This is a genomic window from Sphaerisporangium album, assembly GCF_003323745.1.
Lineage (GTDB): Bacteria > Actinomycetota > Actinomycetes > Streptosporangiales > Streptosporangiaceae > Sphaerisporangium > Sphaerisporangium album.
The window spans coordinates 499,797-601,558 of sequence record NZ_QOIL01000002.1; the positions used below are offsets into that span (position 1 = coordinate 499,797).

At 70.6% G+C, this 101,762-nt stretch carries 84 protein-coding genes and 1 tRNA gene (1 of these 85 only partly in view); 52 read left to right on the plus strand and 33 right to left on the minus strand.

What is annotated here, in order from left to right; translation table 11 throughout:
• The 5 genes from DQ384_RS04625 to DQ384_RS04645 form a co-directional block, all read left to right on the plus strand.
• A protein-coding gene (locus DQ384_RS04625; protein ID WP_114027397.1) for an ABC transporter substrate-binding protein crosses the window boundary here: on the plus strand, positions 1-690 show its 3' portion. 426 nt of this gene lie to the left of the window's left edge; the window shows 690 of its 1,116 coding nt (coding positions 427-1,116); its start codon lies beyond the left edge, outside the window; the stop codon is at positions 688-690.
• Entirely contained in the window at positions 690-1,748 is a 1,059-nt protein-coding gene (locus tag DQ384_RS04630) for an LLM class flavin-dependent oxidoreductase (RefSeq protein WP_114027398.1), read from the plus strand. Before DQ384_RS04625 ends, DQ384_RS04630 begins: the two co-directional genes overlap by 1 nt.
• On the plus strand, positions 1,738-2,913 hold the full coding sequence (locus tag DQ384_RS04635) for an LLM class flavin-dependent oxidoreductase (RefSeq protein ID WP_114027399.1): 1,176 nt from the start codon (positions 1,738-1,740) through the stop codon (positions 2,911-2,913). Before DQ384_RS04630 ends, DQ384_RS04635 begins: the two co-directional genes overlap by 11 nt.
• A gap of 24 nt (positions 2,914-2,937) precedes the next feature.
• The gene (locus tag DQ384_RS04640; RefSeq protein WP_114027400.1) at positions 2,938-3,855 is read left to right on the plus strand and encodes an ABC transporter substrate-binding protein; all 918 of its coding nucleotides are present in this window, start codon (positions 2,938-2,940) and stop codon (positions 3,853-3,855) included.
• Between the two features lie 239 nt (positions 3,856-4,094).
• Positions 4,095-4,958 (plus strand): PHP domain-containing protein, encoded by an 864-nt coding sequence (locus DQ384_RS04645; RefSeq protein WP_114027401.1) that lies wholly within the window; start codon positions 4,095-4,097, stop codon positions 4,956-4,958.
• Between the two features lie 49 nt (positions 4,959-5,007).
• Here DQ384_RS04645 and DQ384_RS04650 read toward each other — a convergent pair whose 3' ends face one another.
• Together DQ384_RS04650 and DQ384_RS04655 are read right to left on the minus strand one after the other, a co-directional pair.
• The gene (locus DQ384_RS04650) at positions 5,008-5,790 is read right to left on the minus strand and encodes an aminotransferase class IV family protein (RefSeq protein WP_114027518.1); all 783 of its coding nucleotides are present in this window, start codon (positions 5,788-5,790) and stop codon (positions 5,008-5,010) included.
• Positions 5,791-5,889: 99 nt separating this feature from the next.
• A complete protein-coding gene (locus DQ384_RS04655; RefSeq protein ID WP_114027402.1) occupies positions 5,890-6,249 on the minus strand; it encodes a nuclear transport factor 2 family protein in 360 nt (119 codons plus the stop codon).
• A gap of 418 nt (positions 6,250-6,667) precedes the next feature.
• Here DQ384_RS04655 and DQ384_RS04660 point away from each other — a divergent pair, with 418 nt between their 5' ends.
• Complete coding sequence (locus DQ384_RS04660) at positions 6,668-6,997, plus strand: winged helix-turn-helix transcriptional regulator (protein WP_114027403.1); 330 nt, start codon at positions 6,668-6,670, stop codon at positions 6,995-6,997.
• A complete protein-coding gene (locus DQ384_RS04665) occupies positions 6,994-7,824 on the plus strand; it encodes a MerR family transcriptional regulator (RefSeq protein WP_114027404.1) in 831 nt (276 codons plus the stop codon). Before DQ384_RS04660 ends, DQ384_RS04665 begins: the two co-directional genes overlap by 4 nt.
• A gap of 78 nt (positions 7,825-7,902) precedes the next feature.
• Here the strand turns inward: DQ384_RS04665 and DQ384_RS04670 are convergent, their stop codons facing one another.
• Positions 7,903-8,373: a hypothetical protein gene (locus DQ384_RS04670; RefSeq protein ID WP_114027405.1), complete on the minus strand. Its 471-nt coding sequence runs from the start codon at positions 8,371-8,373 to the stop codon at positions 7,903-7,905.
• A gap of 97 nt (positions 8,374-8,470) precedes the next feature.
• Here DQ384_RS04670 and DQ384_RS04675 point away from each other — a divergent pair, with 97 nt between their 5' ends.
• The 4 genes from DQ384_RS04675 (at position 8,471) to DQ384_RS04690 (ending at position 11,667) form a co-directional block, all read left to right on the plus strand.
• The gene (locus tag DQ384_RS04675) at positions 8,471-9,034 is read left to right on the plus strand and encodes a TetR/AcrR family transcriptional regulator (RefSeq protein WP_114027406.1); all 564 of its coding nucleotides are present in this window, start codon (positions 8,471-8,473) and stop codon (positions 9,032-9,034) included.
• Between the two features lie 477 nt (positions 9,035-9,511).
• Positions 9,512-10,336, plus strand: a complete 825-nt coding sequence (locus DQ384_RS04680) for an oxidoreductase (RefSeq protein WP_114027407.1) — start codon at positions 9,512-9,514, stop codon at positions 10,334-10,336.
• Entirely contained in the window at positions 10,320-11,102 is a 783-nt protein-coding gene (locus DQ384_RS04685; protein ID WP_245966247.1) for an SDR family NAD(P)-dependent oxidoreductase, read from the plus strand. Before DQ384_RS04680 ends, DQ384_RS04685 begins: the two co-directional genes overlap by 17 nt.
• Positions 11,103-11,196: 94 nt before the next feature.
• The gene (locus DQ384_RS04690) at positions 11,197-11,667 is read left to right on the plus strand and encodes a MarR family winged helix-turn-helix transcriptional regulator (protein ID WP_220182770.1); all 471 of its coding nucleotides are present in this window, start codon (positions 11,197-11,199) and stop codon (positions 11,665-11,667) included.
• 197 nt (positions 11,668-11,864) lie between these two features.
• Here DQ384_RS04690 and DQ384_RS04695 read toward each other — a convergent pair whose 3' ends face one another.
• Positions 11,865-12,818, minus strand: a complete 954-nt coding sequence (locus DQ384_RS04695; RefSeq protein WP_147268640.1) for a D-isomer specific 2-hydroxyacid dehydrogenase family protein — start codon at positions 12,816-12,818, stop codon at positions 11,865-11,867.
• 456 nt (positions 12,819-13,274) lie between these two features.
• On the opposite strand from DQ384_RS04695, the gene ppdK reads away from it, so the two are divergent.
• Together ppdK and DQ384_RS04705 are read left to right on the plus strand one after the other, a co-directional pair.
• Positions 13,275-15,953 (plus strand): pyruvate, phosphate dikinase, encoded by a 2,679-nt coding sequence (gene ppdK, locus DQ384_RS04700; protein ID WP_114027409.1) that lies wholly within the window; start codon positions 13,275-13,277, stop codon positions 15,951-15,953.
• A gap of 176 nt (positions 15,954-16,129) precedes the next feature.
• Positions 16,130-17,368 (plus strand): deoxyguanosinetriphosphate triphosphohydrolase, encoded by a 1,239-nt coding sequence (locus DQ384_RS04705; RefSeq protein WP_114027410.1) that lies wholly within the window; start codon positions 16,130-16,132, stop codon positions 17,366-17,368.
• Between the two features lie 116 nt (positions 17,369-17,484).
• On the opposite strand, the gene DQ384_RS04710 is transcribed toward DQ384_RS04705, so the two are convergent.
• Positions 17,485-18,378 carry a M23 family metallopeptidase gene (locus tag DQ384_RS04710; protein WP_114027521.1) on the minus strand — a complete coding sequence of 298 codons (894 nt, stop codon included), beginning with the start codon at positions 18,376-18,378 and terminating at the stop codon, positions 17,485-17,487.
• Between the two features lie 142 nt (positions 18,379-18,520).
• Between DQ384_RS04710 and dnaG the strand changes: the two genes are divergently transcribed.
• The 4 genes from dnaG to DQ384_RS04730 all read left to right on the plus strand — a co-directional run bounded on the left by dnaG (position 18,521) and on the right by DQ384_RS04730 (position 23,889).
• On the plus strand, positions 18,521-20,395 hold the full coding sequence (gene dnaG, locus DQ384_RS04715; RefSeq protein ID WP_114027411.1) for a DNA primase: 1,875 nt from the start codon (positions 18,521-18,523) through the stop codon (positions 20,393-20,395).
• Positions 20,396-20,572: 177 nt separating this feature from the next.
• Positions 20,573-21,676, plus strand: coding sequence for an RNA polymerase sigma factor RpoD (gene rpoD, locus DQ384_RS04720; protein ID WP_245966248.1), 1,104 nt, complete (start codon positions 20,573-20,575; stop codon positions 21,674-21,676).
• A gap of 486 nt (positions 21,677-22,162) precedes the next feature.
• Complete coding sequence (locus DQ384_RS04725) at positions 22,163-23,239, plus strand: RNA-guided endonuclease InsQ/TnpB family protein (RefSeq protein ID WP_114027413.1); 1,077 nt, start codon at positions 22,163-22,165, stop codon at positions 23,237-23,239.
• Between the two features lie 170 nt (positions 23,240-23,409).
• Positions 23,410-23,889 (plus strand): hypothetical protein, encoded by a 480-nt coding sequence (locus tag DQ384_RS04730; RefSeq protein ID WP_114027414.1) that lies wholly within the window; start codon positions 23,410-23,412, stop codon positions 23,887-23,889.
• A 204-nt stretch (positions 23,890-24,093) separates the two neighbouring features.
• Here DQ384_RS04730 and DQ384_RS04735 read toward each other — a convergent pair whose 3' ends face one another.
• Positions 24,094-24,393: a YtxH domain-containing protein gene (locus DQ384_RS04735; RefSeq protein WP_114027415.1), complete on the minus strand. Its 300-nt coding sequence runs from the start codon at positions 24,391-24,393 to the stop codon at positions 24,094-24,096.
• A gap of 215 nt (positions 24,394-24,608) precedes the next feature.
• Between DQ384_RS04735 and DQ384_RS04740 the strand changes: the two genes are divergently transcribed.
• The 6 genes from DQ384_RS04740 to DQ384_RS40965 all read left to right on the plus strand — a co-directional run bounded on the left by DQ384_RS04740 (position 24,609) and on the right by DQ384_RS40965 (position 29,781).
• Positions 24,609-24,684: transfer RNA gene (locus DQ384_RS04740), tRNA-Asn, on the plus strand.
• 417 nt (positions 24,685-25,101) lie between these two features.
• Complete coding sequence (locus DQ384_RS04745) at positions 25,102-26,256, plus strand: nitric oxide synthase oxygenase (protein ID WP_220182771.1); 1,155 nt, start codon at positions 25,102-25,104, stop codon at positions 26,254-26,256.
• Between the two features lie 86 nt (positions 26,257-26,342).
• On the plus strand, positions 26,343-27,125 hold the full coding sequence (locus DQ384_RS04750) for an enoyl-CoA hydratase-related protein (protein WP_114027417.1): 783 nt from the start codon (positions 26,343-26,345) through the stop codon (positions 27,123-27,125).
• A gap of 267 nt (positions 27,126-27,392) precedes the next feature.
• Positions 27,393-27,596, plus strand: coding sequence for a cold-shock protein (locus DQ384_RS04755; RefSeq protein WP_114027418.1), 204 nt, complete (start codon positions 27,393-27,395; stop codon positions 27,594-27,596).
• Between the two features lie 159 nt (positions 27,597-27,755).
• Positions 27,756-28,127, plus strand: coding sequence for an STAS domain-containing protein (locus tag DQ384_RS04760; protein ID WP_114027419.1), 372 nt, complete (start codon positions 27,756-27,758; stop codon positions 28,125-28,127).
• 127 nt (positions 28,128-28,254) lie between these two features.
• Positions 28,255-29,781 (plus strand): Rossmann-fold NAD(P)-binding domain-containing protein, encoded by a 1,527-nt coding sequence (locus DQ384_RS40965; protein ID WP_181871025.1) that lies wholly within the window; start codon positions 28,255-28,257, stop codon positions 29,779-29,781.
• A 50-nt stretch (positions 29,782-29,831) separates the two neighbouring features.
• Here DQ384_RS40965 and galK read toward each other — a convergent pair whose 3' ends face one another.
• Entirely contained in the window at positions 29,832-30,962 is a 1,131-nt protein-coding gene (gene galK / locus DQ384_RS04770) for a galactokinase (RefSeq protein WP_114027420.1), read from the minus strand.
• Between the two features lie 89 nt (positions 30,963-31,051).
• Here galK and DQ384_RS04775 point away from each other — a divergent pair, with 89 nt between their 5' ends.
• The 5 genes from DQ384_RS04775 (at position 31,052) to DQ384_RS04795 (ending at position 35,267) form a co-directional block, all read left to right on the plus strand.
• On the plus strand, positions 31,052-32,023 hold the full coding sequence (locus DQ384_RS04775) for a 1-aminocyclopropane-1-carboxylate deaminase/D-cysteine desulfhydrase (protein WP_114027421.1): 972 nt from the start codon (positions 31,052-31,054) through the stop codon (positions 32,021-32,023).
• A 91-nt stretch (positions 32,024-32,114) separates the two neighbouring features.
• Entirely contained in the window at positions 32,115-33,173 is a 1,059-nt protein-coding gene (locus tag DQ384_RS04780; RefSeq protein ID WP_114027422.1) for a LacI family DNA-binding transcriptional regulator, read from the plus strand.
• Between the two features lie 83 nt (positions 33,174-33,256).
• Entirely contained in the window at positions 33,257-34,108 is an 852-nt protein-coding gene (gene mshB, locus DQ384_RS04785) for an N-acetyl-1-D-myo-inositol-2-amino-2-deoxy-alpha-D-glucopyranoside deacetylase (protein WP_114027423.1), read from the plus strand.
• A gap of 123 nt (positions 34,109-34,231) precedes the next feature.
• A complete protein-coding gene (locus tag DQ384_RS04790; protein WP_114027424.1) occupies positions 34,232-34,837 on the plus strand; it encodes a hypothetical protein in 606 nt (201 codons plus the stop codon).
• On the plus strand, positions 34,827-35,267 hold the full coding sequence (locus DQ384_RS04795) for a hypothetical protein (RefSeq protein WP_114027425.1): 441 nt from the start codon (positions 34,827-34,829) through the stop codon (positions 35,265-35,267). The genes DQ384_RS04790 and DQ384_RS04795 overlap by 11 nt, the downstream gene beginning before the upstream one ends.
• 132 nt (positions 35,268-35,399) lie before the next feature.
• Here the strand turns inward: DQ384_RS04795 and DQ384_RS04800 are convergent, their stop codons facing one another.
• The 6 genes from DQ384_RS04800 to DQ384_RS04825 form a co-directional block, all read right to left on the minus strand.
• Positions 35,400-37,448, minus strand: coding sequence for a glycosyl hydrolase family 28-related protein (locus tag DQ384_RS04800; RefSeq protein ID WP_114027426.1), 2,049 nt, complete (start codon positions 37,446-37,448; stop codon positions 35,400-35,402).
• A 205-nt stretch (positions 37,449-37,653) separates the two neighbouring features.
• Positions 37,654-39,207, minus strand: coding sequence for a glycoside hydrolase family 13 protein (locus DQ384_RS04805; RefSeq protein ID WP_114027427.1), 1,554 nt, complete (start codon positions 39,205-39,207; stop codon positions 37,654-37,656).
• Positions 39,208-39,312: 105 nt separating this feature from the next.
• On the minus strand, positions 39,313-40,314 hold the full coding sequence (locus DQ384_RS04810; RefSeq protein WP_114027428.1) for a carbohydrate ABC transporter permease: 1,002 nt from the start codon (positions 40,312-40,314) through the stop codon (positions 39,313-39,315).
• A 15-nt stretch (positions 40,315-40,329) separates the two neighbouring features.
• Positions 40,330-41,247 (minus strand): carbohydrate ABC transporter permease, encoded by a 918-nt coding sequence (locus DQ384_RS04815; protein WP_114027429.1) that lies wholly within the window; start codon positions 41,245-41,247, stop codon positions 40,330-40,332.
• Positions 41,248-41,316: 69 nt separating this feature from the next.
• Positions 41,317-42,699, minus strand: a complete 1,383-nt coding sequence (locus DQ384_RS04820) for an ABC transporter substrate-binding protein (RefSeq protein WP_114027430.1) — start codon at positions 42,697-42,699, stop codon at positions 41,317-41,319.
• Between the two features lie 170 nt (positions 42,700-42,869).
• Complete coding sequence (locus tag DQ384_RS04825; RefSeq protein WP_245966249.1) at positions 42,870-43,931, minus strand: LacI family DNA-binding transcriptional regulator; 1,062 nt, start codon at positions 43,929-43,931, stop codon at positions 42,870-42,872.
• 477 nt (positions 43,932-44,408) lie between these two features.
• Between DQ384_RS04825 and DQ384_RS04830 the strand changes: the two genes are divergently transcribed.
• The gene (locus DQ384_RS04830) at positions 44,409-44,969 is read left to right on the plus strand and encodes a GNAT family N-acetyltransferase (RefSeq protein ID WP_114027432.1); all 561 of its coding nucleotides are present in this window, start codon (positions 44,409-44,411) and stop codon (positions 44,967-44,969) included.
• Between the two features lie 39 nt (positions 44,970-45,008).
• On the opposite strand, the gene DQ384_RS04835 is transcribed toward DQ384_RS04830, so the two are convergent.
• Positions 45,009-45,293 carry a HesB/IscA family protein gene (locus tag DQ384_RS04835; protein WP_114027433.1) on the minus strand — a complete coding sequence of 95 codons (285 nt, stop codon included), beginning with the start codon at positions 45,291-45,293 and terminating at the stop codon, positions 45,009-45,011.
• Between the two features lie 363 nt (positions 45,294-45,656).
• Here DQ384_RS04835 and DQ384_RS04840 point away from each other — a divergent pair, with 363 nt between their 5' ends.
• Entirely contained in the window at positions 45,657-46,607 is a 951-nt protein-coding gene (locus DQ384_RS04840) for an endonuclease/exonuclease/phosphatase family protein (RefSeq protein WP_114027434.1), read from the plus strand.
• A gap of 60 nt (positions 46,608-46,667) precedes the next feature.
• Here DQ384_RS04840 and DQ384_RS04845 read toward each other — a convergent pair whose 3' ends face one another.
• The 3 genes from DQ384_RS04845 to DQ384_RS04855 form a co-directional block, all read right to left on the minus strand.
• Positions 46,668-48,422, minus strand: coding sequence for a carbohydrate-binding module family 20 domain-containing protein (locus DQ384_RS04845; protein WP_114027435.1), 1,755 nt, complete (start codon positions 48,420-48,422; stop codon positions 46,668-46,670).
• A 98-nt stretch (positions 48,423-48,520) separates the two neighbouring features.
• Positions 48,521-54,388 (minus strand): pullulanase-type alpha-1,6-glucosidase, encoded by a 5,868-nt coding sequence (gene pulA / locus DQ384_RS04850; RefSeq protein ID WP_245966250.1) that lies wholly within the window; start codon positions 54,386-54,388, stop codon positions 48,521-48,523.
• A gap of 639 nt (positions 54,389-55,027) precedes the next feature.
• Positions 55,028-55,702: a hypothetical protein gene (locus DQ384_RS04855; RefSeq protein WP_114027436.1), complete on the minus strand. Its 675-nt coding sequence runs from the start codon at positions 55,700-55,702 to the stop codon at positions 55,028-55,030.
• A gap of 50 nt (positions 55,703-55,752) precedes the next feature.
• On the opposite strand from DQ384_RS04855, the gene DQ384_RS40970 reads away from it, so the two are divergent.
• Positions 55,753-55,890 (plus strand): hypothetical protein, encoded by a 138-nt coding sequence (locus tag DQ384_RS40970; RefSeq protein WP_181871036.1) that lies wholly within the window; start codon positions 55,753-55,755, stop codon positions 55,888-55,890.
• Positions 55,891-56,200: 310 nt separating this feature from the next.
• On the plus strand, positions 56,201-58,258 hold the full coding sequence (locus DQ384_RS04860; protein ID WP_181871026.1) for an ATP-binding protein: 2,058 nt from the start codon (positions 56,201-56,203) through the stop codon (positions 58,256-58,258).
• Here the strand turns inward: DQ384_RS04860 and DQ384_RS40265 are convergent.
• From DQ384_RS40265 to DQ384_RS40975, 3 genes are all read right to left on the minus strand, one after another.
• On the minus strand, positions 58,176-58,604 hold the full coding sequence (locus DQ384_RS40265; protein ID WP_147268641.1) for a hypothetical protein: 429 nt from the start codon (positions 58,602-58,604) through the stop codon (positions 58,176-58,178). The two genes, DQ384_RS04860 and DQ384_RS40265, sit on opposite strands and share 83 nt — an antisense overlap.
• On the minus strand, positions 58,601-59,833 hold the full coding sequence (locus DQ384_RS04865) for a hypothetical protein (RefSeq protein ID WP_114027438.1): 1,233 nt from the start codon (positions 59,831-59,833) through the stop codon (positions 58,601-58,603). The genes DQ384_RS40265 and DQ384_RS04865 overlap by 4 nt, the downstream gene beginning before the upstream one ends.
• 153 nt (positions 59,834-59,986) lie before the next feature.
• Positions 59,987-60,157 (minus strand): hypothetical protein, encoded by a 171-nt coding sequence (locus tag DQ384_RS40975; RefSeq protein WP_181871027.1) that lies wholly within the window; start codon positions 60,155-60,157, stop codon positions 59,987-59,989.
• 441 nt (positions 60,158-60,598) lie between these two features.
• Here DQ384_RS40975 and DQ384_RS04875 point away from each other — a divergent pair, with 441 nt between their 5' ends.
• The 5 genes from DQ384_RS04875 (at position 60,599) to fabG (ending at position 69,336) form a co-directional block, all read left to right on the plus strand.
• Positions 60,599-63,712 (plus strand): AfsR/SARP family transcriptional regulator, encoded by a 3,114-nt coding sequence (locus tag DQ384_RS04875; protein WP_147268642.1) that lies wholly within the window; start codon positions 60,599-60,601, stop codon positions 63,710-63,712.
• A 643-nt stretch (positions 63,713-64,355) separates the two neighbouring features.
• Positions 64,356-66,374: an ATP-binding protein gene (locus DQ384_RS04880; protein WP_147268643.1), complete on the plus strand. Its 2,019-nt coding sequence runs from the start codon at positions 64,356-64,358 to the stop codon at positions 66,372-66,374.
• 195 nt (positions 66,375-66,569) lie between these two features.
• Positions 66,570-66,989, plus strand: coding sequence for a hypothetical protein (locus DQ384_RS04885; protein ID WP_114027442.1), 420 nt, complete (start codon positions 66,570-66,572; stop codon positions 66,987-66,989).
• 138 nt (positions 66,990-67,127) lie between these two features.
• Positions 67,128-68,501: an NADP-dependent succinic semialdehyde dehydrogenase gene (locus tag DQ384_RS04890; RefSeq protein WP_114027443.1), complete on the plus strand. Its 1,374-nt coding sequence runs from the start codon at positions 67,128-67,130 to the stop codon at positions 68,499-68,501.
• Positions 68,502-68,589: 88 nt separating this feature from the next.
• A complete protein-coding gene (gene fabG, locus DQ384_RS04895; RefSeq protein ID WP_245966251.1) occupies positions 68,590-69,336 on the plus strand; it encodes a 3-oxoacyl-ACP reductase FabG in 747 nt (248 codons plus the stop codon).
• Here the strand turns inward: fabG and DQ384_RS04900 are convergent.
• From DQ384_RS04900 to DQ384_RS04920, 5 genes are all read right to left on the minus strand, one after another.
• Positions 69,329-69,769: an STAS domain-containing protein gene (locus DQ384_RS04900; protein ID WP_114027445.1), complete on the minus strand. Its 441-nt coding sequence runs from the start codon at positions 69,767-69,769 to the stop codon at positions 69,329-69,331. The genes fabG and DQ384_RS04900 overlap by 8 nt on opposite strands.
• A gap of 136 nt (positions 69,770-69,905) precedes the next feature.
• Positions 69,906-70,781 (minus strand): carbohydrate ABC transporter permease, encoded by an 876-nt coding sequence (locus tag DQ384_RS04905; RefSeq protein WP_220182772.1) that lies wholly within the window; start codon positions 70,779-70,781, stop codon positions 69,906-69,908.
• On the minus strand, positions 70,778-71,803 hold the full coding sequence (locus DQ384_RS04910; RefSeq protein ID WP_114027446.1) for a carbohydrate ABC transporter permease: 1,026 nt from the start codon (positions 71,801-71,803) through the stop codon (positions 70,778-70,780). Before DQ384_RS04910 ends, DQ384_RS04905 begins: the two co-directional genes overlap by 4 nt.
• Before the next feature lie 3 nt (positions 71,804-71,806).
• The gene (locus tag DQ384_RS04915; RefSeq protein WP_181871028.1) at positions 71,807-73,162 is read right to left on the minus strand and encodes an ABC transporter substrate-binding protein; all 1,356 of its coding nucleotides are present in this window, start codon (positions 73,160-73,162) and stop codon (positions 71,807-71,809) included.
• Positions 73,163-73,441: 279 nt separating this feature from the next.
• Positions 73,442-74,452: a LacI family DNA-binding transcriptional regulator gene (locus tag DQ384_RS04920; RefSeq protein WP_114027448.1), complete on the minus strand. Its 1,011-nt coding sequence runs from the start codon at positions 74,450-74,452 to the stop codon at positions 73,442-73,444.
• Between the two features lie 291 nt (positions 74,453-74,743).
• Between DQ384_RS04920 and DQ384_RS04925 the strand changes: the two genes are divergently transcribed.
• From DQ384_RS04925 to DQ384_RS04955, 7 genes are all read left to right on the plus strand, one after another.
• Positions 74,744-75,307, plus strand: a complete 564-nt coding sequence (locus tag DQ384_RS04925; RefSeq protein WP_114027524.1) for a DUF2243 domain-containing protein — start codon at positions 74,744-74,746, stop codon at positions 75,305-75,307.
• 4 nt (positions 75,308-75,311) lie between these two features.
• Positions 75,312-76,124 carry a cytochrome c oxidase assembly protein gene (locus DQ384_RS04930; RefSeq protein WP_245966252.1) on the plus strand — a complete coding sequence of 271 codons (813 nt, stop codon included), beginning with the start codon at positions 75,312-75,314 and terminating at the stop codon, positions 76,122-76,124.
• Positions 76,125-76,164: 40 nt separating this feature from the next.
• Entirely contained in the window at positions 76,165-76,707 is a 543-nt protein-coding gene (locus DQ384_RS04935) for a cysteine hydrolase family protein (protein WP_114027449.1), read from the plus strand.
• 117 nt (positions 76,708-76,824) lie between these two features.
• On the plus strand, positions 76,825-78,477 hold the full coding sequence (locus DQ384_RS04940) for a catalase (protein WP_114027450.1): 1,653 nt from the start codon (positions 76,825-76,827) through the stop codon (positions 78,475-78,477).
• Positions 78,478-78,695: 218 nt separating this feature from the next.
• Positions 78,696-79,721, plus strand: a complete 1,026-nt coding sequence (locus DQ384_RS04945; protein WP_245966254.1) for a YihY/virulence factor BrkB family protein — start codon at positions 78,696-78,698, stop codon at positions 79,719-79,721.
• 10 nt (positions 79,722-79,731) lie between these two features.
• Positions 79,732-80,154 carry a PH domain-containing protein gene (locus DQ384_RS04950; protein WP_114027452.1) on the plus strand — a complete coding sequence of 141 codons (423 nt, stop codon included), beginning with the start codon at positions 79,732-79,734 and terminating at the stop codon, positions 80,152-80,154.
• 212 nt (positions 80,155-80,366) lie between these two features.
• Positions 80,367-81,845, plus strand: coding sequence for a glycoside hydrolase family 64 protein (locus DQ384_RS04955; protein ID WP_147268644.1), 1,479 nt, complete (start codon positions 80,367-80,369; stop codon positions 81,843-81,845).
• Between the two features lie 68 nt (positions 81,846-81,913).
• Here the strand turns inward: DQ384_RS04955 and DQ384_RS04960 are convergent, their stop codons facing one another.
• The 3 genes from DQ384_RS04960 to DQ384_RS04965 all read right to left on the minus strand — a co-directional run bounded on the left by DQ384_RS04960 (position 81,914) and on the right by DQ384_RS04965 (position 82,850).
• Positions 81,914-82,360, minus strand: coding sequence for an ATP-binding protein (locus DQ384_RS04960; protein WP_114027454.1), 447 nt, complete (start codon positions 82,358-82,360; stop codon positions 81,914-81,916).
• 173 nt (positions 82,361-82,533) lie between these two features.
• Positions 82,534-82,671 (minus strand): hypothetical protein, encoded by a 138-nt coding sequence (locus DQ384_RS40980; protein ID WP_181871029.1) that lies wholly within the window; start codon positions 82,669-82,671, stop codon positions 82,534-82,536.
• Positions 82,668-82,850, minus strand: a complete 183-nt coding sequence (locus DQ384_RS04965; protein ID WP_114027455.1) for a hypothetical protein — start codon at positions 82,848-82,850, stop codon at positions 82,668-82,670. Before DQ384_RS04965 ends, DQ384_RS40980 begins: the two co-directional genes overlap by 4 nt.
• A gap of 478 nt (positions 82,851-83,328) precedes the next feature.
• Here DQ384_RS04965 and DQ384_RS04970 point away from each other — a divergent pair, with 478 nt between their 5' ends.
• On the plus strand, positions 83,329-84,570 hold the full coding sequence (locus DQ384_RS04970) for an NsdA family TPR-like regulatory protein (RefSeq protein WP_114027526.1): 1,242 nt from the start codon (positions 83,329-83,331) through the stop codon (positions 84,568-84,570).
• A 254-nt stretch (positions 84,571-84,824) separates the two neighbouring features.
• On the opposite strand, the gene DQ384_RS04975 is transcribed toward DQ384_RS04970, so the two are convergent.
• On the minus strand, positions 84,825-85,310 hold the full coding sequence (locus tag DQ384_RS04975) for a hypothetical protein (protein ID WP_114027456.1): 486 nt from the start codon (positions 85,308-85,310) through the stop codon (positions 84,825-84,827).
• Between the two features lie 216 nt (positions 85,311-85,526).
• On the opposite strand from DQ384_RS04975, the gene DQ384_RS04980 reads away from it, so the two are divergent.
• Entirely contained in the window at positions 85,527-85,712 is a 186-nt protein-coding gene (locus DQ384_RS04980; RefSeq protein WP_114027457.1) for a hypothetical protein, read from the plus strand.
• A gap of 217 nt (positions 85,713-85,929) precedes the next feature.
• On the opposite strand, the gene DQ384_RS04985 is transcribed toward DQ384_RS04980, so the two are convergent.
• Positions 85,930-86,238 carry a phosphopantetheine-binding protein gene (locus DQ384_RS04985; protein ID WP_220182773.1) on the minus strand — a complete coding sequence of 103 codons (309 nt, stop codon included), beginning with the start codon at positions 86,236-86,238 and terminating at the stop codon, positions 85,930-85,932.
• A gap of 107 nt (positions 86,239-86,345) precedes the next feature.
• Entirely contained in the window at positions 86,346-87,080 is a 735-nt protein-coding gene (locus DQ384_RS04990) for a GntR family transcriptional regulator (protein ID WP_245966256.1), read from the minus strand.
• Between the two features lie 147 nt (positions 87,081-87,227).
• On the opposite strand from DQ384_RS04990, the gene DQ384_RS04995 reads away from it, so the two are divergent.
• From DQ384_RS04995 to DQ384_RS05015, 5 genes are all read left to right on the plus strand, one after another.
• Positions 87,228-88,523, plus strand: a complete 1,296-nt coding sequence (locus tag DQ384_RS04995) for an extracellular solute-binding protein (RefSeq protein ID WP_220182774.1) — start codon at positions 87,228-87,230, stop codon at positions 88,521-88,523.
• 171 nt (positions 88,524-88,694) lie between these two features.
• A complete protein-coding gene (locus DQ384_RS05000) occupies positions 88,695-89,630 on the plus strand; it encodes a carbohydrate ABC transporter permease (protein ID WP_114027461.1) in 936 nt (311 codons plus the stop codon).
• The gene (locus DQ384_RS05005; protein ID WP_114027462.1) at positions 89,627-90,559 is read left to right on the plus strand and encodes a carbohydrate ABC transporter permease; all 933 of its coding nucleotides are present in this window, start codon (positions 89,627-89,629) and stop codon (positions 90,557-90,559) included. Before DQ384_RS05000 ends, DQ384_RS05005 begins: the two co-directional genes overlap by 4 nt.
• Positions 90,560-90,691: 132 nt before the next feature.
• Entirely contained in the window at positions 90,692-91,978 is a 1,287-nt protein-coding gene (locus DQ384_RS05010) for a beta-N-acetylhexosaminidase (RefSeq protein ID WP_114027463.1), read from the plus strand.
• A 74-nt stretch (positions 91,979-92,052) separates the two neighbouring features.
• Positions 92,053-93,477: a cellulose binding domain-containing protein gene (locus tag DQ384_RS05015; RefSeq protein WP_245966257.1), complete on the plus strand. Its 1,425-nt coding sequence runs from the start codon at positions 92,053-92,055 to the stop codon at positions 93,475-93,477.
• 178 nt (positions 93,478-93,655) lie between these two features.
• Here DQ384_RS05015 and DQ384_RS05020 read toward each other — a convergent pair whose 3' ends face one another.
• Positions 93,656-95,797: an alpha-L-fucosidase gene (locus DQ384_RS05020; RefSeq protein ID WP_114027465.1), complete on the minus strand. Its 2,142-nt coding sequence runs from the start codon at positions 95,795-95,797 to the stop codon at positions 93,656-93,658.
• A gap of 439 nt (positions 95,798-96,236) precedes the next feature.
• Between DQ384_RS05020 and DQ384_RS05025 the strand changes: the two genes are divergently transcribed.
• A complete protein-coding gene (locus tag DQ384_RS05025; RefSeq protein WP_114027527.1) occupies positions 96,237-98,993 on the plus strand; it encodes a glycoside hydrolase family 3 protein in 2,757 nt (918 codons plus the stop codon).
• A 120-nt stretch (positions 98,994-99,113) separates the two neighbouring features.
• Here DQ384_RS05025 and DQ384_RS05030 read toward each other — a convergent pair.
• Positions 99,114-101,762 (minus strand): CARDB domain-containing protein (locus DQ384_RS05030; protein ID WP_114027466.1); only part of this gene is annotated, 2,649 nt, incomplete at its 5' end.

Sequence of the window (101,762 nt, forward strand, 5' to 3'; positions counted from 1 at the left end):
CTCACGCTGGACGACGTCACCTTCGCCGAGGTCGCCGCCCAGACCAGGCCGTCGGTGGGCCGGGACGCGGACGCCCGCGCGTTCTCCTGGCCCGGCATCGCCGAGCTCGCCCGGGGCGAGGTGGACGCGGTGTACGCCAAGGGGGCGCGGGCGGCCGAGCAGGCCGCCGAGATCGGCGCGGTCGTCGCCGTCGACCTGGACGCCCACCCCGACCCCCGTACGCGCGTCAACAACGGCACCCCGAGGCCGATCACCGTGCACGCGCGGCTCCTGGAGGAGCGGCCGGAGCTGGTCACCGGGTTCCTGGTACAGACGCTGCGTGCCGCCGACTGGGCCCGGGGCGACCTCGGCAGGGTGCGCGACATCCTGTCCGCCGAGACCCGCTCGGGCGCGGACGCCGTGGCCACCGCCTACCGGGGCGACTTCCACCACTTCCTGCACCCCGACCTGTCCGACGAGCGCGTGGACCTGCTGCGCGTCCAGAAGAACTTCCTGCTCGTGCACGGCTTCCTGGACGCCGACTTCGACCTGGACGCGTGGGTGGCGCCCGAGCCGCTCGCGGCGGCCAGGGAACGGCTGGAGGAGCTGGGCGCCCTCGCGGGCGACGCCGCCTCCGTGCCCGGGGCCGTCTCGGAAGCCGTGTCCGGGTCTGCCGGGCTTCGCGGCGAGATCGCCGGGGCGGTGGCGTGATGGCCGCGAGCCCCGAATTCCTCGTCACCGTCCCCACGCGGGGCGACGGGCGCGAGCCGGGCCGGCAGGACCGGGGCGACTGGCGGCCGGACGCGCGCCGCCCGCTCCCGTCCTTCGTCACCGACCCCCGCGCCGGCGCGTCCCGCCCCTCCGACCACCTCGCCCAGGTGGGCAGGGCCGCCGAGATCGCCACCGTCGGCGGCGCGCTGGTGCCGTTCGACCCCGAGGGCGAGGAGGCGCTGGTCGTGGCCGCGGGGCTGCTGCGGCAGAGCCGTCACCTGCGCGTCGTCGCCGGATTCCACCCCGGCGTGGCGACGCCCGTGTACGCGGCCAAGTTCTCCGCGTCTCTCCAGCGCTTCGCCGAGGGAAGGCTGGGCTGGCAGCTCGACGTGGATCTCGACCCCGCCGTCGCCCGCTCCCAGGGGGACTTCCTGACGGGCGCGGACCGGTACGCGCGGGCGGAGGAGTTCCTGACCGTCGCCAAGGGCGTCTGGCACGAGGAGGGCTACACCCACGAAGGCCGCTTCTACCAGGTGCTCGCGGGTGGCTTCCAGTCGCCGAACTCCGGTCTGCCGTTCCCGCGCGTCCACCTCGGCGGCACCGCCCCCGAGGCGCTCGCCCTGTCCGCCCGCCACGCCGACGTGCACCTCTTCACCGCGGGCGAGGACGTCGCGGCCGGCGTCGCCGCGTTGTCGGAGCGCGCGGCGGCCGAGGGACGCGAGGTCGCGTACGGCCTGCGGGTGCCCGTCCTGGCCCGCGAGGACGAGGACGAGGCGTGGGCCGGCGTCCGCGGGCTGTGGGCCCTCGCCGGCGCCCCCGGCGACCCGCCCGGCCCCGACCCCCGGACCGGGCTGTGGCCGGGCTTCGCCACGATCGGCGGGTCCACCCCACTGGGCCTCGTCGGGTCGTACGAGACCGTCGCCGCCGGGATCCGCGGCTACCTGGACCAGGGGGTCACGACGTTCGTGCTGGAGGCGCGGCCCGCCGTCGAGGAGACCTACCGGCTGGGCGAGCGGCTGCTGCCGTTGTTCGCGAAGGAGATCGAGCGTGTCCATTGACATCTACTGGCGGATCGGCACCCACGGCGACCAGCCGTCCCTGCGCCGCCGGGTGACCAGCAGGGGAGAGTGGGCGCCGGTCGTGCCGGGCAGCCTGGCCCCCGGGGTGCGGGACGGCCGCCGCGACGGGTACTCCTACGTCGAGCACATGGCCGACGTCGCCCGTGCCTCGGAGAGCTCCGGCTTCGTCGGCGGCCTGCTGCCGTCGTTCCCGTTCACCGACGACCCGTGGGCCACGGCCGCCGCCCTCGCCCGCGAGACCACGACCTACCGGTTCATGATCGCCTACCAGCCGGGCTTCCTGCACCCGGTGCAGGCGGCGCGGATGTCGGCGACGCTCCAGCGGGCCACCGGCGGGCGGGTCGTCTACAACATCATCTCCGGCGGCGGCGGCCCCGCCCAGCTCTGGTGGGGCGACCGTGTGGACCACGACGACCGGTACGCCCGCACCTCCGAGTTCCTGGACGTGCTCAAGGGCGTCTGGGGCGGCGGCCCGTTCGACTACGAGGGCCGGTTCTACCGCGTCGAGGGCGCCGGACTGCCCGAGCCGCTCGCCCGGCAGCCGTTCCCGGAGATCTACTTCTCCGGGTCGTCCAAGGCCGCGATCGAGGCGGCCGGGCGCCACGCCGACTACTACCTGTCGTGGCTGGAGCCGTTCCCCGACCTGGCCGCCAAGTTCGACCAGGTACGCGCGCACAGCACCGCCATCGGACGCGCTCCCAGGTTCGCGGTGCGCATCGACGTGCTCGCCCGCGACACCGAGGAGGCCGCCTGGGACGAGGTCCGGCGCGGCTGGGAGCACGTCGACCCGTCCGCGCTGACCGGCCCGGACGGCGACTCGGTCGGATGGCTGCGCAGCCAGTCGTTCGTCTCCTGGCCGGTGCGCCACCACCGCGAGCTGGAGGTCTCGCCCAACGTCTGGGGCGGCTTCCACCTGCTGCGCGGCGGGCCGGCGTTCGGGCTCGTCGGCAGCTACCAGCAGGTCGCCGAACGGCTCGACGAGCTGATCGGCATCGGTGTGGACGCCTTCATCCTCGCGGGCGTGCCGCACCTGGAGGAGGCGTACCGCGTCGGCGAAGAGGTGCTGCCGCTCCTCAAGGGTCGTGCCCATGGCCGCGCCTCCGGCACGGCTGGTCCGGGGCGCGAATCATCTGTCTCCATGTAGATCCGTAGAGAAAGGGACCATCTGATGAGCGTCCGTGTCGGCTACTTTCCCAACAACAACTCGCTGTGGGTCCTGCGCGCCCGTGGCATCCTCGAACGGTCCCTGCCCGGCGTCGAGTGGGTCGACCTGCGCGACCTGCCCGCCGGCGAGCGTCCCGACCCCAGGAAGGCGCTGCCCTCGCTGCACGGCGACCACCTGTTCGACGGGGGGTACGACTTCATCGGCACCGGCTCCACGCCGCCCGTCACCGCCCAGGGCAAGGGGCACGACATCGTGTACGTCGCGATCTCCGGGTCCCGGCACGAGAACGGGCGGCTCGTCGTCCACGAGGACTCGCCGATCCACTCCCTGGAGGACCTCGCGGGCAGGCGCGTCGCGCTCGGGCACGGCTCGTGGCAGACCACGCTGCTGCTGTTCGCGCTCGACCGCGCCGGGCTCACCTGGAAGGACATCGAGCCGGTGGACGTCCACGGCGACGCCGCGCAGGTCTTCCTGGATCGCGAGGTGGACGCCTGGGTCGGCTCCTACCCCTCGCTGACCCGGGTCGAGCGGGAGACGCGCGTCCGGGAGCTCGTGGCGACGGACGGGCTGTTCAGCCACCGTTCGCTGTGGTTCACCCGGCGTGACTTCGCCGAGCGGCACCCCGAGGAGCTGGCCGCCATCGTCGCCGCCCTGCAGGAGTCCGACGCGTGGATCAAGGAGAACCCGCGGGCCGCGGCCGAGCTCTTCGCCGCCGACGACGGGGGAGACCTCGACGCCTGGGAGCACGCGCTGCGCCACCGCCCGTTCGGCCTGAACCCGGTCACCGAGGACTTCGTCGCCGAGCAGCAGCGCGCGGCCGACCTCTTCCACGCGAGCGGCCTGATCGACCGCAAGATCAGCGTCTCCGAGGCCGTCCTGCCCGAACTCAACCGCCTGGTGGAGTCCACCCGCCCCCACTGACGGCGACCTCCGACCCCGGGGCGGGGCCCGAGACCTCGCCCCGGCGGAACAGGCGCGGGCCGGGCCGATTCGAAGCCCCGGCCCGCGCCTCCCGAAGGGCCGGACGTCCTGCGAGCCGGATCTCCCGCCTCCCGGCTTCCCCGCGAACGAGGCCTGGCCCGGGGTGGGCCGTGCGCGTCCGGCTCCCTCCTCACCAGGCCGATTCACCATCCGAGGCTGATTGCTGACAGGCTCGGAGCATGCGGATCGATCTGCACACGCACTCCACCGCGAGCGACGGCACCGACGCCCCGGAGCTCCTCATGCGGGAGGCGGCCGAGGCGGGGCTGGACGTGATCGCGCTCACCGACCACGACACCACCGCCGGGTGGAACCGGGCGGCGCCGGCGGTGCCGCCCGGGCTGACGCTGGTGTTCGGCGCCGAGCTGTCGGGCCGCTGGTACCGCAGCGAGCCGTCCATCGGCCTGCACCTGCTCGCCTACCTGTTCGACCCCGGTCACCAGGAGCTGACCGCCGAACTCGCCCGCGTACGCCGCTCCCGCGACCTGCGCGCCGAGGCGATCGTCGAGCTGCTGAACGCCGACGGCGTCGACCTCACCATGGACGAGGTGCGCGGGCTGGTGGCCGGAGGGACGGTCGGCCGCCCGCACATCGCCCGCGCGCTGGTCGCGCGCGGCCTCGTCGGCTCGGTGGACGAGGCGTTCGGCCCCGAATGGCTGGGAGGGCGTTACCGGCTGCCCAAGACCGACATCGACGTGCTGACCGCGATCCGGCTGATCGGCGAGGCGGGCGGCGTGTCCGTGCTGGCCCATCCGATGGCGGGCAGCCGTGGTCACGTCCTGCCGGACGCGCTGATCGTGGGCCTCGCGGGCGCGGGCCTGTGGGGCATCGAGGCCGGCCACCCGGACCACTCGCCCGAGGACGCCGCGCACGTGCGCGTGCTGGCCCGCGACCTGGGCCTGCGCGTCACCGGCTCCAGCGACTACCACGGCGACAACAAGACCGTCCGCCTCGGCGCCTACACCACCGCCCCCGACGTCTACGAGGACCTGATCGCCACCGCCACCGGCACACCCCCCGCCTACGGCCCCCCGAAGCCGTGATCCCACGGCGGACGGGACGGCGGCCCGTGGCGGAGGGTCCGGCGTCGGGCTATATCGGCTCGCCCGGGAGGGCGGCGTACTCGCGGCGCAGGGTGGTCACGATCGGCTCGTCCGGCCGAAGCTCGGCCCCGTCGATCGAGCGCACGGGACGCGCACCGATCGCCGAGCTGGTGACGAACGCCGCCGTCATGCCGGGCAGGTCGTCGAGGTCGACGGCGGCCGTGACGGACGGGATGCCCACGCGCTCCGCGACCCGCTGGAGCAGCCGCATGGTCACGCCCGGGAGGCGGTCGTCCTCCGGCCACAGCAGGCGGCCTTCGCGGACGAAGCCGATGTTCCAGGTCGGCCCCTCGGTCACCCGTCCCCGAGCGTCCGTGAACAGCGCGTCGTCGTACCCGCCGGCCAGGGCGAACCGCCGGTGGAGGACCGGCCCGAACAGCCCGGAGTGCTTGACCTCCGGAAGATCGCGCTGGTACTCGGCCGTCCCGAGGGCGAGCGGGGGCAGGTCGCCGGGGACCGGCCGGGTGCTGACCAGGATCTCCGGATGGGCTTTGACGGCCGGACGCGCGACGTCCAACTCGGGATCGAAGACGGTGACACGCACGATCACCGGCGTGCCGGGCGCCGTCACGCGCCGGACCAGATGGCGGACGCGGTCGAGGTCGAGCTCGGCGCCGTGCAGGACGCGGCAGTCACCGAGCAGCCGCTCCAGATGGAGCGACAGCCCCCGGACGCGCCCGTCCTCCACCCGCATGGTGGTGAAGTGCCCGTAGTTGTACAGCGCCAGCGCCCCAAGCTCCTCGACGCCGACGGGCCGTCCGTTCAACTCCATCATCGGCCCATCCTGACACCTCCCCGGGCACCCCTCACCCCGTGATTCCCGATGTTCGCCGAAGGCGTGCGCGTGAGCCGGCTACATGCAGCGGCCTCGTCACGGCTCGATGACGAGCTCCTTGACCCTGTCGCCTTCGAGCTGGAACTGGAACCGGAGGTCGGCCTCGCCTCCCGGGAAGTCGCCCTCCAGGTGGGCCTTCACGGTCCATCCGTTGGGAGAGTGCTCGGTCTGCTGCGTGTAGTCGGTCGTGTAGGTGTACTCGCTCGCCGCTTTCGCGAGCCAGTTGCGGATCGCGTCGATCCCCGCGTACTCGATGTTCTCGTCGGTGACCTTCGCGTCCGGCGTGAAGACGGTTGTGAGGGATTCGCGGTCGCCGTCCCGGTGGGTCTCGAGGTAGTGGCGGACGACGGCCGGCAGCTTCTCGGGCGCGTAGGGGACATAGGGGGTCTCGCTCATGATGGCTCTCCTTTCAGTGGGTGGTGGGTGCTAGGTCGTTCTCAGGGTTCCGCCGTCGATCACGATCTCGGTTCCGAGGATGGACGCGGCGGGGCGCATGCCTCAAAGGTCGGCCTTCCCCCAAGGGGAAGGTCAAGTCGTGGCCGCGCAGAGAGCCGAGGGGTGGCGGCCGGCGCCTCTATGTCGCCGGCCGCCGCGGCGGCACCGTAGCGCTGGATCACATCGCGGTCATCGCGTTCTCCTGTCTTCGTAGACTTGTGGGAGTTCTCATGGTTCCCGGCGGGTGCCGGTTGCTTGAACGTGACCACCGGAGGTCAGGGTGTCCCAGCCAGACGTATCCCAGGTCGAGTGGACGGTGTTCTCCGCGAAGTGCCCCTCTCGGGAGTCGCCGGCGCGCATCGCGAACAAGTGAACGGCGATGATCGTGATCCTGCTGGATCGCAGTCCACGGCGGTTCGGCGATCTCCACCGGGAGATCGGGGGCATCTCGAAGAAGGTGCTGATCGACACCCTGCGTGCGCTCGAGAGGGACGGGATGATCGCGCGGCCCGACCCGGATGACGCGTCCGCGGTGTACCGGCTCACTCCGCTCGGCCGCACGCTCCGCGAGCCGCTGATCGCGCTGCGGCAGTGGGCCGAATCCCATGTCGACGAAGTGATCAGAGCCCAGCAGGCGTATGACGAGCGCCACGATGGAGACCTCGTGGCGGATGGCGACGGCGGCGGCCCGCAGGTTCCCGGATCGTGATCAGCTCGGATCGGTCGCTGATGACGATCGGTGACTTCTCGCGGGCGACTCGCCTGAGCGCCAAGGCGCTGCGCCACTACCACCGTGAGGGGCTGCTCGCCCCGGCCTCGGTGGATCCGGTCAACGGCTACCGCCTCTACACGGTCGACCAGCTGATCGATGCGCAGGTGATCCGAACCCTCCGGGAGCTGGACGTCCCGGTGGACGAGATCCGCGAGATCGTCTCCACTTCGGATGTGGCGTCCAGGGCGGCCCGGATCGAAGGGCACGCGGCGCGCCTGGAGGCGCGGCTGCGGAAGACCTCGGATGCCCTGTCGTCGCTGAGGCGCATCCTCGACGACGCCTCGCCGCGGATCCCGATCGCCCACCGGACGGTTCCTCCGACCGATGCCCTGGTCGTCCAGGAGGTCATCGATCTGCCGGAGTTGAGCCCGTGGTTCGATTCCGCGATGCGTGAGCTCGCGCGGGTCGTCGAGGCGGAGCGGGTTCCCGTGGCGGGCGCCTTCGGAGGCCTGTGGTCGACGGAGCTGTTCCTCGACGGCAGGGGGATGGCCGCGCTCTATGCGCCGGTCGACAGCGGAAGCGAGCTCGAGACCATGGGACGCGTGCGAGCGGTCACGCTGCCGGCCGTGGAACTCGCCGTGGCGACGAGCCACGGGCCGGACGAGAGCGTCAGGGCGGTCTACGCCGCGCTGGGCGAGCACGTCGCCCGCCACGAGCTGAGCATCGACGCACCCATCCGCGAGACGTATCTGAAGGGCCTGCCCGGCCCGGACGCGGACGCGATCGTCGAGATCGGATGGCCCGTGTTCCGCGTCACCCGGTAGAAGCGGACGCTGGGCGCGCGGCAGGCGCCCAGCGTCCGGGGTGTGATCACGCCGAGGGCGGTCGCACCGTCCTGCTGGTCAGCGACGGGTGCCGGGGGCTCCGGTAGAGCTCTTGGTCCGGGTCGGCACGACCTCCTTGGGAACGAACGTGAGCGCCGCGACCGCGTCGACCGGCTCCGGGGTGACATCGCCGCCGCGCCCCTCGAACGTCGCGTCGAGAAGCTCCTTCAGAGAGCGGTTGGTCTCAATGGGGAGGAAGGAGATCATGCAGACCTCCTCCAGCGATGCCGACTCGGCGACGTCGATGAGCTCCGCCTTCAGGTCCTCACGCGTGTAGGTGATGATGTAGTTGTAGTCCTGCTCGAGCGTGAACAGCTTGTGCTCGCGCATCTCCGCAGGAACGTCGCTCTCCTTGAAGTTCCACAGGAACCTGGCCGGGCCGCCCACGACGGGTCCGCCGAGCACGAGCTGCTTCGCCATCAGCGCATCGAGGATGCGATGGGCCTGCGCGGTCTGCTCCGCGCTGATGAACACCTGGTAGTACTGCATCTTTTTCCTTCTTCGGTTGAGATCGCCCGGGTTGCTCCTGAGCGATCGGCTCAATGTAGCGCTGCTACACACCATATAGCACCGCTATACTAGGGGTATGACGAAGGAGCTTTCGACTCGGGACAGGCTGCTGCTCGTCGGCGCGGAGCTCCTGGAGCACGCCGAGGGGGGCGCGGTCTCCACGCGCGCGATAACCGAGAAGGCGGGGGTTCAGGCGCCGACGCTGTATCACCACTTCGGCAGCAAGCAGGCTCTCCTCGACGAGGTGGTCAGCCACGGGTTCCGGCGCTTTCTCCAGGACAACCCCGCCCCCGCCGACGAGGCCGGCCGGATCTCGGCGATCGCGCGCGCGTGGGACACGCACGTCCGGTTCGGTGTGGAGCACCCCGCGTTCTACGCGCACATCTACGCCCGGGTCGAGCCGGGCTATCGATGCGGCGTCGTCAGCGTCGTGGAGCAGATGCTCCTGGAGGCACTCGAGCGGGCGCGGTCGGTCCTGGCGGTGGATCCCGCGCAGGCGGCGAGGATGATCCTGGCGGCGAGCACGGGTGTGATTTTGACGTTGATCTCCGAGCTGGACGGCGACCCGCACTGGGAGCTCTCGGAGCGCGTGCGGGACGCGATCCTCGACTCGCTCGTCATTTCGGGCGGGGCGAGATGAGCCCTCGATGCATCGTCGCGGAGGCAAGAGGTCATGCCGTTCGCTGATGACATGATCGGCGACGACGTCGCCCGTCGGCCGCGGAGATCGTCGATGCGGTCGCGGCAAGGCGGGGTGCCTCGGTGACGCGCTGCTGGAGTCGTCGGGGCGAACCGCCGGTGAGCTCGCCTACCTCAATCGAGAGGTGCGCAGCCTCCGCGACCGGATCTACCAGGACCTCGGCGGCTGGGAGACGCCGATCTGAGTGCCAATGGCGCACAGCAAACTGTGCGTACAGCTGCGCTGCCTCGGGGTGGCGTCGGCGTGAGGCAGGGGTGGCGCCATAGCGCACGGTCGCCGTCGGCGAAGTTGACGCATCACTGTATCTGCTGCCACATCGTTCTGCCCTACCCAGGAGAAATCCACTTGCGCTCCCCATATGGGTGATGCATCATCCTTCGTATAGGGTGACGTATCACCCATGAAGGAGATCTTCTCGTGGAAAAGATTTGGATCGTGACCGGGGCTGCGTCGGGCCTCGGTCGAGAGGTCGCGCGCGCCGCACTGGAAGAAGGGGACGTCGTCGTCGCCACCGATCGCGACACGGCGGGCGCCGCGGTGCTGGCCGACGCCCACGGCGATGCAGTCGATACCGTGCAGCTCGACGTGACCGACCTCGGCCGCGTCGACGAGGTCGTGGCCGACGTGGTCCGGCGGCACGGCCGCATCGACGTACTCGTCAACGCGGCCGGTCGTGGCCATATCGGCGCGGTCGAGGAGACGTCCGATACCGAGCTGCGTCGTCTGATGGAGCTGCACTTCTTCGGCCCGGCCGCGCTCACGCGCGCGGTCCTGCCGCATATGCGCGCGCAGCGGAGTGGTGCGATCGTGCAGATCAGCAGCCTGGCCGGCCAGCTCTCGGTCCCGGGGATGTCGGCGTACTCGGCCGGGAAGTTCGCGCTGGAGGGATTCTCGGTCGCGCTGGCACAGGAGGTCGCGCCCCTGGGGATCAAGGTGCTCATCGGTCAGCCCGGTGCGATGCGGACGAACTTCGCCGGCCCGGCGATCAGCGAGTCCGAGCGCATCGCAGACTACGAGGCAACCGTCGGGGGGCTCCGTAAGCACGTGGCGGAGGTCACCGGACAGCAGCCGGGTGACCCGGAGAGGGTCGCGGCGGCGCTGCTAACGGCACTGGCGGCCGAGGACACGCCCGTCCGCCTGCCGCTCGGCAATGACGCATTCGATCGGCTGACCGCGGACGCGGACAGGACGCAGCAGGACCGGGTGGCATGGGAGGAGGTGTCCCGTGGCACCGACTTCTGAGACGACCGCCGGCCGTGTCGGCCGTGTCGCGGGCAGGACTGCGCTGGTGACCGGCGGCGCGAAGGGCATGGGCGCGGCAACCGTGCGGCTGCTCGCCGAGGAGGGCGCCCGTGTGGCCGCCGTCGACGTCGACCTCGAGGGGGCGCGCAGGCTGGCGGACGAGCTCGGTCCCGATGTCATCGCCCTGCCCATGGACGTGCGATCCGCAGACGAGTGGGCCGCGGCGGTCCAGGAGGTCGAGGAGCGCTTCGGCGCCGTCGACATCCTCGTCAACAACGCCGGCATCGCCGACCCGGGGCTGATCGGGCAGTGGGCGCTCGATCGCCTCCAGCGCACGATCGACGTCAACCTGGTCGGGGTCTTCAACGGCATCCAGGCCGTGCTCCCCGCGATGAAGCGTGCCGGTGGCGGCTCGATCGTCAACATCAGCTCGGTCGGATCATTCCAAGGTGTGCCAAGGATGTCGCCGTATGTGGCCACCAAGTGGGGCGTGCGCGGTCTGACCAAGTCGGCGGCGCTGGAGCTGGGCGTGCACGGAATCCGTGTGAACGCGGTGCACCCCGGCCAGACCAGGACACCGATGACGGAGGGAGTCGTCTTCGACACCAGCGCGATCGCGCTCGGGCGGGTCGGGGAACCCGAGGACATCGCGCGAGCGGTGCTGTTCCTCGCGTCGGACGAGTCCAGCTTCATCACCGGGAGCGACCTCGTCGTCGACGGTGGTCAGATCGCCGGACAGGCGGACTACAGCGGCCTCCCGCTGTAGTCACCCGGGGTGCGGCCTCGGCCCTCGTCTCGGCCGCACCCCGCTGGCGACCATCAGACGGATGACTTGTCACCCTGAGTGCTAGCATGGCGCGGTGAATGAGGCGGAGCAGTTGTCAGATCGCGAACGTCGCGCGTGGTACGGCTTCCTCACGATGCAGGAAGACCTCCGTCGCCACCTCAATCGCGAGCTGACCAACGACTCCGGCATCTCACTGTCGGACTTCGCCGTCCTGAGCACGCTGCAGCAGTCCGAGATCGGCGCCCTCCGGATGTTCGAACTGCGAGCGGCACTGCGCTGGGAGAAAACCCGGCTGACGCATCAGGTGACGAGGATGATGAAGCGGGACCTCGTCGCTCGCGTCCACTGCGAAGAGGACGCCCGTGGCATGCGCATCCATCTGACCGAGACCGGCCGCAACACGATCGAAGCGGCCATCCCGGGCTATCTCGACCACGTTCGCAGAGTGCTGTTCGACGTGGTCACCCCGCGGCAGCTCGACGCCCTGGCAGACGTCTCCGAGCAGGTGCTCGAGGCCCTGGCGGCCGAGCCGATCGACGACTAGGGCGGGTCGCGCGCGCTCGCCAGCATCACGACGGGCCGGCTCCCGGAGAGGTGAACGCCATTCATCTCAGCGCACCGATGTGTCCGATCCCGAGTCCGTGGCCGCCATGGTCGCCCGCGCGGTCGCCGAGTTCGGCCGCCTGGACCTCGCCGCCAACGTCGCCGGGGTCGGGGAAGTCGTCGGTGCGAAGCGTGGCGTCAGTAGCCGGCGGTGGGGTCGATCACGCCTTCCAGCGGGTGGGCGTCGCGGAGGTGGCGGACGTTGCGTTCGACGCGTTCGCACAGCATGCGCGTGACGTACTCCGGGGAGTCGGCACAGTGTGAGGTGATCAGCACCCTGGGGTCGTCCCACAGAGGGTGGCCGCCGGGGAGCGGCTCGGGGTCGGTCACGTCCAGGCCGGCGGCGGCGAGGCGGTCCTCCCGCAGCGCTTCCACCAGGGCATCGGTGTCGATGTGGGCGCCGCGGGCGACGTTGACGATCACGGCGTGCGGGGGGAGCAGCTCCAGCTCCGGGCGGCCGATGACGTGCCTCGTACCAGGGGTGAGGGCGAGCGCCAGCACCAGCACGTCCGTGCCGGGAAGCGTCGCGTGCAGGGCCGAGGGCGGCAGCGTATCGTCGGCGCCGTCCAGCTTGTCCGGACGGCGGCGGATGACCGTGATGTGGCATCCGAACGGCTGGAGCAGCCGGACGAGCTTCCCGGCGATGCCTCCGCCGCCCAGGATCGTCACCGTCCGGCCGCTCAGCGAAGTGGGGGGCATGGGCAGCCACCTCGGCGTCCGCGCCTGGCGGGCGATGTTGCGCAGGGACGCCAGCGTCAGAAGGAGCGCGTGCTCGCTCACCTGCCCGGCGTAGGCCCCCTTGGCGCAGGTGAAGGTCACCTCGTCGCGGAACGCCCCGGCCTCCGCGTACTTCTCGACCCCTGCCCATGGGAACTGCACCCACCGGATGCCCGGATGGGCGTCCAGGGTCTCGCCGAGCAGCTCGGGCCGCGCGGGGACGAGCCAGACGAGCCCGTTCGCCGCGCCGGGCGGGACCACGGCGCCGCCGCCGCGGGCCACGGCCTCCGCGAGGGCGGCGCGCACCCGCTCGGCCTCGGGATCGGCGGCCGCTTCCGGGCCGTCGGGGACGACTATCGCGATTCTGGCTTCCACGACGCACATTCTGTCGCGGATCGCTCCAGGCGACGCCGCGCTCGTGGCCCTGCCGGCCGTGGCCGCGCTCGGCCTGACGACCGCGGTGATCGGCGTGGTGAACAATTATCGGTTCCGGGGTCCTCGGCGGTCTGCTGTAGCCCTTCCCTCCAGAGGCGGTAACGCGGCGGGCGTTGGAAATGGTCTACACCAGTCATGGTCTACACCAATGGGCGCCGTTGAATGGGCGGTGAATCTACCTGACCGCTTCCTGGAATTGGTATATACCATGCTCGGCCCCGCCCGGGTTTTCCTCCCCGCGGCCTTATCCGAGGCAATGGATTAGACCGCTATATTGGGTTCTAGCAGGGAAGACGCCCTCCCGAGACGAGGGTGACGTTTCCCTCAAGGAACCATAGGTAGAGTCCCCCGCAACGAGGCGGAAGCATACGCCGTGAAGTCGTTGAAGGAGCTCGAGTGCCCAAATACGTGTACGACTTCACCGAGGGCAACAAAGATCTCAAGGATCTCCTCGGTGGTAAGGGTGCCAATCTCGCGGAGATGACTAACCTGGGTCTTCCCGTGCCTCCGGGATTCACGATCACCTCCGAGGCGTGCCGCGGTTACCTCCGCGAGGGCGGTCTCCCCGACGGGCTCGCCGAGGAGGTCGAGACCCACCTGGAGGCGCTGGAGAAGGGGATGGGCAAGCGCCTCGGCGCCGCGGAGGACCCGCTGCTCGTCAGCGTGCGTTCCGGGGCGAAGTACTCCATGCCCGGCATGATGGAGACCGTCCTCAACATCGGCCTCAACGACGAGTCCGTCCAGGGCCTGGCCGCCCAGGCGGGCGACGAGCGGTTCGCGTGGGACTCCTACCGCCGCCTGATCCAGATGTTCGGCAAGACCGTCCTCGGCCTGGAGGGCGAGCTGTTCGAGGCCGCGATCGACGACGTCAAGCGGCGCAAGGGCGTGGTCAGCGACCTCGACCTCGACGCGGCGGACTTCCGCGGCCTCGTGGACACCTACAAGGGCATCGTGCGCGAGCAGACCGGCGGCGACTTCCCGTCCGACCCCCGCGAGCAGATGCGCCAGGCCGTCCAGGCCGTGTTCGACTCCTGGAACGCCCCCCGCGCGATCATCTACCGCCGCCAGGAGCGCATCCCCGACGACCTGGGCACGGCGGTCAACATCGTGGCGATGGTCTTCGGCAACCTCGGCATGGAGTCGGGCACGGGCGTGGCCTTCACCCGCGACCCGGGCTCGGGGCAGCAGGGCGTGTACGGCGACTACCTGCAGAACGCCCAGGGCGAGGACGTCGTCGCGGGCATCCGCAACACGGTCCCGCTCCAGCGGCTGGGGGAGATCGACCCGGAGTCCTACCGGCGGCTCCTGGAGATCATGAAGACGCTGGAGGACCACTACCGCGACCTGTGCGACATCGAGTTCACCATCGAGCGCGGCAAGCTGTGGATGCTCCAGACCCGCGTCGGCAAGCGCACGGCGGCGGCGGCGTTCCGCATCGCCACCCAGCTCGTCGACCAGGGCCTCATCGACCTGGACGAGGCCGTCGGCCGGGTCTCCGGCGACCAGCTCGCCCAGCTCATGTTCCCCCGGTTCGACGCGGGCGCCGGCCGTCCGCTGATCGCCAAGGGCATGAACGCCTCGCCCGGCGCGGCGGTCGGCAGGGCGGTGTTCTCCACCGAGCGCGCCAAGGAGCTGGCCGCCGAGGGCGAGGACGTGATCCTGGTCCGCCGCGAGACCACTCCGGACGACCTGGCGGGCATGATCGCCGCCAGGGGCGTGCTGACCAGCAGGGGCGGCAAGACCTCGCACGCCGCCGTGGTCGCCCGCGGCATGGGCAAGACCTGCGTGTGCGGCGCCGAGGAACTGGAGGTCGACGCCAAGGGACGGCGGTTCACCGCGCCCGGCGGCGTGACGGTCGAAGAGGGCGACGTCATCTCGATCGACGGCGCCACCGGCGAGGTGTTCCTCGGCGAGGTCCCGGTCGTGGCGTCCCCGGTCGTGGAGTACTTCGAGGGCACACGCACAGGGAAGGGCACGGACAGGGAGCGTGACGAGCTCGTCCAGGCCGTCGACCGCCTCATGCGCCACGCCGACGAGCGCCGCCGCATGGCCGTACGGGCCAACGCCGACACCCCCGAGGACGCCGCCCGCGCCCGCAGGTTCGGCGCGCAGGGCATCGGCCTGTGCCGCACCGAGCACATGTTCCTCGGCGACCGGCGCAAGCTCGTGGAGGACCTGATCCTGGCGGAGTCGCCGGAGGAGCGGCGCGCGGCGCTCGACGCGCTGGAGCCGCTGCAGAAGTCCGACTTCGTGGGCATCTTCGAGGCGATGGACGGGCTGCCGGTGACGATCCGGCTGATCGACCCGCCGCTGCACGAGTTCCTGCCCGACCTCACGGCCCTGTCGGTGAAGCTCGCCCTCGCCGGGGACGACGCCACGCCGCGCGACCGGCGCCTCCTGGGGGCCGTCAAGCGCCTGCACGAGCAGAACCCCATGCTGGGCCTGCGGGGCGTGCGTCTCGGCCTGGTGATCCCCGGCCTGTTCACGATGCAGGTGCGGGCCATCGCCGAGGCCGTGGCCGAGCGGCGCGCGGCCGGGGGAGATCCCCGCGCCGAGATCATGATCCCGCTGGTGAGCGCCGTCCAGGAGCTGGAGGGCGTGCGGGACGACGCCGAGAAGATCCTGGCGGAGACCGGCGTCGAGGCGCTGATCGGCACGATGATCGAGGTGCCGCGCGCGGCCCTGACGGCCGGGCAGATCGCCGAGGCGGCGCGTTTCTTCTCCTTCGGCACCAACGACCTGACCCAGATGACCTGGGGGTTCTCGCGGGACGACGTCGAGGCCGCGTTCTTCTCGCGCTATCTGGACCTCGGCATCTTCGGGGTGTCCCCGTTCGAGACGATCGACAGGAGCGGTGTCGGCCGGTTGATGCGTCTCGCCGTCGAGGAGGGCCGCGCGAGCCGTCCGGACATCAAGCTGGGCATCTGCGGCGAGCACGGCGGCGACCCGGAGTCGGTGCACTTCTGCCACGAGATCGGCCTGGACTACGTGTCCTGCTCGCCGTTCCGGGTGCCGGTGGCCCGCCTTGAGGCGGGGCGTGCCGCGCTGGCGGGCGGCGAGTCCGAGACCCGGTGAGACCGGCCCGGTCCGGGCGGCCGCCGAGGCGGCCCGGACCGGGGTGTGGCGTTCTGCCGGCAGGGGGGGTCGTACGGGCGTTTTGATCTGCGCATATATCGGATATGCCAGGGTTGCCGTGAGTTTCCCGCATGTTAGTGATGGCGGGCCCGTCCCGGGGTAGCATCCCGCTACCGATGAGAGGCTATGACCAGTTCGATCAGGCCAGATGGGTGCCGGAACCCGCCGGCAACCCCGAGCGCAGCGCGTTCGAACGCGACCGGGCGCGGGTGCTGCACAGCGCGGCGCTGCGGCGGCTGGCCGCGAAGACGCAGGTCGTCGGGCCGGGGGAGTTCCCCGACCACGGCCGCCACATCCCGCGCACCCGCCTGACCCACTCGCTCGAATGCGCCCAGATCGGCCGTGAGATGGGCAAGGCGCTCGGCTGTGACCCCGACCTGGTGGAGACGGCCTGCCTGGCCCACGACCTCGGCCACCCGCCGTTCGGGCACAACGGCGAGGCCGCGCTCAACGAGCTGGCCGCCCGGTGCGGCGGGTTCGAGGGCAACGCCCAGAGCCTGCGCCTGCTCGTCCGGCTGGAGGCCAAGGTGCTGACCGCCGACGGGCGCAGCGCCGGGCTCAACCTCACCCGCGCCACGCTCGACTCCGCGCTCAAGTACCCGTGGACCTCCGCCCACGGCGCCAAGTACGGCGTCTACGCCGACGACCTCGCGGTCTTCGACTGGGTCCGCCAGGGCTCGCCGGCCGGGAGCGTCAGCTTCGAGGCGCAGGTCATGGACTGGTCGGACGACGTCGCCTACTCCGTGCACGACCTGGAGGACGCCCTGCACTCCGGCCACGTCCTGCCCGCGCAGCTCGGCGACGCCGAGGAGCGGCGGGAGGTGTGCGAACGCACGCTCAAGTGGTACGCGGGCGACAGCAGCCTCACCGAGCTGGAGGAGACCTTCGCCCGGCTGATCGGGGAGCCGCTGTGGCCGTGGCGCTTCGAGGGCAGCATGGGCGATCTGGTGGCGCTGAAGTCGTTCACCAGCGGGCTGATCGGGCGCTTCTGCCTGTCCGCGCAGGCCGCCACCCGCGAGGCGTACGGACGGGAGGTGCTCACCCGGCACGGGGCCGAGCTGGTCGTGCCGAGGACGACCCGCCTGGAGTGCGCGCTGCTCAAGGGGCTGACGGCGCACTACGTGATGGCCAGGGACGACCACAACGCCAACCAGGCCCGCCAGCGCGAGCTGATCGCCGAGCTGGCCTCGATGATCATGCTGGGCGCGCCGGGGACGCTGGAGCCGGCGCTGCGTCCCGCCTTCGCCGAGGCGGCCGACGACGCCGCCCGCCTGCGCGTGGTCGTCGACCAGATCGCCTCCCTCACCGACGTCTCGGCGGTGAGCCTGCACCGCGGTCTCGGCGCGCGCCTGTAGGGGCTCGCGCCGTTCGCGGTGGACGAGGACCGTGGCGAGCGGGAAGGGCGGGCCCGTGGCCGGCTTCGGCGACATCGAAGCCTGCCGCCACACGGCGGTCGTGGGCGGGCGCCGCCCTAGCCGCGGCGCACGTCCGACGGGTCGCCGGTCTGGGTCGGGACGGGGCGGCGGGTGGGCTTCTTCTGGGGCTTGGACGCGCAGAGGGTGCGGCAGGGAGGCGTCGCGCCGACGGCGGCGCGCACGGCCGACACGCGCGCGGCGGGGGACAGCGTCGGGTTGCCGCTCAGCCAGGCGTCCAGGTACGTCCAGGGGTCGACCATGCCCCGGCGCACCCACCAGTACTTGGAGGACGTCGACCACGACAGCGCGAAGTACAGGTTGGTCCCCTGGCCCTTGGCGTTGCCCGAGTCGCCGACCTGGCCGAGCACCTGGCCCGCGCTCACCCGGACCCCGGGGCGGATGCCCTGCGCCACCGCGTCGAGGTGCCCGCCGAGGTAGCGCACGCCGTCGTCCCCGATGATCGACACGAACCGGCCCTCGCGGTCCGCGCCGTGGTCGGTGGAGGCCGTCCAGCGGTTGCTGGCGTTGACCTCGTGCACCACGCCGCCGACGGGCGCGACGAACGCGCAGCCCTTCCCCGCCCAGATCGTGCTCTTGGGCAGGACGAGCTGCTGGCGGGCGTAGCTGACCCGGCAGCCCTTCACCGGGAAGGCGTAGGTGAAGCGCGACACCTTGGGCGGGGGCACCCGGACCGGCTCGTCGCCCTCGGGAGGGGTGACCTTCGGACGCGGGCTCGCGGCGCCGGAGGGCTCCCCGGACGGCTTCAGCGTGGCCGCGTCGATCTCGCCCCGGTCCGCGCTCGGGGACGGGCTCGGCTCGCCCGTGTCGCTCGGGAGCGCCCGCGGGGAGGTGGTGGGAAGCGTGCTGATGCCGGCCACCCCGGACGGGGCGGCGCAGGCCGCGGTGACGAGCACCGTCGCGGCAATGGCGGCGAGTCGCCCCGGTCGCATGATCTCCACCCGTTTGACGTTACCGAAATCGAGCGTTTCCTTTCTAACCGACCTCCATGCTCGCCATGACCCATTCACGGAAAATCACCCATCACGGGCAGCTCGCGCCCAGGTTGTCGGCGGTGAGTCGTAGACTCGCGGCGTGGCAGGGCGGATCAGTGACGAGGACATCGCGCTCGTGCGTGAGCGCTCATCGATCGCCGACGTCGTGGGGGAGCACATCCAGCTCCGCAACGCGGGCGGCGGCAACCTCAAAGGGTTGTGCCCCTTCCACGAAGAGAAGTCCCCCTCCTTCAACGTGACGCCCTCGCGGGGCTACTGGTACTGCTTCGGCTGCGCCGAAGGCGGGGATGTCATCACGTTCGTCCGCAAGCTGGAGCATCTGTCCTTCGCCGAGGCGATCGAGCGGCTGGCCCAGCGCGCCGGCATCCAGCTGCGGTACGAGCAGGGCGGATACGTCCCGGGGCGCGAGCACGGCGAGCGCAGCCGCCTGATCGAGGCCCACCGGGTCGCCGCCGAGTTCTACGTCTCGCTGCTGTCGGAGGCCGAGGCCGCCCCCGGACGCCGGTTCCTCTCCGAGCGGGGGTTCGAGCGGGTCGACGCCGAGCTCTTCGGGGTCGGGTACGCCCCCGCCGAGTGGGACCGCCTGGCCCGCCACCTGCTGGCCCGGGGCTTCACCGCGGCCGAGCTCGTCAAGGGCGGCCTGGCCCGTGAGGGCCGCCGCGGCCCGGTCGACCGCTTCCGCGGCCGGCTCGTCTGGCCGATCCGCGACATCACCGGCGAGACGATCGGCTTCGGGGCGCGCAGGCTGCTCGAAAGCGACGACGGGCCCAAGTACCTCAACACCCCCGAAAGCCCCATCTACAAGAAGAGCACGGTCCTCTACGGCATCGACCTGGCCAAGCGCGAGATCTCCAAGCGCTCGCAGGCCGTCGTCGTCGAGGGGTACACCGACGTGATGGCCTGCCACCTGGCCGGCGTCCCGACGGCGGTCGCCACGTGCGGCACCTCTTTCGGCGAGGAGCACATCAAGGTCCTGCGGCGGCTCCTGCTCGACCAGGCCGAGTTCCGCGGCGAGGTCGTGTTCACCTTCGACGGCGACTCGGCGGGGCAGAAGGCCGCCCTGCGCGCCTTCGCCGACGAGCAGAAGTTCGTCACCCAGACTTTCGTGGCCGTCCAGCCCGACGGCCTCGACCCGTGCGACCTGCGCGTCAAGCACGGGGACGGCGCGGTGCGCGAGCTGATCGCCGGGCGCGAGCCGCTGTTCGCGTTCGCCATCCGCAGCGTGATCTCCCGCTACGAGCTGGACACCAACGAGGGCCGCCTGGCCGCGCTGGACGCCGCCGCGCCGCTGGTGGCCGGCATCAAGGACTCCGCCCTGCGCGGGCGGTACGCCGTCGACCTCGACCGCTGGCTCGGGTTCATGGACGAGCGCATGGTGCTGCGGCGCATCCAGGAGGTCGGCGGGCGGCAGGCCGGCGGGCGCCCGGCCGCCCCCGAGCGCGGCGGCAGGCGGCCCGCCGCGCCGCGTCCGCCCGACCCCGCCGACCCCGCGGTCCGCCTGGAGTCCGAGGCGCTGAAGCTCGCCGTCCAGCGGCCCGCCCTCATGGGGCCGGAGTTCGACGCGCTCGGCGCGGGGGCGTTCACCGTCCCCGGGCACGTCGCGCTGTACGAGCTGATCATGGAGGCGGGGGGCACGGTGACCGGCGGCCCGGGCGGGCGCGACTGGGTCGACATCCTGCTCGGCGCCACGAACGACGACGGGCTGCGCGGGCTGGTGACGCGGTTCGCCGTCGAGCCGCTGCGGGCGGACCTGGAGGGCGAGGAGCGCTACGGCGCGGCCGTCCTGGCGCGGCTGTCGGAGGTCGCGGTGACGCGCGCGCTCGTTCAGGTCAAGGCGAAGATGGAACGGCTCAACCCGGTCGAGCAGCAGCAGGAGTACAACCGTCTCTTCGGGGAACTGGTGGCGCTCGAACAACAACGGCGCGTGTTAAGAGAACGGGCCGTCGGCGCATAAGAATCTTTACTTTCCGCTCGTCGGCTTGGCCAAACATTTGTTTGATATCGATTCGGTAATGAATTCGGCTTACCGTCGGTGACAAAAATAGGGCCTGCCGTTTTACGGTGCCTATACAGCAGACTATGTCCCGTGGGTACATCGGTGCTGCCAAGTGGACCGCCATCGGTAGACCAGGTGGCGGATCTAGTCGCCAGAGGAAGAGAGCGCGGGAGCGTCACCGTAGACGACGTCGCCGCCGCGCTCGACCGCTCCGAGTTGCCACCCGACGCGCTGGAGCGCGTCGTGCGGATGCTCGCCGAAAAGGGTGTGGAGGTGCTCGAGCCCCAGGGCGACGACGACACCGTCCGCCCCGACGAGGAGGACGTCGGCAAGCGCGCGCCGACCAGCGACCTCGTCCGGATCTACCTCCGCGAGATCGGCAGGGTGCCTCTGCTGACCGCCGAGGAGGAGGTCGAGCTCGCCAAGGCCATCGAGGCCGGGCTGTTCGCCGAGGACAAGCTCTGCGAGGTCGGGTGCAGGCTCGCCACCCCCGAGTTCGAGGAGCTGGTCTGGGAGGGCGTCCGGGCCAAGCAGCGGCTCATCGAGGCCAACCTGCGTCTGGTGGTGTCGATCGCCAAGCGTTACGTCGGGCGCGGCATGCTGTTCCTGGACCTCATCCAGGAGGGCAACCTGGGCCTGATCCGCGCGGTCGAGAAGTTCGACTACACCAAGGGCTACAAGTTCTCGACCTACGCCACCTGGTGGATCCGCCAGGCGATCACCCGCGCCATCGCCGACCAGGCGCGGACGATCCGCATCCCGGTCCACATGGTCGAGACCATCAACAAGCTCGTCCGGGTGCAGCGTCAGCTCCACCAGGATCTCGGCCGGGAGCCGGCTCCCGAGGAGATCGCGCTGGAGATGGACCTGCCCGTGGACCGGGTGGTCGAGATCCAGCGCATCGCCCAGGAGCCGGTGTCCCTGCAGTCGCCGATCGGCGAGGAGGACTCCGACCTCGGTGACTTCATCGAGGACGCTGACGCCGTCGTGCCCATCGAGGCCGCCGCGTTCATCATGCTGCAGGACCAGCTCGACGACATCCTCGCCACCCTCTCCGACCGCGAGCAGCGGATCATCCAGCTCCGCTTCGGCCTGGCCGACGGGCATCCGAGGACGCTGGAGGAGGTCGGGCGGGAGTTCGGCGTGACGCGGGAGCGCATCCGGCAGATCGAGTCCAAGACGCTCGCCAAACTGCGCCACCCGACCCGCGCGCAAATGCTGCGCGACTATCTCGACTGAGGCGCGAGTGGCCGGCGCCGGCGACCGGGAGACGATCGCGGTCGCCGGCCCTGTCGCGCGTCCGTCCGGTTTGACAGAATTCCGCGCGGAGATTTTCAGGGTAATTTCGTATATGATTCCGGCGTATATCCTGCGATCATTCAAGGGTGTGAAAAGAGCCGTCGATTCCGCGGCGGCCGGCCGAATAATCATGCCGCCCTCGAATGACGGGCTTCACATTCGGCGGCGGCGGGGGATGATGGTCCCATGAGGCCGGTCTGCCGCCCGGGTCCTGCGCCCGTTTCCGGCGTCGGGCGGCTCCACCGCCGAGGCCCGCCCTCGCCGGCCTGATCACCCCAGGGCGGCCACCTGGACGCGGCCCGCGTCCGGTCCAGGGCTTCACCTGACACCTACAGCGCGGAAGCCCGGTCCTTCAGGGCCGGGAGGAAGCGCGGAACCGTCCCGCACGATTTGATCACTCCCGCATTGACGGATAAATTCAATGGCGTGTTGGTGACGGAGATGCTGAAGCTCGCCCCGAGCGCTGAACAGGGCGAAGCCCTGCTGGCGACGATGCGTGCCTGCAACGCCGCCGGCAACCGGGTGGCCGAGGTGGCGTTCGCCCACCGGACCGCGAACAAGATGGCCTTGCAGAAGCTCGTGTACGCCGAACTGCGGGCCGAGTTCGCCCTGTCGGCGCAGATGGCCATCCGGTCCATCGCCAAGGCGTGCGAGGCGTACAAGCGGGACAAGACGATCAAGCCGGTGTTCCGTGACCTGGGTGCGGTCGCGTTCGATCAGCGGATCCTGTCGTGGAAGGGCCGCGACCGGGTCAGCATGCTCACCCTCAGCGGGCGGATCGTCGTCCCGGTGGTCTACCAGGGACGTTGGCTGTCCACCACCGGGGCGACCATGCGCGGGCAAGCCGACCTGGTCTACCGGGACGGCATGTTCTTCCTCGCCGTGGTGATCGACGTGCCCGAGCCGCCGCAGGGCGACGAGCCCGACACGTGGCTGGGCGTGGATCTCGGCATCGCCAACCTGGCCACCGACTCCACCGGGCAGGAACACACCGGCAAGGCAGTGCGGGCGGTCCGGTATAGCAACCGCTTGCTCCGTGCTCGCCTCCAGGCCAAGGGCACCAAATCCGCCAAGCGGCTCCTCAAGGCTCGCCGCCGCAGGGAATCCCGGTTCACCCGGGACGTCAACCATGTCATCTCCAAGCATCTGGTCGGCAAGGCCGAAGACACCAGGTCCGGGATCGCCCTGGAAGACCTCGAAGGCATCCGGGACCGGGTAACGGTTCGCAAGGCGCAGCGTGCCGACCTGCACTCGTGGAGCTTCCACCAGCTCCGCACGTTCGTGACCTACAAGGCCGCCATCGCCGGGATTCCCGTGCGTCTGGTGGACCCGCGTAACACGTCGCGAACCTGCCCCGAGTGCGGCCACATCGACAAGCGGAACCGTCCCACCCGGGACGACTTCCGCTGCACCTCCTGCGGGTTCGCTGGTCCCGCAGACCACATCGCGGCGATCAACATCGGTCGCCGGGCAGTGAGTCACGCTGCCGACGACGCGGCCTGAACCGTCGAACCCATCGACGGCGAGGAGCTGCAAGCTCGGCCCTTCAGGACCGAGAAGCTGACAGGCCATAGGTCGGCCGCGCCCGAGGCGGCGGGGGACCGGGAATCCGATCGCGACGAGGCAGGCGGGCGGCACACCACCTCGGCCTGCTGGACCGATAGCTTTCACGCATGAGAATTCCCTGGGGCTCCCGCGCCCTTCCTCCGGAGGCCGGCGTCACGCTGGAGCCGGGGGAGCGGGCGCTGGTCCACGCCCGGACGCCGGAGGGCGGCTACGTCGTGGCCACCGACCGCGCCCTGCGCCTGCCGGGCGAGAGCCCGCTGCCCTGGTACCGGATCGACCGCGCCCAGTGGGACGAGGAGGGCCTGCACGTCGTGGCGACCGACGGCGGCGAGTGGCGGGTGTCCCTGCCCGAGCCCGGCCGCCTTCCCGAGGCGGTGCGCGAGCGGGTCACCTCCTCCATCCTCGTCAACCGGCACGTGCGGCTCGTAGAGCGGGGGGGAGTGCGGCTGGTCGCGCGGCGGGTGCCTGGACGGGAGGACGCGCTGTGGGAGCTGGTGTTCGACCCCGGGCTCGACGCGTCGGACCCGGGCCTGCGCGCCGCCGCCGAGCAGGTGCTGGAGGATCTGCGGCGCAACCTCGGCATCTGAGCGGGCCGCGCGGGGGTACGAGCACGGCCCGGCGCGGGAGGCTCAGTCGGGGGATGCGGGCAGGGACGGCCTGGAACGACCGAGACCCGCGTCGCGTACCGGCGGTGGCCGTCCGCGCGAGGCCCGGAACGAACGAAACCCGCGTCGCGCGGGCCTCGTTCGCACCGTACCGGTCACCACCGGTCGCATCCGGTCGGCCGCCGGTCAGGTGACGCGTTCCACCTCGCTGTCCGGCCAGCCGGTCCCGGTGTCGTCCTTGACGGCCCAGCCGTTCTTGTGCAGGAACGGCACCCTGTCGCCGAGGACGTCGCCGAGCTTGTGCTTGGTGACCTCGGCCGCCTTGGACGCCTGCGCGCCCGCCAGGCCTGCGGCCTGCTGGACGGCAGGGCTGTCGGCGACCCGCTGCGCCACTCGCTTGATCTGCTCGTAGCGCTCGCGGCCCGCCCGGCTGCCGAGGACGTACCCGACGGCCAGGCCCACGGTGAACGTCAATCGATATCGCATCTACTTACACCTCCGGTGCGGCTGGCATCTCCGCTTGCCGGTCCCCTACCCCAGCCGCGTGCGGTTATGGTCGGAACTCGGCCCGCGTTCGGGCGAGGAGTGCCCGGCCGCCCCATGAGGGGGGTGATCGAGTGCGACACGCACCCCCCGGAATGCGCTAATCTAGTTCCGCGCCGCAAGGAAGGGCCTCGAAATCCTCCGTGCGACGCGCGCGATCCCGTGTAGCTCAATCGGCAGAGCAGCCGGCTGTTAACCGGCAGGTTATAGGTTCGAGTCCTATCGCGGGAGCCACGCTCCAGCAGCCCCAGAGACACCTGTCCTGGGGCTGTCGCCGTTTCCGGCCCCTCCGTCCGCCGCCGGGGCGTTCCGTCCTCCCGCCGGGAATCTCCGGAACCCCGGACAAATCACCGGTGATGGCGGAAGATGTGGGTCTGCCGTGCTTCGTGGCGCAACGCGCACGGCCCGCCGCACGCCGTGACCGTGTGCGCCCCGGGCCCCCGTGCGTGCGGCCATGGTCGTACGGCGGCCGCGGATCATGCCCAGGGCAGCGGGGAAGGGCCGCTGCGCGCAGGACGCTCGCATCCCCCGGAAGGTGCGGCGCGCCCGTGTAAGCCCCCTGGCGGTTCTCGCATGCTCGTGTGGTGGAAATCCCGACGCCGTCCCCCGTCCCCCGTCCCCGGCGGCCCTGAGGGCGAGGTGGCGTGCGGCATGGCCCCGGACGCCGGGCCTCCGGCGCCGCCCGAATACCAGGAGGGCGCCGGCACCGGGCCGGTGGACCCGGCGCAGGCGGAGGCGTTCCTCAGGCTCTTCTACGCGGAGAACCCCTCCGCGGGGCGGCTGCGGCCGCGATTACGGGAGGTCGAGGCGCAGATCTCCCGGCACGGCACCTACATCCACACCCCGGAGGAGCTCACCTTCGGCGCGCGGGTGGCCTGGCGCAACAGCAACCGGTGCATCGGCCGCCTGTACTGGCGCTCGCTGCGGGTGCGGGACCGCCGGTCGGTCGGCACCGCCGCGGGGGTCGCGGTGGAGTGCGTCCGCCATCTGCGCGAGGCGACCGGCGGCGGGCGCGTCCGTCCCACGATCACCGTCTTCGACCAGGACCGCCCGGGACGTCCCGGGCCGAGGATCCTGAACGAGCAGCTCATCCGGTACGCCGGATATCTCGGCCCGGCCGGCGAGCTCGTGGCCGGGGACGCGCGCAACGCCGCCCTCACGGCCACAGCCCGCCGCCTCGGCTGGCCCGGCGGCCCGGGGACGGACTTCGACGTGCTCCCGCTCGTGATCGAGGCGGGGGACCGCCCGCCGCTGCTCGCGTCCATTCCGGGTGACGCGGTGCTGGAGGTCCCGCTCGAACACCCCGCCTACCCCTGGTTCGCCGACCTCGGGCTCCGCTGGCACGCCGTGCCCGCGATCTCGGACATGTGCCTGGAGATCGGCGGCGTCTGCTACCCCTGCGCGCCGTTCAACGGCTGGTACATGGGGACGGAGATCGGCGCGCGCAACCTCGCCGACGAGGACCGCTACGACCGCCTGGGCGTGGTGGCCGCGCGGCTCGGCCTGGACACCTCCAGCGACCGCACGCTGTGGAAGGACCACGCGCTGGTCGAGCTGAACGTGGCCGTGCTGCACTCGTTCACCCGGGCGGGCGTCACGATCACCGACCACCACACCGAGTCCCGCCGGTTCATGGCCCATCTGGAGCGTGAGGAACGTTCCGGGCGCGTCTGCCCCGCCGACTGGTCCTGGATCGTTCCGCCGCTGTCGGGGGCGCTCACGCCCGTCTTCCACCGGTACTACGACGACGTCCGGCTCTCCCCGGCGTTCGTCCACCACCCCCGCAAGCCCGGGGACGGAGCCTGACCCACTCCCCGAACCGCCGTGCCGGAGGCTCGGCCATAGGTGCGTGTAGAACTATATTCGGTAGCGGTTTCTCCCCAGGAGGTTTCATGTCCGATCTCGTGCTGTCTTCTCTCGACGAGGGCGTGCTGACGCTGACGTTCAACCGGCCCGACCGGCTCAACGCCTGGACCGCCGCGATGGGCCGCCGCTACTTCGACCTGCTGGAGGACGCCGAGCGCGCCCCGGACGTCCGCGTGATCGTCGTCACCGGCGCCGGGAAGGGTTTCTGCGCGGGCGCGGACTTCGAGACGCTCAGCGCCGTCCAGGACGGCTCGTACGACGAGGAGCAGGACAAGCGGCCCGGCACCTTCCCGACGACGATCCGCAAGCCGATCATCGCGGCGGTCAACGGCGCCTGCGCGGGGCTCGGCATGGTGCAGGCGCTGGTGTGCGACCTGGTGTTCACGGCGGCCGAGGCCAAGTGGGCCACCGCGTTCGCCCGGCGCGGCCTGATCGCCGAGTACGGCCTGGCCTGGATCCTCCCCAGGCTGGTAGGGCAGGCCAGGGCCATGGATCTGCTGCTCTCGGGCCGCACGTTCACCGGCGCCGAGGCGGGCGCGCTGGGCCTCGCCGGCCGCGTGGTGCCGGGGGAGCGGCTGCTGGAGGAGGCCACCGCCTACGCCCGGGAACTGGCGGTCCACAGTTCGCCGGCCTCGATGGCCATCATCAAGCGCCAGATCTGGGGCGATTGGGACAAAACGCTCGACGAGTCCGCCGCCGAGGCCGTCCGGCTCATGATGGAGTCGTTCGGGCGCCCGGATTTCGCTGAGGGCGTTGCCAGCTATCTGGAGCGCCGCGCGCCCGCCTTCCCGCCGCTGGACCGGCGGTAATGTCCTCCGGCGGCCCCGCGCGGCCCGGCCGGGGAGTACGATCATGACCGCGTCGACCCCCCTGCGTTGGCCATACGCCCGCGCCATGGTGTTGAATAGGGAGCGGTTGTAGTAGAGGTTCGTTAACGTGTAGCAGCGCCTGCGGAGTTCTTACAGCGGGCGTTCCACCGTGCGAAGCCACGTGCTTTCGAGGGGCGGTCGGTCGCTAGGCAACCCGAGGAACCACGCCGTGGTCCTCGTAGATCGTCTCATGAGGAGATTCAGTTTATGGCTCAGGGAACCGTCAAGTGGTTCAACGCCGAAAAGGGCTTCGGTTTCATCGCTCCCGATGACGGCAGTGCGGACGTCTTCGTCCACTACTCCGCCATCGACTCCAGCGGCTACCGCAGCCTCGAGGAGAACCAGCGCGTCGACTTCCAGACGACGCGTGGGCCGAAGGGCCCCCAGGCGGAGCAGGTCCGCCCGCTTTAAGAAGACCGAGCTCAACGGCTCCGTGCGCGCGGGTCGGCAGACCCGTGCGGGCTGGTCGCAAGGCTCTCGCGAGGACGGCACCGCCGTCCTCGCCCTAGGACGTCGGGGCGGTTCGCCGAACGTGAACCGCCCTCGTCGTCCATCGATTGGAGGTCCTCGATGGACCTGCACCTAACCGTCCAGGCCGATTCGACCGTCCTGCGCGTACGTGGTGACGTCGACATCTCCTGCTCACCCGAGCTGCGCGAGCGTCTGCTCGCCGCGCTCGAACCACCGCGTCCTCGCCTCGATGTCGATCTCTCCGAGGTGACCTTCATGGACGCGAGCGGGGTGGCCGCCCTGATGGCCGCCCGCCGCCGCTCACTGCGTCTCGGGGGCGGCGTGTGCCTGGTCTCCCCCTCCTCGTCCGTACGCCGGGTGCTGGAGGCGAGCGGGCTGGGCTCCCGGTTCCCCGTCCGCCTCGTCGCCGCGCCGGAGCCCGCCCCTCCGGGCGCCAAAGCGCGCCAGGCCAGCTACGGCGCCTCCGGCTGAGGCACCCCTGAACCGCATCGTCTCCCCGGCGTCCACTTCACGCGGTGGACGCCGTTCGCTTTACCATGGTCTTGACCAAGTTCCATGTATTTCCTACCTTATAAATAGGTAATAACGGGAGGCGAGCGTGACCGGATCCATCTGCGTCGTCGGCGCCGGTGAGACGGGTATCCGGCTGGTCGAGCGGATCCGCGCCAACGCCGCGAAGGCCGGTACCCGGCACCCGCTGGAGGTCCACCTCGTGGACCCCGACGCGCCTCCCCCCGGGGCGGTCGGCCCGGATCCGCAGGCCCCGGGCCTGCGCATCCACCTGCACCGGGCCGGCGCCATCGACCTCGCGGGCCGCCGCGTCCTGCTCGACGACGGCACGCGCGTCGACACCGACGCGGTCGTCCTCGCCCAGGGGTGGCCCGACGTCCTGCCCTCGGCCCGCGAGCAGGAACTGCGCCACTTCGCCCGCGAGAACGGGCTCTACTACCGGCCCGCCGGGCACGTGGCGGACCGTCCCCTGGAGCAGGTCCCCGGCGGCGAGCCTGTGCTGGCGCTCGGGCTCGGCTCGGTCCTGGCCGACGTGCTCACGCGGCTCACCGTCGCCCGGGGCGGGCGGTTCCGGCACGGGGCGGACGGCGAGCTGATCTACCAGGCGAGCGGGCGCGAGCCGCTGGTCCACGTCGGGTCGGTGCGCGGCGTGCCCCCGCACGCCCAGGTCGGATACCGGCTCACCGGCGAGCGGCCGCCGCCCCCGAGGTTCGTCACGCGCCTGGGCGAGGGGGCGCGCGGCTTCCGGGAGGAGGTGTGGCCCCTCGTGGCCAAGGACCTCGCCTCCGCCTACTACCACCACCTGCTGACCGTCCACCCCGACCGTGCCCGCGTGGGCTGGGACGCCTTCGCCGGCGCCTTCGAGGCGGAGGAATGGGACGGCAGGGCCATGCGCGCGCTGATCCGCACGGCCGTGCCCCGGTTCGAGGACCGCCTCAACTTCGCCCGCCTGGACCGCCCGCTCGCCGGCATGAGGTTCGGCGACCTGGCCGGGCTGCAGCGGTGGATGCACGGCTACCTCTCCGCCGACCTGTCCCGCCGCGCGGACCCCTCCCACAGCGCCGACCTCGCCATGATCCACGCGCTGCGCGACGTGCTCGACTTCCTCACCGGCCGAGTGCCGGAGGACGCCTGGTTCCACCGCCTCGCCCGCCACACCGCCGGGACGCTGCCCGCCGGGCGGATCGCCGAGCTGCGCGCGCTGGCCCGGGCGCGGGTGGTGACGTTCCTCGGCGCCGAGACCCGGGTCGAGCCCACGCGGGAGGGCCTGTGGCGCGCCACCTCGGCGACCGTGCCCGGCGCCGTCACCGCCCGGGCCTTCATCGAGGCCAGACGCCCCGGGCCCAGCCTGGACCGCACCCGCGACCCGCTGCTCAGGCGCCTGTACGCCCGGGGGGAGTGCGCCGAGGAGTCCGGGCGGCTGAAGGTGAGCCTCCCCGGCCACCGCATCGTCGACCAGAACGGGACGGCCCACCCGTACCGCTTCGCGCTCGGGCCCTGGACCACCGGCGGCCACCCCCTGTCCGCCGACGACCCGGCGATCCGCCACGCCGACACCCTCGCCCGCACCCTGCTCACCACGACGGCGAACCCCCGGGTGGCCCGGGTCGCCTAGGTAGCCTGTGCCGTCCCGGTCTCCGCCGCGGGGCTGGAGCCGGTGTGCCGTCAGGCGAGGCGGCGGGCGCCGGGGGCCGGGGTGGCCGGGAGGAAGCGCGGGGGAGCCCAGCCTCGCTCGGCATACGAGCGGGCGACCTCCTCGCGGACGCGGTCCAGGCGGTCGGCGGCGACCAGCGCGATCGCCGAGCCGCCGAAACCGCCACCCGTCATGCGCGCCCCGCGCGCGCCGCCCCGGACGGCGGCCTCCACCGCGACGTCGAGCTCGGCGCAGGACACCTCGTACTGGTCGCGCAGGGACAGGTGGGAGGCGTTCAGCAGCGCGCCGATCTCGGGCAGGGCCCCGGCGCGCAGCAGGCCGATCACCGCCTCGACCCGGTGGTTCTCGGTGACCACGTGCTGGGTGCGCCTGCGCTCGTCGCCCTCCAGCGCCGCCAGAGCCGCCGCGAGGTCGGTGACGTCGCGCAGCGACTCGACGCCGAGGCGCTTGGCGGCGTTCTCGCAGTCCTGGCGGCGGCGGGCGTACTGGCCGTCGGCGAGCTCGTGGTGGACGCCGGTGTCGATGATCAGCACCTGGAACCCCTCGGCGGCGAGGTCGAGGGGGACGGCGCGGGTGGCGAGGCTGCGGCAGTCCATGAACAGGGCGTGCCCCTCCTTGCCGAGCGCGGAGGCGGCCTGGTCCATGATGCCGCAGGGCATTCCGACGAAGTCGTTCTCGGCCTTCTGGGCGAGCAGGGCGAGGTCGAGCCCGCCCAGCCCCAGCTCGTAGAGATCGTTGAGCGCGAGGGCCACCGAGACCTCCAGGGCGGCGCTGGAGGACAGCCCCGCGCCGCGCGGCACGTCGCCGTCGATCACCAGGTCGGCGCCCCGGACGGGGTGCCCGGCCCGGCGCAGCGCCCAGAAGACCCCGACGACGTAGCGGGTCCAGCCTTCTGCCTGGTCGTAGGCGCTGATCCGCTCGACGTGAGCGCTCCCGTCGGCCGCCTGGAGGGACAGCAGCCGGACGGTGTCGTCGTCGCGGCGCGCGGCGGCGGCCGTCACCCCCCACGGCACGGCGAAGGGCAGCACGAAACCGCCGTTGTAGTCGGTGTGCTCGCCGATCAGGTTCACCCGCCCCGGCGCGTGCCAGAGGCCCTCGGGGTCACGGCCGAACGCCGTACGGAACGCTTCTGCACCGCGCATGACGACGCACTCCTCACTCGGGGCTCACTCGGGGTCCCCGTAAGCGTAGTCCGGTCCGGCCACCCGCTCCCGCGTGCGAGGCTGTAGCTGTGGACAAGTCCGCGTCATCCACAGCCGGAGGGCTCCCGGACCTGCGGCTGCCGAGCCCGCTGGAGGAGCTCGACGACCCACGGCTCGGCGGCGTCCGCCTGTTCCTCAAGCGGGACGACCTGATCCACCCAGACCTGCCGGGGAACAAGTGGCGCAAGCTCAAGCACAACCTGGCCGAGGCGGCGCGTCAGGGGGCGCACACCCTGCTGACCTTCGGTGGCGCCTACTCCAACCACGTCCGCGCCACGGCCGCCGCCGGCCGGCACTTCGGGTTCGCGACGGTCGGGGTGATCCGCGGCGAGGAACACCTGCCCCTCAACCCGTCCCTCGCGTACGCCGTGGGACGGGGGATGCGGCTGGCCTATCTGGACCGCACGACCTACCGCGCGAAGAACGACCCCGGCGTCATCGCCCGCCTGCGTGAGGAACACGGCGACTTCTACCTGATCCCCGAGGGCGGCAGCAACGCCTGGGCGGTACGGGGGTGCGCCGAGCTGCCCGCGGAGGTCGCCGCCCAGCTCGGCGACGACGGCTTCGACGTGATCTGCTGCGCGTGCGGCACCGGCGGCACGCTCGCGGGCATCGCCGCGGGGTTGCCTCCGGGCCGCCGCGCCCTGGGGTTCTCCGTGCTGAAGGGCGGGGAGTTCCTGGCGGCGGAGGTCGAGCGGCTGCGGCGCGAGGCGTACGGCACGTCCTCGGCGAACCACGCCCTGGAGCCCGGCTTCCATTTCGGCGGCTACGCCCGGACCACCGCCGAGCTGGACGACTTCGCCCGCGACTTCGCCGCCCGGCACGGCCACGTCCTGGAGAGGATCTACGTCGCCAAGATGCTCTACGGCGTCTTCGCCCTCGTCGCGCGCGGCGCGTTCCCGCCCGGGACGCGGATCGTCGCTGTCGTGACCGGCGGGGCGGCGCCCTGGGACGACGACGGCGGGCGAACACCCGGAATCAGGGGGAAAAGTGCGAAATAACGGAAAGCTGGGGAGTCGGAACGGCCGAAAGATGGTAACGGTCGCAAAATGATGTAAGCGGTTTGCAGCCGTTGCGACCTATGATTGCGCCGTGACTCGGCGACTTGCGGAAGTGGCGAAGAAGGTCGGCGTCAGCGAGGCGACCGTGAGCCGGGTGCTCAACGGCAAGCCGGGGGTGGCGGAGGCGACCCGCGCGGCGGTCCTGACCGCCCTGGACGTCCTCGGCTACGAGCGCCCGACGCAACTGCGCGGCGAGCGGGCCCGGCTCGTCGGCCTCGTGCTGCCCGAGCTGGGAAACCCGATCTTCCCCGCGCTCGCGGAGGTCGTCGGCGGCGCCCTGGCCCAGCAGGGCTTCACCCCCGTGCTGTGCACCCGCACCGCGGGCGGGCTGTCGGAGGCCGACTACGTCGAGATGCTCCTGGAGCAGCAGGTGTCCGGCGTCGTCTTCGCCGGCGGTCACTACGCCGAGGCCGACGCCCCCCACGAGCACTACTACCGCCTGCTGGAGCTGCGCCTGCCCGTCGTGCTGGTCAACGCCGCCACCGACAGCCTCGGCTTCCCCCAGGTCTCCACCGACGACGCCGTGGCTGTCGAGCAGGCGTTCGGCCACCTCGCCTCGCTCGGCCACGAGCGCATCGGCCTGGTGCTCGGCCCCGGCGACCACATCCCCTCGCGGCGCAAGCTGGCCGCGTTCCTGGCCTGCGCGAAGGCCACCGGCCTCGCGGCGGGCCCCGAATGCGTGGAGCACACGCTGTTCTCGCCCGAGGGCGGCCAGGCCGTCACCACCAGGCTGCTCAAGCGCGGCGTCACCGGCATCATCTGCGCCAGCGACCCCCTCGCGCTCGGGGCCGTGCGCGCGGTCCGCCGCTTCGGCATGTCGGTGCCCGAGGACGTGTCGGTGGTCGGCTTCGACGACTCGGCCTTCATGAACTGCACCAACCCGCCGCTGACCACCGTCCGCCAGCCCATCGAGGCCATGGGCAGGACCGCCGTCACCCTGCTGGTCGGCCAGATCGAGGGCGCGTCGGTCACCGCCGAGGAACTGCTGTTCGAGCCGGAGCTGGTCGTGCGCGGGTCGACCGCCCCCGCCCAGACCTCCGCCGCGCCGGTGGACCGGGACGGGGAGCACCGGGCGCGCAGCCGTACTTAGAACGTGACACAGGGCGCGTAAGGTGACTCGGCGGGCCCGACCCCGGCGGGCGTCCCTGGTCACAGAAGGAAAGGCAGGCCGTCATGTCGCCCGATCGTCGCATTCTGTTCGTCCATGCCCATCCCGACGACGAATCGATCGGCACCGGCGCCACGATGGCGAAGTACGCGGCCGAGGGCGCCCACGTCTGCCTGGTGACCTGCACGCTCGGCGAGGAGGGCGAGGTCATCCCGCCGGAACTGCGCCACCTGGCCGCCGGCCGCGAGGACCGGCTGGGGGAGTACCGCGCCGGCGAGCTGACCCGCGCGTGCGCGGCGCTGGGCGTCACCGACCACCGCTTCCTCGGCGGGGCCGGGCGCTGGCGCGACTCGGGCATGATGGGCGCGCCCACGAACGAGGACCCCGACTGCTTCTGGCAGGCCGACCTCGACCTCGCGGCGGCCGAGTTGGTCGGCGTCATCCGCGAGGTGTGCCCGCAGGTCGTCGTGACCTATGACGACAACGGCTACTACGGCCACCCCGATCACATCCAGGCACACCGCGTCGCGTGGCGGGCCTTCGAGAAGGCCGCCGACCCGGCCTTCGGCGAGGGCGAGCCGTGGGCCCCGTCCCGCTTCTACGCCACCGCCATGCCCCTGTCGGTCCTGGAGCAGGGCGTGGACGCGGGGCCGTTCGAGCGCCTGAAGTCCGTGGAGGAGTTCGGCTTCGGCGTCCCCGACGCCCAGGTGACCACCCGCGTCGACGCCGGCGACCACCTCGACGCCAAACGCGCCGCCCTCCGCGCCCACCGCACCCAGATAACCGTCAAGTCCGACTATTTCGCCCTCTCCAACAACATCGGCCAGCCCCTGTTCCCGGCCGAGTACTACACCCGCCTCGCCGGCCCCGAGGGCCCCCTGGACGAGACCGGCCATGAGACCGGCCTCTTCGCCTGACGGGGTGAACGCGGCATATGCCGACACGAGTGGCTGCGGAATTGAGGGTGCCACGACTTGACTCGTTGACTCCCTTCTTTCGCGGTATAACTAGGGAGTGGTCGGAGTGAGGAGGGGATCTCGATGACCGCCGTCAAGCTCCGGAAGTCCATGGCTCACGCGAGCAAGGAGAAGAAGACCCGGGCCGCCGCCACCGCGCATCCGCGCCATGCGACCGCCCTGGCCGCGGAGGCCTCACGCACCAAGGAAGCCGAGGAACGCGCTGCTCTGGCTCTGTTCGATCAGGCCGGCAAGCTGGACAGAGTGGCTTGCAGCACACAGGAGGCCGATACGCGCGACGCGGTCAGGGAAGTGGTCGCCGACCTACTGGCCCGCGCCCGGCCCGTACGGGTCGCGACCGCGTCGAAGATTCTCAAGTGCGACATGAAGACCGTGCGAGCTTGGGTCAGAGAGGGGGTCCTCACCTCGGTCCAGGCGAAGCCCCGGCTGATGCTCGACGCGGAGCGCTTGTACACCGTGGCGGCCCTCGTCCGCGACCTTCGGAAGGCCGGACGATCCCGGAATCTCCTCCAGGCGGTCTGGCGGCGTCTGGAGGACGACGGACTGCTGCAGAGCGACGAACTGGCCGAGGGCCTTGAGCAGATGCGCAAGGGCGCGGGCCGTCCGTGGCGCGAGATCAGGGCCGAGTGGAGCTCGAAGGAGCCTGGACTGTTCACCGATGAGGACTGAGGTCTTTCTCTCCGAGCTGGCTCAGAAGCAGGCCGGAATCTTGAGAGGGCCCGATCTGAAGGCACTGGACGCGTTCATCAGGGATCTCGAGGCGCGAGGGTGTGCGGCCCTCGGATACAGGCTCACCGGGGACGTTCCTGTGAGCCGGCTCTGCGTCAAACACCTGAGGAACGCCGGCCGCGCGGTGGTCGCGTTCGAGGAACCTGGCCGTGCCTGGGTTCTGCTGATAGGCGCGCATGACGAACGTGATCGGGCGCGTGACGTCTACGCCGCGCTCTGGAAAGTGTGCGGCCTCGAGGCTCCCCCGTCCGGCAGACGTACCAAGCCTGCCTGCTGCGACGACGACGGCGCGGATCCGCTTTCCCCGGAGGTGGACGATCTGGTGACGCGCTGCCGGGACCTGGCGAGACCGGTGCGCCGACGACGCTGAGAGATCCGCCGGGGACGCGGTACGGCCCGCGCCCTGGCGGGGAGCGCGGGCCGTACCTGGGAGGGGTGCCCGACGGCCCATGGCAGGAGGCCGCGGCGGGACCCGGGGTCGGAGGGTCAGGGAGTCAGAGGGTCACCAGGTCGAGGGGGCCGGGGGCGCCACGACCGGGGGACGGTCGTCGCAGGTGATGGTGTTCGGCAGTTCCCAGGGGGCGAGCCACGGGCCGGTGGTGCCGCCGCCGTCGTTGCCGCCGAGGTCGGTCAGCGAGAACTCCGAGCCGGTGGGCGGGAAGTTGAAGCTGCCGCAGTTGTTGACGCCGGCGGCGCCGACGTTGCGGGCGTCCACGTTCTCGAAGGAGGCCGAGCCCTTCACGCGGGCGCTGACCACCGAGGTGCCCGTGCCGTCGACCCGGACGTCCTTGAAGTGGACGTTCGTGATCGAGTATTTGTCCTTCACCGGCCAGTCGCTGACCATCATGATCGCGTTGTAGGTGTTGTCGAGGAAGTGGTCCCCCACGACCTGGATGTCGGCGTCGATGCTCTTCTCCAGCGCGAACAGCCAGATCGCGCCGAGGCCGATGTTCCAGTTCAGCTCGTAGGTGCCGGCCCGGACCGTGGTGTTGTTCGTGATCCACAGGTGCCCGGCGAACGCCTCGGCGCCGAAGCGGGACCCGGCGTGGATGCCGCTGCCCTCGCGGATCGGGTCGGCGACCAGGTTGCCCGAGACGGTGTTGTCCGTGCCGCCGTAGATCGCGATGCCGTTGGCCAGGACCGGCGTCTGCACGGTGTTGTGGTCGAAGGTGTTGCCGGCGTTGGCGGTCTTCTCCGACCACATGGCCAGGCCGTCGTCGCCGGTGTTGCGGACGAAGGTGTTCGACACCGACGAGTTGGTGACGCCGGTGTGGAAGTTGATCGCGTCGGCGATCTGGTCGACGATGATGCTGTTCCTGATCTTCAGGTTGGTCATCGGGCCGTCGAACCACATGCCGACCTTGGTGTGGCGGATGTAGAGGCCGTCGATGGTCGAGTCGCTCAGCGCGCCGCCGATGCCGTTGACCTGGTCGGTGTCGATGCGCTCGCGGACGTCGCCCTGGATCGTGAAGCCGGACAGGTGGACGTTCCTGCTGCCGCCCGCCGAGGCGTCCTTGCCGTAGAAGCCGACGCCGGTGTGCACCGAGCCGTCGGGGGCCGGCGTGGGCAGGGCGACCTCGCGGCCCTTGATGATCGTGTACCAGTTGCCGGCGCCCTCGATCGTCACGTCGTCGACGATGATGTGGCGGTTCACCTGGAAGGTGCCCGGCGGGACGTACACCTTGAGGTTGTTGCGCTTGGCGAAGGCGATCGCCTTGTCGAACGCGTCGGCGGAGTCGCGGCGGCCGAGCGGGTCGGCGCCGAACGCCAGCACGTTGGCCGCGACGACCCGGACGTGCGGCGCGCCGACCAGCTCGGAGTCGAGCAGGTCGACGACCGTCCACGCCGCGTTGCTCCCGGCGGGGACGCTGAGCCGCACCTTGTCACCGGCGCGGTAGGTCCTGCCGAGCAGCAGGCGCTGCTCGTCGTAGAAGTGGCTCGGCCGGAACGGCTTGGTGATCGTCGGCGCGGGCGTCGTGGCGCTCGGGACGCACTGGCACTCGGTGATCCACCAGTCCGGGTGCAGCAGGTCGGCGTTCGGGTCGTTGGTGAACGGATACTGGTTGTACAGCCAGGCGTACTGCGAGGTGAGCGTGAGGGCCCGCTTGGCCCCGCCGTTCACCGTCACGTCGAGCGGCGCGGTGATGCCGCCGCCGTTCGGCGCGTCGGGGATGCTGTAGCGCACCGTGATCGCGTTGGCCGCGGCCGGCAGCGTGAACTCGACGTACTGGCCCGGCGTCAGCTTGACCGCCTTACGGCCGGACGCCTCCGACGGCAGCGTGTAGGCCTTGCGGTCCGGGCCGATGACGGTGCCGTTGGTCGACGCGTTCTCCGCCTCCTGCTCGGCGAACGCGACGGAGGCTCCGCGCCCCGCGACGAGCGCGGGGTCGAGGGCGGCACGCGTCACGGCGGGGGTGGCGGCGGAGGACGTGCGCGCCGACTGGAACGAGGACTGGAACGGGGACTGCGCGTCGGCGGCCGTGGTGAGCCCCGCGAGCGCCAGCGCGGCGCAGGCCACCACGGCGGGCAGCCTGAAGACAGCTCCTTGCATGGGGGTGAACTCGCCTTCTCAGGAGTGGCGTGGGAAGAGGGCCGTCCCGGGCGGGACGGCCCATAGCGGAGGGACGGTGAAGACAGAGGGCGTCCGTGTCCCCGAGAAGACGGCCGGCCCTGCGTGGCGGACGGGTGCGGATAGTACGTCGTACGGACTCGTACGGACGTCGTACGGACGTCGTGCGGACAGGGTCGTGCGGGCTTCAGGCGGTGCGCAGCCAGACGGCGGTGTCGGTGGGGAGCAGCTCGCCGTCCAGCGGGCCGCTGGCGAGCACGACGCCCTGGTTGGCCGGCAGCGCGACCGGCCCGGCGCCGAGGTTCACCACGCAGGCCAGGCCCGACTCGCGGGCGAAGGCGAGGACGTTCTCGCCGGCGTCCAGCCAGCGCAGGGTGCCGTCGCCGAGCTCCTGGCGGCGGATGCTCAGCCCGGCGCGGTACAGGCAGAGCATGGACCCGGGGTCGGCGTCCTGCGCCTCGGCGGTCAGGTCCTTCCAGGTGGCGGGCTGCGGCAGCCACGGCGTCCCGGTGCCGTTGCCGAACGGCGCCGCCTGGCCGGACCACGGGAGCGGCACGCGGCAGCCGTCCCGGCCGGGCACGGTGTGCTTGGAGCGGGTCCAGATCGGGTCCTGGCGCAGCTCGGCGGGGATGTCGTCGACCTCCGGCAGCCCCAGCTCCTCGCCCTGGTACACGTACAGGCTGCCCGGCAGGGCCATGGCCAGCAGCGCCGCCGCGCGGGCGCGGCGCTCGCCGAGCACCAGGTCGGACGGGACGCCGTCCCGGCGGTCGGCGTGGCTGAAGGCGGTGTTCTCGCGGCCGTACTTGGTGACCGGGCGCGGGACGTCGTGGTTGGACAGCACCCAGGTCGGCGGTGCGCCGATCGGCAGGTGCGAGGCGAGCGTCATGTCGATCGACTCGCGCAGCTCGCGCGCGTCCCAGGGGCGGGACATGAAGTCGAAGTTGAACGCCGTGTGCATCTCGTCGGGGCGCAGGTAGAGCGCGAACCGCTCCTGGTCGGGCAGCCACACCTCGCCGATCAGGATGCGCTCGCCGTACTCGTCGGCGATGCGCCGCCAGCCACGGTAGATGTCGTGGACGCCGTCGTGGTCGGTGTAGGACTCCTCCTCGCTGGTGAAGTCCTTGATCAGCACGGCGGCGGAGTCGATGCGGATGCCGTCCACGCCCCGGTCGAACCAGAACCGCAGGACGTCGTGGAACTCCTCGATGACCTCGGGGTTGGTCCAGTTGAAGTCCGGCTGCTCGGGGGCGAACAGGTGGAGGTACCACTGCCCGTCGGGGACCTGCGTCCACGCGGGCCCGCCGAAGATGGACTTCCAGTCGTTGGGAGGCAGCCCCTCGCCCCGGCCCTCGGCGAACCAGAACCGCGCGCGCTCGGGCGAGCCCGGGCCGGCGGCCAGCGCCTGGACGAACCATTCCTGCTGGTCGGAGCCGTGGTTCGGGACGATGTCGATGATCGTCCTGATGCCCACCGCGTGCGCTTCCTGGATGAACTTCTCCGCCTCCGCCAGCGTGCCGAAGCTGGGCTCGATGTCGCGGTAGTCCGCCACGTCGTAGCCGCCGTCCGCCATCGGCGAGGGGTACCAGGGGTTGAGCCAGACGGCGTCGACACCGAGATCGGAGAGGTACGGAAGACGGGACCGCAGGCCGGCCAGGTCGCCGATGCCGTCGCCGTTGCCGTCGGCGAAGCTGCGCAGGTAGACCTGGTAGATCGCGGCTCCCCGCCACCACGTTTCGGACATGCTGGAATCTCTCCTTACAGATTCGGTGTACGGCTCGCGCCGCCGCGTCGGGCGGCCCAGGCCGTGTGTACGGCTGCGCGTGGGCGTTGTACGGCTAGCTCCGGGTCATCCCTTGAGGCTTCCGGCGGTCAGGCCCGCCATGATGCTGCGCTGGAAGATGAAGAAGACCACGATGGCCGGGATGCTCGCGATGACCAACGCCGCCATGAGCACGTTCTGCGGCATCTGCGCCGACAGCGAGGAGATGCCCACGCTGATCGACATCTTGTCGGTGTCGGGCAGCACGAGCAGCGGCCAGACGAAGTCCTTCCAGACGTTCACGACCGCCAGGATGGACACCACGCCGATGATCGGCCGAGATACCGGGAGCACGATCGACCACAGGATCCGCACCGGGCTGGCGCCGTCGATCTGGGCGGCCTCCAGCAGTTCCCGGGGGATCGAGTCGAAGAATCGCTTGAGCAGGAAGATGAAGAACCCGTTGGCGGCGGCGGGCAGCCAGATCGCCCAGGGGGTGTTGAGGAGGTTGAACCCGAGGATCGGGAGGTCCTTGACGGTCAGGTACGCCGGCAGCAGGATCACCATCGGCGGGATCATGAGCGTCGAGAGCATCAGGGCGAGCACGAGCTTGCCGAGCACCGGCCGCAGCTTCGACAGCGCGTACGCCGCCGTCACGTCGATGGCCAGCGTGAAGAACCAGGCGCCGGCCGCGTATATGAGGGTGTTGCGCAGGAACAGGCCGAGGTCGAGCTGGTCCCACGCCTCCTTGTACACCCCCCAGTCGATCGACTTGGGGAAGAACGTGGGCGGCATCTGGGCGAACTCGTCGGCCGACTTGAGCGCCCCGGTGATCATCCAGTACAGGGGGAACACGAAGACCGCGGTGAAGAGCGCCACGACGGTGACCAGAACGATCCAATAGATCGCCTTGCCGTGCGGGGTGCTCAGCGTCTGCGGCGACACGACGCCGCGGAACTGGCGCTGGGGCTCCCTGGCCCGCCTGCGCCGTCGTTCCGCACGGGGGCCGGGCACCTGCGGGGCCCCCGGTCGGGCGGGGCGGCTCGGGCGCACGTCACTGCCCGCCGACCGGACGGTGCTGTTCGACATCGCTGCCACTCCCTTCTAGTTCTTGTCGTCCCGCGAGACGCGCAGGTAGATGGCGGAGAACACCATCAGCACGATCATGAGCATGAGTCCCAGCGCGCCGCCGCCGCCGAAGTTCCCGAAGCTGAAGGCGTACTGGTACATCAGGTAGGCGACGGTGACCGTCGCGTTCTCCGGGCCGCCGCCGGTGAGCAGGTACGGCTCGATGAACACCTGCATGGTGGCGACGATCTGGAGGAGCAGCATCACCAGGAGGATCAGCTTGGTCTGGGGGACGGTGACGTGCCAGATCCGCTTGAACAGGCCGGCGCCGTCGAGCTCCGCGGCCTCGTACAGCTCGCTGGGGATGCTCTGCAGCGCGGCCAGGTAGATCAGCGTGCCGGTGCCGAGGTTCATCCAGGTGGAGACGATCACCAGCGAGATCAGGGCGGTGCTGGTGGAGTCCAGCCAGCTCAGCCCGGGGAGGTGCACGAAGCCCAGGATCTGGTTGAACAGGCCGGGGCCCGGGTCGTAGAACCACTTGAACAGCAGCACCGCGACCGCCGGGGGCAGCATGACCGGCAGGTAGACGACGAACCGCAGGTACGCCTTGGCGTGGCGCAGCTCGTTGAGCACGATGGCGGCGACGAACGGCACGGCGTACCCGACGATGAGCGCGAGGCCCGTGAACGCGGCCGTGTTGATCCACGCCGGGGCGAACGCCGAGTCGTCGATCACCGTGCGGAAGTTGTCCAGGCCGACCCACTCGGGCGGCCCGACGAAGTTCGTCTTCTGGAAGCTGAGGAGGAACTCCCGCACCATCGGGTACCAGGAGAAGAACGCGAAGCAGATCAGCGCCGCGCAGAGGAATCCGTACGCCGTCAGGTTGCGGCGCACACCGCGTCGCACCGCCCCCGTGGTGCGGCGCCGTGATCCCTTCACGGTCATTGTGGTCATCGGTTGAGCTCCTGATTTCGACGGTGACCGGCGGGGTGCCGGCCTGTGGGCCGGCACCCCGTGCTCAGATCAGCTTGACTTGGCCAGGATGTTGTTGACCTTCTTCTCGGCGTCGGAGAGAAGCTGGTCGATGTTGGCGTCCTGCCGGGTCAGCACCGCGGACATCGCGGTGTCGAGCACGGCGTAGATCTCCTGCGCCTTCGGCGGCTCGAGCTTGAACGGGATGTTCGCGGCCCCCTCGACGTACGGCTTGAAGTGGTCCACCGGCACCGTCGCGAACTGCGTACGCTGCTCGTTGATCTTCACGCCCTCGGGGGCGGAGCCGTAGAGGTCCGTGGTCGGCAGGCCGACCGGCAGGCCGTCGGTCTTGGACCGCTCGTAGTTGAACTGGCCCTGTCCGGGGGTCAGGAACCGGTACTCGAGCCACTTGAGGCCGGCCTTGATCTGCTCGGGCGTGGCCTTGGGGTTGAACATGTAGCCGTCGCCGCCGCTCAGGGAGGCCTTGGCCTCGGGCAGCGCGGTCACGCCGTAGTCCTCGAACTTGCCCTTGAAGTCGTTGTTGACGGCCTGGACGACGTCCGGGGCGCCGATCATCATGCCGAGCTTGCCGCTGCCCATCATGCGCATGAGGTCTTCCCAGCGCAGGAGCTGCTTGGTGCCCATGCTGTTGTCGGTCCAGCGCATCGTCTTGAGGTTCTCGAGGACGGCCTTGCCCTCGGGGCTGTTGAAGGCGGCCGTCTTGCCGTCGGGGCTGACCATCTCGCCGCCGCGGCCGTAGATCGAGACCGTGAAGTGCCATCCGCCGGTGTTGCCGGCGCTGTACTCGCCGTACCCGACGTAGCCGGGGCCGAGCGCGGCGATCTTCTTGGCCGCGGCCTGCACCTCGGTCCAGGTCTTCGGCGGGGCGTCGGGGTCGAGCCCGGCCTGGGTGAACAGCTTCCGGTTGTAGACGAGGCCGGTGCCGTAGTTGGTCCGCGGGATGCCGTAGACCTTGTCGCCGCTCTTGAAGACGCTCATGACGTCCGGGCGGATGTCCTTCAGCGTGCTCACCGTGTCCAGGTACGGCGTGATGTCGGCCGCCTGGCCAGAGGCGATGATCTTCTGGACGTCGGTGTAATAAACGTAGAAGGCGTCTTCCATCTCACCGCCGGCGAGCTTCGCCTGGAAGGTCTCGGGAACGATGCAGGGGAAGGCGTCCTTGCTGTCGATCGTGATGTTCGGGTTGAGCTTCTGGAAGGCGGCGACGTCCGCGTCCCACTGAGCCGCCTCCTTCGGGTTGCTCTTGGGCGGCTTGCAGCCGATCGAGAAGCTCACGGGAGCGTCGCCGCTCGGAGCCGCGGAGCCCTGGGACGACGTGGCCTCAGGAGTGCTGCCGGAGTCGCTGCCGCCACATCCGGCGGCGCCGAGGGCGAGTCCTGCGGCTAGCAGGATCGCAAGGTTGCGGGGTTTCATAGATGTTTCCCTCCTGGACTGCCCCCGACTACGAGGCTCAAGATCTGGTACGGGCTTCGCGAACCGGTTGGGAGCAACATATAGAGGCGGACATATGACAGCAAGAGTTCGGCGTGCATGATGCAAAAAAGTGACAGTGACCTCGTTGCCACGGGTATGTGACCTTGACGTCACACCGGTCGAATGGGCTGGTCGCGCAGCCGGGCGGGCGCCGTGGAACCGCGCACGACCAGCTCGGGCTCGAAAAGCAGCTCCTCCGCCGTGACCGAACCGCCCTCGATCTGGCTCACCAGCAGCGTCACCGCCGTCCTGCCGATGGCCTCGATCGGCTGGCGGACGGTGGTGAGCGGCGGGTTCGTGCAGTTCATGAACGACGAGTCGTCGTACCCGACCACCGAGACGTCCTCGGGCACCGAGAGGCCGAGGCGCCGCACGGCGCGCAGGACGCCGAGCGCCATCACGTCGCTGGCGCAGATGATGCCGGTGATGCCGTTCTTGATCAGCCGGGTGGCGACCGCCTGGCCGCCCTCCAGGGAGAACAGGCTGCGTTCGATCGAGTCAGGCCCCAGGTCAAGCCCCGCGCGGCGCGCCTCCGCCTCGAACGCGGCGAGCTTGCGCCGGGAGGGCACGTGGTCCTCCGGGCCGAGCACCATGCCCACGCGCGTGTGCCCGAGCGAGGTCAGGTGGCCGAACGCCTGTTCCACGGCGACGGCGTCGTCGGTCGCCAGGCAGGGGAAGCTCAGCTCGCTGATCGCCGCGTTCACGAGGACGGCCGGCAACCGCAGTTCGAGCAGCCGGAAGTAGTGTTCGTGGGGGGCGTCGGCCTCCATGTAGTGGCCGCCGGCGAACACCACGCCGGAGACGTGCTGTTCCAGCAGCATCTCGACGTAGTCCGCCTCCGACAGGCCGCCGGCGGTACGGGTGCACAGCACGGGGGTGAAGCCGCGCTGGGCCAGGGCGCCGCCGACCACCTCGGCGAGCGCCGGGAAGATCGGGTTGCCGAGTTCCGGCAGCACGAGGCCGACGAGGCGGGCGCGCTCGCCCCGCAACTGCGTCGGCCGCTCGTACCCGAGGACGTCGAGCGCGGTGAGGACGGCCGCGCGGGTTGCGTCGGAGACTCCGGGTTTGCCGTTGAGAACGCGGCTCACGGTGGCCTCGCTGACCCCGACCTTCTTCGCGACCTCGGCGAGCCGACGTGTGGTCGACCGCCCGGTCGCATTGTCGCTTGTCACGCCCGCAAATATACGGCATACCTGCGCAAACAGTTTGCGACTTGTGGTCGGATGATTCACAACGCCTCTTGACGAACCCGCCAGGCTGTGCCCTTCGTCCCCCGGTGCCGTGACGCAGTCGTTACCTTGCACGTTTCCGTCGAAACATTGCGGACACCGCGGCGTCATCCTAAGGTGTGGGCAGTTCCGCAGGACGAAACGACGCCCGCGCCGCGCCGGACCGGGCCCTCGGGGACAGGAGGACGCGCCTGTCCCCGAGACCCTTCCGCCCGGCACCGCGCCACGGCCGGGTGTCCGCAGGATGGGCTGTCTTCGCCGTGATGGCATGTTGTGCGTGAGAGCGTGCCTATGGCGTGCGAGGCGAGACGTCGGCCTGGGAAGTGGCCTTGTGCGGGGAAAAGAGTCTCGTGTCACGCTCGGGCGAGTGCCGGATCTGGCAGCCTATGGCCACGTGGTCCCCGCCATCGAGAGGCCCCCATGACGATCGAGTACGGTACGCGTCCCGCCTTTCCCTCCGAGGTCCGGCTGAGCGGGCATGGGCTGGTCCTGCGGGAGTGGACCGAGGATGACATTCCGGTGATGGCCCAGTTGTTCGACGATCCGGACGTGGCGTACTGGACGCCGCTGGCGAGCCCGTTCGATCTGGGGGCGGCGCGCCGCTATCTGGAGGCCGCCCGGCGGTCGCGGGCGGCGGGGGAGCGCCTCAACCTGGCGATCACCACTGACGGGGGCGAGGCCAAGGGCGAGATCCTGCTGAGCCGGGTGGGCTGGGGCGCGGGGACCGGCAGCATCGGCTACGCCGTCGGCGCCGCCCACCGGGGGCGGCGGCTGGCGGTGCGCGCCGTCACGATGATGGTGGAGTTCGCCCACTCCTCCGCGGGGCTCACCCACGTGTACCTGGAGATCGAGAACGAGAACGAGGCGAGCGTGCGGGTGGCCCGCGCGGCCGGGTTCGGCCTCACCGACGCCCCGCCCACGGTCCTGGAGGAGAAGGGCCGGAGGCTGAGCCTCCGGACCTGGGCCCACATCGGCACCTGACGTGCCCGTCCGGGGGGAGGGCCGGTGTGGTGGGGCGGGTCAGTGCGGCTGGTCCTCCACGTGGAACGAGATTCCGCCCTGGTCGTCGATGTTGGCGTCGAGGGCCTTGTCCTCGAGCACGGACGCCGCCACAGGGTCGAGGTAGACCTTGGCCCCTTCGCTCTCGACCACCTTGTCGGTGGTCTCGGGCCCTTCCGCGACGGAGAGCATCAGCGAGCCCGCGTCGTCGCCCTGGGACGAGATGCGGATGCCCTTGTCGGTCGACTCGGACTGGGCGTTGAGGTCCCGGATCACCTTGGCGGCGGTGTCTGTCAGCGTGAGCATTGCGTCTCCTCGCCAGGGTTGACGTGTTCCAACAGTTCGGCCTTTGCCTCCCATGAAGGCGATAAACCGTTCTGTTTGATTCTGCGGGTCGAATCTCGCTAAGGATCCGTTGACGCCTCGTTGGCCTGATCTCCGGACACCCGTCGTCCCAGGGCCAGGCGGCACTCACGAGGACGCCCGGCCCGGCGGCGGGGGGACGGTGTGATCAGGCCCGGTGGCCGCCGGGTGAACGGGAAGGGCCTCTTCGGCGACACACCCTCCGGCTACGCGGCGAAGGCATGGCGCGGCCCTGCGCGGAGGGTCATAGTGGAGCGGCGGGACGTAACCCGATCCCTGTCCCGCACCGGAGGGGCGGGAGCGGTGATGGTCGTCGTCGGCACGTGGAACCTGGAGAATCTGTACCGTCCGGGCGGTGAGTTCGGGCCGCGCGACGAGACGGCCTACAAGGCCAAGATCAAGGCCCTCGCCGCCACGATCAACGGCTTCGCCCCCGACGTGCTCGGCGTCCAGGAGGTCGGCCACCCCGAGGCGCTGGCCGACCTGACCGACGCGCTCGGCGGCGAATGGCACGTCGCGCTGTCACGCCACCCCGACGCCCGGGGCATCCGCGTCGGCGTGATCAGCCGGCTGCCGCTCACGGCGACGGCGGAGGTGAGCGCCTTCACCGCGCCGCTGGCGGCCGTGCAGCACGACGACGACGGTCCCGGCACCGACCAGACCAGCCGCGGCATGATCGCCGTCCAGGTGGACCCGGCCCCCGGCGTCACGCTGGACGTCGCCGTCTGCCACCTGAAGTCCAAGCTGCTCAGCTTCCCCGGGGGCAGGTTCGCGGCCCGCGACGAGGGGGAGCGGGCCAGGTACGGCGCGTACGCGCTGTACCGGCGGGCGGCGGAGGCGACGACGTTGCGCGGCCTCGCCGACTCGCTGGTCGCCGGGCACGGGCAGCGGCGGGCGGTCGTCGTGGTCGGCGACTTCAACGACGAGCCGCAGGCCGCCACCACGCAGATCGTGCTCGGGCCGCCCGGGTCCGAGCTGGGCACGCCGGGCGCGCTCCGCCCGGACAGGGGCGACGCCTGGCGGCTGTGGAACCTCGCCACGCTGATCATGCCCGAGAACGAGCGGTACTCGCGGATCCACAACGGCAAGGGTGAGCTGATCGACCACATCCTGGTGAGCCGGGCGCTGATCGAGAAGGTCGGCGAGATGCGGTCGGTGGTCGGCCACGGCCTGCCCTCGATCACCGAGGACCCGAACGCCCGCCGCGACGCCGCCGACTCCGACCACGCCCCGCTCTTCGCCCGCCTCGACCTCTGACGGACGCGGGCCGGCCGGAGACGCGCCCTCCCAGGCGGCCTCCGGCCGGCGCGCCCGATGTCAGCGCCAGGTGTCGTTCCTGGTCGCGGTGCCGGTCGAGGGGGTGGTGAAGGCGCGGTTCGGGTCGCTCTCCCAGGTGACCGAGCCGTCGGAGTTCTTCTTGATGTACTTGTACTGGATCGCGGTGCCGGCGGGGAGGTTCACCGTCGCGCGCCAGATCGGATAGGTCGCCGAGGACAGCGGCACGGCGCTCGCGGGTGCCCAGGACCCCAGCTCGGGGACGTTGCCGACGACGAAGACGTTCTGCCCCCAGCTGGTCGTCACGTCGGCGTTGAAGGACGTCGCGATCGACGTGGACGGGGGCGGCGTGCCGCCGACGCGGATGGCGACGGCCGCCTTGGGCGGGACGGTCACGGTCGCCGTGCCGCCGGAGTTCACGGTCACGGTGCCGCCGCCGGTCAGGTTGGCGTAGGTCCCCGCGGCCAGGCCGGTGGAGAACGCGCCGGTGTGGGAGCCGGTGCCGTTGTTGATGGCCACCCAGCCCGTGGAGCCCCGGCTGAAGGCGATCACGCTGGAGCTCGGCGCGCTCCAGTTGGCCACGGACGTGCCCCTGACCGCGTTGCGGAAGCCCACCATGCCGTTGATCGCGGAGTCGCGGTGCAGGCAGGTCCAGCCCGAGCAGTTCGCCGCGGTGACGTACCCGTTGCCGTCGGAGGGCGGGGAGGCGTCGTTGTCGGTGAAGGTGAAGCCGTCGTAGATCTGCGGCGTCCCGTGGTTCCAGGCGAGCTGGAAGATGTTGGCCAGGGTGTAGGTCGCGCCGCTCTTGTAGGTGAGGGTCGAGCCGTTGCGCTCGGTGTCGTGGTTGGTGACGAAGGTGACGGCCTTGGCGCTCGGCTGCATGCCGCCCCACGAGGCCCCGAAGGTCTGCAGCTCGGAGATGTTGCCCTCGAACTTCTGCTTCAGGTACCGCCCGTACTGGAAGTCCATCACGTCGCCGAGCCCGGTGTACTGGCTCGGCTGCACGGCCTCCCCGGCGCCGTAGATGACCTCCTGGAAGATGTACGGCGACCCGGTGACCTGGCCGTAGATCGCCGACAGGTCGGCGGGGCTCATGTGCTTGACCGCGTCCACGCGGAACCCGTCCACGCCGAGGGAGATCAGGTCGTTGAGGTAGGCGGCGATGCGGGAGCGCACGTAGCTCGCGCCCGTGTCCAGGTCGGCGAGCCCGACGAGCTCGCAGCGCTGCACGTTGTTCGCGCTGCCCGCGTAGTCGGCGTCGTGGATGGTGTTGTCGGAGTTGCCGCAGGCGGCCGGGTAGTAGTGGAAGTCGGGGGACGAGTACGTGCCGGGATAGGTGTACTTGGTGAAGCTCTTGCCGCCGTAGGACGTCGCGCCCTGGCCGGTCATGTGGTTGATGACCGCGTCGGCGTACACCTTGACCCCGGCGGCGTGGCAGGCCTGCACCATCGCCTGGAAGCGGGCCCGGTTGCCGAGGCGGCCGGCGATGTCGTAGGCGGCGGGCTGGTAGAGCTCCCACCAGGAGTGGACGCCGGACCGCTTCAGCGAGTCCTGCGGCGGCGAGACCTGCACGCCGCCGTACCCCGCCGGGCCGAGGACGTTGGTGCACTCGGCCGACACCGAGTCCCAGTTCCAGGTGAAGAGGTTGGCGATCACGTCCTTGGAGCCCGGCGGGGCGGCCTGCGCGGGCGCGGCCGTCAGGGGGACGGCGAGCAGCGCGAGCAGCAGGGTGAGGACGGCGGCGAGGGTGACGGGCCGGGCGGGTGGGGTGAGGGGAGGGGATTTGTAGGATCTCACGTGGGGCCTCCAGCTTGGATGGATGCGAACCCGTGCCGGGCCGGGTGCGGCAACACCCGGCCCGGCGGTGTGCCCCCCGGTCAGGGGGGTGGTGCGCCCTACGACCGGACGAAGACCGCCACCGTGCGGGGCGGCACGGTCAGCGTGCCGGTCGGGGAGTCGAAGGCGGACCGCTTGACGACCGGGTCACCGGAGGCGGCCTGCACGGGGTGGAGGGTCACCTGTGTCCCCTTGAGCGCGGCCACGGTCTGCGCCTGCTCCTGCGGCGTCGCGTTGAACACGACGGTGATCGACTTCCAGCGCGGGTCGACGCCGGTGGAGTCCAGGTGCATGGTGAGGACGCCGGGCGTCTCGTCCGCGCCGCTGGTGGGGAACGACAGCCGCTTCTGCACCTCGGCCAGGGAGCCGAGCGAGAAGGCGGGCGACGACGCGCGGATCTTCAGCAGTTCCCCGGCCCGGCCCCGGGCCGCGCCGATGTCCGCGCAGCCCGGCCTGAGCGCCGGGTCGGCGAGCAGCGGCTTGGCGTAAGCCCACTTGGAGCCGTTGTCGGCCGCCGGCGGGAGCCCGGCGCCGAAGCCGTTGCCCGCCGCGCAGTCCCACAGCAGCCGGTTGAACCAGTCGCCGGAGTCGTAGGAGTTGCGGTCCAGCGACTTGGACCGCAGCCGCTCGCTGCCGGCGTGCAGGAACGCGGTGCCCTGGGACAGCAGCACCGAGGCCAGCGACAGCGACTGCATGCGCACCCGGTCGGCCATCGCCGTCTCCTTCGGCAGCTTGTACGCCAGCGCGTCGAACAGCGTCTCGTTGTCGTGGGCGTCGGCGTACGTCACGGCCTCGCCGGGCGCGGCGGTGTACCCGGCCGGCGAGCCGTTGTAGTCCACCTCCGACCCCTTCACCTCCGTCCCCGAGGACGCCGTGAACCGGTAGTCGCGCAGGTTGCCCGCCAGCCCCACCTTGATCAGGTCCTGGTAGTGGAGCAGGCGGGCCCGCTGCTGCTCGGCGGTGCCGTTGGCGGGCGAGCCGTTGGGCGCGCCGGCCAGGCCAGAGCCGAAGCCCTGCACGCGCGGGTCGGCGTCGAACGGGCCGCCGCCGCGCACGGCGTCGCGCAGGCGGTCGTTGAAGGTGCCGACGCCGGTGCCCGCCATGTTGGCCTGCGTGGCCTGGACGAACCGGGCGTCGTTCGCCACCTCGCCGAAGTTCCACCCCTCGCCGTACAGGAGGATCGACCTGCCGTCCACGCCGTCGCGGGCGAGGGTCAGCCTGTCCAGCGCGGCCCGCACGGCGAGGATGTTCGCCTTCGGGTGGTGGCCCATCAGGTCGAAGCGGAACCCGTCCACCTTGTACTGCCTGGCCCACGTGACGATGGAGTCGACGACGAGCCTGCCCATCATGGCGTGCTCGGGCGCGGTGTTCGCGCAGCAGGTGGACGTCGCCACCGCGCCGTCGTCCAGCAGGCGGTGGTAGTAGCCGGGGACGATCCGGTCGAGCACCGACTTCGGGTCCTGGCCGGAGGCGAAGGTGTGGTTGTAGACGACGTCCATGACGACGCGCAGCCCGGCGCCGTTCAGCCCGGCGACCATCGACCGGAACTCCTCCACCCGCCGCGACCCGTCGGGGTCGGTCGCGTACGACCCCTCGGGGACGGTGTAGTGGACGGGGTCGTACCCCCAGTTGAAGGAGTCCTTGGCGGCGGTCTTCGCCACGCACGCCTGCTGCTCCTCGGAGTCGGCGGGCATGGCGGCGAGGTCGCACGCCGGCTCGGCGCGGTCGGCCCTGCGCTCGGGGACGCTGCCGATGTCGAACGCGGGCAGCAGGTGCACGTGCGTCAGCCCGTCCACGGCGAGGGACCGCAGCTCCCGCATGCCCGCCGACTCGCGGGTGAACGCCTTGTACGTCCCCCGCTCGGCGGCCGGGACGGTCGCGTCGGAGGCGGAGAAGTCGCGCACGTGCAACTCGTAGATCGACGCCTGCTGCGGGGGCACGGCCCGGGGCTTGCGCAGGGACGTCCACCCCGCCGGGCGCAGGTCGCGGTCCGACAGGTCCACGAGCTGGCTGCGCACGGAGTCGGCCGCGAGCGACACGCTGTAGGGGTCGGTCACCTCGTTGGTCACCATCTCACCGGCGGCCGGCGCGTACACCGTGACGAGGAAGGTGTAGTAGCGCCCCTTCCAGGCGGGCGTGCCGCGCACCGACCAGACGCCGGTCGCGTCGTCGCGCCTCATCGCGTGGACGGTCCGCGTCGTGCCGGACGGGCCGTCGTAGAGCGCCAGCTCCACCGTCCGCGCGGTCGGCGCCCAGACCGACAGCCTGGGCGAGGACGACGGCCACACGGGGCCGAGCTCGGCCGAGGCCGCCCTGGCGTACACGTCGTCGAGCACGCCGGGGATCTGCACTCCGGTCGCCGTGAGCAGCGCGCCCGCCGCGTCCCGCTCGACCGCGACCACCTGGCCGCGCAGCGCCGCCTCGACCAGGCCGGCGTCACGCGGGTCCACCGTGAGCGCCGCGTAGGACGCCAGGTGCGGCCACTTCGCCTTCTGCGCGTCGGTCAGCCCGCCGCCCGGCAGCAGCCGGATCAGGTGGACGTCCCCGGTCAGATCGCCCTTCTCGTACGCGAGGTCGCCCTTCCCGGAGAACGCGAGCGCGTAGTGCAGCGCCGCCGACGGCTCGACGTCCCAGGCCACGGTGTCGCGGTCGATCCAGTGCGCCCGCGCCTTGGACAGGTCGGCGTCCGCGCCGCGCGCCGGGGGCTGCGGCAGCAGGTACCCCTCGGTGGCGGCCAGGCGCCACGCCTCGTGGCCGGTCGTGGTCAGGTCGAGCGACTGGTCGGACGGCAGGTCCTTCTCGTCGCCCTTGTGGATGATGTAGCTCAGGCCGGTCGCCCCCTCCGCCAGCGGCACGCGGAAGTACGCGCCGAAACCGTCGGTGCCCGCCGGCCGCAGGGGCGCCGCCCACTCGGTCGGGGTCGCCGCGCCGGTCCAGACGTGCAGCCCCCAGCCCTCGTAGTTCCCGTCCGGGCGGTGGTAATGCAGGATCGCGACGTTCTCGGCGGCCGCCCGGGTCGGGAAGATCCGCGAGTCGCCGGAGTTCACGTACACGTCGGGCCGCGCCGCCGGGGTGAACGACTGGTCGGGGCCGGGGTCCTTGGTGTCGCCCTTGTGCGCGATGTAGTTCAGCGGGACGGTCGCGTCCTTGAGGGGCACCTTCCAGAACGCGCCGTAGGAGTCGGTGCCGTCCGGTGGGCGCGGGGTCGCCCAGTCGGTGCCCGCGCCGTCGGCCAGGCCGTCACCCCACAGGTGCAGCCCCCAGCCGTCGTAGTTCCCGTCCGGGCGGTGGTAGTGGACGGTCGCGTAGCCCTGGGCCGCCGCGCGCGAGGGGTGGACGTCCGGCCTGCCCTCGGCCAGCCAGATCTCGCCGGTCCGCTGGGGGTTGACCAGGCGGTCGCCGCCGTCCTTCTCGTCCCCCTTGTGGGTGATGATCCCGACGCTCGCCGCGCCGGGCTTGAGCTTGATCCAGGCGAACCGGCCGTAGGCGTCCTCGCCGGTGAGCGGCAGCGGCGAGCCCCAGTCGGTGGGCTGCTCGACGTCGCCCCACACGTGCAGGCCCCAGCCGTCGTAGTCGGCGCGCTTGTAGTGGACGACCAGCCAGTCGCGCTTGACCGCGCCCGGGTCCTCCGGCGCGGGCGGCGCCGCGACCGTGACCGTCTCGGACGCCGAGGCCAGCCGGCCCGCGGAGTCCTTCACGATCGCCTTGTAGGTGATCCTCGTGCCGGCGGCGAGGCCGGTGAGGTCGTGGAACACGCGGAACGCCCGGTTCGCGCCGGTGGGCGCGTCGTCGGTGCCCAGCACCTGCCACCCGCCGTCGCCGGCCTTGGCGGCGAACGTCACCTGGTCGAAGCCCGTGCCCGGCACCGTCGCCGTGACCGGGATCCTCGGGTCGGCGGCCGTTCCCCTGACCTCCGCGCCGGGCAGCGCGATCGAGACGGCGGGCGCGGCGGCGGGGGTCGCGAGCCTGGCGGAGGCGCGGTAGACCACGGCCGACAGCGGCGGCACGGTGACCGTCAGCGTGCGGTCGGCCGCCGAGGTCACCGCCGCGGCCGCGTCGCCGTACACCTTGGCGAAGGCCATGCCGGCGGAGTACGTCGGGACGGCGGCGGTCGCCGGGGTCTCGGCGTTGTTGACCGCGACGACGTACTCGACCCGCTCTTTCGCGCCGACGCGGCTGAACGCGTACAGGCCGTCCTTGGCCAGGCGCTCGACCTGCGCGCCGTCCGCCAGCGCCGGGTGGGCGTCGCGCAGCTTCGCCAGCGCCGCGATGCCCTGGTAGAGGGGGTGGGTGGTGGCGAAGTTGTCCTGCGCGTGGGTGGCCGTCGTCCCGATCAGGTCGTCGGTCAGGTAGCTCGGGGTCCTGGAGGCGAACATCGTCTGGCGGGCGTCCTTGTCGCCGCCCTTGCCGGTGAAGCCCTGCTCGTCGCCGTAGTAGACCACCGGCTGGCCGCGCGTGAGGTACATCAGCTCGTGGGCGAGCAGGTCGCGTCGCAGCAGCTCGGCGTCCGGCGCGCCCGGGTTGTCCTGGGAGACGAACCTGCCGATGCGGCCCATGTCGTGGTTGCCGAGAAAGGTCGGCAGCGAGTACGCGTTGTCCCGCGCGCTCGTGTGGTAGTCGTCCCCGGCGTACAGCTGGGCGAGCCTCGCCGCGCCCGCCGTGCCGCCGCCGAACGAGCGCGCCGCCTCCTGGAACGGGAAGTCCAGCGTGGCGTCCATGCCGCCGCGCGTGGAATACCGGCTGGTCAGGGACGGGTCGCCGGAGTAGACCTCGCCGAACATGAAGAACTTCTCGTTGCCGAGCCTGGCCGCGTAGCCGTGCAGCGCCGGGCTGAACCGCTGCCAGAACTCCATGTTGACGTGCTTGGCCGTGTCGATCCGGAAACCGTCGATGCCGGTCTCGCGGACCCACGTCCTGTAGATGTCGATCATCCCCTTGACGACCTCGGGACGCTCGGTCCACAGGTCGTCCAGGCCGGAGAAGTCGCCGTACTCGTCGTTCTCGCCGCCGCTGAAGCTGGAGTCGCCCCGGTTGTGGTACATCGTCGGGTCGTTCAGCCAGCCCGGCGTCTTGACGCCCTTGGCGGCCACCGGCGTGTAGGGGAACGACTCGGCGTCGACCTCGGGGAAGGCGTCCCCGCTCGCGTAGGCGCGGTCGTCGAAGGGCCTGCCGTCGACGTCGACGTACGGGTACGCGCCCTTCGACCGGTAGGAGTAGGTCTTCTCCTTGTAGTCGACCACGTCGGCGGTGTGGTTGGTGATGATGTCGAAGAAGACCTTCATCCCGCGCTTGTGCGCCTCGCGGACGAGCTGCTTCATCTGCGCGTTCGTGCCGAGGTGCGGGTCGATCGACGTGAAGTCGGTGATCCAGTAGCCGTGGTACCCGGCCGAGACGTCGGCCCCGGAGCCCTGCACCGGACGGTTCTTGAACGCGGGCGTCAGCCAGATCGCCGTGCTGCCGAGGCCCTTGATGTAGTCGAGCCTCCCGAGCAGTCCGGCGAGGTCGCCGCCCTGGTAGAAGCCCTTGTCCGCGGGGTCGAAGCCGGTGGCGAGCCGGTCGCCGGACAGGCCGCCCCTGTCGTTGCCGGGGTCGCCGTTGGCGAATCGGTCGGTCATCGCGAAGTAGAAGCGCTCGCGCGTCAGGTCGGCGCGGGCGGAGTCGCGGGCGAGGTCCTTGTCGGACGGCTCGGACGTGCGGCTGAGCGCCGAGACCAGTGGTTTCGCGTCCACCTGCGAGCCCGGGGCGGTCGCGGAGAGCGAGGCCGTCACGGAGGCCGGGGCCGTCGCGGCGGAGGCGGGGGAGAGGGGGGTCACGGCGGCGAGAGGGGGCGCGCACAGGGCCACGCCGAGGAGAATCACGGCCGCCAGGCGGCCGGTCCCGGACGTGGACGGCCTTCTCGCGTGCCGTGGGGGGAGTGGCCAGACCACCAGGGGCCTCCACGGGTTGGTGTATTTCACGGGTGTTGCCCGGAAATTACTCACAACCTCCGATCTATGCAATGCCTTACTGAAATTTCCAGCAACTATCCAATCGGCATGCTTCGAGGATCATGGTGGCCGGTGTCGCTGTCAGGCGGTTACCTCGTTCGGTGATTTACTGACCACGGATGGCGAGGGTTTCGGCCCGCCTCAAAGCGGTATCGATGCCGGGTTCTCTATGAGATGCGAACTAAAATGCTATATGTCTTCTTTGGTGGGATAAATGGTGATTTGGGGCTTTGGCGGCAGCCGCTGGTCCTCAAGGCGTGGCGTCCTCCGACCTGCCGGGGACGCTATCCCCGGCGCGCGCTGCCGGGAACGCCCGGCTCCGGCCCGTTCCGCGCCCTCCACCGCTGCCGCACCGACACCCCGCCCCGCCCGTACTGCGCCTTCCGCCGCCCCAGATGACCCCGCGGCCTGACCGACCGGAGCGAGGTCACCGGTGCCGAACCACCCGTCCCCAGGCGCGGCCACTCCGGCCACTCCTCCACCCCGTCGGCGGCTGATCTGTTCACGCCGGCCGGGGACCGGCCCATGCGCGCCGGGGGTGGGCGCATGGTTCGGCCGGTCCCCGAAGCCTTGCGGGTGTCAGTCCGTCCCGGAGGCCCTGCGGCCGGAGGGGCGGGCGTCCGGTGGGATGCGCACGGCGATCTCCCCGCCCAGGCGGGCCCCCTCCGAGAGGATGAGCTCGTCGCCGCTCCAGAACCGTCCCGGGTCGTACCAGTTGAGCTTGCGCCCGCCGGGCAGCAGCCCCATGTCCTCGTACGTCGCGGCCACGACCTCCGCGCAGTACGCCGTCTCCAGCGCGGCGCTCGCCGCGCCCCGGCGCAGCAGCGGCACCCGCCCGCGCAGCCACCGGCCGGCCAGGCCCGCGGTGGAGGGGAACGGCGTGCCGTCCAGCCGCGCGATCGTCCGCAGCAGGGCGTCCTCCATCTCGCGCGTGACCGCCGGGTCGAGCTGCCGCAGCCACGCCCGCTGACCGTACCGGGTGGCCCACACGACCACCGCGTCCCGCAGATCGTGCAGCTGCACCCCGCGCTGATGCGTGCCCGTCCACATGTCCGGCAGGGACTTGCCGAGCTCCGCGTGCCACATCAGCGGCGGCAGATCCTCGATCACCACCGACATGCCGACGTGGTTCACCGGGCTGTTGGTCGTCATCTGGATGGCGCGATCCGGAACCGTGCGCCCCCGGAACAGCCAGACGTCACCGGTACGCGTCAGTTCGATCGCCTCGTCGAGGCCGATGCTCCCGCCGGACATGCCGATCATGCCAGTAGCCTAGGCACATGCGTTGGTGGAAGGTACTCGGATTGGCCGCTTTCGCGGGGGTCGCCGCGACCGGCGTGGTGATCGCCCGCGCCGAACGCCGCCGCCGCACCTACACTCCCGACCAAATCCGCACCCGCCTCCGCGAACGCCACGCCGAGGCCGTGCGGGGCGAGCGGTAACGCGAGGGCCCGCCCCTGATGCGGGCCGCAGCCGTCCGTATTTCATCTCTGGCTTTTTCTGCCATCTGAACGTAATCACGTTCATTTCGCCACGCGTGGACGTGGCCGCTGCCCATGTATGACAATCGGGCTTGCTTTCTGCCGTAACAGAGAAGTTCTCTAGAGAACTCGACTGATGCCAGGAGTGGAGCCGGTGAGCGGAGCTGAGGGGAAAAAGGAAAATTCCAAGCTATTCGCGACACCAGCGGCAAATGAGGTCAGCGGTACCGTCTCGGGCCCCGCCGTCCAGGCCCAGTCCATCCACGGCGACGTGCGGATCAACGTCGGAGCACGTCAGGAGACTCCACCACCCGCGCAGCTCGCCCACGCGCCCGCCGTGTTCATCGGCAGGCACGCCGAACTCGCGCGGCTGGACGGATTTCTGGAAGGCCAAGAACATTCGCCCGATTCGCCGGCCCTCGTCGTCATCGCCGGCCTCGGCGGCGTAGGGAAGAGCTCGCTGGCGTTGAAGTGGCTGCACGGTATCCGGCACCACTACGGCGACGGCCAGTTGTACGCAGATCTTCGCGCTTCCGCGCCTGATTCCCCTGTTTCACCCGGTGAGGTGCTGGAACGCTTTCTCCGGGCCCTCGGAATCGCCCCGCAGTACGTTCCCGCGGTCCTCGACGAGCAGGCCACCTTGTTCCGTTCCGCGACCGCCGGGCGGCGGCTGATCATCATGCTGGACGACGCGTTCTCCGCCGCCCAGGTGCGCGCGGTCCTGCCGGCGTCCGGAGGAAGCCTCGTCGTGGTCACCACCCGCCGCAGGCTCTCCGGGCTGGTGGTGGACGGAGCCCGCGTCCTGGACCTGGATCCGCTCAGCCATGACGACGCCCTCGGCCTGCTCGGCCGCATGGTCGGGACCGAGCGCACCCACGCCGAGCCCGAGGAGGCCCGCGAACTCGTGACCCTGTGCGGGCGGCTCCCCATCGCGGTGTGCGCGTCCGCCGCCCGGCTGGCCCTGCGCCCGCGGTGGCCGATCAGGCGCCTGGTCGGCGAACTCAGCGGCGCCACCCGGCGGCTGTCGCTGATGAGCGCCGACGACGACATCTCGCCGCAGGCCGCGTTCGACGTCTCGTACGGCTCGCTCGGCGACGACGAGGCGAGGCTGTACCGGATGCTCGGCCTGCATCCGGGCGCGGACTTCGGATCCGGCGTGGCGGCCGCCGCGGGTGACATCGACCAGCCCGAGGCGTTCCGGCTCCTGGACGAGCTGGCCGGCGCGAGCCTCGTCCAGGAGGAGGGCGACGATCGCTTCCGCCTGCACGAGCTGCTCCGCCTGCACGCCCACGCGAAGGCGGAGGACATCGACACGGACGAGGAACGCCGGGCGGCCTTCACCCGGATCGCCCACTGGTACCTCCGTGCGGCCGTCGCCGCCGACCGCGTGGTGCTCCCCGGCCGCTGGCACGTGGGGCCGCTGTACGCGCAGGCCCCTCCCTCTTATGTCACCTTCGAAGAGCCCGCGCAGGCCCTGGACTGGCTGGAGTCGGAGCTGCCGAACCTGCGCGCGGTGGTGGTCGGCGCCCATGAGCGGAAATTGCACGATCTCGCCTGGTGGACGTGCGAATCGCTCTGGGCCGTCTTCCTCAACCGCAAGCATTACAGCACCTGGGTGGAGACCCACGAACTCGGCCTGGCGTCGGCACGGGAGTCCGAGGACCCGCGTGCCGTGCCCCGGATGTTGCTCGCGCTGGCCACGGCCTACCTCAACCTGCAGGAGTTCCGGCGCGCGGCCGAGATGTGCCGGCAGGCCGCGGCTCTGGCCCACGCCTCGGGCCACGACCTGGGCGAGGCGTCGGCGCTGGACAGCCTTGGAGTGGCGCACCTCGGCATGGGTGAGCCCGAGGAGGCCATGGCGCGGTTCGAGCAGGCCCTGGCCATCCACCGGCGGATCGGGCAGTCGCGGGGGGTCGCCCTGCTGACCCGCCGGATGGGCGAGGCCTCACGTGATCTCGGGCGGTACGACGAGGCGGTCCGATGGTTCCTCGACGCCTACTCCCTGTTCGGAGCCCTGTCCGAGCGCTACAACCAGACGCGCGTCCTGAGCGGCCTCGGGCGGACTCATCTGCTGGCGGGCAGGCCCGCGGACGCGGTCGAGTCGCTGACCGAAGCCCTGTCCCTGGCCGAGGCCATCGGCGCCCGCTACGAGCAGGCGGACATCGGCTCGTCGCTGGCCGAGGCGCTCGCGCGGACGGGCGACCGCGCGGGGGCGCTGGGCCGGCTCGCGCGGGCCGCCGAGATCTTCACCGAACTCGGCGCACCTCGACGAGAGGACGTCCTGCGCCGCCTGGACGAGCTCGCGGGCGGCGGTCCTCGCCGGGCGTGAGCGTCGCCGTTCCCAGCGTGTCGAGGCGGCGGCCGGCCACCGTCCAGGCATGGGCCGCGGCCGCGACCGCCCAAGGCTCCGGCGTGGCGAACACCGCGACCTGGCCGTCCCGCGTCCCGACGACGCACCGGCCGTCGGGCCGGGGCCGGACCGCCACCAGGCACCCTGGATGCCGTCTCAGCATGTCCTGCACCGTCTCCGCGCCCGGGTCGAGGCCCACGATCACGTCCGCCACCGCGAGCCGGTCGCGCTCGGCCGAGGTCACGCATACGTGCTCGTCCGCCACGACGACCCGGGCGCGGCCCTCCGGGGCCGGCTCAGTGATCAGGACGCGTACGTGCCTCACTGGACGACCGACCCGAGCGGGCGGGGCAGAGGCACGGGCCTCGTGACCGGATCGGCCTCGGGCTCGGGCAGCCGTAACAGGCGGTACATCGTCCGGCGGATCTCCCGCGCCGCGCCGCCCGGCGCGGAGGTCAGGTGCGCGCGCAACATGGCGGCGTTCGACGGCGACCACGCGCGCCGTGCGTCGTCGAGCTGGCCGGCGAGGGGCGAGCCCGGGTCCAGCACGGGGGCCACCTCCGCGAGGCGCGCGAACAGCGAGCCCGGCAGCACGTCGTCGGCGGCGAACGGCGCCAGAAGGGTCGGAACGCCCAGCGCGGCGCCATAACAGGCGACAGAGCTGTGGTCGGCGAGCATCTCGTCGGCCGCTACCAGCGCGGCCCGCCAGCCCTCCTCCGGCGGGAGCAGGGCCACGCCCGCGTTGATTGATCTTGAGAACCAGGCCGTGACCTGCCGTTTTCCGTGGGCGGCCCACACCTGGGGGTGGAGGACCAGCACCACGCGGAAGCGCTCGGAGGGCAACTCGTCCGAGAGCGCCTGGAGGAGCGACGGGTACCGCGAGATCAGCGACCCGCTCTGGTGGTGGCTCGACACCACGACCACTCTCTGCCCGGGCGAGGCTCCGAGGGCGTTCCGGTACGCCGTCCGGTACGGCAGGCTCGCCAGCATGCGGTCGAAGCAGGGGTCACCGGCCACGACGGCGGCCGGAAGGGCCTCGGGGCAGTGGGCCGCGAGCACCCGCCGATGGTCCTCGTGCGCCATCACGATGGCCGATGCGATGACCCGCCCGTACATGCTCAGCGCCTGCGCGCCGAACCCCGGGACGGCGCGCGGCGCGGGCAGTCCCGGGCCGCCGCGACGGGCCACGTACCCGTTGGGCCCTACGCCGTGGCTGAGGGTCATGATCGGCCCGGGCAGCCTTTCCAGCAGTCCGTCACCTGCCGCCACCACGAGATCCCAGCGCGTCTCGACCGCCTGGGACCAGGGCATCTCCCACGCCCCCGACGCCCGCAGGTGATCGTGCGCGCCGTTGGAGTACCGGGAGGACGGCGGAACACTGTACGCCACCTGCACCCGGCGATCCTCTTCGACCAGATGGACGACGTCCGCCAGTCGTGTGACGCCGGCCAGGTGGTGGGCCACCATCGCGACCCTGCGCTCGACCCCGTGTGTGTCGGCCATCCCCGCGCCGAAGGAGAACGGCCCGGGCAGCCGCCTCTGTTCGCATGTCATCGTGCCTCCCGCACGTCTCGCCGGCCCTCGGCCGAACCGGATGGGCAGAGCGTGCGGTGGCGAGGTTGTGGAACACCTTGCAGAGAGGTTGACGGTTCGCTGTATGCGGAGTTCGGGGTGGTCGGCATACGCCCCTCCGCCCACCCCGAAAGGTCAGGCGGTGAGGTTTCCGCTCTGTCCGAGGGGCTCGGAACAGCCGTTTCGGATCATGAAGATGTTGGTGCCCTCCGGGACGCGCCCGATCGTCCGGGTGATCACCATCCGCCCGTGGAAGCCGGTCTCGGAGAGACCGACAGGCCGCCGCTCGGCCAGAGTTTGAACCACGGAGACCTCGCACCTCGCGGGAGCGGTGATTTCCGAGGCGGGGAGCGTGAGGCTATGTGAGGCGCCGACCAGCAAGATCGTCGAGAAAAGGTCAGCCATTATTTGGAAACTTTCCTGTCTAAGGCCGAGGGTTGGAAGGAGTGCAAGATGAGTAGCCAAGTACGTCGGCCCAGCTTGCAGGCCGATGGAAGCGATCTTACCGTCACTTCGGCGTGTTTGTGAGCATATTTCGGGACAGGATGGATAGCCTGCGGTGTCCCTTTTGCGGTTTTATTGCGGATGGTGCTGTCTGGGCTGTATTGCGCGCAATTGCAGCTTGAAATACTATCGGTCAGAATGGGATGTTAAGTGATATGGTGTACTAGTGGAACGTGACATTCTCACTATGTAGCTAATTCAGGGCCGTGGGGTGGCTCGGAGGTGGCGAGGGTGTACTTCAGGATGCTCGGAATCGGAGTGGGGCTCACCCTGCGCATCCTGGGGCGTGACCACCCGCTCGGCTCTCCGAAGGCACAGCTGATCATGTCGATACTGATGCTGTCGCCCGGCAGGCCCGTCCTGATCAGCGACATCGTCGACCATGTGTGGGGCGAACGGCCGCCGCCGAAGGCCACACAGGCTCTCCAGGCGTATGTGTCCCGTCTTCGCCGACAACTGCGCCAGCTCGTGGGGGAGCGCGCCCGGATAGTGGCCCGTGGCGGCACCTACACGCTGGACGTCGATCCTGAGATGATCGACCTCCACCGCGTCCGGGCGCTGTGGCGGCAGGCGACGGCCATCGCCGGGAGCGGTGATCCCGAACTCGCGGTCCGCCTGCTCCACGAGGCCGAAGCGCTCTGGCCGGGCGACGCCATGATGGGACTCCCGGGGGAGTGGGCTCGGCGGATGAGCCGGACCCTGGCCGACGAACGGGCCGACGTTCAGAGGGATCGCATCGCCCTGGAACTACGCCTCGGCCGCCACGCGGCGGTGCTGGACGAGCTTCGCGGCCTGGTGGCGCACCGACCTGACGACGAGATGTTCGTCGGCCAGCTCATGACCGCTCTCTACCGGGCCGATCGCCAGTCCGACGCCTTGGACGTCTACCGCGGCGCCTACCGGTACCTCGTCGAACAACATGGCACGCGGCCCGGGGCGGCGCTTAGTTCCCTGCACCTGCGCATCCTGCGGGGCGATCCCGATCTGGCGGTCACTCCTGTCTACCGCAGCGAGGTCGCGTCCCAGCCGGACACGCTGCTGCCCGACACCCCCCATTTCACCGGTCGTGAGCAGGAGATCGAGGCCGTGAGCGCCGTGCGCGCGGAGGGTGATGGCACCCCGACCGTGGTCATCCAGGGGATGCCGGGGGTGGGCAAGTCGGCGCTCGCCTTGCACATCGCTCACCGGATCGCCGCGCGCTACCCGGACGCGCGCCTGTACCTCGAACTCAGGGCCCACGATCCGACCCGTCCGCCCTTGGACACCGCCACCGCGTTGTCGGCACTCCTGCGCATGCTGGGAATTCCGGCGACGCGAATCCCGTCCTCGTTCGGAGACAGGGTCGCCATGTGGCACGCCGAGCTGGCTTACAGGCGGGCCATCGTGATCCTGGACGACGTGGCGGGTGCCGAGCAGATCAGGCCGCTTCTCGGCACCTCGTCGTCGAGCCTGGTGCTGATCACCACGCGCTCCCGTCTCGACCTGCCCTCCGAAGTCGAGCGCGTCCTGCTCGGGGTCCTTCCCCGTGAGGACGCCGCCGCACTGGCATCCCGCCTCGCGGGAGCCCACGCCGATCCGTACCTGATCGGCGAGGTCGTCCGGGTGTCCGGCGGGCTGCCGCTCGCCATCACGCTGAACGCGCCGCGTGCGGGAGCGGCCGGAAACGGTGCTCGACCCTGCTCGGGGGGCACGGGCACCGCCTGGATCGCCGACGGTAGCGGTCATGACGAGATCGACGCCGCGTTCGAGATGTCGTACCGCGACCTGACGCCTGGCGAGAAATCGGCGTTCCGCCGGCTCGGCCTGTCGCCTTGCCGCGATGTCACGGTGATGGACGCCGCCGCGTTGTGCGACACCACGCAGGAAGAGGCAAGGATCATGGTGGAGACGCTGGTCCGGCACCATCTGCTCCAACCGGCGGCGCCGGGCCGCTACCGTTTCCATGACCTCGTCCGGACCTACGCACGTGAGCGTGCCGAACGCGAGGACCCTGAAGGGGGAAACCGGCGTGCTGTGAGACGCCTTCTCGACCAGTACGTCGAGACCGTCGGGACGGCCATGGCGGCGATCCATCTGGCCTGCGGAGCCACCTGCGAGCGACCCCGGGGGGAGCAGATCGGCGCCTCGGACGCACGGCGATGGCTGGGCGACGAGTGGAGTACGGTGCTGCGTTTGGCCCAGTACGCCGCCGAGCACGAGTGGAAGGCCTACACCGTTGGGCTCATGCGCATGATCGCGGACTATCTCGACATGGAGAGCCTGTGGGAGGACGCCGCGATGGGGCACGCGCTCGCGCTGCGCGCGTGCCAGGACCTCGGTGACTCACGCGGCATCGCCAGAGCCTCCCTGGACCTGGGCTTCGCCAGGTTCAGGACCGGCCGGCATGACAACGCGCTGTCGCACACCCGGAAGGCTCTGTCGTTGTACAAGTCGTTGGACGACAGGGGCGCGATCGGCAAGTGCCAGGACCAGATGGGGGTCATCCACTGGGCGTCGGCCCGGTACCGGGAGGCGCTGGCGCACTACCAGGAGGCGCAAGCGAACTTCCGATCCAGCGGGGACGTCAAGGGCGAGGCGGACGCGCTGGGGCACAGTGGAATCGCCTACTGGCATCTGGGCCGTTACCAGGACTCCCTCGACCTCCTCGGTCGTGCCTTGGAGGCATATCGCGGACTCGGTGACCGGCGGGGCGAGGCCAAGGCACTGAACAATATGGGCGACGTCCAGAAGCATCGCGGGCTTCACAGGGATGCGATCCGCCTGTACCAGGAGTCTCTGGAGATCTTCAAGCAGATCGAGGGCAAGCAGAACCACGCGATCCTGCACAGTAACCGTGGTGACATCCATCAGTACAAACATCGGTTCTCCGCCGCGTTGGCGTGCTACCGGGTGGCCATGGCCACGTTCCTGGAGATCGGGGACCGGAGGAACCAGGCCGACATCCTCAACAGCATCGGCAGTACGTACCTTCACATGGGCGGGGCCGAGGAGTCGTTGATCCACTTCGAGAAGGCCAAGGGCATCGCCGAAGAGATCGCCGACGACTACCAGATGGTGCGGGCGCTGGTGGGGATCGCGGATGTGAATCTCGCGGCGGGACGGTACGAGGCCGCGAGGGACACCTACAACTCGGCCATCAGGACGGCGCGGGCGATCGGCGATCTGTACCAGGAGTCGCGGGCGCACAGGGGGCTGGCCGATACGTGGGAGCGCCTCGACGACCTGGAGGCGACGCGGATCTCCTTGCGTCAGGCCCTCAACCTGCTGGTCCAGCTGGATCTTCCCGAGGCCGAGGAGGTCCGTATCCGCCTGGAGGGACTGGGCGCCGAGGACTCGCCTCAGGGCCGCCGATGGTGACGGGGCCGGTGAAATCGCGGCCCTGGAAAACCGGGCCGTGTACTGAACCGCTGATGGTGTTGCGGACGCCGCCGTCTTCTGTCTTCGAGGGGCTTCCGCCCGGGGCCGCGGGCGCGGTCCCGGGCGTCGCCTCGGGGGGGTCGGCGGAAGGTGCGGGGGGTTGTGGGCGGGTCGGCCGTCTCATGGCGTGCCAGGTCAGGGCCAGGGCCGCCAGGCCGCTGAGGGCGCTCAGGACGCTTGCCAGTTTGTCTGCATTATCTAGACCTATCGCGATAAAATAGATTGTCAGGCAGATCAAGGCGAACGCCGTGGAAAGCGCGGCGACGCGGGTGAGGGCCGACGCGCGGGGACGCTTCATCCGCTGATTGTGACCCGGACCTGGGGCATCCGTATAGGCCGCGGGGTTCGTGACCGTCCGTTATGCCGTACTGTGAGCCGCACGCCTATCCCTTTTGCCGATAAGCCCCATGGAATCCCAAGATCTTTGCAAATCGGCGGCATTCAATTACGATTGCGGGGCCAGCCGGAGCCGAGGCGACGTGGGGCGGCGAGTGGGGTGCCTGCTGGAACGAAGGCGGGGGACGTTCCCGCCGAGACGACGAGTCTCGTGGGGCGACGGGCCGAGGTCGCCCAGGTGGTCCGAATGCTGGGCCGGACGCGCTCGGTCACGCTGACGGGGGTCGGAGGAGTCGGCAAGACGCGGCTGGCCCTGCGCGTGGCGCGCGTTCTTCAGCCGTCCTTCCCTGACGGGGTGTGGTTCGTCGAGCTGTCGTCGCTGCGGGAGCCGGACCTGCTCGGGCACGCCGTCTGTTCCGCGCTGGACGTGGCGCAGCGGGTGGGACGGCCGCGGATCGAGGCCCTCGCCGAGTTCCTGGGGCCGCGCCGCGCGCTGCTCGTCCTGGACACCTGCGAGCACCTGGCGGACGCGTGCGTCGCACTGGTGGACACCCTGCTGGAGGCGGCCCCGGGGCTGCGGGTGGTGGCGACGAGCAGATGCGTGCTGGGTATCGAGGGCGAGTGGTGCCTCCAGGTCGAGCCCCTGCCCGTCGAGGAGCCCGCCGAGGCGGGCGGTCCTGACGCGGGCGGTGGCGCGGTCGCGTTGTTCGTGGAGCGGGCCGCCGCGCTGGTGCCCGGGTTCGTGGCCACCCCGGAGGTCGCGGTGATCTGCGGGCGGCTGGACGGCATCCCGCTGGCCGTCGAGCTGGCGGCCGTGCGGCTGCGCACGCTGTCGGTCGAGCAGATCATGCGCCGCCTCGACGACCGCTTCGGCCTGCTGCTGGACGGGGACCGCGCCGGTCAGCCCCGCCACCGGACGCTGCGCACGGCGATCGGCTGGAGCCACGAGCTGTGCGAGCCGCTGGAGCGCCTGCTGTGGGCCCGGCTCGCGGTCTTCGCCGGTGACTTCGACCTGGAGGCGGCGCGGGCCGTGTGCGCCGACCCCGGCTCGGGCGCCGGCCTCCACCGCGGCCAGGTCGAGGGCCTGCTGCACGCCCTGGTGGACAAGTCGATCGTGCGCCGCGACGACACCGGCCAGGGCGTCCGCTTCCACATGCTCGACACGCTGCGCGACTACGGCGCCGAGTGGCTGCGCGCGCTCGGCCAGGACGAGTGGACGCGGCGCCGTCACCGTGACCACTACCTGGACCTGGCCCGGCGCTTCGACGCCGAGTGGTTCGGCGCCGACCAGGTCGCCTGGTACGTCCGCATGCGGCGGGAACTGCCCAACCTGCGCGCGGCGCTGGGCTTCTGCCTCGGCGAGGCCCCCGCCGAGCACCCCGTGGGCCTGGACCTCGCCGCGCGGCTGACGTACTTCTGGATCGGCTGCGGCTTCGTCGCCGAGGGCCGCCACTACCTGCGGCGGGCGCTCGGCCTGTGCCACGCCCCGGGCGAGAGCCGGTCGCGGGCGCTGTGGGCCTGCGCCTGGCTGGCGGACTTCCAGGGCGACCTGGACGAGGCCAACGACCTGGCCACCGAGTGCATGGCCCAGGCGTTCTCCCAGGGCGACCGCGCGGCGGCCGGGTGGGGGACGATCTGCTGCGCGAACACCGGCCTGCACTGGGGGTACGTGGACGAGGTGCTGCCGATGTACGAGCGGGCACGGCGCGCGCACGAGGAGGGCGGCGACCGGGGGGTGGGCGTGGCGTACGCGCTGATCGGGGAGGCCTACGTGCTGCGCCGCCTCGGCAGGCACGAGCAGGCGCTGTCGTGCCTGCGCCGGCAGCGGCGGCTGTGCGACTCCCACGGGGACATCTGGCTGCGGTCCTCCGGCGACTGGGTGCGCACCCTGATCGAGATCGACCGGGGGGACGTCCGGACGGCGGACCGCTTCGCCCGCGCGTGCCTGCGGGCCAAGCGGGTGCTGCACGACAGCCTCGGCATGGCGGCGGCCGTCAAGAGCCTCGCCGGGACGGCGGCGGGCCTCGGTGACATGGAGCGCGCGGCCCGGCTGCTCGGCATCGGGGACATGGTCGAGCACTCCTTCGGCGTGCGCCTCGGCCTGTCCCACCCGAACGGCGTCAGCGAGCGGGCCGAGGCGCGGGCGCGAGCGGCCCTCGGGGAGCGGGCGTTCCGGGAGGCCTTCACCCGAGGGCGGGAGCTGGAGCTCGAAAGCGCGCTCGCCTACGCGCTCACGACCGGCGAGGACGCTGAGGGCGCGGCATGAACGGCTTGTTCAGCGAGGCCGCGACGGCCTCGAAGCCGTAGCGGAGCGTCGTTCCTCTCAGGGCAGCTCGCCGAGCCACCTCTGGCGACTTCGCGTGGGGCTGGACACCTGATGTTGAGCTCGACCATGACGGAACCGTATACCGGCGTGTTCCGACGGTGTTGACACAATTGCCAAAAATGACATTATTCAGCCATGCGAGAGGAAACCCAGCGGCTGCTGCTGATCCAGGATGACTTCGAGCGCTTCCGCGCCGCCACGCGCATGCTCGTGGACCTGGACGATCTGATCCTGGAGATCTCCCGCGTCAGGAACGAGAGCGCCTCGCGCATGCAGATCCGCACGATCGGCGCCGCCGCCCCCCAGCCGCCCTCCGACGAGGCGCTGCCCGAGGACGCCCGCGCCGTGCTGGAGTGCGTGCGCAGGATGGGAACCGAGCGTTTCCGCAGGCGGGACGTGTTCCGCCGCCTCGCACGCCGGTTCAAGACCGTCGCGGCGATGGTCCCCGCGCTGGACCTGCTGGAATCGGCCGGCCACATCCGCAAGGTCGGCCCGAGCGCCGAGCCCGGCCAGCCGGGGCGCCGCCGCTCACCGGAGTACGAGATCCGCCTCTAGCCTCCCCGGCCTTCCCGGGCCGTTCCGCGGGGGACGCCGGACGCCATCGCCCGCAGGGCGTCCCCTGCTCCGCGTCCGCGCAGGTCAGGGGGCGGATACTGGAACCAGGACCACTTCGCCGGGCTCCTGGGGGTACCGATGGCGATCGCGACGATCAACCCCGCGACGGGGGAGACGCTCAAGACCTTCGAGCCGATGGACGACCACGAGCTTGACGAGCGGCTCGCGCTCGCGGCGGCCGCGTTCGAGGAGTACCGCGCGACGGGGTTCGCGCGGCGCGCGGAATGGATGCTGAGCGCCGCCCGCCTGCTCGACGAGGAGAGCGAGCAACTGGCGCGCCTCATGACCACCGAGATGGGCAAACCACTGCCCCAGGCGCGGGCGGAGGCGGCCAAGTGCGTCCAGGGCATGCGCTTCTACGCCGAGCACGCCGAGGAGTTCCTGGCCACCGAGCCCGCCGACGCGGCCGCCGTGAAGGCCCGGCGCGCCGAGGTCCGGTACCAGCCGCTCGGGCCGGTGCTGGCGATCATGCCGTGGAACTTCCCGTGCTGGCAGGTGATCAGATTCGCCGCGCCCGCGCTGATGGCGGGCAACGTGGGCCTGCTGAAGCACGCCTCCAACGTGCCGCAGACCGCGCTGTACCTCGGCGAGCTGTTCGCCCGCGCGGGCTTCCCGGCCGGCTGCTTCCAGACCCTGCTCATCGAGTCCGGCCGCGTCGAGGGCGTGCTGCGGGACGGGCGGGTGGTCGCGGCCACGCTGACGGGCTCGGAGGCGGCGGGCGCCTCGGTGGCGTCCATCGCGGGCGGCGAGGTCAAGAAGACCGTACTCGAACTCGGGGGGTCCGACCCCTTTGTCGTGATGCCCTCCGCCGACGTCGCGGCGGCGGCCGAGACCGGTGTGACCGCGCGCGTCCAGAACAACGGCCAGTCCTGCATCGCCGCGAAGCGGTTCATCGTCCACGACGCGGTGTACGACGCGTTCACCGAGCGGTTCGTGGAGGGCATGCGGGCGCTGCGCCTCGGCGATCCGATGGACGAGACCACCGACGTCGGTCCCCTCGCCACCCAGCGGGGCCGCGACGACGTCGAGCGGCTCGTCGCCGACGCCGCCGGGCGGGGCGCCCATGTCCTGTGCGGGGGAGTGACGCCCTCCCGGACCGGCTGGTACTTCGAGCCGACGGTGCTCACGGGCGTCGGCCCCGGCATGCGCATGTTCGAGGAGGAGGTCTTCGGCCCGGTCGCCCAGCTCTACCGCGTGAGCGACGCCGGCGAGGCGATCGCCCTCGCCAACGCGACCGGTTTCGGCCTCGGCTCCAACGTCTGGACCACCGACCCGGACGAGCGGGAGCGTTTCATCGGCGCGCTGGAGTCCGGCCTGGTCTTCGTCAACGGCATGGTCACGTCCTACCCCGAACTCCCCTTCGGGGGCGTGAAGCGCTCCGGCTACGGCCGTGAGCTGTCCGTCCAGGGAATCCGCGAGTTCTGCAACGTCAAGACCGTCTGGGTGGGCTGAGACGCGGGACGGCCGCGTCCCCCTGAGATCGGCTTCGCCCCGGGCGGATGGTTGAATGCCCGGGAGTCGAGCGAAGGGCGGTGTCGGCGTGGACGGTCTGGTCGCGGGGCGGACGGCGTTGGTCACGGGGGCGGGACAGGGCATCGGGCTGGCCATCGCGCGCCTGCTGCGGGAGCACGGGGCGAACGTGGTGGTCACCGATGTGGACGCCGGGCTCGCGGAGGCCGCCGCCGGTGACCTGGGCGGCGAGGAGGGCCGGGTGTCCTCCATCGGGTGCGACGTCACCGACGAGGACTCCGTGGAGGCGGCCGTGGCCCACGCGGTCGAGCGGTTCGGCGCGCTGGACGTCATGGTGAACAACGCGGGGATCACCCGGGACTCCACCCTCGGCAAGATGAGCCTCGGCGACTTCGAGGCGGTGGTCGACGTCCACCTGAAGGGGACGTGGCTGGGGGTGCGGGCGGCGGCGAGGGTGATGCGGGAGGCGCGGTCGGGGTCGATCATCAACATCTCCTCCCTATCCGGCAAGTCAGGAAATTTCGGGCAGACCAACTACAGCGCCGCCAAGGCGGGCATCGTCGGGCTCACGAAGGCGGCCGCCAAGGAGCTCGGCCCGCGCGGCGTCCGGGTCAACGCCGTGCAGCCCGGGTTGATCCGTACCGCCATGACCGCCGCCATGCCCTCCGACGTCTTCGCCGCCCGGGAGGCCGACATCCCGATGCGCCGGGCGGGCGAGCCGCGCGAGGTGGCGGGCGCGGTGCTGTTCCTGGCCTCCGACCTGGCGAGCTACATGACGGGCGCCGTGCTGGAAGTGGGCGGCGGGCGCCTCATGTAGCGGCGGGTTCCCCGCCGGGCGGGACGATCTCGGAGGAGAGGACGATCTCCGGAAGCGGCGGGGCGGCGGGGGCGTCCCGGACGGCGTCCTCGGCGGTCGGGTGGATGTCGAAGACGTTCCGCAGCCCCGTGATGGTCAGCACGCGCAGGACCCCGCCGTGGACGCCGCTGAGAGAGAACGGGCGGCCGGCGCTCTGGGCGGTGCGCAGCGTCGCGATGAGCTCGCTCAGCCCCACCGAGTCGCAGAAGGACACCTCATCGAGATCCAGGACGAACGCGACGCCGGGTGGGGACGCCCAGACGGGGTCGAGGCCGGATCTCAGGACCGGCGCCGTGGTGTAGTCCAGCTCGCCGTGCGCGCGGACCACGAGCACGCCGTCCTGTGTGTCGCACGAGATCGTGAGGCCCGGTCGCGGGTCTGCCTCGAACTGCATGTCAGCTCCTTCGGCCTGCGGGGTTCAGGGCAGGCGTGACTCCCTTCCTACCAGTTATCCCGCACGCCTAACGCCGCCGCGTACCCCCGCGGCCGTGGGAGCGTTTACAGGAACCCGCATTACGTCAGGAGCCGGGTCACTCCTTGACCGCGCCGGTGAGGCCGGTGACGAAGTAGCGCTGGAGGGCGGCGAACAGGAGGATCACCGGCACGACGATGATCAGCGAGCCCGCCATGATCTCGTTGTAGTGCGTCACGGTGCCGTTGGCGAGGGACTCCAGGGCCAGGGGCAGCGTGTAGCGGGACTCCTCGTTGAGCGAGACCCGCGTCAGCACGTACTCGTTCCACGTCGGGACGGCGGTGAGCACCCCCACGGTGATCAGCGTCGGCCTGGCCAGCGGCAGGTACACGCGCCAGAAGATGCGCGGCTCGCCGGCGCCGTCGACGCGGGCGGCGTCGCGCATCTCCTTGGGCACCGTCCGGAAGGCGTTGGTCAGCAGCAGGACGGCGAGCGGCGCGGTCCCGTTGACGAAGGGCAGCACCAGGCCGACGTGCGTGCCGAGCAGGCCTAGCTTGTCCTCCAGGATGACCACCGGCAGCAGGACGGTGATGCCCGGGACGAAGAGCAGGGCGACGAAGAACCACAGCAGCAGGCGGCGGCCGGGGAAGTCCAGCACGGCGAAGGCGTAGGAGGCGAGGCTGTAGACGGCGAGGACTCCGAACACGGTGAGGCCGGTGACCAGGAGGCTGTTGAGGAAGTAGTCGAAGAACCGCAGCCGTCCCCACGTCCGCGCCAGCGTCTCCAGGGTGGGGTGCGCGGGCACCAGGTGGCCGCCGGCGAGGATCTCGGCGCCGTCCTTGAACGCCCCGGACACCATCCAGAGGAACGGGTACAGGCTGATGATCGCGTACAGGGCGAGCGCCGGGTAGGCGAGCAGGAGCCTGAGCGGGCGCGGGCGGGGCGCCCCGGAGCCGCCGGGGCTCGGGGCGGGGGACGCCGGAGAGGGGATCACCTGGTGCTCCTCAGCGTGCGGCCGTTGGCCAGGGCGAGCAGGAGGGCGGCGACGAAGATCATCCAGCCGAGTGCGCTGGCCAGGCCGAGCGTGGGGGACAGGCCCTTGAAGAAGGCCAGGTGGTAGGCCTGGAGCCCGACGACGTCGGTGTGCCCGGCGGGGCCGCCGTCGGTCATGATGAGGAAGATCTGGAACCCCTGGGTCGAGTCGCGCACGCCGAGCAGCAGGATCGCCGTGGTGATCGGGCGCAGCAGCGGCCACACGATGTGCCGTACGGTCCGGACGCTCCCCGCGCCATCGATGCGCGCGGCCTCCAGCACGTTGGGGTTGATCGACTGGAGCCCGGCCAGGTACAGCAGCGTCGCGACCGGCACGGCCGTCCAGATCATGATCACGATGAGGGTGGGCAGCGCGGTCGCCGGGTCGGCCAGGAAGCCCTGGGGGCGGGCCAGCGAGCCGAGCCCGGTCGTGCGCAGCAGGAAGTTCACCGGCCCCTCGGGCTCCAGCACGTACCGCCAGGCGTAGTAGACCGCGATCCCCGAGGTGACGTACGGCAGGAAGTACACCGACCTGAGCAGACCGCGCAGCCGCTGGATCGACGACAGCAGCACGGCCAGCGGCAGGGCGACGGCGACCGTCCCGAGCGGCACGGCGATCATGACGACGAGCGTGTTCAGCGCGGCGCGCCGCAGGTCCGGGCCCAGGGTCGGGTCCTGGTACAGCAGGTCGAGGTAGTTGCGGACGCCGACCCACTCCCAGTCCGCCGTGAAGCCGTTCCACTTGGCGAAGCTGAGCGAGAAGCCGTAGACGATGGTGTAGAGGCCCATCACCAGGAACAGCACCACGGCCGGGGCCACGAAGGCGTACCCGGTCAGCCACCGCGCCCGGCGCCGCCGTCCGGGCTCGCTCGCGTCGCGCCCTCCGGACGCGGGCCTCCGGGCGCCGGACGCGCGCGTCCGGAGGCCGCGGTCGTGGGGTGCGGTGGACCGGCCCGAAGGCGCGGCCGGTTGGGTCGCGGACATCTCCTACGAGGACACCTTCCACATGGCCGCGAGCACCGCGTCGAGCTGGGCGCCGGTCTGGGCGGGATCGCTCTCCTTGAGCGGCGACAGCTTGAGCAGGGCGGGCCCCATCTTGGCGTCGTCGAAGCCCGGAGGGCGGAAGGAGGTCGCGGCGAAGTCGAACGTGTTCTCCGGCGGCCCGGTGAAGTACTTCTGCAGGGCGGCGAGGTCGGAGCCGATCAGCGCCTCTGCCTGGGTTCCGAGGTCGGTGGCGGGCAGGTCGAGCGACCCCTTGGCGAAGACGCCCGCGCCCTCGGGGGAGGTCAGGAAGTCCACCCACTTCACGGCGGCGTCCTTGTCGCCGGTGGTCGCGGTGACCGACAGGCCGGTCAGGGCGAGCGGGGCCAGGCGCAGGTCGCTGATCTTCCCGCCGGTCGGCGGCGGGATGGGGAAGGTGAGGACGTTCTTCGGGTCCATGCCGTTCTGCGACAGGAAGGCCAGGGTGAAGGTGCCGCCCACGTCGAACGCCGACTTGCCCTGCGCGAAGGCGATGTCGGCGTCGTCGATGCCGAGGGCCGTCGCGCCCGGCGTCCAGTACGGCGTCAACTGACCGTACAGCTCCAGCGTCTTGACGCCGTCGGGGGAGGCGAACCCCTGTGTCGTCCCCTTGCCGAACAGTGCCTCGTACCGCTCCTTGCCGAGGTAGGCGTAGGCGAGCTGCACGTAGATCCAGTTGTAGCCGGTCTGGCTGACCTTCAGGCCGAGGGACAGGCCGCCCTGCTTGGGGTCGGCCTTGGTGGTGGCCTTCAGGTGGTCGACGAACTCCTCCCACGTCTTCGGTGGGGTCGCCGGGTCCAGCCCGGCGGCCTGCATCTTCTGCCGGTTCGCGTACACGATTCCGAACGTGCCGGCCGTGAAGGGGACGCTGAAGAGGTTGCCGACCTTGGCGGGCTTGAGCTCGGTGATCTGCCGCTGCCGTTCGGCGGTGACCAGCCCGGCCTCGCGGGTGGTCGGCAGGAAGCGGGCGAGCTTGGACGCCGGGAAGTCACCGGCCAGGTCCGCCAGCAGGCCCGCGCCGCCGATGCGGAAGTCCTCGCCGCCGGCGTGCACCTCCAGCACGTCGGGCAGGTTCTTGGTCTGCGCCGCGCTCTGGATCTTGGCGGTGAAGGCGTCGTCCGGTGTGATCGCCTCGACCTTCACCGTGATGCCGCTGCTCGTGCGGAACTTCTCGGCGGCCTGTTGCAGCGCGGCGAGGTGGGTCCGCTTGAACGTCCACATGGTGAGGCTCTTGGCGCCGCCGTCCCCGGACTTCGCGTCGCCGCCCGAGCCCCCGCACGCGGTGGCGAGGGCCAGCAGCAGACCGGCGACGGCCGCGGTCACGCGATGGGTGGTTCTCGATCCGGCTCGTGCCACGCGGACCTCCCGTTCCGGTGCGATGCGCTCGCCCTGTAGGGAAATGGCAGGACAAGCCATAGCAAATCGTTAAGACTGACCTTGAAAATACGCCTGGGACGATCGAAGTCAATGGGGCGCGAGGTAACGGGACGGCCGCATCACAACGCCGCAGGTGCCGATGTGCGACAGAGACGTGCGGGACGCGTCAGCCCGGCCGGCGGCGCACCAGGCCGGAGCGGCGGCGCACCAGGCGCGCTGAACGGGTCAGGCGGATTGGCGGCGCACCAGCCGCGCCGGGACGATCGTCTCCGAGGACGGGCCCGTCATCGCGCCCGAGAGCCGGTCGAGCAGGATGCGCCCGCACGCCTGGCCGATCCTCCTCGCGGGGTTGGCCATCGTCGTGAGCTGCGGTGAGACCAGCGTCGCCGCCTCGATGTCGTCGAACCCCATGATGGCGAGGTCGCCCGGCACGTCGAGCCCGCGCTGCCGGGCCGCGTCCAGCGCGCCGATCGCCATGACGTCGTTCGCGCACAGCACCGCGCGCGGCGGACGGGGCAGGTCGAGCAGTCGCAGCGTGCCCGCCAGGCCCCCCGCACGGCTGAACTGCGTGTGCACGATGAGGCTCGGCTCGGGCGGAAGGCCGCGGCGGGCCAGCGTCGCCAGGTGGCCGGTGACCCGCTCGGCCGCCGGGCCCTCCGCCTGGGGGCCGCAGACGAAGCCGATGCGGTCGTAGCCCTGGTCGAGCAGGTAGCCGGTCGCCTCGGCCGCGCCGCCCTCGTCGTCGCTGTGCACCAGGTCCACCCCCGGCTGGACGAGCCTGCCGCCGAGCCGCACCACCGGGATGCCCATGTCGATGGGGTGCCTCAGGTCGTCGGCGTGGGTGTGGAAGACGGCGAACGCGATGCCGTCCACCTGCCGGGCGATCATCTGCTCCAGCGCGGAACGCTCCAGCTCGCGCATGCCGTCGGTGTTGGTGATGATCTCGTGGTACCCGGCCGGGCCGAGCACGTCCTGCACCCCGCGGGCGAGCACCGGATAGAACGGGTTGGTGATGTCCGGGATGATCAGCCCGATCGTCTGGCTCCTGGCCGTGCGCAGGCCCCGGGCCAGGACGTTCGGACGGTACCCGAGCTGCTCGATGGCGTCGAGGACGCGCTTGCGCGTCGCGGCCGACACCGGCCGGTGCCCGTTGAGCGTGTGGGACACGGTCGTCGCGCTGACCCCCGCCAGCTCGGCGACCCTCCCGATGCTGGGCCGATGGCCGCGGGAAGGCACGGGTGACCTCCTTCACCGGCTTCACCGGCCACCGCGCACGGCGAAGCCACCACGAGATCGTACCGCGCCGAACCATCAGTCTTCCGGCGTGCCTCGCGGGCCCTGGCCGGGCCGCCGATGCCTCGGCCGCCGGGCCCGCAGGCCCGGTTCGCGCCCGCCGGGACTCCCAGGCGCGGTCCGCCGAAACTTGATGATCACCGTCCGCATGCGCGTCTTCGTATCAGGGCAGAGATCACCTGCGGGGCGACGGACGGCTTCCGGTCGCCCCGCCTCGGGGGACAGGGGGTGACGATGGCGCACAGGCCGTCCGCGAACGGCGGCGAACGGAAGGGGGTCGCCCTTCCCGGGATCGTCCTCGGCGTGGGGCTCGGCGGCTTCGTCGACGGCATCCTGCTGCACCAGGTGCTCCAGTGGCACCACATGCTGAGCAGCACGGACACCGACAACATCGGGGTGAGGTTCTACTCGCCGGACACCGTCCCGGGCCTGCGGATGAACACCCTGTGGGACGGGCTGTTCCACGTCGTCACCTGGCTCGCCGTGCTCGCCGGCCTCGGCCTGCTGTACTCGCGCGTCACCCACTCGCGCGGCCGGGTCTGGCGGTCGCGGGCGCTGTGGGGGTGGGGCCTGGTCGGCTGGGGGCTGTTCAACCTGGTCGAGGGCATCCTCGACCATCAGATCCTGGGCATCCACCACGTGCGCACGGGGCCGTACCAGGGCTGGTGGGACGCCGGGTTCCTCATCCTCGGCGCCCTGCTGGTCGCGGGAGGGTGGCTGCTCCAGCGCGGGGCCCCGCCACTCGGCCTGTGCGAGAACGCCCGGGCGTCGGCCTCTTCGTCCGCCTTCGAGGGGTAGCACCGTGCACGGGTCGCACGACGGCGGCTGGGCGTGGGCACCGGCGCACGCGCACGGGGGCGGCTGGATGTGGGCGCCGGTCTGTGCCGTTGTGGCGATGCTCGCCGCCTACCTCCTGGCCGCCTCGGCCCGGCGGCGCGAGGCGCGCGGTTGGAGCGGGTGGCGCACGGCGGCCTTCGCGACCGGCGCGGCGCTGCTCGCGGCGGGGCTGTCGCCCCCGGTGGCCGCGCTCGGCGGGCACGACCTGCGCGGGCACATGCTCCAGCACCTGCTGATCGGCATGCTGGCTCCCGTCGGCCTGGTGCTCGGGGCTCCCGTGACCCTGCTCTTCAGGACGCTCGCGTTCCCGGGCAGGCGCGCCCTGGGCCGGGCGCTGGCGAGCCGCCCCGCGCACGTCCTCGCCGACCCGTGGGTGGCGCTCGTCCTCAGCGTGGGCGGCATGGCGGTCCTGTACTGCACCCCGCTGTACCACCTCGTGACCGGGGACCCGGTCCTCCACCATCTGCCGCACGCCCACTTCCTGCTCGCCGGGTGCCTGTTCGCCTGGGTCGTCGCGGGCCCCGACCCGGCGCCGCGCCGTCCCACGGTGCCGCACCGCCTGGTCGTCCTCGGCGTGGCCGTGGCCGCGCACGCCACGGTGTCGCAGCTCATGTACGCGGGGCTCCTCACCGGCCTCACGGTTCCCGCCGACGAGCTGCGCGGCGCCGCCGAGATCATGTACTACGGCGGGGACGCCGCCGAGCTGCTGCTGGCGTTGGCCATGGTCACCACCTGGAGACCGGTGAGGCGCCGCGTCCTGGCGCCGCGGGCGTCCTGAAGGCTGGAGTCTCCTGGGGCCGGGTGGGCATGGGTGACATATGGCTGCAACGGCGCTCATCGTGATCGACATGCTCAGTCCCTACGCCCACGAGGACGTCGAGCTGCTGGAACGCTCGGCCGAGCGGGTCGTGCCGCCGCTGGCGGAGCTCGTCCGGCGGGCGCACCCGCGCGACGACGTGGAGCTCGTCTACGTCAACGACAACTACGGGGACTTCACCGCCTCCCGGGAGCAGCTCGAGGACCGCGCCCGCAAGGGCCGCAGGCCCGACCTGGTGGAGCCGCTGCTCCCCCCGGACGACTGCGACTTCCTGCCCAAGGTGCGGCACAGCGCCTTCTTCGGCACGTCCCTGGACTACCTGCTCACCCAGCGCGGCGTCGAGACCGTCATCCTGACGGGCCAGGTGACCGAGCAGTGCATCCTCTACACCGGGCTCGACGCCTACATCCGCCACTACGCCATCAGCGTCCCGAGGGACTGCGTCGCCCACATCCACGCCGACCTCGCCGAGGCCGCGCTGAAGATGATGGAGCGCAACATGCGGGCGGAGATCACCGTCGCCGAGGAATGCCTCGACCTGTGACCTGGTAGAACGTGACTTCGCTCACGACGCCGGTATTTGCCCAAATCTTGGGCTTTATCTTCCCGTAATCCGGATAGGGGTCCGAGACCGTGACCGTCACAGGAGGGAGCCGACGTCATGACGGACGTGTCGAGCACCGGACCGGAGCCCAATGACGAGCGCCCGGTGCTGACCAACCGGCAGGGCCATCCGATCCACGACAACCAGAACCAGCGGACGGTCGGCGCACGTGGCCCGGCCACGCTGGAGAACTACCAGTTCCTCGAGAAGATCAGCCACTTCGACCGCGAGCGCATCCCCGAGCGGGTCGTGCACGCGCGCGGGACCACGTCGTACGGGTACTTCGAGGCGACCGGCTTCCTCGGGGACGAGCCGATCAGCCGGTACACCCGCGCCGCCCCGTTCCGGGAGGCGGGCAAGCGGACCGACGTCGCCGTGCGGTTCTCGACCGTGATCGGCGGGCGCGACTCCTCGGAGTCGGCCCGCGACCCGCGCGGGTTCGCCGTCAAGTTCTACACCGAGGACGGCAACTGGGATCTGGTCGGCAACAACCTCGCGGTCTTCTTCATCAGGGATGCGATCAAGTTCCCTGACGTGATCCACTCGCTCAAGCCGGACCCCGTCACGTTCCGCCAGGAGCCGAACCGGATCTTCGACTTCATGTCGCAGACGCCGGAGAGCATGCACATGCTCGTCAACCTCTTCAGCCCGCGCGGCATCCCCGCCGACTACCGCCACATGCAGGGGTTCGGCGTCAACACCTACAAGTGGGTCAACCAGCGCGGCGAGACCCACCTGGTGAAGTACCACTGGATCCCCAAGCAGGGCGTCCGGAGCATGACGGCGGCGGACGCGGAGGTCGTCCAGGGCCGCGAACTCGGGCACGCGACCAAGGACCTGCGGGACGCGATCGACCGCGGCGACTTCCCCGAGTGGGAGCTGCGCGTGCAGATCATGACCGACGACGAGCACCCGGAGCTGGACTTCGACCCGCTCGACGACACCAAGGTGTGGCCGGAGAACGAGTTCCCCGCGCTGCCGGTCGGGAAGATGGTGCTGAACAGCAACGTCCGCAACTTCTTCGCCGAGAACGAGCAGATCGCGTTCGGCACGGGCGTGCTGATCGACGGGCTGGACTTCTCCGACGACAAGATGCTCGTCGGCCGGACGTTCTCCTACAGCGACACCCAGCGCTACCGGGTCGGGCCCAACTACCTGCAACTGCCGGTGAACCACGCCAAGAACGCCGACGTGCGCACCAACCAGCGGGACGGGCTCATGACCTACCATGTCGACGGGGCGGGGGAGAACCCGCACGTCAACTACGAGCCGTCCATCACCGGAGGGTTGCGCGAGGCGCGGTACCCGACGCTCGACGAGCAGGGGCCGGTCATCAGCGGCAGGCTCACGCGCAAGCGCATCCCGCGCACCAACGACTACAAGCAGGCGGGCCAGCGCTACCTGCTGATGGAGCAGTGGGAGCGCGACGACCTCGTGCTCAACTTCACCACGATGCTGTCGGAGTGCGTACGGCCGGTCCAGGAGCGCATGGTCTGGCACCTGCTGATGGCCGAGGACGAGCTCGGCCTGCGCGTCGGCGAGGGCCTCGGCATCACGCCCGAGGACGTCGCCCACCTGGAGCCCCTGGCGAGCCAGGACCTCACCGAGGAGGACCAGAAGCGGCTGTCCAACCTCGGCAAGAACGGCCCGCGCGACGTGTCGGGCCTGAAGATGACCCACTGCGTGCCGAACGAGCGCCATATCCCTTAGGGCCGGGCGAACGGGCCCGCCGGGGGGCTGGGGAACCGGGCCGCCGCTCCCACCTGGGGCGGCGGCCCCGTCATGCCGGGGCGTGGCCCCGCGCGAGGCCTGCGACGCGGCCGGCGAGGGAGGAAGCGAACACGAGTCCCGGGACTGCGGTGGGGCGTTTCGCGCGGGGAGGTCCGGGCAGCGGCTGAGGCACGGCTCCTTCGAAAGCGGGGTATGCCATGACTTCTACTGACATGCCGCAGAAGACGACTTCGACGCGCGTCCCCAAGGGGCCGTTCGACCTGTCAGGGCGGTCCTGGCGGTCGGTGCTGACGCGCACGGCGAAAGAGTTCCAGGAGGACAAGCTGACCGACTGGGCCGCCGCTCTGACGTACTACGCGGTCCTGTCGATGTTCCCCGCGCTGCTGGCCGCGATCTCCCTGCTCGGCCTGTTCGGCAGGTCGGCGACCCAGCCGCTCATCGACAACCTCGCCGCCCTGGCGCCTGGCCCCGCGCGCGAGATCCTGGAAGGCGTGCTGCGCGCACTCCAGGACAGCCCGCGCGCCGCCGGCGTCACCACCGTCATCGGGATCGTCGTCGCGCTGTGGTCGGCCTCCGGGTACGTCGGCGCGTTCATGCGCGCCTCCAACGTCATGTACGAGATGCCGGAGGGCCGGCCGATCTGGAAGACCCTGCCACTGCGCCTGGCCATCACCGCCGTCCTGGTCGTCCTCATGGCGGCGGGCGCGGTGGCGGTCGTCTTCACCGGCGGCCTCGCCGAGCAGGCGGGACGGCTGCTGGGGCTCGGCGACACGGCGGTGACGGTGTGGGGGATCGCCAAGTGGCCGGTCCTCGTGGTCGTCGTGATGGCGGTGCTCGCGCTGCTCTACTGGGCCGCGCCCAACGTCAGCCACCCGGGCCTGCGGTGGGTGACGCCCGGCAGCACGCTCGCCGTCGTGCTCTGGATCGTCGCGTCCGCCGCGTTCGGCTTCTACGTCGCGAACTTCGCCTCCTACAGCAAGACCTACGCCGCCCTCGCCGGGGTCATCGTCTTCCTGGTCTGGCTGTGGATCACCAATGTCGCCGTGCTCCTGGGCGTGGAGTTCGACGCCGAACTCGCCCGGGGACGTGCCATCGCGGCGGGCCTCCCGGCGGGCGAGGAGCCGTACGTGGAGCCGCGCGACACCCGCAAGATCCCCGAGGAGGAGCGCGCCGCGATGACCGGTCTGGACACACCACACCTGGGCGAGCGGGGCGGGCGGTAGCGTACGGGTTATGACCGGCATATCGCGGCAGGCCCGGCAGTGGCGGGTACGGCGTGATTTCACCGCCCTCAAGTGGACCGCCGCCGCCGCGTTCTGCGTCCTCGGATTCGTCTCCGGCGACGTGCGCGCGGTGATCCTCTGCGTGGGCGGCGCCTTGCTGCTCGGCGGGTTCGCCCTGTACGACGTGGTGGCGCCGGTGCGGCTGGCGGCCGACGACCAGGGCCTCACGGTGGTCACCGGCGTGGCCCGGCGCCGGCGCGTCCTGTGGCCCGAGATCACCAACATCCGCGTCGCCGAGACCACGCGCTACGGCCTGCGCTGGAGCCTGCTGGAGATCGAGACCGCCGAAAGCCTGCACCTGTTCTCGTCCTTCGAACTCGGCACCTCCTGCATGGAAGCCGCCGACGACCTCTACCGCCTCCGCCCCGCCTGACCGTCGGTCAAAGGGCGCCTTCTCGAAGATCGCCGCAAGGTGGATCGCACAGTCTCCGTTCTCATGGGTGATGCGTGCGTGACGAGTCCTTGACGGAAGGGTTCCTTGCGGATACCTCTCGAAGGTGAGAGAGCGCTTTCTCGGCTAGCCAACCCTCTGTCTCCCCTCACGAGAAGGTGGCCATGGCGGCATTCCCGCACACCCCCAGGCCTGTGGCAGAGCTCCGGCGCACGATCCCGCGTGCGGTGACGGCGCTGCTCGTCCTCCTCGGCGCGCTGCTCGCCCCGGCCCTGCCCGCGCACGCCGCGCCCGACTACACCCAAGGAGCCGTCTCGGTCAGCGCCACCGAGGCACGATTCTGGTTCAGACCCACCACCCCCGCGGCCCTGGTGGACGTCCACTACGTGACCGCCGCCACCGGCCAGCAGAACTTCCGGATGGCCAACAACGCCGGGACCTGGGAGAAGACCGTCGGCGGCCTGTCGGCGGGCACGGTGGTCGACTACTGGTTCACCTACGAGAAGGCCGGCCCCCTCTACGACACCCCCCACTTCGGCTACACCCACGGCGGCGGAGGCGGCACGGGCACGTTCCCCGTCACCTTCCAGAACAACACCGGCGGCAGGTGGACGAACGCCCAGGTGTACGTGCTGATCCTGGGCATAGTCACTCCCGGCGAGTGGTCCTACCTCAAGCCCGACGGCACGCCGGCGCACATCGACCACCTGGAGGAGAACGCGCCCGGCCATCTCACCAAGAACGGCCGCAACTACGCGAACATGTCGTTCTCGCTCGCCCAGGCGTCCACCGTGAGGATCCCGCCGCGCCTCGAAGGCGGGCGCATGTACATCTCCCTCGGATCCCCCATGTACATCCCGATCAGCCCGGACGACCGGGGCTGGGGCGGGCCGGACCTGCTCAACCCCGGCGACCCCAACGCCGACGTCCACTTCGACTGGTACGAGTTCACCTACCAGCACGGGGTCATCCCGTTCGGCGGCAACACCACCCAGGTCGACATGTTCGGCTTCCCGATGACGGCGCGGCTGGTCCAGACCGCCATCGGATACGACCAGACCGTGGGCATCACGCTGACCCGCGACCAGGTGCGCACGCGCTACACCGCCGCAGTCGGCACGCCGTTCAAGGGCCTGGCGAACACCTACCGGATCGTCGCGCCCCGCACCTCGCCGCTGTTCCGGCCCGGCGGGGCGCAGGCCGGACACCTCCAGGCCGCGATCGACCAGGCGTGGAGCCAGTACACGGTGAACCAGTTCACCCTCTCCCGGCCGGGCCGCACCTTCACCGGGCGCGTCACCGGCGGACGGCTGCAGTTCACCAAGAACGGGGCCGGGCCGTTCTATCTCAACAAGCCCAGCACCGCCGACGTCATGCAGTGCGCGGGCGCGCTCGCCTCGGCCGGCATGAGCACGACCGAACTGGAGCTCGGCGCCGAGTTCTGCGCCGCCTTCAACCGCGGCGTCGCGCTGAGCACCGCCAACTGGTACAACGCGGGCACCTACTATCCGGCCGGGACCGCGAAGAACGACTACGCGGGCTTCTTCCACAGCATCGGCCTCGGCGGCCGGGCGTACGGCTTCGCGTACGACGACGTCAACGACCAGAGTTCGGTCAAGATCCTCCCCAACGCCGACCCACCCACCAGCCTCACCATCGGCATCGGCTGGTGACCCCCAGCGGGGGGCGGACGCAGCGCCCCCCGCGCTCAAAAGGTCCTCGCTTCGCTCGGTCTGTATTTTCACGGCTGCCTCTGCTCTGGAACTCTCGGGCGGTCGAAGTCGATGTCACGCTTCATCGCCCATCTGGCCCACACGACCGTGCCGGGTCGGCCGTCCCGGGAGATGACCCCGGCGTCCCCGGCCAGGGCGGCGACGATCGCGAGTCCGCGCCCATGGACGGCTTCCAGGTCCGGGGCCAGGTGCTGAGGACGTCCCGTGCCGTGATCGGTGACGCGTACGCACAGCGCGCCGCGTGTGCGCCACAGCGAGAGCCGTATCGGAGGCGCGCCGTGGGAAACGGCGTTGCCCAGAAGCTCTCCCACCACCAGCACGACGTCATCGGCGAGGTCTTCGAGGCTCCAGGAGGTGAGGATCTCCTGGACTCGATGCCGGACGCCGCGCACCGCCGCCAGGTCGTACGGGATGTCCCAGGTGGCCGAGTGCAGCCTGCCGGGAATCGTGATCATGGGCTCTTCTCCGAGAGGGGGTTAAGGGGCCTGTCTGGTGATCACTCGCCGCTCGCGGAATATGGTCCTCGCTCCGCTCGGGCTGTGTTCTTGAGGGCTGCCGCTGCCTCGGGACCCTCACATGGCCCACGGTGAAGTCATGTTTCACTGGCCATGCGGCCTAGATCGCCGTGTCAGGCCCATCGGTCGTCACGAGGTCGATCGTCTTGCGGTTCATCCGGCCCGTACCGGTGTTCGAGCCAGGCCAGCACGAGACAGACGACGGTGAACAGCCCGGCGACCACCAGCGCCGTGACGTCGCCGTGGCTCATGCGGCGCTTCGCCGCCGTGATCCCGACGACGGACTCGCGCCCGGGGGCGACGGCATCGCGTCCAGCTCGGCCTCGCGCATCTGCTCGCGCAAATCCTCGACGTCGCGCGCTTCGACGATCAGCGGTTCGCCGGACCAGGCGGCGATGGCATAGAACCGCCGGCTCCACAGGCCGAACATCACATGCCACCCCGGTTCCAACTGATCGAGCTGGGCGGCCGCCGCCCTCTTGTCCTCGTCCCAGCGCCTCGGGCGTACCTCGCTGATCGGTGCACCATATGCGTGCCGCCCCGATACCCGGCTCACGCCGCGACCCCGTCCCCGTACGTCTCGCGCTGGTTGGCCAGGTGTTCGCCAAGGGAGCATGCCCGGGCGTGCGGCGGGGCGGCTGGGAGGGGCCGGGCGTGCTCCGTCGGGCGCGCCGGGGCCGTGGCCACGTCCACGCTCCAGCGGACCCCATGAATGCCTCTAATGTTGGGCATTGGGTCAGGACCTCGATTCCTGATCATGGAGCCCGTGCGGCGTTCGCGCGCCTGCGGGCTCCGCTTTCTCGCTTGTAGCCCCAATCTCAACGCTGCGTAGTCACACATGGACAGACGGGTCTAGGGGAAAGTAGGGGGGACATGGGAAGGCCCCCAATTTCCCCAGAGGTGTGGCGATGACTCGGCTTCCGGCATGGGCCGTACGACTTCGTACGAAAAGGCTGGACAAAGGGTGGTCGCAAAAGGACATGGCAAAGGAAATCGTCGAGCACGCTGACGCTCTTGGTGTCCGGATGCCCGAGAGGAATTCCCTGATCCGCTCCATCAAAGGGTGGGAAGCGGGTGAGCACCGGCCGCGCCATCCCTATCCGATGCTGTACGCGCGCGTCTTCGGCACGGACGAGGAAGCGCTGTTCGGTGATCCGCTGGAGCCCTCGTATCGAAGCCCTGCCGAGGTGCTGGCCGCCGTCATGCCGGAACACGATCTCTTGGGGCCGGAGTCGGATGCTCACGGGCGGCGCCGGATCGATATGGGAACCGTGACCGACCTGTCAGGTCGTGTGCACGGCCTGCGCTTGGCCGATGACGTGCTCGGCGGTGATGATCTGATCGGCCCGGCCTTCCGCGAGTTGGACGCAGCCGTCCGGCTCTACCGGGAGAACACGCATGACGAGACAGTGGGCCGCGCCCTGCTCGGGATCATCGGTGAGTACGCCCAGATCGCCGGATGGATCGCCAGCGATGCGGGGCAGGAGCACCAAGCCGTGCAGAGCTATCGCCTCGGCATCAGCGCCGCCCGCGAAGCGGGAGACCACACGCTTGAGTCGAACATCTTGGGATCACTCGCTTACCTGGTCGCGAACACCGGCGATCCGCGGGAGGGTGCGGAACTGGCCCTGACCTCGCTGGACGCCCTCAAGCCGTGGTCTCCCGCCCGTGCGCGGGCATTGGCCTGGGATCGAGTGGCGTGGGCGCACGCGCGCGAGGGAAACGCGCAGGCGGCGATCCGTTCTCTTGGGGAGTCCGAGACCGCGCTGGCCGGTGAGTACGGACAGGAGCCTCCGTCCTACCTCTACTGGGTGAACGCCGGTGAGTTGCAGATCATGGAAGCGCGCGTATTCACGGAGCTTCGGCGGCCTCTGCGTGCGGTGCCTCTACTGACAAAGGTGCTGGACAGGTACGACGCGGCTCACGCCCGCGAGTTGTCGTTGTACCTCTCCTGGCTCGCCGTCGCCTTGATCGACGCCAACGAGCCGGAGGAGGCGGCGCGCACAGCCCGGCGCATGCTCGACCTGTGCGCCGACATCGCCAGCGACCGAATGACCCAGAGAGTCAGAATCGTCCTTCAGCGCCTGAATGTCTACCAAGACGTGCCCGAAGTACGCGCAGTCCTCACCGGCTATCCATTCACGGCGTGACACAGGCTACGGCGCAAGACTTTGGCATGCCATGAAACATCGCGAACAGCGGGATCGGCGAAGTCGTCAGAACGTGCGCATGAAGCTCGGGGCGTGCCGCCTTGCGTAACCTCACCGATAAATTCCAGCACCTGCCTGACGGCTTGACCACGCCCGTGGCCGGGGCTTCCAGCATCCAGGAGGCGTTCCTGCGGTGGCACGAGTCCCGCGTCTACACGCTCATCGGAGATGATCAAGCCGGCTGAGGCTGCGCCTCATTCCTCGTCGAGGGAATTGCGGATCTTGGCGGCTCCGTACTGCCCGGGGTTGCACAGGGGGCACGGGCGGGTGCCGTGCGCGTCGGGCATGTAACGCCACCCCGTCACCTGGTTCACCCGCCGGATCCGGTGGATCTCCTTCGCCGCGATCGAGCGGGGAATGATCACCTCGTACCCGCGAGGGTCCTCTAGTTCCGTCACCAGAGCGGTGGCTTCGGCACTGCTGACCCGCACCTGGTGGGAGCCGTAGTGACCGACGGACACCTCTTCGTCGTCGGGGATGCGGAAGTGCACCGCCATCAGGGTGCGTTGCCCGCCTCGCCGTAGCTCTCTGACCCACTGGTGCGTGAGCTGGTAGGAAGGCATCACGGGCAGGCAGTAGACCCCGGGCTGCGAGCCGTCGGCGAGGCTCTGCGCGCGGATGCCGCTGCGCCGTATGGCGCGGATGTTCTTGGCGGGTGTGATGTGGACGAGCATGGTCATCGCATGGCCTCCCTGCTGCGCATGGACATCATCCCAAATGCGGCACGCCGGTGCCGCCAGGAAGCGGCTGATCCGAGTCGCATCGAGCGGTCCCTGGCGCGTCTGGATTTCGTTGCCGGGGGAGTGTCTTGGCAGGTCGTGGTCCGGGCGTGCGGCAGGCGAGGGTGGTGCCTTCAGGGCTGCCTCTGCTCTGGAACTCTCGGGCGGTCGAAGTAGATGTCACGTTTCATCGCCCATCTGGCCCACACGACCGTGCCGGGTCGGCCGTCCCGGGAGATGACCCCGGCGTCCCCGGCCAGGGCGGCGTTCTGGAGCTACACCAAACGCCTCACCGATTGGAAGCACAACCTGACCCGCGCCATCGTCACCCGGCCGCCCACCACCGAACGTCGGCGCCGCTGAACCTACCCGCCACCGCTCCGCCTCCTCTACAGGGAGAATCCGCATGACCCTCCCCCTGCCGGATGGGTGCCCGCACGCCCCGAGCACCGTAGCCGAAGCATCGCCGGTGACCGCGACGCCTAGCGGGCCTGACCGGCTCGCCCCGCAGCCGGCCCGGTGCGACTCCTACGGCTAGCAGCTTCCTGCCATGGCCGTCAGCGGGGTGCCTTCCCGCAGGTCACAGGCCCTGCGGGCCGCTCTGGGAATGGTCCCCGGAGGCGCCTTCCGAGGCGTCCTCGGCGGCGTCGCGCGCCCTGGCCAGGACGTGCCGGACGAACGCCGGCAGGCTCGGGTGCTCGAACACCGCGCCGGCCTCCACGGCGATGCCGAGCTCGGCGCCGACGCGTGCGGCGATGCGCAGCGCGGAGACGCCCTGCCCGCCGAGCTCGAAGAAGGTCGCCCCCGCCTCCTCCGGCGTGACCTCCAGCACGTCGTTCCAGATCCGCTCGACCCGCCGCCCGATCGCCGAAGGATCCGACTCCCGCACCGCGACCCCTTCCGTCCGCCGGACGCCCGTGCAAGGACCGTACGGCATCGCGGCCCGCCCCGCCTCGCGGGGTGACGCGGAGGTCGGCTCGCGCGGTGACGCGGAGGTCAGCCGGAGTCGGCGTCGAAGTACAGCTCGGAGGTGACCCGGTAGCGGTCGCCGCGGTACATCGACCGGACGAACTCGACGATGCGGCCGTCGGCGTCGCGCGTGGTGCGTTCCACGCCGAGCGCGGGGAAGTGCTGCGGCACGTTCAGCAGCTCGGCCTCGGTCTCGTCGGTGACGGTCGCCTCGATGGTCTGCACGGCGGTGCGCACGTCCACGCCGAACCGCTCGCGCAGCAGCCGGTAGAACGAGCCCGACTCCATGTCGGCCGGCACGAGCCCCTCGACCAGTGCGTGCGGGAGCTGGATGCGCTCGATCGCCATCGGCTCGTCGTCCACGATGCGCAGCCGCACGACACGCAGCACGGGCGCGGCGGGGGAGAGCTGGAGCCGGGTGGCGAGCTGTGGCCCCGCCGGGATCAACCCGAACTCCAGGATGCGGCTCTGCCAGTGGCCCTCGGCGGGGGGAGCGTAGAACGAGCCGCTGGGCGTGGCGGACAGCGCCTGCGTGACGCGGTGCGGGCCGGTGAACGTGCCGCGCCCGTGCTCGCGCACGAGCAGCCCCGACCTGACCAGATCGTCTATCGCGGCGCGCAGGGTGGGGCGCGACACCCCGAGCTCCTTGCACAGGTCGCGCTCGGACGGGATGGCCTCGCCCGGCCGCTTGTCGGCGATGAAGTCGAGCAGGAAGTCACGCACCCGATCACGCTTGAGCCCGGCACGCATGTTCAGAGTCACATCCGAGACCTTACCAGCGACTTACCAATCTTGCCTCGTCCTCGTCTGGATTTGCCAGGCGGTCAGGGCTTGACGCGCCAACTGGTTAAGACCACTCTATCTGCATCGGGCGGATTGCTTACCAATATCTGACCAATGGGAGACCCCGTGAGGTATCGCCTTCTCGCCGCGACGGGAGTGCTGGCGCTGGCCGCCGGGCTGACCGCGTGCGGCTCCTCCTCCCCCTCCACCGGCTCCTCCGGCGGCGCCGATCCCGGAACCGCCGGCTCCGGCACGGCCCCCGCCAAGCTCACGGTGTGGGTGATGCGGGACAGCTTCTCCGACGCCCTGCTCGACCGCTTCGCCGCCGGCTACCGCAAGGACCACCCGGGCGTCACCCTGGACATCCAGATCCAGGAGTGGGACGGCATCGGGCAGAAGGTCACCAGCGGGCTGGCCAGCAACGACGCCCCCGACGTGATCGAGGTCGGCAACACCCAGGTCGCCGAGTACGCCGCCAGCGGCGGGGTCAGGGACCTCACCGACAAGATCGCCGACCTCGGCGGTGCGGACTGGCTGCCCGGCCTCGCCGAGCCCGGCAAGATCGACGGGCACCAGTACGGCATCCCCTGGTACGCGGCCAACCGCGTCGTGATCTACAACAAGGACCTGTTCGCCAAGGCCGGGATCGCCGCGCCGCCCAGGACGCGCGACGAGTGGATCACCGCCACCGGCAGGCTCGACAAGGGCGGCGACCAGGGCATCTACCTGGCCGGACAGAACTGGTACACCCTCGCCGGGTTCATCTGGGATGAGGGCGGCGACCTCGCGGTCAAGGAGGGCGACACCTGGAAGGGCGCCCTGGACACCCCGCAGGCGCTCGCCGGCATGGACTTCTACAAGAAGCTCCAGGCCCTCGGCGACGGGCCGAAGGACTCCGACGAGGCCAACCCGCCGCAGATCGACGTGTTCGCCAAGGGCGATGTCGCCCAGCTCATCGCCACGCCCGGCGCCGCGGTCGCGATCGAGAAGGCCAACCCGAAGCTGGCCGGCAGGCTCGGGTTCTTCCCGATCCCCGGCAAGACGGCGGACAGGCCCGGCGCGGTGTTCACCGGCGGGTCCGACCTCATCATCCCGGAGGCGTCCAGGAACCCGGAGGCCGCCTACGAGGTGGTCAAGGCCCTGGCCGGGGAGAAGTTCCAGCTCGACATGGCCAAGGAGATGAGCTACGTGCCGAACCGCGTCTCGCTCGGCTCGGCGCTGAGCGGCAGCGAGGGCACCGCCGCGATGGCCGCCGGGGCCGCCAACGGGCACGCGACGCCCAACTCGCCCAACTGGGCGGCGGTCGAGGCGAAGAACGTCATCAAGGAGTTCATGACCAAGGCGCTCACCAGCGGGGACCCCGCCGCGGAGGCACGGGCCGCCTCGCAGACGATCGCGACGATCCTCAACACCAAGTCCTGACCGTCCTGACCGTCCTGACCGATACATGAGGTCGCCCGCCGGTCCCGATCGAGTCCCGGCCCGCGCCTGATCGACCCGCCCGGTACCGGGCGCCGCGGCATCGCGCCCGGTACCGGGCAGCCCTCCCGAGCTCGTCGTCCCGATCGCCGGTCCCGCCGGCCGAGGAGTGCCGTGTCCCTGACGTCCGTTACGCAGCCGGTCCCCGCCGCCGCGCGCAGGCTCGCGCGGGCGTGGCCGTACATCCTGGTCGCCCCGGCCGTCGCCGGCACCTGTTTCCTGTTGCTCTATCCGCTCCTGCGCAGCGTCGTCATCTCATTCCAGCACTTCAGAACCGGCGAGCTGATCCGGGGCGGGGCCGCGTTCGTGGGGCTGGAGAACTACCGGCAGGTGCTCGGCGACGCCGAGTTCTGGACGGTGGTGCGCCGCACGTTCGTCTGGACCGCCGTCAACGTCGCCCTCATCATGCTGATCTCGACGCTGGTGGCGCTGATGATCGCGCGGCTGGGCCCAAGGATGCGGCTGGCCGTGATGAGCGGCCTGGTGCTCACCTGGGCCACCCCGGTGCTGGCCGCGACCACGATCTTCCAGTGGATGTTCCAGTCGCGGCTCGGCGTGGTGAACTGGCTGCTGGTCAGGGTCGGCCTGGACGGCTTCCAGGGGCACACCTGGTTCGCCGACGGCACCTCGACGTTCGCGATCCTCGTCATGCTCGTGGTCTGGCAGTCCGTCCCCTTCGCCGCGATCACGTTGTACGCGGGCCTCACCACGATCCCCGCCGAGCTGGACGAGGCCGCCCGCATCGACGGCGCCGGTCCCTTCCAGGTCTTCCGCGACGTGACGTTCCCGATCCTGCGCCCGCTGTTCGGGCTGATCACCTCGCTGGAGGTGATCTGGGTGTTCAAGTGCTTCGCCCAGATCTGGGCGATCAGCGGCGGCGGGCCGGACGGGGCGACCACGACGCTGCCGATCTACGCCTTCCAGATCGCTCAGTCCCTGCACAAGTACGACCTCGGCTCCGCGATCTCCACCCTGACCGTGCTGATCCTGATCGTCGCGCTGATCGCCCACATGCGGCGGATGCTCCGGCACGAAGGAGAGGTCGCGTGACCGTCCTCGGATCCCGGCCCGCGGCCACGGCGGCCCACCCGGCGGCCCCCGGTGACCGCGCCGTCCGCGCCGTCCGCGCCGTCCCTCGCGCCCGCCGCGCGCGCCGCCGTGTTCGTCGTGTCCCGCTGAACCTGGCGGCGCTCGCGGTGCTGGCCGTCTCGGTCTTCCCCGTCTACTGGATGGCCGTCACCGCGTTCACGCCCACCCGCGACATCCAGTCCACGACGCCGAGCTTCTGGCCCGCCCACCCCACGCTCGCGCACTTCGCCACGGCGGTCGGAGCCGACGGGTTCGGGCTGTTCTGGCGCAACAGCCTGCTCGTCACCCTGTCGGCGGTCCTGCTGTCGCTGGTGGTGGCCCTGCCGGCGGCGTGCGCCGTCGCCCGGATGCGCTGGCGCGGGCGGCGCGGGTTCGTCCTGATGGTCTTCATCGCCCAGATGGCCCCCTGGGAGGCGCTGCTCATCTCGATGTTCATCATCGCCCGCGACACCGGCCTGCTGGACAAGCTCGCCATGCTCACGCTGATCTACTTCATGACCACGCTGCCGTTCACGATCGTGACCCTGCGCGGCTTCCTCGCGGCGATCCCGGGGGAGCTGGAGGAGGCCGCGATGATGGACGGCGCGAGCCGCGCGGGCGCCTTCCGCCGGGTCGTGCTGCCGCTGCTGGCCCCGGGCCTGATGTCCACCTCGCTGTTCGGCTTCATCACCGCCTGGAACGAGTTCGCCTTCGCCAACGCCCTGATCATCAAGAACCAGGACGACCGTACCCTCCCGGTTTGGCTGTCCTCCTTCGGCAACATCTTCGGCACCGACTGGGGCGCCACCATGGCCGCCGCCTCCCTGTTCATGCTGCCCGTCCTGCTGATCTTCCTCGTCCTCCAGCGCAGGGTCGTCTCCGGCGCCTTCGCGGGCGCCGTCAAAGGCTGACCGTCCCAGGCCGCCCCAAGGCCGGCCCCTCCGCTACGGCGGCGCGCCCCCAAGGCGCGGCCGTCCGCTCCCACCTGCCCTTCTCCGCCCGCCAACCCCGTCCTCGCGAAGTTCTGAAAGGAACCCATCAACGTGATCATTCCGCGGCCACGCGAACTGGCCGTCCTCGGGGACTCCCTCGCGTTCCATCCAGACCTCGTCCGGTTCACGCCCGAGGACCCGTCCCTGGGAGAGGAGGGATACCGCCTGGACGTCGGCCCGTCCGGGATCCGGCTCACCCCCGGGGGCAGGGCCGGCCGGTTCTACGGGCTGCAGACGCTCGCGCAGTTCGGCTCCGCCGTCCCGTACGGCACGATCGAGGACCGGCCGCGGTTCGGCTGGCGCGGGGTCATGCTCGACGTGGCCCGGCACTTCATGCCCAAGGAGTTCGTGCTGCGGCTGATCGACCTGCTGGCCGAGCACAAGCTGAACATCCTGCACCTTCACCTGACCGACGACCAGGGCTGGCGGCTGGAGATCGAGCGCTACCCCCGCCTCACCGAGGTCGGCGGCACGCGCGGCGGCGCCGTCACCCCGAGGTTCTACACCCGCGAGGACGTCCGGGAGATCGTCGCCTACGCCGCCGAGCGGTTCGTCACGATCGTGCCGGAGATCGAGATGCCCGGCCACGCCCAGGCCGCCATCGCCGCCTACCCCGAGCTCGGCAACGAGCCGGACCGGCGGCTGGAGGTCTGGTCGGAGTGGGGGATCAGCGAGCACGTCTACAACCTGGAGGAGTCGACGATCGAGTTCTGCCAGGCCGTGCTGGACGAGGTCGTCGAGCTGTTCCCCGGCCCGTACGTCCACGTCGGCGGCGACGAGTGCCCGCCCGCCGAGTGGGAGCGCAGCGCCCGAGCCAAGCGGCGGATGGCCGAGCTCGGCCTGTCCGGGCCGTCGGAGGCGTGCGCCTGGTTCATCGGCAGGATGGCCGAGCACCTCCAGCGCCGCGGCCGGAGGCTGATCTGCTGGGACGAGCCCGACCGCGAGCCCACCCCGGGCACGACCGTGATGGTGTGGCGCGACGAGCAGGTGGGGGTCGACAGGACCGACATCATCCTGACCCCGCACACCCGCACGTTCCTCGACTACTACCCTTCCGACGCGCCCGGCCAGCCGCTCGCGCAGCCGAACGTGCTGACGCTGGCCGACACCTACGGCTTCACCCCCGACCCCGCCGCCCGGGGCGTGCAGTGCCAGCTCTGGACGGAGTACATGCCCTCGCCGGAGCAGGTGGAGTACATGGCCTTCCCGCGCCTGTGCGCGTTCGCCGAGGTCGCCTGGGGCTCGTCCGGCGACTATCCCGACTTCCTCCAGCGCCTGGACCCGCACCTCGCGCGGCTCACCGCGCAGGGCGTCCGCATCGGCCCGCTCGTCCCGTAGGGCGGCCCCGGAACGTTTCCCGTACGACCGCGTGCCCCCAGCACGCGGTCAGCCCCCCACGAAAGGAACACGAAGTGCCAAGCAAAGCCTCCATGAAGCTGCTGCTCGGCGGGCTAGCCGCCGCGCTGCTCGCGGCCACGGCGGGGCTGGCGTCCGCCGGGCCCGCGGGCGCCGCGCAATCGCTGCGGTTGCAGTACAAGACCAGCGCCACGGGCGCCACCGCCGACCAGGTCGAGCCGTGGTTCACCGTGGTCAACGACGGCGCGTCGGCGGTGCCGCTGAGCGGCGTGAAGATCCGCTACTACTTCAAGGCCGACTCCGCCGCCCAGCAGTACCGCTTCGCCTGCTCCTGGGCGGTCGTGTCGTGCTCCACGGTGACCGGCACGTTCGGGACCGTCTCGCCCGGCACCGCCACCGCCGACCGCTACCTGGAGGTCGGCTTCACCTCCGGCAGCCTCGCCCCGCGGGCGAGCACCGGCGACCTGCAGTTGCGCTTCTACCGCTCCGACTGGCAGCGGATCACCCAGAGCGACGACTACTCGTTCAGCGCCGCCCGCACGACCTACGCCGACTGGGACAAGGTCACCGTCTACCAGAACGGCGCCCTGGCCTGGGGCACCGCGCCCGCCGGCGGCAACCCGTCGCCGACCCCGACCGTCACCCCGACCGTGAGCCCGCCGCCGACCGGCAACGCGGGCGTCGTGTTCGACGACTTCAACTACGCCAACGCCGACGACGCGAACATCACGGCTCACCACTGGACCGTCCGCACGAACTCCGGCGGCCCCGGCGTGCCGGGCGCGAGCTGGCCGAAGAACAACATCAGCTTCCCGTCCATCGCCACGGGCAACCAGGCCCTGCAGCTCAAGGCCGTCAGCGACGGCACGGCCGCGGGCACGCAGCAAGCCGAGTTCCTGCACCAGCGCAAGTTCCTGGAGGGCACCTACGCCGCGCGGGTGAAGTTCTCGGACGCGCCCCTGAGCGGGCCCGACGGCGACAACATCGTGGAGACCTTCTTCACCATCACGCCGCTCAACGCCGACCTCGACCCCGACTACAGCGAGCAGGACTTCGAGTACCTGCCGAACGGCGGCTGGGGCGAGCAGGGCAACATCATGTACACCACGTCGTGGGAGACCTACCGCAACGACCCGTGGCTCGCGGTGAACGTGCACAACGAGGTCAGGGCCAGCTACGACGGCTGGCACGACCTGGTGTTGCAGGTCTCCGGCGGCAAGATCCGCTACTACATCGACGGCGCGCTGTTCGCCGAGCACGGCGACATCTACTACCCCGAGACCGTGCAGTCGGTGAACTTCAACCTGTGGTTCATCAGCGGTGGCCTCGTGGGCAGCTCCACGCAGCGCACCTACGTCCAGCAGGTCGACTGGTTCTTCCACGCCAAGAACGAGGTCGTCTCGCCGTCCCAGGTCGTCGACCGCGTCAACGGCTACCGGGCCTCCTCCACCCGCTGGGTGGACACCGTCCCCGGCTCCTGACCGCTCACGCTTCGACGGCCCGTGTCGCCCCCCGGCGGCGTACAGTCCCGTCCCGGGCGCGGCAAATCGCCGGGGGTATCTCTCCAGGTGTGTAAGGAGTGATACCCCCGGGTGAGGCGGGAAGGGCATCGGTGATCACCCAGGTTTACCGGGCTTCGTGCGGATCCGGTGCAGGTTGTCAGGGGTAGATGTCGATTCGGTCGACGAGCATGTACGTGCCGGAGCGTTTGACGGCTCTGAGGGTGTGCTGGGCGAGGGGGAGGCCGCGGCGGGAGTAGAGGAGTTGCTGGGACAGGCGGGTGGGGTTGGCGGTGTCGACGGTGGCCTGGAGTGCTCCGTCGAGGTAGAAGTCGACCAGGCCCTGGTCGCTGTACTTCTCGGAGCGGAAGTCGATGCCGGTGCCGGTGAAGGTGTAGGAGAACGCGTCGCCGTTGGTGGTGGTGTAGTGGACGTCGTTGTTGTAGTCGGCGGCGTAGCTGCGCCCGGTGCTGGGCTGCCAGGTGCCGGTGTAGGTCATGCCGGGCGCGTCGTCGTTGAGGGTCGTCACCTGGCCTGAGGGGTAGAGCTGGGTGGCCGGAACGATCTGCTGGGGAGTGTCCGGGCTCGACCAGAACAGCTTCGCCGCCGACTCTCCGCCGTTCTGGGTGACCTCCATGGTGATGGGGTATCGCTGGCCGGCGGTCAGCGCGATGGTGCCCTTGTCGACCTTCGGCCCGTGCGGTGTGGTGTCGTCGATGACGAGTTGGCCGTTGATCCAGAGGCGGACGGTGTCGTCGGACAATGTGGCGAAGGTGTAGGTCTGGCTGTAGCGAGGTTCGATCTGTCCGGTCCAGCGAGCAGAGAAGTTCGTGGTGGGGATCGGCGGTGCCGGGGATCCTTCGTAGTGCCAGTTGGCGTTGACGGTGGCGTCGACGCGGGTGACCGCCGGGGCGCCGGAGAAGTTGTTGTTGGCCCAGAACTGGGCGATCAGTCCGGTGCCCGATCCGGGGGGACGGGCGGCTGCCGGGGTGATGTCCAGCTCGATCACCGAGGCGATCGGGTCCGGGGCCGGGCCGGTCGGCCGCAGGTCGTAGCCGTCGCCCGAGGGCGTCACCGGCACCGCGGCTCCGCCGGTCAGCACGCGGGCGCCGGTTACCGTGAACGGGGATTTGGCGGTCAGGTGCAGCGCCGCGCCGGAGGCGGGCCAGTTGTAGACCGAGGCGTAGAGCTTGTTGCCGTTACGGCTGACCACGCCCCAGGAGGGTTTGGTCACCAGGCCGGTGTAGCCGGCGCTGTAGACGGCCGGTCCGTTCGTGCGGAGCCAGTTGCCCACTGCGGTCAGCCTGTCGATCTGTGGCTGGGGAATGACTCCCCTTTCGTCGGGTCCGACGTTGAGGAGGTAGTTTCCGCTGCTCGCGGCGATGCCCGCCAGGTGGCGTACGAGGGTGGTGGCGGATTTGTAGTTCGTGTCGTACGCGGCGAATCCCCAGTGGTCGTTGATGGTCATGCAGGATTCCCATAGCTGGCCATCGGTGGGGGTGGCGGGAACCTCCTGTTCGGGGGTGCCGAAGTCGCCGTCGGCGATGCCGCGGCTGCCCACCCGGTTGTTGATGATGGTGTTGGGCGCGAGGCCGCGCACGAAGTCCTCCAGACGGGCGCCCTCCTGATCGGTCCACGGGGCCTCCCACTCGCCGTCGAACCATAACTCGGCGATGTCTCCGTAGTTGGTCAGCAGCTCTTTCAGCTGCGCCTTCATCCGTGTGACGTAGGCGGCGTAGTTGGTGGAGCCCGGCTGGGCGTCGGGGTCGTGCCAATCCCAGATGGAGTAGTAGAAGCCGAGTTTCACGCCTTGGGCGCGGGCGGCGGTGGCGAGTTCAGCGAGGATGTCCCGCTTGAAGGGTGTGCGGTCGTAGATGTTCCAGTTGTTCACCTTCGTGGGCCACATCGCGAAGCCGTCGTGGTGCTTGGTGGTGATGACGAAGTACTTCTGCCCGGCGGCCTTCGCCGCGCCGATCACGGCGTTCGCGTCGAAGCCGGACGGGTTGAACGTGGCGGCCTTCGCCTCGTACTCGGTCCATGGGATGGCGCAGTCGCGCTTGATCCATTCCGCGTTCCGGCAGACGGTGCCGTCGGGGCGTCGGTACTCGCCTCGGTAGGCGCTGTAGAGGCCGAAGTGCATGAACATCCCGAAGTGGCCGTCGCGCCACCACTGCGTGCGCGCCGAGGTGAACGGATCGTCGGGCGCATAGTTCTGGCCGGGCGCCGCCTGGGCGGGCAGCACGCCCGCCAGCGCGAGGGTGAAGCAGAGGACAAGAGAGCCCAGCACCGGTCGGAGCCGCATGAGCTACCTCCCTGATAGGTCCGATGCTTCGGCATCATCAATGCAAATATTGCCTTCGTCAATGGGATGTTTCGCTTCGATGACCGCAGATTTCTTAAATGTCATCCGATGACTAGAGATGTGGTGCGGCTTCGCCGTGTACCTCTTCATCGACGCCGACGACAACGGAACCGACGGCGGCCGGCCAGGGTCGAGAGCGCTCTCATTTCCCGGTGGGATCCGCACCGGCGACCGGGCCGGAGGCGGGCGGCAACGGCGGATCGGGCGCGTTGCCGCAGGCTGTATTCGTCTTTGCGTCGGGTGCGTGTGGTGTCGCTGAGACGAGAGAGCGCTCTAGCGCGGTCTTGACGGACGGGTCTCACAGGGTCAAGATCTGCGCAGTGCGCGGGCTTGGGGGGCCGCTCACGATTTTCTGGTGTGCCTGAAGAACGGATCCTCCATGACACGACATCTCACCCGATCGGGTACCCGGCGCGGCGCCCTTACCCTGCTGTCCCTCGCCCTGCTCGCCGCGGGGACCACAGGGCTGCCCGAGGCCGCCGCGGCGGGCACGGAGGCGGCCTCAGGGGCGGCCACGACATCTGTCACAGCGGCGGGCACGGCGGCGGGCACGGCGGCGGGTACGGCGGCGGGCACGGCTACCGGGACGGGCGTACGGCAGCCCGTTGTCGGGCCGCCCGCGACCGAGCACGGCTGTGCGCGCATCGAGAAGAGCCTTCCCACGCTCGCCGACTGGCCGAAGGTCAGGAGCTGGGTCGAGTCCAGCGCCTGGGACGAGAAGCGCATCTCGAAGATCCTCGCCGGGATGACGCTGGCCGAGAAGGTCGGGCAGATGACGCAGCCCGAGATCGGCGCGATCACCCCCGAGGAGGTCGGCCAGTACGGCATCGGGTCGGTGCTGAACGGCGGCGGCTCCTGGCCCGGCCGCGACAAGCACGCCTCGCAGAAGGCGTGGCTGGACCTCGCCGACGCGTACTGGAAGGCGTCCGTCGCCACCCGGACGAAGATCCCCGTTATCTGGGGCATCGACGCCGTCCACGGCAACAACAACGTCTACGGCGCGACGATCTTCCCGCACAACATCGGCCTCGGCGCCGCGCACGACCCGTGCCTGGTCCGCGACATCGGCGAGGCGACCGCCGCGCAGATCCGCGCCACCGGCCAGGACTGGGCGTTCGCGCCCACGCTGGCCGTCGTCCGCGACGACCGCTGGGGCCGCACCTACGAGGGCTTCTCCGAGGACCCGCGCATCACCCGCGCGTACGGCTACGAGGCCGTGAAGGGCCTCCAGGGCGGCAACTCCCACGGCCTTTCGGACAAGGGCGTCATCGCCACCGCCAAGCACTTCATCGGCGACGGCGGCACCGACCGCGGCGTCGACCAGGGCGTGAACAAGTCCTCCGAAGCCGAGATGATCAACATCCACGGCCAGGGCTACTACGGGGCCCTCGCGGCGGGCGCGCAGACCGTGATGGCGTCGTTCAACAGCTGGACGAACGCCGACCTCGGCATCGCCGAGGGCAAGATGCACGGCAGCAAGAAGGCCCTGACCGACATCCTGAAGCAGAAGATGGGCTTCGACGGCGTCGTCGTCTCCGACTGGAACGGCATCGGCCAGGTCGAGGGCTGCACCAACGCGAGCTGCCCCCGGGCGATCAACGCGGGCATCGACGTCGTGATGGTGCCGAACGACTGGAAGGCGTTCATCGCCAACACGATCGCCCAGGTCGAGTCCGGGCAGATCCCGGTCGCGCGCGTGGACGACGCCGTGCGGCGCATCCTGCGGGTCAAGCTGCGCGCCGGGGTGTTCGAGGCGCCCAAGCCGTCCTCGCGGCCCTTCGCCCGCTCGGGCGACGCGCTCCAGGCCAGGAAGCTCGCCCGCGAGGCCGTCCGCGAGTCGCAGGTCCTGCTGAAGAACAACGGCCGGGTGCTGCCGCTCGCCCCGCGCTCGAAGGTGCTGGTCGTCGGCAAGAGCGCCGACAGCCTCCAGAACCAGACGGGCGGCTGGTCCCTCACCTGGCAGGGCACCGGCAACACCAACGCCGACTTCCCGAACGGCACGACCATCCTCGGCGGCCTGCGCGAGGTGCTCGGCGCGGAGAACGTCACCTTCAGCGAGACCGCCGACGGCGTCGACCCCTCGGCCTACGACGCGGTGATCGCGGTCATCGGCGAGACGCCGTACGCCGAGGGCGTCGGCGACCTCGGGCGGCGCAGCCTCGAAGCGGCCAAGATCTACCCCGGCGACCTCGCCGTCCTGGACAAGGTGTACGGAAAGGGCGCGCCGGTCGTCACGGTGTACGTCGCCGGCCGCCCGCTGTGGGTGAACAAGGAGATCAACCGCTCGGACGCGTTCGTCGCGGCCTGGCTGCCGGGCACCGAGGGCGGCGGCGTCGCCGACCAGCTCGTGCGCGCCTCGCGCCACTACGAGGGCTACACCGGCAAGCTCTCCTACAGCTGGCCGAAGGGCGCCTGCCAGACCCCGCTCAACGCGGGCGCCGAGGGCTACGACCCGCTGTTCCCGCTCGGCTACGGCCTGCGCTCCGGCCAGAACTCCGCGATCGGGCATCTGGACGAGAACGTCCCCGAGACCGGCTGCGGCTCCAACGGCGGCGGCGGCACCGCGACCGACCCGCTGGAGATCTTCAACCGGACGGACGTCGCGCCGTACAAGAGCTTCATCGGCTCGCCGGAGAACTGGGGCGGCACCGAGATCGGCGTGGACGGCACGGCCGCGCACGCGGAGATCAACGTCGTCCCCTCGGACGTCAACGTGCAGCAGGACGGCCTCAAGGCCACCTGGACCGGCACCGGCCCTGGCCAGATCTACATGCAGGACCCGGCCGGGGGCAGCGACCTGCGCGGCTACCCCAACGCCGACGGCGCCCTGGTCTTCGACACGATCGTGCACCAGGCACCGGCGGCGAGGACGGTGGTGAGCGTCCACTGCGTTTACCCGTGCTTCTCGGAGGTCGTGGCCACCTCGCTGTTCCGGGACCTGCCGACCGGGACGAAGGCGACCGTCAAGATCCCGCTGGCGTGCTTCGCGGCCACGGGCTTCGACTTCGAGAACACCAACACGCCGTTCCTCGTCTACACCGAGGGCGCGTTCTCGGCGTCGTTCGCCAACGTCCGCTGGGAGCCCAAGGCGGGCAAGGACCCCGACGCGAGGAACTGCGCCGACCTGCACGACTGACCTGACGGCCTGACCGCGTGACGCGAAAGGGTGCCGCCGGAGAGTCTCCGGCGGCACCCTTTCGTCTCGTCCCGCCTGCCGTCCGGCCCGCGGGAGCGCGTCCCGCGGGCCGGTGGCGGGCTAGTTGCGGACGATCGTGAAGGTGGAGGTAGTGTTCTTGATGTCCTGCGCGTTGTTGCTGAGCCGCAGGTTGTTGAACGTCGCCGTGCCGACCGCCGGGCCCTGGCCGGGCTCGGGCATCTCGTTCACCCAGATGCCGAAGCCGGACTTGGCGTCGAAGGCGTCACCGCTCTTCTGAGCGCCCGAGATCGAGACGTTCGTGAAGATAGTGTCCTTGACCGGGAACTGCGGCTGTCCGCCGACGTAGTTCGTCTGGAACATGATGCCGCTGTAGGTCGGGTCGATGATGTCGACGTCGTTGACGCGGATGCCCTGGAACACCTTCGAGGCGGAGAAGACCCAGATCGCGGGGAAGGTCTGCTGGCCCCAGAAGTGGCCGCCGGCCCGGACGATCGAGATGTTCTCGAACCTGGTCGGCGGGTCGGCGCCGAAGCCGTTCATCGGATAGCCGAAGTCCAGCGAGCTGATCGTGATGCCGGAGTAGGTCAGCGTGTCCGCGATGTAGATGTTCCTGAACGTGTTGGCGTACCCGCCGTAGACGGCCAGACCGGCCGCGCGCCACGGGAGGATGGCCGTCAGGTTCTCGTACACGTTGTTCTTCTCGTCGGCCCCGCCCGCGTCGATCGCCGAGAACAGCGCGAAGCTGTCGTCGCCGGTCGTCCGCGCCTCGACGTTGGTGACGAGGTTGTCCGTGCTGCCGTTCGTCATGTTGATGCCGTCGGCGAACGTGTTGCGGATGCGGGAGTTCTTGATCGTGATGTTGTCGGTGTTCGCGCCCCAGTACATGCAGACCTGGTGCTCGACCCAGATGTTGTCGATCACGATGTTGGCGACGTTCGAGAAGTCGAACACCTTGCCGGGGCCGTCGATGCGGGTCACGTAGTTGCCGAAGTAGGCGAAGCCCGTGAACACCGAGCCGTTGGCCGAGGACTCGGCGCGGAAGCCGATGTCGGAGTTCTCCGAGGTGGTCGGCGCGTAGAAGCGCGTGTACCACGGACCGGCGCCGACGACCCTGACCGCCTTGCCGTAGACCTGGAACTTCTGCGAGGTCTGGTAGTCACCGGCCGGCAGGTAGACGCCGATCAGGTTGCCGGTGGTGTCCATGCGCACGCGGTCCAGCGCGTTCTGCACGTCCTGGTGGGTGAAGCCCGCGGGGACGGCGTACTTGGCCGGGTCGGGGTTGACGATCGGCGAGACCTGCTCCAGGTTGATGAAGTCGATCGCGTAGGTCGTCGAGTTGGCCGGGTCCTTCTGCAGGCGGATCTTGCTGCCCGCGGGGACGGTGGTGCCGAGCAGGACGTTGGCCTCGTCGTAGATGTGGCGCGGGCCCGCTCCGGGCGAGTTGCCGGGGGCGGTCTCGTTGCCGTACAGCCACGAGTACTTCGAGGTCAGGTTGATCGGCTTGAGGAACTGGCCGTTGACGTAGATGTTCAGCGTCGAGTTGATGCCGCCGCCGCCCGGGGCGTCCGGGATCGAGAAGCGGGCGACCAGGCTGTTGGAGCTCGCCTTGGTGGTCCACTCGACGTAGGCGCCGTTGCCGTTCAGCGTGACGGCCTTGCGGCCGGACGCCTCACCGGGGATGGTGCCGATGTCGCGGCTCGGGCCGACCACGGCCGCGCCGCCGCCCACGGTGCCGTCCTCGGCCTCGTAGTAGTCGTACGGCATGTTGGCGCCGCGCCCGACGAAGAACGACTGGTTCGTGGTGTTGTTGGTGCGCTTGACCGGCAGCTCGTTGGCGTCGTCGGCAAGCACCGTGCGGACGGTGTACTTGCCGTTGGCCGCGGTCCACGTCCCGAGGTTCACCGGGCCGACGGTCGCGCCGGCGGCGATGGTCCCGGTGTAGGTGCCGGTGAGGGTCCTGACCACGGTGCCCGCGTCGTTCAGGACGGTGACCGTGATGCCGTGGGCGCCAGCCGCGGAGGCCACGGTGCCCTGGTTCTTGATGGTCGTCGAGAACGTCACGGTGTTGCCCGCCGCCGGGTTGCCCGGCGACCAGGTGGTCGCGGCGACCAGGTCGGAGCTGTCCACCGGCCGGACGGTCAGCGCCGTCGAGCTGGTGAAGCTGTTGTTCGACTCGTTCTGCTCGATGACGGAGTTGGCCTCGTCGACCTTGGCCGTCAGCTGGTAGGTGCCCGCGTCACGGGGGCCGATGTTGGCGCTGACCGTCGCGGTCGCCCCGGCGGCGAGCCCGGCGACGTTCGCCGTGCCGACCTTGGTGGTGCCGAGGTAGAAGTTGACGTTCGTCGCGCCGGAGGCCGCGCTGCCGCCGTTCCGGACGGTCGAGGTCAGCGTGATGGCGTCGGTCTCGACCGGGGACGCCGGGCTGGCGCTCAGGGCCGTCACGGTGAGGTCCGGGTTCGGCGCCGCGGTGCCGATGACCTGGAACTCGGCGGTCTGGCCGGCGGGGGCGCCGGAGTTGCTCGTGTACTTGAGCTGGACGTCGGCGACGCGGCCGCTGACCGGGATGGTCACGGTGTTGCCGCTGGCCGGGCTGAAGCTGTACTGGGTGGCGTTGGTGAGGTTGGTGAACGCCGTGGCGCTCTGCTCACGTCCGAGGACCTGGATGGTCTGGGTGCGCGGGCCCCAGGAGCTGTCGGGGTTGAGCTTGACGACGACCTGGTTGACGTCGGCGTTGGACCCGAGCTGGAC

Coding starts and splice junctions, on each gene's coding strand:
- DQ384_RS04630 (WP_114027398.1), top strand. CDS start 690: ATGGCCGCGAGCCCCGAATTCCTCGTCACCGTCCCCACGCGGGGCGAC.
- DQ384_RS04640 (WP_114027400.1), top strand. CDS start 2,938: ATGAGCGTCCGTGTCGGCTACTTTCCCAACAACAACTCGCTGTGGGTC.
- DQ384_RS04645 (WP_114027401.1), top strand. CDS start 4,095: ATGCGGATCGATCTGCACACGCACTCCACCGCGAGCGACGGCACCGAC.
- DQ384_RS04650 (WP_114027518.1), bottom strand. CDS start 5,790: ATGGAGTTGAACGGACGGCCCGTCGGCGTCGAGGAGCTTGGGGCGCTG.
- DQ384_RS04655 (WP_114027402.1), bottom strand. CDS start 6,249: ATGAGCGAGACCCCCTATGTCCCCTACGCGCCCGAGAAGCTGCCGGCC.
- DQ384_RS04660 (WP_114027403.1), top strand. CDS start 6,668: ATGATCGTGATCCTGCTGGATCGCAGTCCACGGCGGTTCGGCGATCTC.
- DQ384_RS04670 (WP_114027405.1), bottom strand. CDS start 8,373: ATGCAGTACTACCAGGTGTTCATCAGCGCGGAGCAGACCGCGCAGGCC.
- DQ384_RS04675 (WP_114027406.1), top strand. CDS start 8,471: ATGACGAAGGAGCTTTCGACTCGGGACAGGCTGCTGCTCGTCGGCGCG.
- DQ384_RS04705 (WP_114027410.1), top strand. CDS start 16,130: ATGAGAGGCTATGACCAGTTCGATCAGGCCAGATGGGTGCCGGAACCC.
- DQ384_RS04710 (WP_114027521.1), bottom strand. CDS start 18,378: ATGCGACCGGGGCGACTCGCCGCCATTGCCGCGACGGTGCTCGTCACC.
- DQ384_RS04730 (WP_114027414.1), top strand. CDS start 23,410: ATGAGAATTCCCTGGGGCTCCCGCGCCCTTCCTCCGGAGGCCGGCGTC.
- DQ384_RS04735 (WP_114027415.1), bottom strand. CDS start 24,393: ATGCGATATCGATTGACGTTCACCGTGGGCCTGGCCGTCGGGTACGTC.
- DQ384_RS04745 (WP_220182771.1), top strand. CDS start 25,102: ATGGCCCCGGACGCCGGGCCTCCGGCGCCGCCCGAATACCAGGAGGGC.
- DQ384_RS04750 (WP_114027417.1), top strand. CDS start 26,343: ATGTCCGATCTCGTGCTGTCTTCTCTCGACGAGGGCGTGCTGACGCTG.
- DQ384_RS04755 (WP_114027418.1), top strand. CDS start 27,393: ATGGCTCAGGGAACCGTCAAGTGGTTCAACGCCGAAAAGGGCTTCGGT.
- DQ384_RS04760 (WP_114027419.1), top strand. CDS start 27,756: ATGGACCTGCACCTAACCGTCCAGGCCGATTCGACCGTCCTGCGCGTA.
- galK (WP_114027420.1), bottom strand. CDS start 30,962: ATGCGCGGTGCAGAAGCGTTCCGTACGGCGTTCGGCCGTGACCCCGAG.
- mshB (WP_114027423.1), top strand. CDS start 33,257: ATGTCGCCCGATCGTCGCATTCTGTTCGTCCATGCCCATCCCGACGAC.
- DQ384_RS04790 (WP_114027424.1), top strand. CDS start 34,232: ATGACCGCCGTCAAGCTCCGGAAGTCCATGGCTCACGCGAGCAAGGAG.
- DQ384_RS04795 (WP_114027425.1), top strand. CDS start 34,827: ATGAGGACTGAGGTCTTTCTCTCCGAGCTGGCTCAGAAGCAGGCCGGA.
- DQ384_RS04800 (WP_114027426.1), bottom strand. CDS start 37,448: ATGCAAGGAGCTGTCTTCAGGCTGCCCGCCGTGGTGGCCTGCGCCGCG.
- DQ384_RS04805 (WP_114027427.1), bottom strand. CDS start 39,207: ATGTCCGAAACGTGGTGGCGGGGAGCCGCGATCTACCAGGTCTACCTG.
- DQ384_RS04810 (WP_114027428.1), bottom strand. CDS start 40,314: ATGTCGAACAGCACCGTCCGGTCGGCGGGCAGTGACGTGCGCCCGAGC.
- DQ384_RS04815 (WP_114027429.1), bottom strand. CDS start 41,247: ATGACCACAATGACCGTGAAGGGATCACGGCGCCGCACCACGGGGGCG.
- DQ384_RS04820 (WP_114027430.1), bottom strand. CDS start 42,699: ATGAAACCCCGCAACCTTGCGATCCTGCTAGCCGCAGGACTCGCCCTC.
- DQ384_RS04830 (WP_114027432.1), top strand. CDS start 44,409: ATGACGATCGAGTACGGTACGCGTCCCGCCTTTCCCTCCGAGGTCCGG.
- DQ384_RS04835 (WP_114027433.1), bottom strand. CDS start 45,293: ATGCTCACGCTGACAGACACCGCCGCCAAGGTGATCCGGGACCTCAAC.
- DQ384_RS04840 (WP_114027434.1), top strand. CDS start 45,657: ATGGTCGTCGTCGGCACGTGGAACCTGGAGAATCTGTACCGTCCGGGC.
- DQ384_RS04855 (WP_114027436.1), bottom strand. CDS start 55,702: ATGTCCGGCGGGAGCATCGGCCTCGACGAGGCGATCGAACTGACGCGT.
- DQ384_RS04865 (WP_114027438.1), bottom strand. CDS start 59,833: ATGACATGCGAACAGAGGCGGCTGCCCGGGCCGTTCTCCTTCGGCGCG.
- DQ384_RS04875 (WP_147268642.1), top strand. CDS start 60,599: ATGCTCGGAATCGGAGTGGGGCTCACCCTGCGCATCCTGGGGCGTGAC.
- DQ384_RS04880 (WP_147268643.1), top strand. CDS start 64,356: ATGCTGGGCCGGACGCGCTCGGTCACGCTGACGGGGGTCGGAGGAGTC.
- DQ384_RS04885 (WP_114027442.1), top strand. CDS start 66,570: ATGCGAGAGGAAACCCAGCGGCTGCTGCTGATCCAGGATGACTTCGAG.
- DQ384_RS04890 (WP_114027443.1), top strand. CDS start 67,128: ATGGCGATCGCGACGATCAACCCCGCGACGGGGGAGACGCTCAAGACC.
- DQ384_RS04900 (WP_114027445.1), bottom strand. CDS start 69,769: ATGCAGTTCGAGGCAGACCCGCGACCGGGCCTCACGATCTCGTGCGAC.
- DQ384_RS04910 (WP_114027446.1), bottom strand. CDS start 71,803: ATGTCCGCGACCCAACCGGCCGCGCCTTCGGGCCGGTCCACCGCACCC.
- DQ384_RS04925 (WP_114027524.1), top strand. CDS start 74,744: ATGGCGCACAGGCCGTCCGCGAACGGCGGCGAACGGAAGGGGGTCGCC.
- DQ384_RS04935 (WP_114027449.1), top strand. CDS start 76,165: ATGGCTGCAACGGCGCTCATCGTGATCGACATGCTCAGTCCCTACGCC.
- DQ384_RS04940 (WP_114027450.1), top strand. CDS start 76,825: ATGACGGACGTGTCGAGCACCGGACCGGAGCCCAATGACGAGCGCCCG.
- DQ384_RS04945 (WP_245966254.1), top strand. CDS start 78,696: ATGACTTCTACTGACATGCCGCAGAAGACGACTTCGACGCGCGTCCCC.
- DQ384_RS04950 (WP_114027452.1), top strand. CDS start 79,732: ATGACCGGCATATCGCGGCAGGCCCGGCAGTGGCGGGTACGGCGTGAT.
- DQ384_RS04960 (WP_114027454.1), bottom strand. CDS start 82,360: ATGATCACGATTCCCGGCAGGCTGCACTCGGCCACCTGGGACATCCCG.
- DQ384_RS40980 (WP_181871029.1), bottom strand. CDS start 82,671: ATGAGCCACGGCGACGTCACGGCGCTGGTGGTCGCCGGGCTGTTCACC.
- DQ384_RS04965 (WP_114027455.1), bottom strand. CDS start 82,850: ATGTTCGGCCTGTGGAGCCGGCGGTTCTATGCCATCGCCGCCTGGTCC.
- DQ384_RS04970 (WP_114027526.1), top strand. CDS start 83,329: ATGACTCGGCTTCCGGCATGGGCCGTACGACTTCGTACGAAAAGGCTG.
- DQ384_RS04975 (WP_114027456.1), bottom strand. CDS start 85,310: ATGACCATGCTCGTCCACATCACACCCGCCAAGAACATCCGCGCCATA.
- DQ384_RS04980 (WP_114027457.1), top strand. CDS start 85,527: ATGTCACGTTTCATCGCCCATCTGGCCCACACGACCGTGCCGGGTCGG.
- DQ384_RS05020 (WP_114027465.1), bottom strand. CDS start 95,797: ATGCGGCTCCGACCGGTGCTGGGCTCTCTTGTCCTCTGCTTCACCCTC.
- DQ384_RS05025 (WP_114027527.1), top strand. CDS start 96,237: ATGACACGACATCTCACCCGATCGGGTACCCGGCGCGGCGCCCTTACC.